This is a genomic window from Acetobacter malorum (genome assembly GCF_002153605.1).
Taxonomy (GTDB): domain Bacteria; phylum Pseudomonadota; class Alphaproteobacteria; order Acetobacterales; family Acetobacteraceae; genus Acetobacter; species Acetobacter malorum_A.
This window is the reverse complement of the sequence record NZ_JOPG01000022.1, coordinates 56,314-170,577: the sequence shown is the minus strand read 5'-3', so window position 1 is coordinate 170,577 and position 114,264 is coordinate 56,314. Positions and strand designations below refer to the sequence as shown.

At 59.1% G+C, this 114,264-nt stretch carries 105 protein-coding genes, 1 tRNA gene and 1 pseudogene (2 of these 107 cut by a window edge); 59 read left to right on the top strand and 48 right to left on the bottom strand.

What is annotated here, in order from left to right:
- Positions 1-749, bottom strand: part of the annotated coding region (locus HK23_RS10540) for a class II fumarate hydratase (protein WP_086653931.1) (this coding region is incomplete at its 3' end). 520 nt of the annotated region lie to the left of the window's left edge; 749 of its 1,269 annotated nt are in view.
- Between the two features lie 300 nt (positions 750-1,049).
- Between HK23_RS10540 and HK23_RS10535 the strand changes: the two genes are divergently transcribed.
- The gene (locus tag HK23_RS10535) at positions 1,050-3,713 is read left to right on the top strand and encodes a cation:proton antiporter (protein WP_086653913.1); all 2,664 of its coding nucleotides are present in this window, start codon (positions 1,050-1,052) and stop codon (positions 3,711-3,713) included.
- A 40-nt stretch (positions 3,714-3,753) separates the two neighbouring features.
- Here the strand turns inward: HK23_RS10535 and HK23_RS10530 are convergent, their stop codons facing one another.
- Positions 3,754-5,175 carry a coniferyl aldehyde dehydrogenase gene (locus tag HK23_RS10530; RefSeq protein ID WP_086653912.1) on the bottom strand — a complete coding sequence of 474 codons (1,422 nt, stop codon included), beginning with the start codon at positions 5,173-5,175 and terminating at the stop codon, positions 3,754-3,756.
- A gap of 99 nt (positions 5,176-5,274) precedes the next feature.
- Here HK23_RS10530 and HK23_RS10525 point away from each other — a divergent pair, with 99 nt between their 5' ends.
- On the top strand, positions 5,275-5,883 hold the full coding sequence (locus tag HK23_RS10525; RefSeq protein WP_086653911.1) for a TetR/AcrR family transcriptional regulator: 609 nt from the start codon (positions 5,275-5,277) through the stop codon (positions 5,881-5,883).
- Between the two features lie 80 nt (positions 5,884-5,963).
- Here the strand turns inward: HK23_RS10525 and HK23_RS10520 are convergent, their stop codons facing one another.
- A complete protein-coding gene (locus tag HK23_RS10520; protein WP_086653910.1) occupies positions 5,964-6,512 on the bottom strand; it encodes an HdeD family acid-resistance protein in 549 nt (182 codons plus the stop codon).
- 357 nt (positions 6,513-6,869) lie between these two features.
- Between HK23_RS10520 and rpsD the strand changes: the two genes are divergently transcribed.
- Together rpsD and HK23_RS10510 are read left to right on the top strand one after the other, a co-directional pair.
- Positions 6,870-7,487, top strand: a complete 618-nt coding sequence (gene rpsD, locus HK23_RS10515) for a 30S ribosomal protein S4 (RefSeq protein ID WP_063908143.1) — start codon at positions 6,870-6,872, stop codon at positions 7,485-7,487.
- 102 nt (positions 7,488-7,589) lie between these two features.
- Positions 7,590-9,137 (top strand): peptide chain release factor 3, encoded by a 1,548-nt coding sequence (locus HK23_RS10510; protein ID WP_063908144.1) that lies wholly within the window; start codon positions 7,590-7,592, stop codon positions 9,135-9,137.
- Here HK23_RS10510 and HK23_RS10505 read toward each other — a convergent pair whose 3' ends face one another.
- From HK23_RS10505 to HK23_RS10480, 6 genes are all read right to left on the bottom strand, one after another.
- Complete coding sequence (locus HK23_RS10505; RefSeq protein WP_086653909.1) at positions 9,138-10,349, bottom strand: MFS transporter; 1,212 nt, start codon at positions 10,347-10,349, stop codon at positions 9,138-9,140.
- Positions 10,346-11,071, bottom strand: a complete 726-nt coding sequence (locus tag HK23_RS10500) for an NUDIX hydrolase (protein ID WP_256940151.1) — start codon at positions 11,069-11,071, stop codon at positions 10,346-10,348. Before HK23_RS10500 ends, HK23_RS10505 begins: the two co-directional genes overlap by 4 nt.
- Positions 11,072-11,179: 108 nt before the next feature.
- Positions 11,180-12,211 carry an isocitrate/isopropylmalate dehydrogenase family protein gene (locus tag HK23_RS10495; protein WP_086653907.1) on the bottom strand — a complete coding sequence of 344 codons (1,032 nt, stop codon included), beginning with the start codon at positions 12,209-12,211 and terminating at the stop codon, positions 11,180-11,182.
- A 94-nt stretch (positions 12,212-12,305) separates the two neighbouring features.
- Entirely contained in the window at positions 12,306-14,084 is a 1,779-nt protein-coding gene (locus HK23_RS10490; RefSeq protein ID WP_086653906.1) for an aminopeptidase P family protein, read from the bottom strand.
- Between the two features lie 8 nt (positions 14,085-14,092).
- Complete coding sequence (locus HK23_RS10485; protein WP_086653905.1) at positions 14,093-15,007, bottom strand: 50S ribosomal protein L11 methyltransferase; 915 nt, start codon at positions 15,005-15,007, stop codon at positions 14,093-14,095.
- Positions 15,007-17,229: an ATP-dependent helicase gene (locus HK23_RS10480; protein WP_086653904.1), complete on the bottom strand. Its 2,223-nt coding sequence runs from the start codon at positions 17,227-17,229 to the stop codon at positions 15,007-15,009. Before HK23_RS10480 ends, HK23_RS10485 begins: the two co-directional genes overlap by 1 nt.
- Before the next feature lie 153 nt (positions 17,230-17,382).
- Between HK23_RS10480 and HK23_RS10475 the strand changes: the two genes are divergently transcribed.
- Entirely contained in the window at positions 17,383-18,129 is a 747-nt protein-coding gene (locus tag HK23_RS10475) for a JAB domain-containing protein (protein ID WP_086653930.1), read from the top strand.
- Complete coding sequence (locus HK23_RS10470; RefSeq protein WP_256940150.1) at positions 18,123-18,893, top strand: JAB domain-containing protein; 771 nt, start codon at positions 18,123-18,125, stop codon at positions 18,891-18,893. Before HK23_RS10475 ends, HK23_RS10470 begins: the two co-directional genes overlap by 7 nt.
- Here HK23_RS10470 and HK23_RS10465 read toward each other — a convergent pair.
- The 3 genes from HK23_RS10465 to HK23_RS10455 are packed head-to-tail and all read right to left on the bottom strand — an operon-like array spanning position 18,890 to position 20,831.
- A complete protein-coding gene (locus tag HK23_RS10465; RefSeq protein WP_086653903.1) occupies positions 18,890-20,053 on the bottom strand; it encodes a 5-(carboxyamino)imidazole ribonucleotide synthase in 1,164 nt (387 codons plus the stop codon). The genes HK23_RS10470 and HK23_RS10465 overlap by 4 nt on opposite strands.
- A complete protein-coding gene (gene purE, locus HK23_RS10460; RefSeq protein WP_082881746.1) occupies positions 20,053-20,592 on the bottom strand; it encodes a 5-(carboxyamino)imidazole ribonucleotide mutase in 540 nt (179 codons plus the stop codon). Before purE ends, HK23_RS10465 begins: the two co-directional genes overlap by 1 nt.
- A 32-nt stretch (positions 20,593-20,624) precedes the next feature.
- Positions 20,625-20,831 carry a DUF465 domain-containing protein gene (locus HK23_RS10455; RefSeq protein ID WP_043552417.1) on the bottom strand — a complete coding sequence of 69 codons (207 nt, stop codon included), beginning with the start codon at positions 20,829-20,831 and terminating at the stop codon, positions 20,625-20,627.
- A 235-nt stretch (positions 20,832-21,066) separates the two neighbouring features.
- Here HK23_RS10455 and HK23_RS10450 point away from each other — a divergent pair, with 235 nt between their 5' ends.
- Positions 21,067-21,231 (top strand): YdcH family protein, encoded by a 165-nt coding sequence (locus tag HK23_RS10450; protein ID WP_077930046.1) that lies wholly within the window; start codon positions 21,067-21,069, stop codon positions 21,229-21,231.
- A 148-nt stretch (positions 21,232-21,379) separates the two neighbouring features.
- Here HK23_RS10450 and HK23_RS10445 read toward each other — a convergent pair whose 3' ends face one another.
- From HK23_RS10445 to rpmE, 3 genes are all read right to left on the bottom strand, one after another.
- Complete coding sequence (locus HK23_RS10445) at positions 21,380-21,973, bottom strand: DUF1013 domain-containing protein (RefSeq protein ID WP_043552418.1); 594 nt, start codon at positions 21,971-21,973, stop codon at positions 21,380-21,382.
- A gap of 210 nt (positions 21,974-22,183) precedes the next feature.
- Positions 22,184-22,699, bottom strand: a complete 516-nt coding sequence (locus tag HK23_RS10440; protein ID WP_256940149.1) for an Hsp20 family protein — start codon at positions 22,697-22,699, stop codon at positions 22,184-22,186.
- Positions 22,700-22,896: 197 nt separating this feature from the next.
- Complete coding sequence (gene rpmE / locus HK23_RS10435) at positions 22,897-23,127, bottom strand: 50S ribosomal protein L31 (protein ID WP_063908149.1); 231 nt, start codon at positions 23,125-23,127, stop codon at positions 22,897-22,899.
- Positions 23,128-23,400: 273 nt separating this feature from the next.
- On the opposite strand from rpmE, the gene mscL reads away from it, so the two are divergent.
- Together mscL and HK23_RS10425 are read left to right on the top strand one after the other, a co-directional pair.
- Positions 23,401-23,859, top strand: coding sequence for a large conductance mechanosensitive channel protein MscL (gene mscL / locus HK23_RS10430; protein WP_043552420.1), 459 nt, complete (start codon positions 23,401-23,403; stop codon positions 23,857-23,859).
- Positions 23,860-23,940: 81 nt separating this feature from the next.
- Positions 23,941-24,306, top strand: a complete 366-nt coding sequence (locus HK23_RS10425) for a hypothetical protein (protein WP_086653902.1) — start codon at positions 23,941-23,943, stop codon at positions 24,304-24,306.
- Between the two features lie 97 nt (positions 24,307-24,403).
- On the opposite strand, the gene secF is transcribed toward HK23_RS10425, so the two are convergent.
- On the bottom strand, positions 24,404-25,348 hold the full coding sequence (gene secF / locus HK23_RS10420) for a protein translocase subunit SecF (RefSeq protein WP_062140018.1): 945 nt from the start codon (positions 25,346-25,348) through the stop codon (positions 24,404-24,406).
- Between the two features lie 12 nt (positions 25,349-25,360).
- On the bottom strand, positions 25,361-26,926 hold the full coding sequence (gene secD / locus HK23_RS10415; protein WP_179193873.1) for a protein translocase subunit SecD: 1,566 nt from the start codon (positions 26,924-26,926) through the stop codon (positions 25,361-25,363).
- A gap of 369 nt (positions 26,927-27,295) precedes the next feature.
- Here secD and HK23_RS10410 point away from each other — a divergent pair, with 369 nt between their 5' ends.
- The 3 genes from HK23_RS10410 (at position 27,296) to HK23_RS10400 (ending at position 31,517) form a co-directional block, all read left to right on the top strand.
- A complete protein-coding gene (locus HK23_RS10410) occupies positions 27,296-28,276 on the top strand; it encodes a Gfo/Idh/MocA family protein (protein WP_063908152.1) in 981 nt (326 codons plus the stop codon).
- A gap of 227 nt (positions 28,277-28,503) precedes the next feature.
- Positions 28,504-30,441 (top strand): ribonucleoside-diphosphate reductase subunit alpha, encoded by a 1,938-nt coding sequence (locus tag HK23_RS10405; protein WP_063908153.1) that lies wholly within the window; start codon positions 28,504-28,506, stop codon positions 30,439-30,441.
- A gap of 59 nt (positions 30,442-30,500) precedes the next feature.
- On the top strand, positions 30,501-31,517 hold the full coding sequence (locus HK23_RS10400; RefSeq protein ID WP_063908154.1) for a ribonucleotide-diphosphate reductase subunit beta: 1,017 nt from the start codon (positions 30,501-30,503) through the stop codon (positions 31,515-31,517).
- Positions 31,518-31,652: 135 nt separating this feature from the next.
- Here HK23_RS10400 and HK23_RS10395 read toward each other — a convergent pair whose 3' ends face one another.
- Positions 31,653-32,390: a tRNA1(Val) (adenine(37)-N6)-methyltransferase gene (locus tag HK23_RS10395; RefSeq protein WP_086653900.1), complete on the bottom strand. Its 738-nt coding sequence runs from the start codon at positions 32,388-32,390 to the stop codon at positions 31,653-31,655.
- 117 nt (positions 32,391-32,507) lie between these two features.
- On the opposite strand from HK23_RS10395, the gene HK23_RS10390 reads away from it, so the two are divergent.
- Positions 32,508-33,578 (top strand): polyprenyl synthetase family protein, encoded by a 1,071-nt coding sequence (locus tag HK23_RS10390; RefSeq protein WP_063908156.1) that lies wholly within the window; start codon positions 32,508-32,510, stop codon positions 33,576-33,578.
- A 137-nt stretch (positions 33,579-33,715) separates the two neighbouring features.
- Here HK23_RS10390 and HK23_RS10385 read toward each other — a convergent pair whose 3' ends face one another.
- Entirely contained in the window at positions 33,716-34,582 is an 867-nt protein-coding gene (locus HK23_RS10385) for a glutamate racemase (RefSeq protein ID WP_086653899.1), read from the bottom strand.
- A 12-nt stretch (positions 34,583-34,594) separates the two neighbouring features.
- Complete coding sequence (locus HK23_RS10380; RefSeq protein ID WP_063908158.1) at positions 34,595-35,356, bottom strand: orotate phosphoribosyltransferase; 762 nt, start codon at positions 35,354-35,356, stop codon at positions 34,595-34,597.
- A gap of 102 nt (positions 35,357-35,458) precedes the next feature.
- On the opposite strand from HK23_RS10380, the gene HK23_RS10375 reads away from it, so the two are divergent.
- Complete coding sequence (locus HK23_RS10375) at positions 35,459-36,382, top strand: ELM1/GtrOC1 family putative glycosyltransferase (RefSeq protein ID WP_179193872.1); 924 nt, start codon at positions 35,459-35,461, stop codon at positions 36,380-36,382.
- A gap of 142 nt (positions 36,383-36,524) precedes the next feature.
- The gene (locus HK23_RS10370) at positions 36,525-36,764 is read left to right on the top strand and encodes a hypothetical protein (protein ID WP_063908160.1); all 240 of its coding nucleotides are present in this window, start codon (positions 36,525-36,527) and stop codon (positions 36,762-36,764) included.
- Positions 36,765-37,180: 416 nt separating this feature from the next.
- Here the strand turns inward: HK23_RS10370 and gltA are convergent, their stop codons facing one another.
- From gltA to HK23_RS10350, 4 genes are all read right to left on the bottom strand, one after another.
- Positions 37,181-38,491, bottom strand: a complete 1,311-nt coding sequence (gene gltA, locus HK23_RS10365) for a citrate synthase (RefSeq protein ID WP_063908161.1) — start codon at positions 38,489-38,491, stop codon at positions 37,181-37,183.
- 151 nt (positions 38,492-38,642) lie between these two features.
- Positions 38,643-39,170, bottom strand: coding sequence for a SixA phosphatase family protein (locus HK23_RS10360; RefSeq protein WP_086653897.1), 528 nt, complete (start codon positions 39,168-39,170; stop codon positions 38,643-38,645).
- Positions 39,167-39,484 carry a chorismate mutase gene (locus HK23_RS10355; RefSeq protein WP_086653896.1) on the bottom strand — a complete coding sequence of 106 codons (318 nt, stop codon included), beginning with the start codon at positions 39,482-39,484 and terminating at the stop codon, positions 39,167-39,169. Before HK23_RS10355 ends, HK23_RS10360 begins: the two co-directional genes overlap by 4 nt.
- Before the next feature lie 65 nt (positions 39,485-39,549).
- On the bottom strand, positions 39,550-40,293 hold the full coding sequence (locus tag HK23_RS10350) for a metallophosphoesterase (protein ID WP_086653895.1): 744 nt from the start codon (positions 40,291-40,293) through the stop codon (positions 39,550-39,552).
- A gap of 265 nt (positions 40,294-40,558) precedes the next feature.
- Between HK23_RS10350 and HK23_RS10345 the strand changes: the two genes are divergently transcribed.
- Complete coding sequence (locus HK23_RS10345; protein ID WP_086653894.1) at positions 40,559-42,076, top strand: acetyl-CoA hydrolase/transferase family protein; 1,518 nt, start codon at positions 40,559-40,561, stop codon at positions 42,074-42,076.
- Between the two features lie 25 nt (positions 42,077-42,101).
- On the opposite strand, the gene HK23_RS10340 is transcribed toward HK23_RS10345, so the two are convergent.
- The 8 genes from HK23_RS10340 to HK23_RS10305 all read right to left on the bottom strand — a co-directional run bounded on the left by HK23_RS10340 (position 42,102) and on the right by HK23_RS10305 (position 53,313).
- Positions 42,102-42,860: a hypothetical protein gene (locus tag HK23_RS10340; protein ID WP_063908165.1), complete on the bottom strand. Its 759-nt coding sequence runs from the start codon at positions 42,858-42,860 to the stop codon at positions 42,102-42,104.
- 13 nt (positions 42,861-42,873) lie between these two features.
- Positions 42,874-47,400, bottom strand: a complete 4,527-nt coding sequence (locus HK23_RS10335; RefSeq protein WP_086653893.1) for an AAA family ATPase — start codon at positions 47,398-47,400, stop codon at positions 42,874-42,876.
- Positions 47,401-47,441: 41 nt separating this feature from the next.
- Complete coding sequence (locus HK23_RS10330; protein WP_086653892.1) at positions 47,442-48,068, bottom strand: thioredoxin domain-containing protein; 627 nt, start codon at positions 48,066-48,068, stop codon at positions 47,442-47,444.
- A gap of 70 nt (positions 48,069-48,138) precedes the next feature.
- Complete coding sequence (locus HK23_RS10325) at positions 48,139-49,086, bottom strand: hemolysin family protein (RefSeq protein ID WP_063908392.1); 948 nt, start codon at positions 49,084-49,086, stop codon at positions 48,139-48,141.
- Positions 49,083-49,622 carry an rRNA maturation RNase YbeY gene (gene ybeY / locus HK23_RS10320; RefSeq protein WP_086653891.1) on the bottom strand — a complete coding sequence of 180 codons (540 nt, stop codon included), beginning with the start codon at positions 49,620-49,622 and terminating at the stop codon, positions 49,083-49,085. The genes HK23_RS10325 and ybeY overlap by 4 nt, the downstream gene beginning before the upstream one ends.
- Positions 49,606-50,658 carry a PhoH family protein gene (locus tag HK23_RS10315; protein ID WP_373270326.1) on the bottom strand — a complete coding sequence of 351 codons (1,053 nt, stop codon included), beginning with the start codon at positions 50,656-50,658 and terminating at the stop codon, positions 49,606-49,608. Before HK23_RS10315 ends, ybeY begins: the two co-directional genes overlap by 17 nt.
- Positions 50,659-50,723: 65 nt before the next feature.
- A complete protein-coding gene (gene miaB / locus HK23_RS10310; protein WP_086653890.1) occupies positions 50,724-52,142 on the bottom strand; it encodes a tRNA (N6-isopentenyl adenosine(37)-C2)-methylthiotransferase MiaB in 1,419 nt (472 codons plus the stop codon).
- A gap of 94 nt (positions 52,143-52,236) precedes the next feature.
- Entirely contained in the window at positions 52,237-53,313 is a 1,077-nt protein-coding gene (locus HK23_RS10305; protein WP_086653889.1) for a lysophospholipid acyltransferase family protein, read from the bottom strand.
- Positions 53,314-53,650: 337 nt separating this feature from the next.
- Between HK23_RS10305 and HK23_RS10300 the strand changes: the two genes are divergently transcribed.
- A complete protein-coding gene (locus tag HK23_RS10300) occupies positions 53,651-55,537 on the top strand; it encodes an autotransporter assembly complex protein TamA (RefSeq protein WP_086653927.1) in 1,887 nt (628 codons plus the stop codon).
- Entirely contained in the window at positions 55,537-59,934 is a 4,398-nt protein-coding gene (locus tag HK23_RS10295) for a translocation/assembly module TamB domain-containing protein (RefSeq protein ID WP_086653888.1), read from the top strand. The genes HK23_RS10300 and HK23_RS10295 overlap by 1 nt, the downstream gene beginning before the upstream one ends.
- Positions 59,935-60,036: 102 nt before the next feature.
- On the opposite strand, the gene HK23_RS10290 is transcribed toward HK23_RS10295, so the two are convergent.
- Complete coding sequence (locus HK23_RS10290) at positions 60,037-60,843, bottom strand: exodeoxyribonuclease III (RefSeq protein WP_086653887.1); 807 nt, start codon at positions 60,841-60,843, stop codon at positions 60,037-60,039.
- A 101-nt stretch (positions 60,844-60,944) separates the two neighbouring features.
- Between HK23_RS10290 and HK23_RS10285 the strand changes: the two genes are divergently transcribed.
- The 6 genes from HK23_RS10285 to HK23_RS10260 all read left to right on the top strand — a co-directional run bounded on the left by HK23_RS10285 (position 60,945) and on the right by HK23_RS10260 (position 66,362).
- The gene (locus HK23_RS10285) at positions 60,945-62,033 is read left to right on the top strand and encodes a dipeptidase (protein ID WP_086653886.1); all 1,089 of its coding nucleotides are present in this window, start codon (positions 60,945-60,947) and stop codon (positions 62,031-62,033) included.
- Positions 62,034-62,295: 262 nt separating this feature from the next.
- Positions 62,296-64,212, top strand: a complete 1,917-nt coding sequence (uvrC, locus tag HK23_RS10280) for an excinuclease ABC subunit UvrC (protein ID WP_086653926.1) — start codon at positions 62,296-62,298, stop codon at positions 64,210-64,212.
- Between the two features lie 99 nt (positions 64,213-64,311).
- A complete protein-coding gene (pgsA, locus tag HK23_RS10275; RefSeq protein WP_063908172.1) occupies positions 64,312-64,884 on the top strand; it encodes a CDP-diacylglycerol--glycerol-3-phosphate 3-phosphatidyltransferase in 573 nt (190 codons plus the stop codon).
- A gap of 166 nt (positions 64,885-65,050) precedes the next feature.
- A complete protein-coding gene (locus HK23_RS10270; protein ID WP_086653885.1) occupies positions 65,051-65,587 on the top strand; it encodes a hypothetical protein in 537 nt (178 codons plus the stop codon).
- Positions 65,588-65,644: 57 nt separating this feature from the next.
- Positions 65,645-65,908 (top strand): molybdopterin converting factor subunit 1, encoded by a 264-nt coding sequence (gene moaD / locus HK23_RS10265; protein WP_086653884.1) that lies wholly within the window; start codon positions 65,645-65,647, stop codon positions 65,906-65,908.
- A gap of 4 nt (positions 65,909-65,912) precedes the next feature.
- On the top strand, positions 65,913-66,362 hold the full coding sequence (locus HK23_RS10260) for a molybdenum cofactor biosynthesis protein MoaE (RefSeq protein WP_373270324.1): 450 nt from the start codon (positions 65,913-65,915) through the stop codon (positions 66,360-66,362).
- Between the two features lie 139 nt (positions 66,363-66,501).
- Here HK23_RS10260 and HK23_RS10255 read toward each other — a convergent pair whose 3' ends face one another.
- On the bottom strand, positions 66,502-67,761 hold the full coding sequence (locus HK23_RS10255; protein ID WP_256940154.1) for an adenosylmethionine--8-amino-7-oxononanoate transaminase: 1,260 nt from the start codon (positions 67,759-67,761) through the stop codon (positions 66,502-66,504).
- 148 nt (positions 67,762-67,909) lie between these two features.
- On the opposite strand from HK23_RS10255, the gene HK23_RS10250 reads away from it, so the two are divergent.
- The 3 genes from HK23_RS10250 to bioD are packed head-to-tail and all read left to right on the top strand — an operon-like array spanning position 67,910 to position 71,240.
- On the top strand, positions 67,910-69,106 hold the full coding sequence (locus HK23_RS10250) for an aminotransferase class I/II-fold pyridoxal phosphate-dependent enzyme (protein ID WP_086653882.1): 1,197 nt from the start codon (positions 67,910-67,912) through the stop codon (positions 69,104-69,106).
- Positions 69,103-69,795 carry an alpha/beta fold hydrolase gene (locus tag HK23_RS10245; protein ID WP_086653881.1) on the top strand — a complete coding sequence of 231 codons (693 nt, stop codon included), beginning with the start codon at positions 69,103-69,105 and terminating at the stop codon, positions 69,793-69,795. The genes HK23_RS10250 and HK23_RS10245 overlap by 4 nt, the downstream gene beginning before the upstream one ends.
- Positions 69,792-71,240 carry a dethiobiotin synthase gene (gene bioD, locus HK23_RS10240; protein WP_086653880.1) on the top strand — a complete coding sequence of 483 codons (1,449 nt, stop codon included), beginning with the start codon at positions 69,792-69,794 and terminating at the stop codon, positions 71,238-71,240. Before HK23_RS10245 ends, bioD begins: the two co-directional genes overlap by 4 nt.
- 111 nt (positions 71,241-71,351) lie before the next feature.
- Here the strand turns inward: bioD and lexA are convergent, their stop codons facing one another.
- On the bottom strand, positions 71,352-72,017 hold the full coding sequence (lexA, locus tag HK23_RS10235) for a transcriptional repressor LexA (RefSeq protein WP_086653879.1): 666 nt from the start codon (positions 72,015-72,017) through the stop codon (positions 71,352-71,354).
- A 260-nt stretch (positions 72,018-72,277) separates the two neighbouring features.
- Between lexA and HK23_RS10230 the strand changes: the two genes are divergently transcribed.
- Positions 72,278-73,585: a carbohydrate porin gene (locus tag HK23_RS10230; protein ID WP_256940148.1), complete on the top strand. Its 1,308-nt coding sequence runs from the start codon at positions 72,278-72,280 to the stop codon at positions 73,583-73,585.
- Positions 73,586-73,590: 5 nt separating this feature from the next.
- Here HK23_RS10230 and HK23_RS10225 read toward each other — a convergent pair whose 3' ends face one another.
- On the bottom strand, positions 73,591-74,790 hold the full coding sequence (locus tag HK23_RS10225; RefSeq protein ID WP_086653878.1) for a molybdopterin molybdotransferase MoeA: 1,200 nt from the start codon (positions 74,788-74,790) through the stop codon (positions 73,591-73,593).
- Between the two features lie 152 nt (positions 74,791-74,942).
- On the opposite strand from HK23_RS10225, the gene rpmG reads away from it, so the two are divergent.
- Positions 74,943-75,110, top strand: a complete 168-nt coding sequence (gene rpmG / locus HK23_RS10220; protein ID WP_003623017.1) for a 50S ribosomal protein L33 — start codon at positions 74,943-74,945, stop codon at positions 75,108-75,110.
- 145 nt (positions 75,111-75,255) lie between these two features.
- Here the strand turns inward: rpmG and HK23_RS10215 are convergent, their stop codons facing one another.
- Positions 75,256-75,585: an FtsB family cell division protein gene (locus tag HK23_RS10215; protein WP_063908181.1), complete on the bottom strand. Its 330-nt coding sequence runs from the start codon at positions 75,583-75,585 to the stop codon at positions 75,256-75,258.
- Between the two features lie 169 nt (positions 75,586-75,754).
- On the bottom strand, positions 75,755-77,032 hold the full coding sequence (eno, locus tag HK23_RS10210) for a phosphopyruvate hydratase (RefSeq protein ID WP_086653877.1): 1,278 nt from the start codon (positions 77,030-77,032) through the stop codon (positions 75,755-75,757).
- A 182-nt stretch (positions 77,033-77,214) separates the two neighbouring features.
- Between eno and HK23_RS10205 the strand changes: the two genes are divergently transcribed.
- The 7 genes from HK23_RS10205 (at position 77,215) to HK23_RS10175 (ending at position 81,166) form a co-directional block, all read left to right on the top strand.
- Positions 77,215-77,691, top strand: coding sequence for a DUF3429 domain-containing protein (locus HK23_RS10205; RefSeq protein WP_086653876.1), 477 nt, complete (start codon positions 77,215-77,217; stop codon positions 77,689-77,691).
- A 77-nt stretch (positions 77,692-77,768) separates the two neighbouring features.
- A complete protein-coding gene (locus tag HK23_RS10200; protein WP_086653875.1) occupies positions 77,769-78,752 on the top strand; it encodes an FAD-dependent oxidoreductase in 984 nt (327 codons plus the stop codon).
- 67 nt (positions 78,753-78,819) lie between these two features.
- On the top strand, positions 78,820-79,017 hold the full coding sequence (thiS, locus tag HK23_RS10195; protein WP_086653874.1) for a sulfur carrier protein ThiS: 198 nt from the start codon (positions 78,820-78,822) through the stop codon (positions 79,015-79,017).
- Between the two features lie 6 nt (positions 79,018-79,023).
- The gene (locus tag HK23_RS10190; protein ID WP_086653873.1) at positions 79,024-79,800 is read left to right on the top strand and encodes a thiazole synthase; all 777 of its coding nucleotides are present in this window, start codon (positions 79,024-79,026) and stop codon (positions 79,798-79,800) included.
- Positions 79,797-80,411, top strand: a complete 615-nt coding sequence (locus HK23_RS10185) for a thiamine phosphate synthase (RefSeq protein WP_086653872.1) — start codon at positions 79,797-79,799, stop codon at positions 80,409-80,411. The genes HK23_RS10190 and HK23_RS10185 overlap by 4 nt, the downstream gene beginning before the upstream one ends.
- Before the next feature lie 146 nt (positions 80,412-80,557).
- Positions 80,558-80,797, top strand: a complete 240-nt coding sequence (locus tag HK23_RS10180; RefSeq protein ID WP_086653871.1) for a hypothetical protein — start codon at positions 80,558-80,560, stop codon at positions 80,795-80,797.
- 66 nt (positions 80,798-80,863) lie between these two features.
- Complete coding sequence (locus HK23_RS10175; protein WP_063908936.1) at positions 80,864-81,166, top strand: hypothetical protein; 303 nt, start codon at positions 80,864-80,866, stop codon at positions 81,164-81,166.
- A 47-nt stretch (positions 81,167-81,213) separates the two neighbouring features.
- Here HK23_RS10175 and HK23_RS10170 read toward each other — a convergent pair whose 3' ends face one another.
- A complete protein-coding gene (locus HK23_RS10170) occupies positions 81,214-81,609 on the bottom strand; it encodes a nuclear transport factor 2 family protein (protein WP_086653870.1) in 396 nt (131 codons plus the stop codon).
- A 117-nt stretch (positions 81,610-81,726) separates the two neighbouring features.
- On the opposite strand from HK23_RS10170, the pseudogene HK23_RS14910 reads away from it, so the two are divergent.
- Together HK23_RS14910 and HK23_RS14785 are read left to right on the top strand one after the other, a co-directional pair.
- A pseudogene (locus HK23_RS14910) lies at positions 81,727-82,071 on the top strand (AraC family ligand binding domain-containing protein); the annotation flags it as partial.
- A gap of 9 nt (positions 82,072-82,080) precedes the next feature.
- Positions 82,081-82,497, top strand: a complete 417-nt coding sequence (locus HK23_RS14785) for a helix-turn-helix domain-containing protein (RefSeq protein WP_143217546.1) — start codon at positions 82,081-82,083, stop codon at positions 82,495-82,497.
- A gap of 10 nt (positions 82,498-82,507) precedes the next feature.
- Here the strand turns inward: HK23_RS14785 and recG are convergent, their stop codons facing one another.
- Complete coding sequence (gene recG / locus HK23_RS10160; protein WP_086653868.1) at positions 82,508-84,652, bottom strand: ATP-dependent DNA helicase RecG; 2,145 nt, start codon at positions 84,650-84,652, stop codon at positions 82,508-82,510.
- A 69-nt stretch (positions 84,653-84,721) separates the two neighbouring features.
- Between recG and HK23_RS10155 the strand changes: the two genes are divergently transcribed.
- Both HK23_RS10155 and mfd read left to right on the top strand, forming a co-directional pair.
- The gene (locus HK23_RS10155; protein ID WP_063908188.1) at positions 84,722-85,045 is read left to right on the top strand and encodes an FAD assembly factor SdhE; all 324 of its coding nucleotides are present in this window, start codon (positions 84,722-84,724) and stop codon (positions 85,043-85,045) included.
- A complete protein-coding gene (gene mfd, locus HK23_RS10150; protein WP_086653867.1) occupies positions 85,042-88,521 on the top strand; it encodes a transcription-repair coupling factor in 3,480 nt (1,159 codons plus the stop codon). The genes HK23_RS10155 and mfd overlap by 4 nt, the downstream gene beginning before the upstream one ends.
- A 123-nt stretch (positions 88,522-88,644) precedes the next feature.
- Here the strand turns inward: mfd and HK23_RS10145 are convergent, their stop codons facing one another.
- Entirely contained in the window at positions 88,645-89,541 is an 897-nt protein-coding gene (locus HK23_RS10145; RefSeq protein ID WP_086653923.1) for a hypothetical protein, read from the bottom strand.
- Between the two features lie 149 nt (positions 89,542-89,690).
- Between HK23_RS10145 and HK23_RS10140 the strand changes: the two genes are divergently transcribed.
- Entirely contained in the window at positions 89,691-90,680 is a 990-nt protein-coding gene (locus HK23_RS10140) for a bile acid:sodium symporter family protein (protein WP_086653866.1), read from the top strand.
- Between the two features lie 3 nt (positions 90,681-90,683).
- Positions 90,684-92,138, top strand: coding sequence for a pyridoxal phosphate-dependent decarboxylase family protein (locus HK23_RS10135; protein ID WP_086653865.1), 1,455 nt, complete (start codon positions 90,684-90,686; stop codon positions 92,136-92,138).
- 104 nt (positions 92,139-92,242) lie between these two features.
- Here the strand turns inward: HK23_RS10135 and cobT are convergent, their stop codons facing one another.
- From cobT to HK23_RS10120, 3 genes are all read right to left on the bottom strand, one after another.
- Positions 92,243-94,186 carry a cobaltochelatase subunit CobT gene (gene cobT, locus HK23_RS10130; protein ID WP_086653864.1) on the bottom strand — a complete coding sequence of 648 codons (1,944 nt, stop codon included), beginning with the start codon at positions 94,184-94,186 and terminating at the stop codon, positions 92,243-92,245.
- Between the two features lie 36 nt (positions 94,187-94,222).
- On the bottom strand, positions 94,223-95,221 hold the full coding sequence (cobS, locus tag HK23_RS10125; protein WP_063908190.1) for a cobaltochelatase subunit CobS: 999 nt from the start codon (positions 95,219-95,221) through the stop codon (positions 94,223-94,225).
- A gap of 96 nt (positions 95,222-95,317) precedes the next feature.
- On the bottom strand, positions 95,318-95,926 hold the full coding sequence (locus HK23_RS10120) for a DnaJ domain-containing protein (RefSeq protein ID WP_086653863.1): 609 nt from the start codon (positions 95,924-95,926) through the stop codon (positions 95,318-95,320).
- A gap of 47 nt (positions 95,927-95,973) precedes the next feature.
- On the opposite strand from HK23_RS10120, the gene HK23_RS10115 reads away from it, so the two are divergent.
- Both HK23_RS10115 and HK23_RS10110 read left to right on the top strand, forming a co-directional pair.
- Positions 95,974-96,309 carry a BolA family protein gene (locus tag HK23_RS10115; RefSeq protein ID WP_062251081.1) on the top strand — a complete coding sequence of 112 codons (336 nt, stop codon included), beginning with the start codon at positions 95,974-95,976 and terminating at the stop codon, positions 96,307-96,309.
- Entirely contained in the window at positions 96,306-96,902 is a 597-nt protein-coding gene (locus HK23_RS10110; RefSeq protein WP_086653862.1) for a hypothetical protein, read from the top strand. Before HK23_RS10115 ends, HK23_RS10110 begins: the two co-directional genes overlap by 4 nt.
- Here the strand turns inward: HK23_RS10110 and lipB are convergent.
- Positions 96,880-97,569 carry a lipoyl(octanoyl) transferase LipB gene (gene lipB / locus HK23_RS10105; RefSeq protein ID WP_086653861.1) on the bottom strand — a complete coding sequence of 230 codons (690 nt, stop codon included), beginning with the start codon at positions 97,567-97,569 and terminating at the stop codon, positions 96,880-96,882. The two genes, HK23_RS10110 and lipB, sit on opposite strands and share 23 nt — an antisense overlap.
- Positions 97,570-97,642: 73 nt before the next feature.
- On the opposite strand from lipB, the gene HK23_RS10100 reads away from it, so the two are divergent.
- From HK23_RS10100 to moaA, 4 genes are all read left to right on the top strand, one after another.
- A tRNA-Leu gene (locus tag HK23_RS10100) sits at positions 97,643-97,729 on the top strand.
- A 311-nt stretch (positions 97,730-98,040) separates the two neighbouring features.
- A complete protein-coding gene (gene galU / locus HK23_RS10095; RefSeq protein WP_063908191.1) occupies positions 98,041-98,925 on the top strand; it encodes a UTP--glucose-1-phosphate uridylyltransferase GalU in 885 nt (294 codons plus the stop codon).
- Complete coding sequence (gene pgmG, locus HK23_RS10090) at positions 98,925-100,334, top strand: phosphoglucomutase/phosphomannomutase PgmG (RefSeq protein ID WP_086653860.1); 1,410 nt, start codon at positions 98,925-98,927, stop codon at positions 100,332-100,334. The genes galU and pgmG overlap by 1 nt, the downstream gene beginning before the upstream one ends.
- Before the next feature lie 86 nt (positions 100,335-100,420).
- Entirely contained in the window at positions 100,421-101,437 is a 1,017-nt protein-coding gene (moaA, locus tag HK23_RS10085) for a GTP 3',8-cyclase MoaA (protein WP_086653859.1), read from the top strand.
- Here the strand turns inward: moaA and HK23_RS10080 are convergent, their stop codons facing one another.
- Entirely contained in the window at positions 101,438-102,325 is an 888-nt protein-coding gene (locus HK23_RS10080; RefSeq protein ID WP_086653858.1) for a methyltransferase domain-containing protein, read from the bottom strand.
- Positions 102,326-102,370: 45 nt separating this feature from the next.
- Here HK23_RS10080 and HK23_RS10075 point away from each other — a divergent pair, with 45 nt between their 5' ends.
- From HK23_RS10075 to HK23_RS10055, 5 genes are all read left to right on the top strand, one after another.
- The gene (locus tag HK23_RS10075) at positions 102,371-103,189 is read left to right on the top strand and encodes a ComF family protein (RefSeq protein WP_256940147.1); all 819 of its coding nucleotides are present in this window, start codon (positions 102,371-102,373) and stop codon (positions 103,187-103,189) included.
- A gap of 59 nt (positions 103,190-103,248) precedes the next feature.
- The gene (gene grxC / locus HK23_RS10070; protein ID WP_063908401.1) at positions 103,249-103,512 is read left to right on the top strand and encodes a glutaredoxin 3; all 264 of its coding nucleotides are present in this window, start codon (positions 103,249-103,251) and stop codon (positions 103,510-103,512) included.
- Between the two features lie 16 nt (positions 103,513-103,528).
- On the top strand, positions 103,529-103,996 hold the full coding sequence (locus HK23_RS10065; protein WP_086653857.1) for a DUF1178 family protein: 468 nt from the start codon (positions 103,529-103,531) through the stop codon (positions 103,994-103,996).
- A 95-nt stretch (positions 103,997-104,091) separates the two neighbouring features.
- Entirely contained in the window at positions 104,092-104,565 is a 474-nt protein-coding gene (locus tag HK23_RS10060; protein ID WP_231888475.1) for a DUF2147 domain-containing protein, read from the top strand.
- A 26-nt stretch (positions 104,566-104,591) separates the two neighbouring features.
- A complete protein-coding gene (locus tag HK23_RS10055) occupies positions 104,592-105,869 on the top strand; it encodes a lactonase family protein (protein WP_086653856.1) in 1,278 nt (425 codons plus the stop codon).
- Here the strand turns inward: HK23_RS10055 and ubiG are convergent.
- Entirely contained in the window at positions 105,856-106,596 is a 741-nt protein-coding gene (gene ubiG, locus HK23_RS10050) for a bifunctional 2-polyprenyl-6-hydroxyphenol methylase/3-demethylubiquinol 3-O-methyltransferase UbiG (RefSeq protein ID WP_086653855.1), read from the bottom strand. The genes HK23_RS10055 and ubiG overlap by 14 nt on opposite strands.
- Before the next feature lie 120 nt (positions 106,597-106,716).
- Between ubiG and HK23_RS10045 the strand changes: the two genes are divergently transcribed.
- The 6 genes from HK23_RS10045 to prfA all read left to right on the top strand — a co-directional run bounded on the left by HK23_RS10045 (position 106,717) and on the right by prfA (position 114,176).
- Positions 106,717-107,970, top strand: a complete 1,254-nt coding sequence (locus HK23_RS10045; protein ID WP_063908196.1) for an aspartate kinase — start codon at positions 106,717-106,719, stop codon at positions 107,968-107,970.
- Entirely contained in the window at positions 107,963-109,048 is a 1,086-nt protein-coding gene (locus tag HK23_RS10040) for an NAD(P)H-dependent flavin oxidoreductase (protein WP_063908197.1), read from the top strand. Before HK23_RS10045 ends, HK23_RS10040 begins: the two co-directional genes overlap by 8 nt.
- On the top strand, positions 109,041-110,429 hold the full coding sequence (locus tag HK23_RS10035; RefSeq protein ID WP_179193870.1) for a helix-turn-helix domain-containing protein: 1,389 nt from the start codon (positions 109,041-109,043) through the stop codon (positions 110,427-110,429). Before HK23_RS10040 ends, HK23_RS10035 begins: the two co-directional genes overlap by 8 nt.
- Before the next feature lie 130 nt (positions 110,430-110,559).
- Positions 110,560-111,720 (top strand): flavodoxin-dependent (E)-4-hydroxy-3-methylbut-2-enyl-diphosphate synthase, encoded by a 1,161-nt coding sequence (gene ispG / locus HK23_RS10030; RefSeq protein ID WP_062140149.1) that lies wholly within the window; start codon positions 110,560-110,562, stop codon positions 111,718-111,720.
- A gap of 129 nt (positions 111,721-111,849) precedes the next feature.
- A complete protein-coding gene (gene hisS / locus HK23_RS10025; RefSeq protein ID WP_179193869.1) occupies positions 111,850-113,121 on the top strand; it encodes a histidine--tRNA ligase in 1,272 nt (423 codons plus the stop codon).
- Positions 113,118-114,176 carry a peptide chain release factor 1 gene (prfA, locus tag HK23_RS10020; protein WP_061504849.1) on the top strand — a complete coding sequence of 353 codons (1,059 nt, stop codon included), beginning with the start codon at positions 113,118-113,120 and terminating at the stop codon, positions 114,174-114,176. The genes hisS and prfA overlap by 4 nt, the downstream gene beginning before the upstream one ends.
- Positions 114,177-114,192: 16 nt before the next feature.
- Here the strand turns inward: prfA and HK23_RS10015 are convergent, their stop codons facing one another.
- Positions 114,193-114,264: the final stretch of a hypothetical protein gene (locus HK23_RS10015; protein WP_086653853.1), read on the bottom strand. 405 nt of this gene lie beyond the right edge of the window; the window shows 72 of its 477 coding nt (coding positions 406-477); its start codon lies off the right edge, out of view; it ends in the stop codon at positions 114,193-114,195.

The following is a 114,264-nucleotide window of genomic DNA, read 5'->3' as shown; positions in this document are numbered from 1 at the left end:
CCGGTGCCGACGGCGGTGCCACCCGCAGCAAGCTGAAACAGACCCTCGCGCGCGGTGCGCAGGTTGCCCAGAGCATCTTCCAGCATACAGGCCCAGCCGGACCATTCCTGCCCGACGGTAAGCGGCACGGCGTCCTGCAGGTGGGTGCGGCCAATTTTGACAACATTCATCCACTGCTCGGCTTTGCTCTGGATGCTGTCGCTTAGGGCTTCCACAGCGGGGATCAGCCGGTCTTCTATTTCCAGCAGCGTGACGACATGCATGGCCGTGGGAAAGGAGTCATTGCTCGACTGACCCATGTTGACGTCATCATTCGGATGCACCGGTGTTTTGGAGCCGACTTCACCTCCTGCAAGCTGAATGGCCCGGTTGGCGATGACCTCATTCAGATTCATGTTCGTCTGGGTGCCGGAGCCTGTCTGCCAGACATAAAGTGGGAAATGCGCATCCAGTTTGCCGGCACAGATTTCGTCCGCCACGCGGGCAATCAGGTCAGCCTTCCATTGCGGCATCCGTCCGTCTGCCGCGTTGACCAGAGCCGCGGCTTTTTTGACCACCGCATAGGCATGGCACAGGGGGAGGGGCATGTGGTCTTCCCCAATGGAGAAATGCACGAGGCTGCGCTGGGTCTGTGCCCCCCAGTATTTGTCTGCGGGCACCTTGATTTCGCCCATTGAGTCCCGCTCCATGCGGAACCCGGTTGCCGTCAGGCCAACGGGGCAGTCTGTGATTTTGGGTGGTGTGGTCATGATACGCATCCCGATTGTTCATGCCGGCCTCATGCCGTGGTGCGGAGGTCTGGCGTCCTTTTTCCAATATGGGGTGTGGCATAGCTGCCGCATGTCAGAATAAAGTCACATTGCAGCGAGGCTCCCTTCGCGCCAGAGCCTTTCTGCAACGCAGGAAACGCGCGGGGGGAGGTAGGTGTTCGTTCGATGTGTGTGTTAAAAGACACTCACATTCTGGAACGTCTGCCTTTCTGGTGCCTTATCATCGTGTAACAGGAAGATCTGATTGCAGAATAATCTGGCTGGAGGAGCAAAGAGGGTATGGCGGTAACGGGTTTGGCTGCGGTACTGCTTGCCATTGCGCTTCTTCTGGTCATTGTCAGCACGGTGCAGCCCATTGCCCGCAGGCTGGAACTGTCTGAAACCGTGCTGCTGGCTATTGTCGGCATTATTATCGGTAGTCTGGCCGACCTTGCCCTGCGCACCACGCATACGTCCGCGCTGAACGGCATTGCGGAAACGCTGCTCGACTTCCCCATCAATAGTGAAGCGTTCCTGCTGATCTTCCTGCCGGTACTGGTTTTTCAGGGCGCGCTGGCCATTGATGTGCGGCGTCTGGCGCATGAGGCCGCGACGGTTTTGCTGCTGGCTGTGGTGGCTGTTGTGGTCTCCACAGGTGCTATCGGGCTGGCGCTGTATCCGTTTGCAGAGATGCCGCTGGTTGTCTGCCTGCTGCTTGGCTCCATTGTGGCGACGACTGATCCCTCTGCTGTGGCCGGGATTTTCCGTGACATCGGGGCCGCAACGCGTCTGACCCGTCTTGTGGAAGGCGAGGCGCTGCTGAACGATGCGGCGGCCATTTCCATCTTCTCCATTCTGCTGCCGTCCGTCACGCTGCATCACGCCATTCATCCGGGCGAGGCGGTGATCTCGTTCGTGATCTCGTTTGTCGGAGCGCTGATTGTGGGGGTGGTGTTTGGCCAGCTGACCCTGATGATGATTACGGCCCTCGGCGGCTCAGCCGCGGCGGAAATCACGCTGACTGTGGCACTGCCGTATGTAGCCTATATTGTCTCGGATGAATTTCTGGGCGTGTCCGGCGTGGTGGCCACGGCGGCTGCCGGGCTGACGCTCTCTGTTTATGGACCATCCACGGTCCGGCCACAGACATGGCTCTTCCTCAACCAGCTCTGGCAGCAGCTTGTGTTCTGGGCGGGGTCTCTGGTGTTCGTGCTGGCGTCCATGCTGGTGCCGCATCTGCTGGTGGGCATGACCCGGTGGGACTGTGTGCTGATCCTGATTGCCAGCGTCGCCGGGCTGGCTGCGCGTGGCGCGGTGGTGTTTGGTCTGCTGCCTTTCCTCGCCATGACCAAGCTGGCGCCCCCTGTGCCGACACCGTTCAAGGTCACCATGGTCTGGGGCGGTCTGCGCGGGGCTATTACGCTGGCGCTGGCGCTGGCTGTGACGGAGAACGAACGTGTCTCCACGCCTGTCGCCCACTTTATCGGTATTCTCGCAACCGGCTTCGTACTGATTACGCTGCTGCTGAACGGCACGACGCTGCGGTCTCTGGTGCTGTTCCTCAAGCTCGACAAGCTTTCACCCATTGATGAAGCCATGCGGCATCAGGTGCTGAGCATTGGTCTGGAAAATGTAAAGGACCGGGCTGAGAAACTGGCGGACGGACTGGGCTTTTCCACGGATGCGACTGGCACTGTTATTGAACAGGTCGACCGCCGTGCGCATGAGGAACAGGCCGCTAACTCGTTCGATACCGCGCTGGGCGATACGCAGCGCGTGAACCTGGCTCTGATTACCATCGCCAGCCAGGAGCGGTCCGTTCTGCTGGACCTGTTCCGTATTCAGGGCTTGTCCCGCCGGGTGATGGAAACCCTGCTGCGGTCTTCTGAAGCGGCGATTGACGGTGCACGGCTGGAAGGGCGTTTGGGGTATGTGCGGGCCCTGCGCAAGCGGCTGAGCCCGTCTCTGCGCTTTAAGGCTGCGCAGTGGATTCATAAAAATCTGCGCATCGACCGGCCCCTGATGCTCTGCATGGCCGAGCGTTTTGAAATGCTGATGGTGGCACATTTTGTGTCCATCTCGCTCACACGCTTCATGAGTGAGCGGCTGGAGCCGACGCTGGGGAGCCGTATTGGTGAGGTTGTGGCCGAGGTGCTTCAGCGGCAGCGCAAGCTGCTGGATGAGGCGCTGGAGACCCTGCGGCTGCATTATCATGGGTATTCGGAAGCGCTGGAAAACCGGATTTTCCGGCAGATCGTGCTGCGGCTGGAAGGGGAGGAATATGACTCCCTGCTGGCGGAATCCCTGATTAGTGACGAGCTGAACCGTGAGTTGCTGAAAGAGCTGGAACGCCGCCGCCATCGGCTGGACAAGCCGCTGAGTTTTGACCTGCGCAGCGGGATTGAAAGCCGCCTGAAACATGCTGCCGTATTCCGCGGTCTGCCCAATGCGGAACTGCATGATCTGGCAACCACGACGTCTCTGCGCTTTGTGGCGCCGCAGGAGCTGATCTGCCGCCGGGGGCGCAAGATCCGCAATATCTACTTCATCAGCGCGGGGCTGGCGGAATCGCATGTGGCCGAGCGGGATGTGCTCTACGGTGCGGGCGACCTGATTGGGGCGCTCTCCACCATTAACAACGAGCGGTGCCCGGCCAATATCCGTGCGGTGCAGTTCGGGCATTTCATGGTTATCAGTGCCTCACGCTTCCGGAGGCTGGTGGAAGAATATCCGCTGGTGCTGGAAAATATTGAAAAGCTGCGGCGTAAGCGTGAAGAGGGCGAACGCGCCATTAAGCTGGTGCCGGGCGCTGCTCCGGCTGAGAAGGGGAGTGAGCGGCCCGGTCAGGCGGCGACGGCTCTGCTGAAGCTGGAGAGCAAGATGCCACCCTCTGCGAAGCCTGCGGATGATGCTGCGGGGGATGAGACATCAGAACCGCCGTCTTCGTCCTCTTCTTCAAACTGAGGCAGAACAGCCAGAGCGTTTCGGCGCTCTGGCTATTTTTTTAGCGTAGAATAAAATTTGTGATGATGTCCGTTAGCTTTCCAAAGGGCGGTTTGAGGAGAGTGGCGGCATTGAACCGCCCCTGCTTGTAAATGCCGCGCGGGTGGGTGAGAGCAATGAAGCCTTCCTTGCCGTGATAGGCCCCCATGCCGCTGTCTCCCACGCCACCAAAGGGCAGGTCATCCTGAGCATAGTGCAGCAATGTCCCGTTGAGCGTGACGTTCCCTGAGATTGTGCGCTTCAGCACTTTGTTCCGTTCTGCGCGCTTGTCTCCAAAATAATACAAGGCCAGAGGGCGGGGGCGGGCGTTGATGAAGGCAATGGCGTCATCAAGGTTTTGATAGGTCAGGACAGGCAGGACTGGCCCGAAAATTTCTTCCTGCATGACCGCCATTTCCGGCGTCACGTCCAGCAGGATAACAGGGGCTAGGAGATGCTGGGCAGGGGCGTCCTGCCCCAGCCGGATGACCCGAGCTCCCTTTGCTTCGGCATCGTCAATCAGGACACTCAGGCGCTCATAATGATGTGCGTTGAGGATGGCTGTATAATCAGGTGAGCCAGCATAGCCGTTGGGGTGGAGCTTGCGCACAGCATCCTGATAGGCTTTGGCGAAACGCTCCTGATCCTGCTCGTGCAGCAGCACATAATCCGGGGCGATGCAGGTTTGCCCGGCATTGGTCAGTTTGCCGAAGGCGATGCGCTCTGCCGTCTGCTGCATGGAAAAGCCGGGTTCAATCACAACGGGGGACTTGCCCCCCAGCTCGAGCGTGACCGGGGTCAGGTTACGGGCTGCGGCAACAGCCACTTTCTTTCCGACGGCTGTGCTGCCTGTAAACAGGAGATGGTCGAACGGCAGCGCTGAGAAAGCAGCCCCGACCTCTGCGTCTCCCTGAACAACGGACACCTGTTCCGGCGGAAAGACAGCCTGAATGATTTTTGCGAGAACTGCCGCGGTGGCAGGTGTGAGTTCCGACGGCTTGAGCATGGCGCGGTTGCCAGCAGCAATGGCTGTGGCCAGCGGGGTAAGGGCGAGCGAGACGGGATAATTCCACGGGGCGATAATCCCCACAACACCGACCGGCTGACGGATGACCCACGCACTTCCACACTGGAAATATGCAGAAACGTGACGACGTTCTGGCTGCATCCAGTGGCCAACATGCCGGATGAGGTAGGTGATGGACTGCACCAGAGGGATCAGCTCCACAATGGCGCTTTCCTGCTCTGAGCGCTGGCCGAAGTCTGTCTTCAGGGCGCGGGTGATTTCTGTCCGTCGCCTCAGTATTTCAGCCTTCAGGCGGCGCAGGGCAGCGCGACGCTGCGCCAGTTCGGGTGGTCCGGCGCGCAGAAAGGCGGCGCGCTGCCGGTCAAGAAGGCGAGATAATTCAGAAGACTGGGCAGGCGCGGGAACAGTGTCGGACATTACGTCCTCCATGTTTACAGGGGAAACTTTTCTGGGCAGGCTATGGAGAAGAACAAGCCTGAGTCAATAAAGTTTCTCTTGTAAACATAGGCCTCACGAATGAGTGATACCAAACACCGGTCCTACCATCATGGGGATCTGCATCGTGCGCTGCTCGACACCGCTCTGGGCATGCTGGCGGCCGATCAGACCTGGACTTTTACGCTGCGGGAAGTAGCACGGCGTACCGGTGTGAGCCACGCAGCGCCTTATAAGCACTTTGAGGATAAGGACGCGCTTTTACGGGAGCTGGCCCGGATTGGATTTGTCCGGCTTGAGCAGGCTATGGCGCAGGCATTGTCCTCAGGCCCGCCTTCCATGCGCGAGAAATTTGTTGCGGGCGCTCAGGCCTGTATTGCGTTTGCGCAGCATAACCCCGGCCTGTATCGCCTGATGTTTAGCGCGGACGCGGATAAGGGCGCGGACCCACGCTTGCATGAGGCTGCGATGGCGACATTCGGGGTTCTGTTACGCCTTCTGGAAAAGGGGCAACAGGATGGCAGCTTTCGGCCTGTTTCCATCCCGGCGCTGGCGGCAGCAAGCTGGGCGCAGGTGCATGGGCTGGCCATGTTGGCCATGAACGGTCAGCTTCTTGAAGAAAAGGTCGGGCCAGATCCGGTCCGGGCAGCGCTGGATGTGCTGCTAGATGGGCTGTGCTGCAAGGTGTGACTGTGTCTGCACGGCCCACATAAAAAAGGCGCTCCGCTTGTGTGCGGAGCGCCTTTTGGTTGGGGAGGGAAACCCTGCTATTATAGCCGGTTGATGGGCGGACGCACGTCGCTCTGCCGCAAGGCCAGACCGAACTGGAGCCAGCCGATGCCGCTGGTAATCAGCTCAACCCCGACAAAGGTGCCAATCAGCCACAGGCCGGACCAGGGCAGGGTGAAATACAGGCACAGCCCGACCACAAGGCTGATCAGCCCGCCAGCCAGCACAATGCCCCAGCCGGGCAGGCTGCGATACTGGATAGCCATAATGCTGCGCATCACACCCACCACAATAAAGCAGGCGGCGGCAAACAGGGTGATCATCACGGAGCCGGTTGCCGGTTCTTCAATAATCATACCGCCTGCCACAATATAAAGCAGGCCGAACAGTACGGAGAACAGGACGCCCCCCCATTCCCGCACGGCAAAGGCATGGGCTACCTGAAAGGCACCGGCAATAATCAGCAGAATGCCAATGAAAATCGTACTGGCGAGCGTGACGGAAATGGCATCCACGCAGGCAATAAAGCCCAGCGCAATCAGCACCGCGCCCAGAGCGACAAACATCGCCCATTTTTTAGCAAATGGCATGGTGTTTTTCCTTATTCTTCAGAGGTGTTCATAAAAATCATAGAACAATCTAAGGCACATAGAGCGTAAATACTATCTGTAAAGGCATGCATTTACAGCGCAGGCAGCGGTTGCCTGCCATTATCTGGCATGACACAGCAGGATGCATTGAGTTGACAGAAGGCAGGTCTTTCCGTAATGGCTGCTCCCATTGCCGGGAATGTGGACAGGACGGCCGATGCAGGTGGACAGATGCTCCCGCCTGCCGGTGATACGGACTGCGCCCGCTCTGATCCACGGGGGACGGAGACTACCGGCGCCATGATGAGACACAGATAACAGTGTGTCTCACGCAGACAGAGAAGAGAAGAGCGCCTTATGAGCAAGCGCCTCGAGAGCAAATACAAGATTAACCGCCGCCTTGGCGTTAACCTGTGGGGCCGTGCGAAGTCCCCGGTTAACCGTCGTGAATACGGCCCGGGTCAGCATGGTCAGCGCCGTAAAGGCAAGCCGTCTGACTACTCTGTCCAGCTGATGGCAAAGCAGAAGCTGAAGGGTTACTACGGTAACATCAGCGAAAAGCAGTTCCGTCGCTACTATCAGGAAGCCGTGCGTCGTAAGGGCGATACGTCTGAAAACCTGATCAACCTGCTCGAGCGTCGTCTGGATGCGGTCATCTACCGCATGAAATTCGCCATTACGCCGTTCGCTGCCCGTCAGTTCATCAGCCATGGCCACATCACGGTCAACGGCCGCAAGGTGAACATCCCCTCCTATCTGGTGCGGGACGGGGACGTGATCGAAGTCCGCGAAAAGTCCAAGCAGCTGGCTATCGTGCTGGATGCTACCCAGACGGGTGAACGCGACGTTCCGGAATACATGGACGTTGATCACCGTCAGATGAAGGGCACGTTCGTCCGTGGTCCGAAGTTCGCTGATGTGCCGTATCCGGTGCAGATGGAACCGAACCTGGTGGTCGAATACTACTCTCGTTAATCGGCGCTTCGGCCCGATTTGTGCTGCGCCGGGTGGAGGGGTTTTCTCTCCATCCGGCGTTTGCCGTTTTACCCAGTCTCTTTTCCAGCCGGATTGTCTGTCATGTCTGAAACGCTCGCACCTGACCTCAGCACGGAAATTGCCCGCCGCCGTACGTTTGCGATCATCTCGCATCCGGATGCTGGTAAAACCACGCTGACGGAACGCATCCTGCGGGCAGGTGGCGCCATTCAGCTGGCAGGGAACGTGCGGGCCAAGGGTGAGCGGCGGCGTACGCGGTCTGACTGGATGTCCATTGAGCGCGACCGCGGGATTTCCGTGGTCAGCTCTGTCATGACCTTTGAATATGGCGGGTGTATTTTCAACCTGCTGGATACGCCGGGCCATGAAGACTTCTCGGAAGATACCTACCGTACGCTGACGGCCGTTGACTCTGCCGTGATGGTGATTGACGCCGCCAAAGGGATTGAGGACCGGACGCGCAAGCTGTTTGAAATTTGCCGCCTGCGCGATATTCCGATTGTCACCTTCATCAACAAGATGGACCGTGAGGCGCAGGACCCGTTTGCGCTGCTGGATGAAATTGCGTCTGCCCTTGCGCTGGACACGGCACCCGCCACATGGCCGATTGGCCGCGCTGCCGGATTTGTCGGCACGTATGACCTGCGCACCAAAGAAGTGCATACGCAGGAAACACTGGCCCAGTCCGACCCGCGCATGGTGCAGCTTTCCGAAGAACTGGAACTGGCGGAAGCGGCTCTGCCTGAGTTTGACCGGGAGTCTTTTGATGCCGGGCATCTGACGCCGGTTTTCTTCGGGAGCGCCATGAAGGAAATTGGTGTGACGGACCTTTTGAACGCGCTGGTTGCGTTTGGGCCGTCCCCACGAGATCAGGTTGCGGAAAGCCGCACGGTTAAGGCCGATGAAGAGGGCATGACCGCCCTTGTTTTTAAAATTCAGGCCAATATGGACCCCAACCATCGGGACCGTATTGCCTTTGCCCGGATTTGTTCCGGCAAGCTGACGCGCGGGATGCGCCTGCGCCACAGCCGCACCGGCAAGAATTTTGCGGTGCATACGCCGCAGTTCTTTTTTGCGCGGGACCGCCAGTTGGCAGAAGAAGCCTTTGCGGGCGATGTGGTGGGGATTCCCAACCACGGCACGCTGCGCATTGGCGATACGCTGACGGAGAACGAGGATCTCAAATTTACCGGTGTGCCGCATTTTGCTCCGGAAATTCTGCGTCGTGTGCGGCTGGATGACGCCATGAAAGCCAAAAAGCTGAAACAGGCGCTGACCCAGCTTGCGGAAGAAGGTGTTGTGCAGCTCTTCAAACCGCAGGACGGTGCGCAGCCGATTGTGGGTGTGGTCGGGACCCTTCAGCTCGACGTGCTTCAGGCGCGTTTGAAGGCAGAATATGGTGTGGCGATCGGGTTTGACGGTATCCCATTTTCTCTGGCCCGTTGGGTAACGGGGCCGCGCGAGAAAATTGAAGCCTTTGCCATGGCAAACCGTTCTTCCATGGCGGATGATCTCGATGATGATCCGGTGTTCCTGGCGACTTCAGCCTTCATGATGCGCCGCACGCAGGAACAGAACCCGGATATCACTTTCCATGATATCAAGCAGATCGGGATTGAAATTAAATAATCACGCTTGACGTCGCTTTTCCGTCAGACAGACGGCAAAAGCGAGTGCAGGGAGAGCTGCTCCCAGAGCAGAGGCTAATGGCCAGCCGCCGCGGGCGTAAGCCCAGCTGCCAAGGGCTGAGCCAGCAGCACCGCCCATAAAGAAAATCGCCATATAAAGCCCGTTCAGGCGGGCTCGGTTTTCTGCGGGTAAGACAAACAGGGCGCGCTGCCCGAGCACCAGATTAGCGGTCACGCCGAAATCAATCACAATACCCGCCAGCGCCAGCACGCCGATAAAAACAGACTGCGGCATGACAGCGCTTGTCAGAAAGGCGAGGGAAACCAGCGCCATGGCGGCCAGCGTTGCAGGCCATGTCCAGCCTCTATCGGCAATGCGCCCGGCAATAGGGGCGGCAATAGCGCCGGCAACGCCCACAAAAGCAAACAAGGCAATCTGCCCCTGAGAAAACTGGAAGGGGGGAGCGGCCAGAAGCAGGGGCGTTACTGTCCAGAACAGACTGAAAGCACCGAACAGGCAGGCATGATAAAACGCCCGCCGTTGCAGAACTTTTGTGGTGAGCAGGAGGGTGCCCATGGAACGGAGCAGGGCACTATAAGGGCTGCGGGTCGCAGGTCTGCGCTCTGGCAGAACGCGCTGAAGCAGAACGGACAGGGCCAGCATGATCCCGGCAGAGATCAGGAAAATGGTGTGCCAGGACGAAAATTCCGTCACAAAACTGGAGACAGGGCGCGCAAGCATAATGCCCAGCATCAGGCCGCTCATGACATTGCCCACCACGCGCCCGCGTATGGCTTCCGGCGCCAGACTGGCGGCAAACGGGACCAGAATTTGCACCGCGACAGACAAAATACCGACCAGCCCGATGGCAAACAGGAAGGGCAGCGGGTGGTGTGAAAAAGGCAACGCCAGCAGTGCGAGCATGACAAGCCGCGTCATCCACACAATCAGGCTGCGGTTTTCCAGCAAATCGGCCAGCGGAACAATTAGCAGCAGGCCGAGGCAGTAGCCGATCTGGGTGATGGTGACGATCAGGCCGGACTGGCTTTCCGGCATGGAGAGCGTGGCGCTGATAGGCCCGGCCAGAGGCTGTGCATAATAGAGATTTGCGACAATCAGCCCGCAAGCTGCGGCAATGACTCTGATCAGGTTCGGGCTGGGGCCAGTCTGTTCCGTGCCGTCCGAGGCAGGAGGCGGAGGCTGACTGGTCATGAGCGGGCGGCAGCCAGCAGCGCACGGGACGTTGGGAGCAGGTCAGGGCGACTCAGCCACGCGTCAATCTCCGCATGCGGCACAAGAGCGAGCTGGTCATATTCCTGATTGGCTCCATTTTTCCAGTGCGTTTCCACCGCGCTGAAAGACAGCGGGGTGCGCATGGGGATGCCGATATCCAGAATACGGGTGCCCGGATGGCGGGCGATAAGGTGCGGTGAGCCGATGGTCACGTTTTCGGCTTTCAGGCCGAGTTCTTCTTCCGCTTCCGCCAGAAGCTGTTCATCCAGATGCACGGCAGTGCTGTCTCCGCGTCGTTCAATGCTGCCAGCGGGCGGGCTTTGCCAGAAATTACCCTGATACAGAGAGGACGGGTTACGTCGCCCCAGAACATAGCCTTCCGGCGTTTCCAGCAGGCCAATGACGGCGAGCGGTTGCAGGTGCAGTTGCATGAACAAAGCCGGCTTTTTCATTTGCGCGAGAACCGAGCGATAGTCCGTCCAGTGGCCGGAAATCCCGGTGCGGGTTACGCGGTCTGCTGAAAAAACGCAGCCGTTAAAAAGAGCAGGGGTTTTCTGGCAGGCTTCTGCCCAGATGCGCGTGATCTCGGCCTCTGTTTCCGCCGTATGCCGAGGCACATGCGGTGTGACCGTGATGGTGCAGGACGGGGAAAGCCGCAGGATGGGCCATTGGCCGTGAAAGCTGGGTATCATGCGGGGCATGATACGCACGACAGCGAAACGCGTGTTAAAAAACTGTCGTGAACACTCAGAATTCTCAGAAAAAACGGGAGGCGGAGAATAGCCGCGCTCCCGTTTTTTGAGGGTTGATCAGACGAGCTGCTGTTTGAGAGCGGCTGTGAGATCTTTTGTCGTCGCGTTACCGCCCAGATCCTTGGTGCGGACGGGACCTTCCGTGATCACTTTCTTGATCGCGTGGTCAATCCGGTCTGCCAGATCCTGACGACCCACATGCTGGAGCATCATGACGGCAGCCAGCAGCAGGGCCAGCGGGTTGGCAATGCCCTGTCCGGCAATGTCAGGCGCAGAACCATGCACGGCTTCAAACACCGCGGCTTTTTCACCAATGTTCGCACCCGGAGCCATGCCCAGACCGCCAACAAGGCCTGCTGTCAGATCAGACAGGATGTCACCAAACAGATTGGTGGTGACAATCACGTCAAACTGCCAGGGGTTGAGGACCAGCTGCATGGCGCAGGCATCCACAATCCGCTCGTTAAAGGCGACGCGGCCTTTATATTCCTCAGCAACCTTGCGCCCTTCTTCAAGGAACAGGCCGGTCAGCAGTTTGAGGATGTTGGCTTTGTGGACGAGAGTGACCGTTTTGCGGTTGTTTTTGAGCGCATACTCAAAAGCAAATTTCACAATACGGCGGCACTCAGCGCGGGAGTTGAAGCCCGTGCTCAGGGCAATGCCTTTCGGGTCATCACCAACCGGAACGTAATGTTCCATGGCGGCGTAATAGCCTTCAAGATTTTCACGGAACAGGACCAGATCAATCTTGTCGAACTTGCCACCGGGGACAATCGTCTTGGTCGGGCGCAGGTTGGCGAACAGCCCGAACTCCTGACGCAGTGTGACGTTGATGGATTTGAAGCCGCCCCCAACTGGCGTGGTCAGCGGGCCTTTCAGAGCAAGGCCGGTGCGGCGGATGCTTTCAATGGTCTGCTTGGGCAGCGGGTCATTGACCGCATCCACCCCGGCCATGCCGGCAAGCTGGCGGTCCCACACAAACGGGGCACCGACGGCGTCAAGAAGTTCGGTAACCGATTCAACAATCTCAGGGCCGATCCCATCACCGGCGATAAGAGTAGCGGGGATGGTTTTGCTGTCTGTCGTCATTCTGGAAGCTCCCTTCACTTCGCAGCTTTTCTGCTCTTCTTCGGTCCGGCAGGCGATTCCCAATTGCGTGACCAGTTGCGAAAAACCCGTTCTCTCACGCCCTCTTGAGGGGGGCGCATGCCGTTTTCAGCCAGTTTTTGGCCTCATCTGGCAGGTGGGGGCCGATCTGGTCCATGATTTGCGCATGGTAGGCATCCAGAATCAGGCAGTCTTCTTCCCCTAAAAGCGCTGTGTCGATCAGGCGGCGGTCAAACGGTGCGAGGGTCAGCGTCTCAAACGCGTAGCCGGGGCGGTTTTCTCCAGCTTTTTCACGCACCAATACCAATGTTTCCAGACGGATGCCGTAGGCACCCGGCTCGTAATAGCCCGGCTCGTTGGAGAGAATCATGCCCTCCTGCAACGTGATGGCAGAAGGATTTTTGGAAATCCGTGCCGGACCTTCATGCACGGAGAGGAAGCTGCCTACGCCGTGACCGGTGCCGTGGTCATAATCCAGACCGGCCTGCCACAGGTCATACCGGGCCAGTGCGTCCAGCGCGTGGCCGGTGGTGCCTGCGGGGAAGCGGGCGCGGCCAAGGCGCAGATTGCCCCGCAGCACACGGGTAAAAGTTTCCTTCAGGCGGGCAGGCGGGGCGTCCGGGCCGGTCCAGACGGTGCGCGTGACGTCCGTCGTGCCTTCCGGATACTGGCCGCCGCTATCAATCAGATAGACTTCATTGGCGTTCAGGGGACGGTCACTCTCCGGGGTTACGCGGTAATGGATGACGGCCCCGTTTGGCCCCGCGCCGGAAATGGCGGGGAAGGATTCGCCCCGATAATCCGCGCCTTCTGCCCGGAAGGCATCCAGCTTGGTTGCAGCCTGAAGTTCCGTGGTGCCACGGGCCTCTTCCGTATCCAGCCAGTGCAGGAAACGGCACAGGGCCACGCCGTCTTTCAGATGTGCCTTGCGGGTGCCGGCCTGTTCCGTCGTGTTCTTGCGGGCTTTGGGCAGCACGCACGGGTCCGGGCTTTCCTGCACGGTAGCTCCGTGGCGCGTGAGTGTCTCGGCAAACCAGACGGCATTGCTGGCCGGGTCCACGCCGACAGTTTTGCCGCTGAGGGTGGCCAGAACGCTCTCCAGAGCTTCCGGCTCATGCACGCGCACGTCTGCGCCCAGCCATTCCCGCACATCTGCCGGGAGCTTGCTGGCCTGAAGGAACAGATCCACCGAGGCATCGGCGTGCAGCACGGCAAAGGCCAGAACAACGGGGGTGCAGGGGATGTCTGTGCCGCGGATATTCAGCAGCCACGCGATAGAGGCCGAATCGCTCAGCACGGCAGCGGCCTGTCCGGCGTCTGCCAGCGTCTTGCCAAGACGGACGCGTTTGTCCTGAGAGGACTCGCCTGCATAAACCAGCGGATGGATGGTGGCGGGTGCTGCCGGGAAGGCCGGACGATCAGCCCACAGCGCATCGGTCAGATTGCCGTTGGTGGGAACCAGCGTAATGCCCGAAAGCGTTGTGAAAGGCCGCAGTTCCGCGCTGCTCATAACGCGGGCGTCATACCCAATGCGGGCACCCTTGGGGGCTTTCCGGGCCAGCCATGCGGGCGGCGGGGTCTGATAGATATGTTGGCGTTCCCAGCAGGAACCATCCACCTGCTGGTCCATCTGGGTGATGTAGCGGCCATCCGAGAACACTGCGGCAGAGTCTGCCAGCACCAGCGCCATACCAGCGCTGCCGCTAAAGCCTGTCAGCCATTCCAGACGTTCCGCGCAGGCGGGTGTGTATTCCCCGAGAAACTCATCGCTGTGGGGGATGATCAGGCCATCAAGCTCATTCTGTTTTAACAGGGTGCGCAGGGCGGCGAGGCGGGTAGCGGAAGCGGACGGCATGACAGACCTCAAAATGATGTCTCAGAAAAAGGGCGACGCAGGACCAGAGTGGCCCAGTCGCCCTCTGTAAAGGTGTGTTCCAGCACCAGCCCGAGCCTGCGGTGTGCGGCCAGCACCATGCGGATCTGGGTGCGGAGCAGGCCCGCCAGAATAACCGTGCCGCCGGGGGCCAGATTATGCGCCAGATCCTTGGCCATCAGGCACAGAGGGCGGGCCAGAATATTGGCAAAAACCAGATCATACGGCGCATTGTGGCGGATTTCCGGGGTTTTCCAGCCATTACCCAGACGGCAGGTGAGCGCGCGGCCCAGCCCGTTGCGTTCCGCATTCTGGGCTGCCACGCGGACGGACCAGGGCTCGATATCAACCGCCAGAACCTTTTTGTGCAGGAGCGCCGCCGCCGCCATAGCCAGAATGCCGGAGCCGCAGCCGAGGTCCAGAATTTTGCGGGGCTTACGGTAGGCAATGCGCTCCAGCGCCCGCAGGCAGCCGCGAGTGGAACCATGTTCACCCGAACCAAAAGCCACACCCGCATCAAGCGTTAAAGCAATCCGGGTTGGGTGCTTTACGTCGGGCAAATGGGTGCCACGGATGACAAAGCGCTGCCCGACATCCTGCTCGGGGAAGGATTCATAGGTGCGGGCCAGCCAGCCTTCGGCCTCAGTGGCATCGCGTTCCAGCGTGGCGTCCACACCGCTGGTCAACTGGGCCAGCACGAGGGCTACGGCCAGTTCATCTTCCCGATGTCCGGCGTCTTTCACGCCTTCCACGCGCCAGAGTGTGCCTTCCGGGTTGGCTTCAAAAATACCAACCGTGGTGCAGACGCTGCCGATGGCGTTTTCATAGGCTTCGACAGCAGGTTCCGGAACGGTGACCGCAACCGTTTCCAGAGCGGTGGCGTGACGACGGGGAGCAACGGCCATTAAAGTTTCTCTAAAAAGGAGGACAGAAGATGTTTGATGCCGACGCCTTCAAACGCGACATCAACATGGTGGTGATCGGCTGAGACAATAATGCCTTCCCCAAAGCGGGGGTGGCGAACATGCTCGCCCAGCTGGAAGGAGGGCGTGTTTCCGGCCAGAGGGTCGCGCCGCCTGCGGGCGACCAGCGGTGCGCCGCCTGCAAAGACGGAGTCTGTGGCGCGCAGGCCGCGGAGGTTGGCGTCACGTTCGCCGTGCCGGATAACATGCTCATCCGGCAGTTCATCCAGAAAGCGACTGGGCATGGAATCCTGCCAGTTGGCGTAAATCCGCCGTCGGGCTGCATGGAAGATCATGGCGTGCTTGCGCGCACGGGTAATGCCGACATAGGCAAGCCGACGTTCTTCCTCCAGCCCGGAATTGCCGCCTTCATCCAGCGTGCGCTGGGAGGGGAAGACGCCTTCTTCCCAGCCGGGCAGGAAAACAACATCAAACTCCAGCCCTTTGGCCCCGTGCAGGGTCATGAGGGAGATGCGGGCCTCTCCGGCATTCTCGTCATGCTCCATGACGAGCGCCACATGCTCCAGAAACTCGCCCAACGTGCCGAAATCCGCCAGAGCGCGGACCAGTTCTTTCAGGTTTTCCAGCCGTCCGGGGGCCTCGGGCGAGTTATCGGCCTGCCACATGGCCAGATAACCGCTTTCTTCCAGCAAATGCTCAACGGCGACCACATGGCCTTCACGCGCCATAATGTCGCGCGTGGTGTCCAGTGCGGTCATCAGGGCGCGGACCTGATCGCCCACTTTCCCTTTCAGGATTTTTTCTGCCAGCAGTATCTGGGTGGCGGCGGTCAGCGGGACCTGATGACTACGAGCTGCGGCGTGCAGTTTTTGGACACCAGCCGGACCCATGCCACGTTTTGGGGTGTTGAGAATGCGCTCAAACGCCAGATCATCGGATGGCTGGTTGAGCACGCGCATATAGGCCAGTGCATCGCGAATTTCAGCGCGTTCATAGAACCGCACACCGCCGACAATGCGGTAAGGCACACCGCTCTGCACCAGCTTTTCTTCAAACGCGCGGGTCTGGAACCCGGCGCGGACGAGGATGGCCATTTCTCCCAGAGAGTGCCCGTCACTCTGCATTTTCTCGACCATGCCGCAGACATCGCGGGCCTCATGGTCGGAATCACCAACGCCGATCACCAGCACTTTCTCGCCGTCAGAATCCTCGCGGCCAGAGCGCAGGGTTTTGCCTAGTCGCTCGTCATTATGCGCAATCAGACCGGCCGCGGCCCCGAGGATATGACGGGTGGAGCGGTAATTGCGCTCCAGCCGGACAATCTGTGCGCCGGGGAAGTCTTTTTCAAACCGCAGAATGTTGCCAACCTGCGCGCCACGCCATGAGTAGATGGACTGATCGTCGTCCCCGACGCAGCAGATATTGGAGGGCTCACCGGGGCGCAGTGCCAGCAGACGCAACCAGAGATACTGGACGGTGTTGGTGTCCTGATATTCATCCACCAAAATGTAGCGGAACAGGCGATGATACTGCGCCAGCACATCAGGGCGGGTGCGCAGGATCTCCGTGACATGGAGCATCAGGTCTCCAAAGTCACAGGCGTTCAGCTGAATCAGCCGTTCCTGATAGGCTTTGTAAATGGCGCGGCAATGGCCGTCCGCAAAGTCGGAATCTTCCGAATCTGTCACGCGTTCAGGCGTCAGCCCACGGTCTTTCCAGCGCTGGATAACGCCCAGAATACCGGGGGCGGGCCAGCGTTTGGTGTCAATCTGCCAGGGGACAATAATCTGCTTGAGCAGACGGAGCTGGTCGTCCGTATCCAGAATGGTGAAGCTGCTGGTCAGCCCCACATAGTCGGCATGGCGGCGCAGCATCCGTGCGCACAGGGCATGGAAGGTGCCCAGCCATAACCCTTCCGCCGGGCTGCCAAGCAGGAGAGAGACGCGCTCGCGCATCTCCTTGGCGGCCTTGTTGGTGAAGGTGACAGCCAGAATTTGCCAGGGTTTGGCACGGTCTGTCAGCAGAATATGGGCAAAGCGCGTTGTCAGCACTCGTGTTTTGCCCGTGCCAGCGCCGGCGAGAACCAGCAGGGGGCCGTCCGTGGTTTCAATCGCGGCGCGTTGTTCAGGGTTCAGGCGCGCGAGATAGGACTCGCCTTGGCCCGAGGATGATGAAAAAAGCGCGGAGGAAGGGTTTTCGGACATATTCACTTTACCCTTATATCGTCTTGAAAGCCTGAGGCCAATCGGAGCAGTGGCATGGTGTCCTCCGAAAATGGAGAAAAACAGAGCAGTTTTGGACGAAGAGAGGGCAGCGCGCCTTTTTCTTCCACAGGCCCTGCAGGGCACCGGCAGCGCATGCGTGCGCGGGTCTTAAGCGCCGGGGCTGCATCACTGGCGGATTACGAACTTCTGGAAATGCTGCTTTTTCCGGGAGTGCCCCGGCGGGACACCAAGCCGCTGGCCAAGGCGTTGATTAACCGGTTCGGGTCTCTTGCCGCCGTGCTGGAAGCCTCTGCAGAGGATCTGAAAGCCGCAGGGGCTACGCGCGGAAATGTGGCGTTGCTGGGGCTGGTGCCACTGGCCGCAGATCGGCTGGCTGCCCCTCAGGCGCCGGTAAGGACAGATATAGGAAGCTGGGAAAAATTGCTCGCCTATTGCGCGGCCAATCAGGAACGGGCTGTCGCCGGCTCTTTGCATGTGCTGTTTCTGGATAGCCGCAACCAGTTGCTTGCAGATGAAGTTGTCAAAACGGGCGATGTGCCAGACAGACCGGAAACTCTGAAGCCGGAGGGGCTTGGGGAAGCGTCCTCTGCATACGTGCAGGGTGGAGAAGATGTGGGGGGTGAGACCGCGCCCATTCCCGTGCAGCAGATTGTTTCCACCATCCTTCAGCGGGCGCTGGCGCTGCATGCATGTTCTCTTATTACCGTGCGTGTGGCCGGTGTGGGTGTGCAGCCGGATCGGCAGCTTTTGCATGACGGGCCGCTGGTGCAGGCATTGTTACAAGCGACGCCTCTGCTGGCGGTGACCATGCATGATCATGTGGTGTTGCAGGGCCGTCGCTGGCGCAGTTTCCGGCATCTGGAACAGCAGGCATGGTAAGCCGATTGCCAAAAAGCAAAGGCAGCCTCGCTAAATCCGAACTGGCAGATATTGCCGGGTTTAATCTGCGAGCTGAAGATCTGGAGGCGGCAGCCCCCGCGCAGGCGCTTCCGTTTGCGTCCGGCATGGCAGAGGCCGGGTTTTTTGTCGGAATTCGTGATGATCATACGGTTTTGACACAGCTGATCAGGCTTGTGGCACCCCGCCATGCGTCTGCAGATGTCTGGGCGACGTCTTTGCTGCGTCGCTTTGGATCTCTTGCTGCTCTTTTATCCGCATCCGATCAGGCGTTGGAGGAAGATCTTGGGCAAGCGCCCGCGTTGCGGGTGACGTTGCGACTGGTGCAGGAAGCCGCTTTGCGCTTGCATCAGGCACGGCTGAAGCGTGCCGGTGTGCTGGCTGATCGGGCGCAGTTAAAAGCGTATCTGAGTGCGAGGCTGGCGCATGAAGTTGTGGAGCAGGTCCGGGTGCTGTTTCTGGATGCCGGACATCATCTTCTGGCCGATGAGATGCTGGGGCGCGGCACTGTGGACCACACACCCATTTACCCCAGAGAGGTCATTCGACGGGCGCTGGAGCTTCAGGCCACTATTCTGGTGGTGGTGCATAACCATCCCAGTGGAGACCCGTCACCCTCGCAGGATGATATTCTCATGACTCAGCGGATTGCACAGGCGGCCACACTGCTGGGCATCACGGTCTGGGACCATGTGATTGTGGGCAGTAGCCGCCTGTTAAGCCTGAAAGAAGAAGGGGTTTTCTAGTCTTCCTTTTCCGCCAGCGGGCCGAGGGCGTCCTGAACGCCCAGTGCGCCCGGCAGGCTGCCATAGGGGAACAGGATGTTCACATGGCCCATCTTGCGGCCCACGCGGGCTTCCGCCTTGCCGTAAAGATGCGGAATATGTCCCGGTGTTGCGAGAATATCGGGCCACAGAGCCATGTCATCCGGGCCAACAAGGTTTTTCATCACAGCATCAGAATGGCGCAGGGTCGGGGGCAGGGGTAAACCTGCGACGGCCCGGATATGCATATCGAACTGATCGGCCGGGCAGGCATCCATGGTCCAGTGGCCGGAATTGTGCGGACGCGGCGCGATTTCATTCACCAGCAGGTTACCGGTGCGGTCAATGAACATTTCCACGCCCAGAATGCCGATAAGATCCAGCTTTTCTGCAATCGTAACCGCAAGAGCCTGCGCGCGCCGGGCCGTTTTTTCCGGTACGGGGGCGGGGGCCAGTGTGAGGTCCAGAATGCCATCCCGATGGTAATTGAGGCCGGGCGCAAAGCAGCGCGTTGTGCCGTCCGTGCCGCGTACGACCATCACGCTGATTTCGCAGGCAAAATCTACCATGCCTTCCGCAACCAGTGGATGCGGAGCGAGGGAAGCAAAGGCGTCTTCCAGCTGGGAGGCCTCATAAACGCGGGCCTGCCCCTTGCCATCGTACCCGTTACGAGTGGTTTTCAGGATGAAAGGGAAGCCAAGCTTTTCCGCCGCAGCGTGCAGGGACGCGTGATCGGTGACGGCCATCCAGGGCGCCAGCGGGATCTCTGCATTTGAAAGAAATGTTTTTTCCGCCAGCCGGTCCTGACTGATGCGCAGGATCGCACCGGAGGGGCGAACAGGGCAGTGCTGGGCCAGACAATCCAGCGCGTCGGCACTAATATTTTCAAATTCAAAGGTGACGACATCGACCGCGCGGGCAAAAGCTTCCAGCGCTTTGTGGTCATCATACGCACCGAGGGTCACCTGATGCGCGACCTGTGCGGCCGGGCCATTGGCATCCTGCGTGAGAATATGGGCGCGAAAGCCGAGCTTGGCCGCCGCCACAGCCGACATGCGGCCCAGTTGCCCCCCGCCGACAATGCCGATGACAGCATTGGGACCAAGAGCCGTTGAAGAAAACCGGGAAGAAGAATCTGACATTATTCGTTTTCAGAAATCGGAGCGTTAGCGACTGAGGCCGTTTGCAGGGCGCGCCATGCATCCAGTTTTGCAGCCAGTTCCGGGTCTTGCAGCGCCAGAATGGACGTTGCCAGAAGGGCTGCGTTCTTGGCCCCGGAAGCACCAATTGCCAGCGTGCCGACGGGTACGCCACCGGGCATCTGGACGATGGAAAGCAGGCTGTCCATGCCTTTCAGGGCGCGGGATTCTACCGGCACACCCAGCACGGGCAGGCGCGTCCATGCGGCACACATGCCGGGCAGATGCGCGGCACCCCCGGCACCGGCAATAATAACGGAGAGGCCACGATCCGCTGCGGTCTTGGCATATTCAGCAAGCCGGTCGGGCGTACGGTGGGCGGAGACAATCAGCGTTTCATGGGCAATGCCCATGTCTGTCAGAATGGCATCCGCATGGCGCATGGTCTCCCAGTCCGACTGGCTGCCCATGATAATGCCAACCTTAGGGGCAAGGCTGGCGTCCTGAGATGGGGCGGTGGGCAGGGGGGCAGTTTCGCTCACGATAAGGCACGATCCGGTTGGTGGGGAAATGGTCACGCAATATCGTCGGGGATCAGTTCGCTTTCAAGCCGTGTTATCCGGTCCCGGAGCAGTAATTTGCGTTTTTTCAGCCTTTGGAGCTGCAACTGGTCGGTCAGGATCGTCCCATCTGTCAGGCGACTGATGATGGTATCAAGATCACGATGTTCACTGCGGAGTTCATGGAGCTGGCCGAGGAGTGAATCGCGGTCTTTCAGCATTTTAGTCCCTCTCCTGCGTGGCATGAGGACTCTGTGTGAACGGGGTTTTCCAGAGTCTGCCAGAGTTTTCAGCGCCTAGTTTTGCGCATGCATGCAGCGGAGACCAGCGGCAAAAGAAGAAAAAATAGATATGCATTTTACGCATACCTAAAATGCCTGAAATGTGAAAAAAACATGAAAAAACGCGTGGAGACTGCGTTACCGTGAGGTGTCATCAACCGAATGGAGGCAGTCAATGACCTACCAGTCCAGGATTGAGAGTCTTAAATCCCGCCACTCACGGATCGATAAACAGATCTCATCAGAAGGCGGGCGGCCCAGACCGGATGAGCGTGTTTTGATGTGTCTCAAATTGCAGAAGCTGCGGCTCAAGGAAGAAATTGAGCGCCTGTCTGCGTGACGGACCCTAGTCCCTCTCTGGCCCTGCAATAGCGCGGGCAGAGTGGGCTAAAGCGTCTCTCTCAAGTGGAGAGATTATCTGAAAACTGCCAGAAACTGGCGAGAAAAGGCACTGGCGTGTGCGAGGCACAGCCAGTGCCGCGGAGAAATTACTCTCCGCTCCCTTCGTGATCCACCATATCCATCGGCGGCGGCTGCGGAATTTCATGTCCTTCGCGCTCAAGGCGCGTGGTGGCAGCATTCACAGCAGCATTCAGGTCCATCTGGCTGCACAGGCCAATGGTTACCGGGTCACGCGGCTTGATGTTGGGCGTGTTCCAGTGCTGCTTGTCACGCACTTTGGCAATGGTGTCCTTGGTGGTGCCCAGCAGTTTGACAATCTGCAGATCATTCAGCTGCGGGAAGTTACGCAGCAGGAAGGCAATGCCATCCGGACGGTCATGCCGTTTGGCGACCGGCGTATAGCGTGCGCCTTTGGAACGGCGTTTGACCGGGTTGTTGGTAGCCAGAATTTTCAGCCGTGCGTCAGGGTTGGCTTCGCAACGGTGAATTTCTTCCAGTTTGAGCTGGTGGTTGGCAACGGGGTCATACCCGACAATTCCCTGAGCAACCTCACCATCGGCAATAGCCTGCACTTCCAGCGGGTGCATGCCGCAGAACTCAGCAATCTGAGTAAAGCTCAGGGCGGTTTTTTCAATCAGCCACACTGCGGTGGCCTTGGGCATCAGCGGTAAGGTCGTCATTGCTTCCATCCTGTCGTCGGGCGGCGCTTGCGCAGGCACCGGAGAAACTGACGGTCCGGAAACCAATCCGAAGGCCCGCGGGCCTGCCGGCGCGCATCTGTGGCGACGATATGGGGGGAGCGTCCCTCACAGGTCAAGCGACAAATGCGCTCTTATAAAAAAGGAGGAACCTGGGCTCCTCCTTTTTCACGCTCTTTTGCCGGGCTATGCTTACGCTGCGGCGGCTGTGGGGTGAGGGTTGGCCTGCGTCTGCGGGCTGGTTTGTGCCGGCACGGGAGCCTCGGTTTTTGAGACCAGTTCAGTCTGTGGGCCGGAGTGCACAGGGATACGGCGTGGCTTGAGTGCTTCAGGCACAATCTGGCGCACGGAAATACGCAGCAGACCGTTATTCATGTCGGCACCTGTGACCTCCACATGGTCCGCCAGTGCAAAGCGGCGCTCAAAGGCGCGGCGGGCAATACCGCGGTGCAGAATTTCCCCTTCATTTTGCGGGTCACTCACACGACCGGACACAATCAGGGTGTTGTCCTGCACAACCAGTTCAATATCGTCCGGGCCAAATCCGGCAACGGCCATAGTCAGGGCGTAGCTGTCATTATCAGTCTTGGCGATGTCATACGGGGGGTAGCTTGGGGTAGCAGCGCTGCGGGATGCGGTGTCCATCACCTGTGCCAGACGGTCAAAGCCGATGGCGGTGCGGAAAAGCGGTGCAAAATCATAACTCATGGTCAAAAAACCTCCTCGTTCAGCAAGGTCTTGCCGGGCAACAGCCCCCAGTCTGGCGGGCGTGCCACGGCAGGTGGCAGTAGGAGGAGAACCCCGTCTTCGGGCATTCTTCTCAGAACTAAACGTGGAAAACCCCGCCTCCTGATTCAAGAGGCGGGGTTCCGGATTTTTCAACTGATCGGGTAAAGGGAGGCTGATCAGGCCTTTGAGCGCGTGCCGATACCAGCAAAGCGCTTGTTGAACTTCGCAACCTGGCCCCCGGTGTCCATCATGCGCTGCACGCCGGTCCATGCCGGGTGAGACTTCGTGTCCACGTCCAGACGGAGCGTGTCACCAGCTTTACCTGCGCAGGAGCGGGTTTTGTATTCGGTGCCATCGGTCATGATGACGGTGATTTCGTGGTAGTCAGGGTGAATGCCGGGTTTCATATGTTGCGTCTTTCCGTTCAAAAGGCTGTCCCGATACCGACCGGGCTATGCGTGCGAGTGCGTATAGCCGTCTGTGCAGGTGGGATCAACAACTCATGCGCCCTTATTGGCCGGTTTTTACTGCATGAGGGTCGGAAAACTGTGTCGGTGTTGCTGTAAATGCCACGTCCTGAGAGGAAAGTCGGCGAATCGGAGTAGTTTGGACTTGTTAAAAAGGGTTCATACTGGATACAGACAGCAGGATATTCTGCCTTCAAAAGGATGAAGTGGCTTATGGCTGACATTAAATCTCATGTGCACACCCCCGGCTGGGTGGGCGAATTCCGCGCTTTTATTATGCGTGGCAATGTTATCGATCTGGCCGTTGGTGTCATCATCGGTGCGGCGTTCACCGCTATTGTGAACAGCCTGGTGAAAGACATTTTCAACCCCGTGCTGGGTCTGGTGATTGGTGGGATTGATTTCTCCAACCTCTTCATCACGCTGAAAGGCCCGCATCTGGCAACGCTGGCGGATGCGCAGAAAGCTGGTGCGGTTACGCTGAATGTTGGTCTGTTTCTGAATGCTGTCATTCAGTTCCTTATCATGGCTCTGGTCATCTTCTGGTTTGTGAAAGTGCTGAGCCGCCTGCACGGGCAGGAAGCCGCTAAACCGGCAGAACCCCCGGCACCGACCAAAACGGAAGTTCTGCTTGAGCAGATCCGTGACGAACTGGCAGCCCGCAAGGTCTGAGACACATTCGTCTGATCTGAGGCGTCCTGCGGGGCGCTGAGGAGATTTACCGGAAAGACAGATATGGAGTAGGCTCGTCGCATGACGCGCTCCGTATCTGGATTTCCGGTTTTTTTTCGCCTGATGGCTGGCCTGGCCGGTCTTGCAGTGCTGGCAGGTTGCCAGTCTTCCGCTGGCCGGGTGGCCATAAACCCTACGTCCCGCACATTGATTTATAGCTACGTGATTGCCAGCGGCATGGCCCGGGGGCAGGTGATGTCTGGTCTCGTGTCACCAGATCGCCTTGTGCAGATTGTGAATGCGGACCGGGCTGCGCTCGCGGCCATTCTCAATGCGGAATACAATCCATCCGGCGCGGGGATCAAAAACGCCGGGCAGGCAATGGAGAATTTTCTGGCGGTGATTGAACCGTCTGATCCCACGCCACCCTCTGTGGTGCGGCGTTAAGGGCACGGATTTTAAAGAATACGGCTAAGGGTGGATGCTTTGCACCCCTTATAAAAAAAGCGTTCCGACCGAAAGGTGCGGAACGCTTTTTGCGTTTTCAGGCGCTTTTGCGCGGGGCGGGGGGCTTGGCGTCCCGCTTCAGGCGACCCTCGCCCATAAAGAGCAGCAGCGGGGCCGCGATGAAAATGGAAGAAGACGTGCCCACCACAATCCCGAACAGCATGGTCCAGGCAAAGCCAGAGAGCGTGGTGCCCCCAAACAGAGCCAGCGGCAGAGACGCCAGAAAGACGGTGGAGGAGGTGCCGAGTGTGCGGTTCAGGGTCTCATTGATGGACAGATCAATCAGTTCCCGCAGCGGCATGGTCCGATATTTGCGCAGGTTTTCACGCACACGGTCATACACCACCACTTTATCGTTGGTGGAGTAGCCCAGAATGGTGAGGATAGCGGCCACCATCACCAGATCGAACTCAAAGCCGGTGATGACCAGAAAGCCCATGGTCTTGGTCAGATCCAGCACCAGCGTGATAACGGCGCTGAGAGCGAACTCCCATTCAAACCGGAACCAGATATAGCCCAGAATCATCGCGAGGCTGAGGCCGAGGGCCAGCATGCCGTTGCGGAACAGTTCTGAGGACACAGAAGCCCCGACAGCATCGGCCCGCAGGACGGTCGTGCCCGGCTGAGCTTCCGCAACCGCGTGGCGGACCGTATCGACAATCGCGTTGGTCTGCTGCTCATCGCCAGCGTCCAGACGGATCAGCACATCATCCGGTGCGCCGAAAGCCTGAATGGAAGCATGCGTGACATTATGCGCGGCCAGCGCGTTGCGCAGCTTGGCAAAGTCAGCCGGGCCAGAGGTTTTGGCCTCCACCACAATGCCGCCCCGGAAATCCAGACCCAGTGTCAGGCCCGGATGCATGAACAGCACAATGGAAAGCAGAGACAGCGCAGCCGAGACAATCAGGCCCGCATAGCGCCCGCGCATGAAGTTGATGTGGGTATCCTTGCGCACAAAACGCAGGAGAGGACGTCCAAACATAAGCGCCTCGTCTCAGACCGGCAGGCTGGTCGGGCGCGTGAGCGCATACCAGCGGACCATAAGCAGTCGGGAAAGCAGGAGAGTCGTGAACAGAGTGGTCACGATACCGATGGTGATGGTCAGCGCGAAGCCACGCACAGGGCCTGTGCCGAACACAAACAGCATGACGTGAGCCAGCAGGGCCGTGGCGTTACTATCCACAATAGTGGAGGTGGCGCGCTCAAACCCGGCCTGCATGGCCGCCAGAGGCGTGCGCCCCCGTGCCACTTCTTCCCGGATGCGTTCATTGATCAGAATGTTGGCATCCACGGCCATCCCCAGTGTCAGCAGCATCCCGGCCATGCCCGGCAGGGTCAGGGTGGCTTCAAACAGGGAGAGAATGGCCACCATCAGCACAAGGTTGGCCAGCAGGGCGACGTTCGCATACCAGCCAAAGCGGCCATAAAACAGCGCCATGAACAGGATGACGAACACAAAGCCCGCAGCCAGACTGAGCATGCCAGCCCGGATGGAATCTGCGCCAAGAGACGGGCCGATGGTGCGCTGTTCCATAACGCTCAGCGGGGCCGGGAGGGCACCTGCGCGGAGCATCAGAGCGAGGTCGGTCGCTTTCTGAGCATCAAAACCGCCGGTAATCTGCCCGCTCCCGCCCGTGATGGGGGAGCGGATGACCGGGGCTTCAATCACCTTGTTATCCAGCACGATGGCAAAGCGACGACCGACATTGGCCTGCGTAACCGTAGAGAACGCATGCGTGCCGACGGAATCGAACGTGAAGGTCACAGCCCACTCGCCGCTCTGAGAATCAATCACAGCGCCGGCGTTGGTCAGGTCCGTGCCGTCCACGTCCACGTGGTCATAGACCGGCAGCGGCGGGCCTTCACCTTCCGTGGACATCGGCAGCAGGCTCACGCCCGGAGGTGCGGCCGTGGCGTGCATGGGGTTGGGGTCCACCAGACGGAACGTCATTTTTGCGGTGGTGCCCAGCAGAGCCTTGATGCGTTCCGGATCACTGACGCCGGGCAGCTCGACCACAATGCGGTCATCGCCCTGACGCGTGATTTCCGGGTCCACTGCGCCGGTGGCGTCAATACGGCGGCGCACAATCTCGATGGACTGCGTCACAGCTTCCCGCGCACGGGCTTTCAGCGCTTCCGGGGAGAGGGTGAGGACAATGCTGCCATTATCCTGCTTCTTCACGGTGAACTCGTTGGGGACGACGCGCGGCAGCTTGTTAAGGGCTGCGAGGTCAGCTTCGGTTTCCGACGCATCACGCGGCATGAAGGTCACCGTGCTGGCGTCTGCATTGGTGGTGATGTTGCGGTAGCCGAGCTGGGACTTCAGCAGCGTTTCACGCGTGCTGTCTGCCAGGGTTTGCAACCTGTCATGCGTCAGGCTTTTCAGGTCCACCTGCATAAGCAGGTAGGACCCGCCGCGCAGATCTAGCCCCAGATGAATCTGGCGCCAGGGCATGGAAGGGAAGGGATTGCGCAGACCATTGGGCAGGCAGAGCAGCAGCCCTAAAAGGCACACACCCAGTACCGAGGCCAACTTGAGGCGGCTGTAATACATTCTCACCTGATCAATCGATTTTTGTCGCCCGGAACATGCCGCTCCCTTGCGTGCGATGCAACACTCCACAGACAATTGCAGGCCTGTGTGGCGGGATTCGGCGGGTAGCAGTGGCGGGGTTGCATCACATTTCAGCCACACACTCGGCTTTGAAGCGGGGCTGAACAGCCACAAAGGGCTGAGTGCTGGCGTAACAGGCGGATTCGGTCCGGGTTGAAAAATTTATGGTTTTTTTACGGATTGCCAACAGAACGTAAAAGCAACACATGGGTTGTGTTTCGTTTCGTAGGGCGAGCGTGATTTTGGGATTTTGGCCGGAGGCTGCTACCGCTGACGGCAACGCCATGAGGCACAGGGTCGGGAAGGTCAGGAAAGATGGACAAAACGCTGCGGGTTGGGGTGATCGGGGCCGGGCATTTTGGGCGGTACCATACCCTGAAAGTGAAAGAGGTACCCCGCGAGACACTTGTCGGTCTGTTTGATCCGGACGCAAAGCGGGCGGCAGTGGTTGCGAAGGAAGCTGGCTGCCCGGTTATGGGCTCGGTGGAAGAGCTGCTGGCCGCGTGTGATGCCGTGGTCGTGGCGGCCCCTGCGGAATACCATTTTGAACTGGCCACGGAGGCCCTGCGGGCCGGCAAGCATGTGCTGGTGGAAAAGCCTGTCGCAGCGACGCTGGAACAGGCGGATTTCCTGATCACGCTGGCCGAGCAGAGTGGGCTGGTGTGTCAGGTTGGGCATCTGCTGCGCTATTCCGCCGAGCATGAGGCCATTACCAAACGAATCACCCGGCCTCTTTATATTGAGGCTACGCGCATTGCGCCCTTCAAGCCGCGGGGCACCGACGTGTCCGTTATTCTGGACCTGATGATTCATGATCTGGATCTGGTGCTGGCGATTGTGGACAGCCCCATTGAGCAGGTGGATGCGCTGGGGGCGGCGGTCAGTTCGGAATATGAAGACATTGCCAACGCCCGTGTGCGCTTTGAAAATGGCTGCGTGGCGACCATTACGGCCAGCCGTATTTCCCTCAAGACAGAGCGGCGGATGCGGCTGTTTTCTGAGGAAGGCTATCTGTCGGCAGATTTCGGGAAGCGTGAGCTGACCATGATCGGCCGGGAAAAGGGCCTGCCGCTGCCCGGCACAGGTGGATTCCGCCGGGAAGCGATTTCATGGAAAGATCATGATTCGCTGTTTGCGGAGCATGAGGCTTTTGTGGCCTCTTGTCTTGACGGCGCTGCCGTCAAGGTCGATGCACGGGCCGGACGACGCGCTCTGGCCGCAGCTCTGGCCGTGGCGGATGGCATTACAGAATCACGGCGCCGGATGGAGATGTCCGGGCTGATCCACGCGGGCTAAAAAACTTTGGTTGGCTGAAATAATTTATGATCAGCCAGAAACTGCCATCTTTTCAAACACAAGCTTTTTTTGAAGCTTTGAGTGTAAAAAAATCACTAGATATAGGGGCGCATATGTCGCATGAACGCGACATATGGTGAGGCACGAGAGCGCGGGGCATGACTCCTGTGTGTCTTAGCGCCTCTTAAGCCAGATCACGCAAATGCAAAAAACCGGAGCACGCCACCATGAGTCTGATCGACGTTCAGGAAAATGAAAACCGTCGTTCCGTATCCGGCTCCGGGGAAGAAGCAGACCTGTTTGAACCCGGTAAGCTGGAAGACATGGTGCAGCTGCCCGGCCACCATCAGGTGCGCGTGGATCGCTCACGCGATGCGCTGCTGACGCCGTTTGGCAAGGCCACGCTGGATAACCGCTATCTGCTGCCGGATGAGAGCTATCAGGATCTCTTCGGGCGCGTTGCGTCCTATTACGGGGCCGATGCCGGGCACGCCCAGCGTATCTATGACTATATGAGCCAGCATTGGTTCATGCCTGCCACGCCGGTTCTGTCCAATGGCGGCACCACGCGCGGCCTGCCGATTTCCTGCTTCCTGAATGAAGCCAGTGACAGTCTGGACGGCATTGTGGGCCTGTGGAACGAGAATGTCTGGCTGGCCAGCAAGGGCGGCGGCATTGGGTCCTACTGGGGCAACCTGCGCTCTATTGGTGAAAATGTTGGCCGCAACGGCAAGACGTCCGGCGTGATCCCCTTCATTCGCGTGATGGACAGCCTGACGCTTGCCATCAGTCAGGGGTCTCTGCGTCGCGGCTCTGCTGCCGTGTATCTGCCGGTCTGGCACCCAGAAATTGAAGAATTTGTCGAAATCCGCCGCCCGACGGGGGGCGACCCCAACCGTAAGGCGCTGAATCTGCATCATGGTGTGCTGGTGTCCGATGCCTTTATGCGGGCAGTGGAAGCGGATGAAGAATGGGGCCTGCTTTCCCCGCGCGATAACTCCGTGATCCGTAAGGTCTCGGCGCGTGCGCTGTGGATTCGTATCCTGACGGCTCGTATGGAGCAGGGCGAGCCCTACATTGTTTATTCCGACCATGTGAACAACGCGCGGCCGGAGCACCACAAGCTGGCAGGGCTTGAGGTCAAAACCTCAAACCTGTGCTCTGAAATCACGCTGCCGACCGGGATTGATCATCACGGCAAACAGCGGACGGCGGTGTGCTGCCTGTCTTCCCTGAACCTTGAGACATGGGATCAGTGGAACGAAAATCCGCAGTTCATTGAAGACGTGATGCTGTTCCTGGATAACGTGTTGCAGGACTTTATTGACCGTGCCCCGCCGGAAATGAAGAAGGCCGCCTATGCGGCCTCGCGTGAGCGGTCAGTCGGGCTTGGCGTCATGGGCTTCCACTCCTTCCTTCAGGCCAAGAATGTGCCGTTTGAAGGGGTTGTGGCAAAAGTCTGGAACCGTAAGGTGTTCAAGCACATTCGTGAGCAGGCCGATGCGGCCTCCCGCAAGCTGGCGGATCTGCGCGGGGCGTGCCCGGATGCGGCCGAATATGGCATTCAGGAACGCTTCTCCAACAAGATGGCTATCGCACCGACGGCCTCTATCTCTATTATTGCCGGGAATGCCAGCCCGGGGATTGAGCCGATTGCGGCAAACGTCTTCCTGCAAAAAACGCTCTCCGGCTCCTTTACGGTGCGCAACCGCCACCTGCAGAAGCTGTTGAAAGAGAAGGGGAAGGATACGGAGGAAATCTGGTCCTTCATCACCCTGAACAAAGGCAGTGTGCAGGAGCTGGACTTCCTGACCCAGCAGGAAAAGGATGTCTTCAAGACCGCCTTTGAGCTGGATCAGCGCTGGATTGTGGAACATGCGGCAGACCGCCAGCCGTATGTCTGTCAGGCGCAGTCAGTGAACCTGTTCCTGCCCGCCAACGTGCATAAGCGCGACCTGCACCAGATCCATCATATGGCCTGGAAGAAGGGACTGAAGTCTCTGTATTACTGCCGGTCCCTGTCCATCCAGCGAGCTGATACGGTGAGTAACGTGCTGACCAAGGAAGGCGTTCTGGCAGCCGAAGCCGCCCAGCGCGCTGGCGTTGTGCCGGAAGCCCCGACGTCTAACGGGAGCAATTATGATGAATGTCTGGCTTGCCAGTAAGTCTTCATAAACTCACGTAACCAGATGATTTTAAAACTTTCCGTTGTAAGGATAGTCTCATGAGCGAAAAACCTGCCGGAACGGGCGAACAGGAACAGCATTTCGACCTGCTGACCGCTAACCCCGTCTACAAGCCCTTTCGCTATCCGTGGGCGTATGATGCCTGGCTGACGCAGCAGCGCGTACACTGGCTGCCGGAAGAAGTGCCGCTGGCTGATGACGTGAAAGACTGGCACCGCGTGCTGAATGACAGCGAGCGGAACCTTGTGACGCAGATTTTCCGGTTTTTCACCCAGTCTGACGTTGAGGTGAACAACTGCTACATGAAGCATTACAGCCGGGTGTTTAAGCCGACTGAAGTGCTGATGATGCTCTCGGCGTTCTCCAACATCGAGACCATTCACATCGCAGCCTACAGCTATCTGCTCGATACGCTGGGGATGCCGGAAACGGAATATTCTGCATTCCTTAAGTATAAGGAAATGAAGGATAAATACGATTACATGCAGGCGTTCTCTGTGGACAGCAAGCATGAAATCGCCAAGACGCTAGCTGCGTTCGGGGCCTTTACCGAAGGGCTTCAGCTGTTCGCCTCCTTCGCCATTCTGCTGAACTTCCCCCGCTTCAACAAGCTGAAGGGGATGGGGCAGATTGTGTCCTGGTCCGTGCGTGATGAAACGCTGCACTGCCTGTCCGTAATCCGTCTGTTCCGTGAGTTTGTGCACGAAAACCCGGAAATCTGGACGGATGCGTTCCAGCAGGAGCTGCGCGAAATCTGCGCGACCATTGTGGAGCATGAAGAGGCCTTTATTGACCTCGCGTTTGAAATGGGTGCCGTCGAGGGGCTGAATGCGGAGCAGGTGAAAACCTACATCCACTTTATTGCCGATCGTCGTCTGATCCAGCTTGGTCTGGACCCGCTCTACAACACCACGACCAATCCGCTGCCCTGGCTGGATGACATGCTGAATGCGGTGGAACACACCAACTTCTTTGAAAACCGTGCCACGGAATACAGCCGTGCCTCTACCACGGGTACGTGGGAAGAAGCCTTCGAGGCCTCTGTTTTCGAGTAAGTCGAACGGGTTCTGAAAATTATGTCCGGCGTTATTCCGTAAAGGATGCGTCGGGCATTTTTGGGAAGCCTGACAGGCGGCGTTTAGGTCTGCGCAACTCCACGTTAGTGCGCCCTCAGAGCGACCTGTGACTCTCTACAGGCCGGGCAGGGCTACCCCGTCTTCCAGCACAGCACGCGCCTGTGCTGTGAAGCTGCCATCCTCTTCATGCAAAATCATACCCGGTAGCAAGCGGGCGGGACTGCGCACGCCGTAACGGGCTTGCAGCAGCAGAATGCGGGATTCCCGTCCGGCCTTCGGCCAGAAGGGGTATGTCGTCACTCCGCCAAAGCCACTGTCCGTCAGTTGGGTAATGGCGGCGGCCATCAGGCTGACAGGCAGCGCCAGCGTCAGGCTGCCTTTATGCCGGAGCAGGCGGGCGCTGCCGCGTATCCACAGTTTCAGGGTGTCCGGCTGGGCTCTGCGGGCAAGGTCGCGCCGTTCAATGACCGAGGCCGTGCCATCCGGGTCGTGCCAGGGCGGATTCGCAAAACAATGGTCAAATAGTCCGTCGGGCAGCGTTTCCGGAAAGCTGGCATTGAGAATAGTGAGTCCATCCCGCGCATTCGCACTAAGGTTGTGGCGGGCGAGGGTTGCCGTCTCCGTATTCTGCTCTACACCGGTGCCTGTCAGCCCTGCTATGCGCTGGCTCAGGCAAAGCAGGCCTGCACCCGCCCCACAGCCGATTTCCGCCACGCGCTGCGGGGCGCGGGCAGGAACGGCAGCGGCCATAAGCACTGGTTCCAGGCCGGTTCTGTAACCAATGCGGAACTGGGAGTAGGCGATGCGGCCGCCCAGTAAGGTGTCATGAGAAAGGTCTGCAGGATGGGCCATAAACGGGTCTTAACAAAAAGTGTCTGGCAGTCTTGAGGCGGTTGGAGCTTGACCGTTTTTCTGGTGCCCCGCATATGGTTGGGCGTCAACTCATCCCATGGCTGGGGGATATAGCGTTTGGGTGTTGCAGTTAGTCTGCCAGAATCTGGTAGGGCCACAAGCCAGGATGGATCTAGTGTTTCTGTGAGTAAGCCAGGAGAAGCGGGCTTAAAAGCCCTAGCCGATTACCTCGCGCAGGATATGCGCGCCTGTAATCAGGTTATTGTTGCGCGAATGCAAAGCCCGGTTGCGCTTATCCCGCAGCTGGCCGCACATCTTGTTGCCGCAGGCGGCAAGCGCCTGCGGCCATTGCTGACGCTGGCTGCGGCCCGGCTCTGCGGGTACGATAATCAGGACGGCAAGCTGCGGCATGTCGAGATTGCGGCCTGTGTTGAATTCATTCATACCGCCACGCTGCTGCATGACGATGTGGTGGATGAAAGCCAGCTCCGCCGCGGGCTTGCGAGTGCCAATGCCATTTTTGGCAACAAGGCCTCTGTGCTGGTTGGGGATTTCCTGTTCGCGCGTGCGTTCCAGATTCTCACAGCCGATGCCTCGCTGGATGTCATGGCGATTCTCTCTGCGGCCTCTGCCACGCTGGCAGAAGGCGAGGTCATGCAGATGACCACGCAGAATGATCTCTCCACATCAGTCGATCAGTATTTGCAGGTGATCTATGGCAAAACCGCGGCACTGTTTGCTGCCGCGTGTGAAGCCGGAGCCGTGATTGGTGAGGCTACGCCAGAACAGCGCGAGGCCCTGCGGGTCTATGGTGCTAATCTGGGCATGGCCTTCCAGCTGGTGGATGATGCACTGGATTACGCTGCTGATCAGGCCGTGCTGGGTAAGGAAGTGGGTGATGATTTCCGTGAGGGGAAAGTCACCCTGCCGGTTCTGGCGGCTTATGAAGCAGGCAGTGAGGAAGACCGGGTTTTCTGGCGTCGCGTGATTGAAGACTCCGAGCAGAAGCCGGAAGATCTGGACAGAGCGTTGGCGCTGATTGCCCAGACCGATGCCATTGGCGCAACACTGCGCAAGGCAGAAGAGTATGCGGCCAAGGCCCGTGAGGCGCTGGCGCTGTTCCCGGAATGTGACATTCATTCCCTGCTGATTGAAACTGCCAGCTATTCAGCCAGCCGCGAACGCTAAAGGCGGTTTCCCGTAAAAAAGGGGTGGCTGAGGCCGCCCTTTTTTATTGCCCTGTGTGTTGCAGCGTAGAGCGAGAGCAGCCCATTCTGGACAGGCAAATAGCCCGTCGGTCGGTTGATACCCGTAAGTAGGGCTCTCTAGGCGTGATGGCTGGTGGTGCTTAAGCCGGAAGGTGCGTTTTCGGCATCCCACAAAGTGATATTGTCAAAGCCGTAAGCGGGCAGGGCTTTGGTGAGGGCGGCGCTGTCTGGCGGCTCAGCTGTGAACCATGCCCGGGCGGGTTCGGTCATCCGTGCGCAGGCAGGCAGGGTGCTGAGGATTGTTGCCGTATGGCGGGCGACAGCCTCGGCCGGGTCCAGCCATGTGATGCCGGGCGGAGAGACGGCTCTCAGTTGATCCAGCACGAAGGTATAATGCGTGCAGCCAAGGCCGACGGTATCAAGCTCAGCCGAACAGTCCCGGGAAAACAGGCCGTTGATTTCAGCTCTGATAACGTCATCAGGCACAGCATAGCCGCGGAAAGCTCGCTCAGCGCAAGCAGCAAGCCCCGGTGCGGCATGCGCAATCAGCGTGCAGTCGGGGGCGTAAAGCGCCTGCAACGTGCTCAGGTATGGGCGCTTGGTGGTGGCGCGAGTGGCCAGCAGGCCGATGACATGTGTTTTTGTGATGCGAGCGGCCCAGCGAATGGGAGGGACACAGCCAATAAAAGGCATATCCGGGCAGGCGGCGCGTAAAGCATCCAGCGCCAGTGTGCTGGCGGTGTTGCAGGCCACAACAACAGCCTGCGGGCGCAGGCGTTGGATGGCACCCGAGAGCAGGGAGACAATGCGGTTCGTCAGGAACGCATCATCCTGCTCTCCGTATGGAAAAACCGCCGTATCCGCCAGATAGCTGACAGAGGCGGCGGGGCAGAGCGTGCGAATCGCCCTGACAATCCCCAGGCCCCCAATCCCGGAATCAAATGCCAGAATATGTCGGGGGCTGGAGAAAGCAGGGGTCGTCATGGAATGCTGAACTCAGGCAGGCTTGTCTTTGTTCGCTTTGAACGCTGCGGCTTCTTCCAGACTGCCGACGCCACCGTGGCGGGCAGACCATGCAGCCGGGTTTTCAAGAAAGCGCCGCACTTCTGCCGCAGCTTCTTCCGAGAAATAGGGACGCGTTGAACAGGCTTCCAGCACATCCCACCATGTGCACAGGGCGTGCAGGGAGATGTTCATGTTTGTCAGAGACTGATGAGCCCCCGGGAAGACCCCGTAATAGAAGATGACAAAAGCATGATTGATCAGCGCACCGGCATTCCGCAGCGCATTGGCAAAGGCAACCTTGGAGGCGCCATCCGTGGTAAGATCTTCCACCAGCAGGGTGCGCATGTTCTCCGGCACATCGCCTTCAATCTGGGCGTTACGGCCAAAGCCTTTGGGCTTTTTGCGGACATAGGCCATGGGCAGCATCATGCGGTCGGCCATCCACGCAGCGAAGGGGATGCCGGCGGTTTCTCCCCCTACAACGGCGTCAATGCTTTCATACCCCACATGACGGCCGATCTTTTCCACACCCAGTTCCATGATCTTGGCGCGGGCGCGGGGGAAGAAGATAATGCGACGGCAATCGATATAAACCGGGGACTTCCAGCCGGAGGTCAGCGTGTAAGGCTCTTCCGGGCGGAAGTTGATGGCTTTGATTTCCAGCAGCAGACGTGCCGTGCACAGGGCCGCATCGCGATCCCAGTCGCTGGTCTCGCCAGCATGAGGGGCGACCAGGTTTGCGGGTGACGTCATGAAGCGCTTCCTTGATTATGGCGGTTGGAATTTGCTTTGGCATAGCCCCCGGCGGCGTGAAAATCTATGCTTCATCTCAGTCTTGCCTGCCGGAATGAGAAAATGAGCTTCTCTGTAACAAAGTTGGCGCCTGTCTGGGTGGTAGAGACCACCGTTGGACCCGACCCGGGACCGGCCTATGTGCTGGCTTCCCGCCTTGGGTGCCTGTTCCGGCGTGTGCGGATGGAAATGCTTGCACTCGATTCGTTTCTGGAAGAACGACGAGAGCCGGGGCTGATCCTCACATCCGGCTGGCGTTCCGGTTATGCGGCCCTTAGAGCTGCGCGCCGGGCGGGGTGCCCTGTGGTGTGGTGTGTGCGGCATGAAGGTCGGTCTGCCCCCATGCTGCGGTCTTTGCCGTTTGATCTTGTGGTTGCGCCATCGCCCGCCGCGCCTACAGCCAAATTCTGCCCGACGCTGGGGCCGATGACGATTGTCTCGCCGGCTCTGCTGGCTCGCGCGGGCAGGGCCTGGCAGGAGCGACTGGAGCATCTGCCGCATCCGCGCATGACTGTTCTTGTGGGGGCGCAGGCCTACCGCACGCAGGAAGAGGCTTTGTTACACGGCAAAAAGCTGGCGGGGCTGGTCAATCGGCAAGGTGGCTCCGTGCTGCTGGTGGTGCGGGATGATAGCAAACCGGACCTGACGGATGCTTTTATCACGGGCCTCTCCGATACCTTTCTGCTGGTCTGGCGGCAGGGAGAGCCGGATGAAGATCCGCTGCTGGGCTTTATCGGCTGTTCCGACTGCGTGGTGGTGGGGGGCGGTGATGTCGCCATGCTGGTGGAAGCCTGTGTGGCTGACAGGCCGGTCTTTCTGATGGAGCGAGAGCAGGACTTGCGCGGTATGCGTGGGCGGGTGGCGCGCCGCTTGATAGAAGACGGGCATGTGCGGGTTTTGACCGACAATCTTTCACCCTGGCCGCGGCAGGTGCTGGATGAAGCAGGCCGTGTGGCGGCTATTTTAAGAAGTCGCTGGGCTTTATAGGGGCGCATCTGCTGTATTGGCGCCCCGTGAAAAAACTTGTGATCGGAAGAACGGCCCTAAAGACGCATTGTGCCTTGCATAATAGTGGGAATTGGCGTCTAATCTGCGTTGTTGAGAGTGATTATTAATTAAGGATAGTGCTGTGGCTGTTGAACTAAGTCGGATCGCGCGTAAATGCGAGCGAGCTGTCGTCACGGCGTATCAGGAGTTACGCGAAGTCGGCACAGAGGATGTGACCGCTTTCCATGCCTGCACAACTCTGTATCGCATTCATCATCCTGAAGCGTCTTTGAATGAAGCCCGCCGTCTGGTCTCCGAATGGATTGATCATCACGTGGTGCGTGAGTCCAAGGCCCCGACAAAAGGGTGTGACTGCGATTAATCTGCTCAGCCAATAAGGCGGAGCCTGCGCTTTCAGGAAGGTCAGATCGGGTTGCCCGGTCTGGCTTTTTTTATTGGCCGATGACTATGGGCTTCAGATTATTTCTGCAAAACAGTTTTTAGTGTTTTGTTTTTAAATAAAAATGGAAATTCTGAGGCTGGGCATGTCCGCCGTATAAGGGGATATGCGCTCAGGGTCTGCTTGTATTATCCGGCGTGTGCGGGTGCGAAGTGGTTCGGCGTGCAGTTCAGGCGCTGCCCATAAGCCGCGCTTTCTTCAGTCAGGGGGGGGGCAGTCCACTGCCACGTAGTCGGCCCGGATTGATCTTAGGATAAAAGTATTTTGCGCCTGAATGCCTTTGCATTGCAGGCGCAAAATCCGTTAGTCATTTTCAAGCAAAAATGCTCGGAAGAGGCTTACCGTTTGTCGAGCGCCACAAAGTCTCTCTGTGGTGAGCCGGTATAGAGCTGACGGGGGCGGCAGATGCGCTGGCCCGGTTCTTCGATCATTTCCTTCCACTGGCTCACCCAGCCGGTGGTACGGGCTACAGCAAACAGCACGGTGAACATGCTGGTGGGAATGCCCATGGCTTTCAGGATAATGCCCGAATAGAAATCGACATTCGGATAGAGTTTCCGCTGGACAAAATAGTCGTCATTGATGGCGATTTTCTCAAGCTCAATCGCCAGATCCAGCAGCGGGTCATCTTTAATGCCGAGTTCGCCCAGCACTTCATGGCAGGTCTGCTGCATGATCTTCGCGCGCGGGTCGAAGTTCTTATAAACGCGGTGGCCAAAGCCCATCAGCTTCACACCACTGGTTTTGTCTTTCACCTTGGCGATGAAGTCAGGGATGTTTTCCTTGCTGCCAATGGTGGCCAGCATTTTCAGAACAGCCTCGTTCGCGCCGCCATGTGCGGGTCCCCAAAGGGCCGCAATCCCTGCGGAAATACAGGCGAAGGGGTTGGCGCCCGTAGAGCCTGCCATCCGCACGGTGGAGGTGGAGGCGTTCTGTTCATGGTCGGCATGCAGGATCAGGATCCGGTTCATAGCGCGGGCCAGAACGGGGTTGATCTTATAGGGTTCAGACACGCGCGCGAACATCATGGAGAGGAAATTCTCCGCGTAGTTCAGGTCATTACGCGGATAGATGAAGGCCTCACCCTGCGTGTATTTATAAGCCCACGCTGCGATGGTCGGGATTTTGGCAATCAGCCGCATGGCGGCGAGGTCACGGTTGGACTTGATCGCAATATCACTGGCGTCCGGGTAAAATGCGGAGAGTGCCCCAACCGTGCCACACAGAATGGCCATGGGGTGGGCATCACGCCGGAAACCGTTGAAGAAATTCCGGATCTGCTCATGCAGCAGCGTGTGATTGGTCAGGGTTTTGGAGAATTTCTCGAAATCCCCTGCGTTCGGCAGCTCACCATTCAGAAGCAGGTAGATGACTTCCTCATAGGAGGCATTTTCCGCAAGCTGGGCGATGGGATAGCCGCGATGCAGGAGAACGCCTTTGTCCCCGTCAATAAACGTGATTTTGCTGGAACAGGATGCTGTTTCGCCATAGCCGGGGTCGTAGGTGAAAACGCCCATCTCGGCCGGGAGCTTGCGGATATCGACAACATCCGGTCCGATTGTGCCGGAAAGGACCGGGAGTTCAGCCGTCCGCCCACCGAGTGATAGGGTTGCGTTAGACCGCTGACCTTCATTCTGCGATGCGCTCATGATCTTTCCTTCTGCATTGTAGAGCCGCTGCCAGACTGGCGGCCTGCTGTCTGATTCTTGTCCCCGATCCAGAAAGAAACAGGAAGCTGGTGGGCGATAAACCGCGCGTTATCAAAAAGGATCATGCTCAGAAAACTGCGCTTTCTTGGCCTTAGGGTCGCGCGAATGTGTCCAAAGTCAGGCTTTTCTCATCGCACTGATCCCAGCGCGACGCGTCGTCTGCATTTTCAGAACCCCACATATGGAAGACGGCGAGAGAGGCTGTAGCGAATCCCTGATCCAGCACTTCGGCCTGATCATCCAGCCAGCGGGCGAGGGCGGAGATGCCGGGGTTGTGCCCAATCAGCAGTACGGTACGCGCTTCAGGCGGCGCTTGCCGGATACGTTCCAGAAGGGCAGACGGCTGGGCTTCGTAAATATCAGGGCAGAATTGGGTGGGGTGTGCGGGCGGCGGCTGGAACGGCTCTAATCCGGCCAGCGTCTCCCGCGTGCGGCGGGCAGGGCTGCACAGAACAACGTCCGGGGCGAAAGCGTTCGCCCTGAGCCATGCGCCGCACCGGCTGGCGGCAAGCCGTCCTTCGGCTGTCAGCGGACGGGCCAGATCGGCCTGTTCGCTAAAATCGCCCCCTGGAGGGCTGGCTGCTTCCGCATGCCGCAGCAGAAGGAGGCGGCGCGTCACTTTGTTGTCGATTCGGAAGACTGTTTTGCAATCGCCTCATGATGGCGAATGACTTCATGAATAATGAAGTTCAGAAATTTCTCGGCAAAATCAGGGTCAAGGTGCGCTTCTTCCGCCAGTGTCCGCAGGCGGGTGATCTGACGAGCTTCTCTGGCCGGGTCAGCCGGCGGCATCCCGTAGCGGGCTTTGAGCGCCCCGACAGCTTTGGTGCAGCGGAAGCGTTCCGCCAGCATGGCAACAAGGGCGGCGTCGATATTGTCGATGCTGCGACGGAGGTCCAGCAGGGCATCAGCGGGGGTGGGCTGGTCGGTCACGGTTTGCACGGTTCTTCGTTTCTATTTCTATTTCGTAATATAAAGGACTGGTTCGCGCAAGACTATTACACTGCGGACCCAGAATCTTCCATAAAGTTAGCAGGCACATCCAGCCAGGCGAGGTGGCCGCCTTTTCCGGCACCTGTATCGGTAAAGATAGCCTGTCCTCCGGCACGGCCGGGGATAGTCAGCGGGCAGCCATTGGTGGAGCGCTGGTCATGCCCGCAATACACGGTGTAGCCAGTGGGGATGTGGTTGACCCAGTTCAGGCAACGTTCGGGAAAGCCGTCTTTCTGCACTCTGCTGGTGGTTTCCCCAAACAGCGCACGGGAAAGCAGAAAGGTCACACGGCCTAAAGCCGGTGGGGGTGGCTCCATGAGCATCCGCACATCAAAAGCTCCATGCACAAACAGCATGCGCCCCAGAACCAGCCAGGCCGGGGCCGTCTCCAGCATCTCCAGCGCAAACTCCAGCACATCCGCGTTTTCTGGCTGGTGGAGCTGAGCCATTGTGGCTTCCAGCGGCGGATCGGGCCGCAGCTTTTTGCCCAGCAAAGCGCGGCCCAGTTTGCGGTCATGGTTGCCGATCAGAAACAGGCCGCGCCCTGCGCGCATCACATCGTGCATCAGCCGAAGCACGCCGGCACTGTCCGGCCCGTAATCTACAAGATCACCAAGCTGGATAATAAAGCGGTCCGTGGCAACGGCGTGGCGGAAGGCCTGTAAATCTCCATGCACGTCTCCCACAATGCGGAGTCCTTTCCGCATTGCCGCTTTCACGTTTTCGTCAAGGAAGAGGCTTGTGTGCATCTGCTGTTATCCATCTTTCTCCTTCCCATGTAGGCGCCACAGGCGGACACAGGGAAGGGAGGAGAGGGAATTTTTTGTTAGCCAGTGTTTTGTGCACAAGCATGTGACGCGCCACGCCTGAAATTTTCTGCCTACGTTACGCGCATCATCCGGCCCCACAGGTGTGCCGGTGGGAAGGAGTGGAGCAATGGGATATAGAGCGCTTCGTGCCCGTTTGGTCCGCTTCGTGTCGGAACAGGAATAATAAAGAACAGGAAGGCCTCTCATGAAAGAGCGCATTCGTAACGTCGCCCTGCGCAGCAAAGTCTGTTCTGCAGAAACAGCCGCTGAGCTTATCCGTCCCGGTGCTGTGGTTGGCGCCAGTGGCTTTACCGGAGCGGGCTACCCGAAGGCTGTGCCGGAAGCTCTGGCAAGCATTATGGAGCAGGCCCACGCACGGGGTGAAGACTATCGCATCAGCCTGATTACCGGGGCATCCACCGGCCCGCAGCTGGATGGCGTGCTGGCTAAAGCCAACGGTGTGGCGTTCCGCTCGCCCTTTAATACCGATGCGAACATGCGCAACCGGATTAATGACGGTGAGACAGAATATTTCGATAACCATCTTGGTCAGGTTGCCGGGCGCGCCGTGCAGGGCAATTACGGCAAGTTTGATATTGCCCTGATTGAAGCTGTAGCCATTACCGAAGATGGCGGCATTGTTCCGACTTCATCCGTTGGGAACTCCCAGACCTTTCTGGATATCGCCGAGAAGGTGATTATTGAGGTCAATGACTGGCAGAACCCCGGTCTTGAGGGCATTCACGACATCTGGGACGGGAATGTGAGCGGTGTGCCGCCGCGCGACATTATTCCGCTCCGCACGGCAGATGGCCGCATTGGTGGGCCAGCGCTGCGCGTAAACCCGGACAAGATTGTTGCGGTGGTCAAAGCGCATGACAGAGACCGCAATGCTCCCTTTGCAGCGCCGGATGAAAATGCCCGGGCGATTGCGGGGCATCTGCTTGATTTCTTCAGCCATGAAGTCAAACAGAATCGTCTGCCGCCCTCTCTGCTCCCCTTGCAGTCTGGTGTGGGCAACGTGGCGAATGCCGTGCTGGAAGGGCTGAATGAAGGCCCGTTTGAAAATCTGGTTGGCTATAGTGAAGTCATTCAGGACGGTATGCTGGCCATGCTGGATTCTGGCCGGATGCGGGTGGCGTCTGCCACATCGTTCTCTCTCAGCCCGGACGCGGCGGAAGAGATTAACAACCGCATGGATTTTTTCCGCACCAAGATCATTCTGCGTCAGCAGGATGTGAGCAACAGCCCCGGAGTCATTCGTCGTCTTGGCTGTATTGCCATGAACGGCATGATTGAAGCTGACATCTATGGCAACGTGAACTCCACCCGCGTGATGGGGTCCAAGATGATGAACGGGATTGGCGGCTCCGGCGATTTTGCCCGTAGCTCCTACCTGTCCATCTTCCTGTCACCCTCCACAGCCAAAGGCGGCAAGATTTCTGCCATTGTGCCAATGGCGGCGCATGTGGACCACATCATGCAGGATACCCAGATTTTTGTGACGGAACGCGGGCTGGCTGATCTGCGTGGGCTTTCACCCGTGCAGCGGGCGCAGCAGATTATCACGCACTGCGCACACCCGGATTATCAGCCGATGTTGCAGGATTATTTTGACCGGGCGCGCAAAGAGTCGTTCGGCAAACATACGCCGCATCTGCTGAATGAGGCGCTGTCCTGGCATCAGCGTTTTGTGGAAACGGGAAGCATGTTACCGGCCTGAAAAGGCCGGGAAACGGCAGCCTGACTTAGCTGTCCCGGGCGAGAGTCTGGGACAGTTGTGTGGGCTGCGGTGTGACGACAATATCAACCGGGCGTTCAGCCAGAAATTCTTCGGCTGAGAAGGTTGTCGTAATCGGGTTTTCCGTAATCACGGCTTCCGCATCCCGGTGCACCAGCGTGAACAGATCTGGTGCTGCGGTGGGTGAGAGATACGCCGCATAAGGATGATGTCCTGCCATACGGTGGGCGGCATAGGCCTCCCGCGTGGAATGAACGGGAATGGCAACCAGCATGGACGGGTCGGCCTGCAGAGCGACCTGTGTCGTTTCCTTGCTGGAGGGTACCAGCACCACACGGTCCCGCATTCTGGCTTTACGCACCAGCATGGCAACGTCTGCCGGATTAGTGTCGTTCAGGTCCAGCATCAGCAGCGTATGGGCGCGGCGGGATGAGGCCAGAACTTCATTCAGGGGGTTGGAGCCGGGTACAACAATAACCCGTCCATCTTCCTGAGAGGCCAGTTCCAGCCGCAGCATGCCCGGGCTGTCCTGATGCGGCAGGCCGGCTGAGGCTGACGTCATGCTCAGCCCGGTGCCGGGCGTGCAGATAATCAGACCATGATGGATACGGGCGAGAAGCCCATAGGCTTTGGAGTGATGCAAAACCACGCCGGCACAGGCCAGCATGCACACGCCAACAGCAACAATGCCTTTGCCAAGGCAGCGTTTGAGGGGACTCCCTGTGGATTTGCAGGGTTTGTCTGATGTCGTATCAGGATGCGGCATCTGTCTTTTATCCCTAGTCCTGTTGCCCAGCCATGGCGGCGGCGCGAGCAAGGTCAACTGACAGAACACGGCTGACGCCGCGCTCCTGCATGGTTACGCCAAAAAGGTGGTCCATATGTGCCATTGTCAGCTGATGGTGAGTAACAACCAGAAAACGGGTTCCTGCTTCTGTGACCATGTCCCCTAACAGGGAACTGAAACGTCCAACGTTGGCATCATCAAGCGGTGCGTCAACCTCGTCGAGCACACAAACGGGGGCCGGGTTACAGCGAAACACTGCAAAAATCAATGAAAGAGCGGTTAAAGCCTGTTCACCTCCCGAAAGCAGCGAGAGGGTCGCCAGCTTTTTACCCGGTGGCTGAGCGTAGATTTCCAGACCGGCTTCCAGCGGATCATCACTGCCCACAAGGCCCAGATGCGCCCGCCCGCCGCCAAACATGCGGGAGAAGAGGGACTGGAAATGCTGGTCCACCTGCGTGAACACCGCCATCAGGCGTTCCCGCCCTTCCTTATTCAGGGAGCCGATGGAGCCGCGCAGGCGGGCAATGGCGGCCTCAAGGTCGGCAATTTCTGCCGCCAGCGTGTTGGCCTGGCCAGAGGCTTCCTCAGCTTCAATTTCCGCCCGCAGGTTGACGGGGCCCATCTCTTCGCGTTCCCGCGTCAGGCGGGAGATTTTGCGGCGTAGGGCGCTTTCTGCCGCCTCAGTCAGGTCTCCGGTGGGCGCGCGCGGCGGAGCCGGGGTTTCCACCAGAAGCTGATCGAGAATGGCCTGTGCCTGCTCACTGCGGGCTTCGGCTTTCAGTAGATTTTCACGCGCGGCTGTAAGCTGTGCTTCCGTTTTGCGGCGCTGCTCGTTGGCGTTGGCCAGAGCGGCCTCGGCCTCGGCGCGGGCTTTGTCGGCTTCTGCGTAGGTTGTTTCTGCCTCGGTCAAAGCCTGAAGCGTGTTCTTTTTTAGCCGTTCTGCTTCCGCAGGCAGTTCCGAGACGGTCTGATGTTCCGTGCGGGCAGCCTCCAGCCGGGCCTGAGCGTGGGTCAGCTCCGTTTGGGCGGCTTCTGCTCGGGCTGTCCAGTCCTGCACGGCTGCGTTCAGAGACGCCTGTTTGCTGGCTAGTGTGGCTTTTTCTGCCTGCAGGGCGGCCCGGAGTTCGCGCGCCTGCTCCAGTTTTGTTGTGAGGGCGCTGCGTTTTTCCCGCAGGGTGGCCAAGTCTTCCTCGCCACTTTCCGGCAGAGCGGCAGAGGCTTCTTGCAGTGCAGTGGTGGTGCGGGTTTTGCGGCCTTCGGCTTCAGTCTGTTCTGCCTGAAGTGTTTCCAGCCGCGGGGAGAGGGCCGCCAGACGGGAGCGGAGTTCGAGCGAGAGTTCCTGCAATTTCTGGTGGTGTTGCGCTGCCGTTTGAGCGGCGCTTTCAGCGCTCGCCGCGGCCTGCTCCGCCATGCGGCAGGCGGCCTCGGCTTCAGTCTGCCGGGTTTGGGCAGCTTGCAGAGCGTCCTCAATCTGCTTGTCTGCCTGTCCCGCAGCCAGACGGCTTTCCAGATCCGTGAGGGCGCTTTCTTCTGCCGCAACATCCTGGCGCAGGCGGTCGCGTTCCGGCAGCAGGGTTTCAAGCCGGGCGCTGGCGGTGGCCTGCTGGTTTTCCGCGCGGGTGAGGGCGTCCTGCGCGGTGCGAAGGTGTTGCTCCGCCATTTTTAGGGCTGTGCGGGCCTGCTGCTCGGCCTGCTGAGCCGCGGTGTCTTTCTGGCGCGCCTGATCCAGAGCTGTTTTGAGCGTTTCCGTTTGCGGCAAGGCATCGCGCGCAGCTGTGGCGGCCGTCAGGGCGGCGTCTGCATCCTTTCTGGCGGCAACGGCGCGTTCCTGCTGCGGGCGCAGCCCATCCAGCCGGGCGCGAGAGGCCGCATGACGGCGCTCAAGGTCTGCTTCCTGCGTGCGGGCCTGTTGCAGGGCCTGTTCCAGCTTGGCGCGCTGGGTCCGCTGGTCTGCTGCGTGCTGCTCCATTTCCCGCAGAGCTGTGGTGGCGGTGGTGACGGCCTGTTCCGCTTCCGGGGCGTCTTCCTGAAGCGTTGCAATGCGCTGTTCTGTTTCTTTCAGAATCCGGCGCTGGCCGAGGCGACGTGTTGCGGCGTCCGGCTCTCCTGCGCGGGTATAAAACCCATCCCAGCGCCAAAGGTCGCCAGTGCGGGAGACAAGACTTTGTCCCGGCTTAAGCGCGGCTTGCAGCGGGCGACCATCCACACCGTCCGGCAACAGGCCGATGCAGGCCAGCACACGGTCCAGCGCTTCCGGGGCTTTGATATGCGCTTTGAGGGGAATAGCGCCACCGGGCAGGGCGGAGAGATCACTGGACGCAGGCAGAGTGTGCCAGCCACGTGCGGCGTTATCAGCCACCGGGGCATCCAGCCCTTCCGAGAGGGCGGCGGCCAGAGCAGCCTCATACCCTTCCGGGATGTCCATGCGGGCGGAAACAGGTTCGTCCGAGCCTGTGGCGTCCGTGCCCAGTGCCTGCGCGAGACCTTCAGCCTGTGCCTGCAAGCGGGTGAGTTCCGTGCGCAGGGTGTTCTGGCGGGTCAGGGCGTCGTTATGGCGGGTTTTGAGGTCTGTCAGGGCGCTTTCAGCCTGACTGAGCGCATCCGTGACGGTGCGGAGTTTCTCTTCCTGCGTGGCGCGGGTGGTTTGGGCGGCCTTGAGTGTGTCGTCCGGAAGGGCGTCGGCCTGCGCCTGTTCCAGCCCTTTTGTCAGCGTCTCTTCTTCCTGCCGGGCGCGGTGGAGGGCAGTTTGAGCCGCAGAGCAGGCAGCTTCTACCGTCTTGCGATGGCTTTCATGTTCCTGAAAATTGCGGCTGGCCTGAGTAAGGGTGGCCGAGGTCTCGCGCCGGGTAGCTTCGGCTTCTTCCAGTGCGCGCGCGGCGGTCTGGTGGGATGTGGTGGCCTGTGCGGCTTTGTCTCTCAGAGCCTGAAGAGCGGCATCTTCCAGTAATGCGCCTTGCGTGTCGGCGTGCCGTTTTTCCAGTTGCGCCAGATCGGCTCGCAAGGTGTTCAGTTTGGCGCGGCTGCGCTCCAGTGCCTTACGGGTTTCAGCCTGTGTCTGGCGGGCGTTCTCTGCATCGTTCCGGGCGATGGAAAGCGCTACGCTGGATTCGGAACGGGTGCGGTCAGCCTCTTCAAAAGCGGTGCGGGCCGCAGCTTGAGCAGCGCGGGCGTCCTGCACGGCTTTGACGGCGACCTCCATGCTCTCATCAGAGGGCAGGCGCTCCTGTAGCGCGGCCAGTTCAGCCTGAAGGGTGGAGACGGCGTCGGACGCGCGGGCCAGTAAGCTTGTGGCAGCGTCCAGATCTTCCGTGGCGCGTTGCTTGCGGGCGCGGGCAGCGGCCAGTGTTTCGGTCTGCTGGGCGAGGGTGCGTTCGCTTTCCGCCAGAGCGTCTGTCAGCTCCGTTTGTCGGGTTTCAGCGTCTGCTGTCCGTTGCGGGAGCGAGGCTTCAGCCGCTTCAGCCTCGGCTTTCTCTGCATTCAGGCGCTCCAGCGTGCTGGTGGCATCCTCCACACGGGTCTGGGCGGCGGTATAGTCGGCCTCATGCTGATGGAGGCGGTCCGTGGCACTTTTGGCCTGCGCGGCGGCGCGTTCTTCTTCCCGCGTCACACCTTCTGCCGTCACGCGGCAGCGTTCCAGAACAGTGCGGGCTTCATCCGCACGGGCGCGGATGGCGGGGAGTTTCTGGTTAGCTTCAAACTCCGCCACCACAGCGCTTTCTGCGGCGTCTTCATGCTCAGTCAGCGCATGGCGGGCGCGGGCGGCAGTCTCGATGGCGCGTTCCACTGCCTGCCGGGCACGGGCATGCAGCACGGCCAGCAATTCGGTTTCTGTCTCGCGCAGGGCTGCGGACAGTTCCCGGTAGCGGCTGGCCTCACGGGACTGTTCAGCCAGACCACCCAGCCGGGCTTCCAGTTGCTGGCGGAGGTCTTCTGCGCGGGTCAGATTGTTTTCAGTGGCGCGGAGCTTGAGTTCCGCCTCGTGCCTGCGGGCGTGCAGGCCGGTAATGCCTGCGGCTTCTTCCAGAATGGAGCGGCGTTCTTCCGGGCGTGCCCCGACCAGCATGGCCACGCGGCCTTGACTGACCATAGCGGAAGAGCGGGCGCCGGAGGCCAGATCGGCAAACAAAGTCTGCACATCACGTGCACGGGCCGGTTTGCCGTTAATGCGGTATTCACTACCGGAGCCGCGTTCGGCCCGGCGGGTGATCTGAAGTTCGTCCTGATCAGCAAAGGCGGCGGGACCACGGCCCTGTGTGCCTTCCAGCGTGACGGTGACTTCTGCCAGAGAGCGGGCTGGGCGGCCTGCTGTGCCCGCAAAAATCAGATCGTCCATTTCTCCGCCGCGCAGGGAGCGGGCGGAGGATTCCCCCATCACCCAGCGCAGTGCTTCCACCACGTTGGATTTGCCGCAACCGTTAGGCCCCACAATGCCGGTCAGACCGGGGAGGATTTCCACGGTGACGGGTTCAGCAAAGCTTTTGAACCCGACAATCCGCAAACGGACAAAACGAACGGTCATGCAGAAACGGACTTACTGCAGGATAAACGGGAAAGAGCGCGTCAGCTGGCGTCTGCCACGTTTTTGGCGAAGGCTTCGTACGTCATGTCATTCGACATCTGAATTTTGTTGTTGAAGCGGAAGGTCGGCGTGGAATCGAAATGATATTTGTTCTGCGCTTCCGTCTGCTGAGACAGGATGAACTGCATCAGCTGCTGGTCCGCGACCGTCTTGTCGAACACATCACCCGGCATACCGGCAAAGGCGGCCATTTTCTTCAGGGCTTCCAGCGGGCTGCTGTCCCGGATGTAGGCCCAGCGGTCGAGGCTGGCGAGCAGGGACGCGGTGAACGGCTCATAGCGTTCCGGCGGCAGGGTGCGGGCGACCATGGCGGCGACGGTGGCCAGCTGATCGGTCGGGAAGTCATGGAAAACGTAGCGGATTTTCCCGGTGTCGATCAGGTTTTTCTTCACCAGCGGGAAGGTGTTCTCGGAAAAATGGGCGCAATGAATGCAGGTGAGGGAGAACCATTCTTCCACAACAATTTTCGCGTTCGGATCACCCAGTTCACGCGTCGTCATGCGCGGATCTGCTGCGGGAGCTGTATCGGCAAAAGCCAGACCGTGCGTTGCCGTTGCGGCCAGAGCCGTGCCAGCGGTGACAAGGAGTGAGCGGCGGGAAAAGGACATCGGAAATCCTGGCTTCATTACTGGTTGAACAGATCAGAGATTTAGGGATGACGGCAGAACGGTCTTTCCGTCAACCCGTACGCTGGGGCTCGTCGCCGCGCTCGCCGTCACTGGGCGTGGGTTCTGCGGCATTGGGGAGTTTGCGGACCCGCACCCGGCGGATGTGTCGGGCATCAGCATCAAGCACCCGAAAAACATAGCCGTTTTCGTGCGTCAGCACTTCGCCACGGGCTGGCACATGGCCCGCCATGCGGAACACCAGACCGCCAATGGTCTCGATTTCGGCTTCCTTTTCAGAAGCCGTGAGAATCGCACCAATCCGCTGCTCGAATTCCTGCACGGGGCAGCGGGCATCCACGTCATACGTGCCGTCGGGGCGTTCCGTAATCATGGTCACGGCAGGCTCGTCATGCTCGTCTGAAATATCGCCGACGATAGTTTCAATCAGGTCTTCAATGGTGACGAGACCGTCGACGCCGCCATATTCGTCAATCACCAGCGCCAGATGCGTCTGCCGCAGGCGCATTTGCAGCATCAGGTCCATCACCGGGATCTGCGGGGCAATCATCAGCGGCTGGCGGAGCAGGGGTTCGATATTGAACGCCTCGCTGGTGCCGACATAGGCGATGAGATCCTTCACATGGATCATGCCCACAATATCATCCAGCTGGTTGCGATAGACCGGCATGCGGGAGTGGTTTTCCCGTCGCATCATGGCCAGAGCATCATCCAGACTGATGGAGACCGGCATGGCGACAATATCCGGGCGGGGGATCATCACGTCATCTGCCGAGATGTTCCGCAGACGCAGGATGTTGGCAATCAGCACGCGCTCCTGCCGGTCCAGCTCCGGCTTTTCACCTTCCGGGGTTTCCGATTCGTTAGCGGCCTGCTGAACAAGGGCAGCAATGGAGCTGCGCAGGCCCGGGGCCTGCTTCTTGCGGCTGAAGAAGGAGAACAGGCCGCCGCGACTGGGTGTGTCCTGTCCCTCTGACCGTGTGGACTCGTGCTCGCTCATGCCCGTGGCTTCCATGGATTGGGAATATGCAGCCGGGAGAGCAGGCGCGCTTCCAGCATTTCCATTTCGCGGGCTTCTCCCGCCTGATGATGATCATACCCAGCCAGATGCAGGCTGCCATGAACGATCAGATGTGCCAGATGGTGGCTGACGGATTTGCCGGACTGACGGGCCTCCCGCAGCACTGTTTCCAGCGCGAGAATAACGTCTCCGCCGGGAATACCCGGGGGCGGGTCAAATGTCAGGACATTGGTGGGGCGGTGCTTGCCGCGGTGCTGCCCGTTGAGGACACGCACAGCGCGGTCTGTTGAGAGCACAACGCTGCCTGGCTGCCGGCCATAGCCTGCACAGGCGGCCAGTGCGCGCCGTATCAGATGATTCGGGCGGGACACATGGCAGTGCCACCGTCGGTCTTCTATCAGAATTTCCGGCGTTTCTTCAAACGCGCATGATGGGAAAAACCCTGCCGTGGCAAGACTTTCCGGGCCAGCCACGTTCCGTGCGTGAACGTGGCTTGTGCTACTTGGCGGTTCCATTGTTCTCCTGACGGCGATTGTTACGGGGCGATCCCCTGAGAGCCGTCGTCCTTGCATCATACGCTTCTACAATACGCGCGACCAGTCTGTGACGTACGACATCTGCCGCGTCAAACTGTGTGATGCTGATACCGCGTACATTTTCCAGCGTTTCCAGAGCGTCCTTCAGCCCGGATGTCGTGCCCGGAGGCAGATCGATCTGGGTGAGGTCTCCGGTAACCACCATGCGTGAACCCGGCCCGAGACGGGTCAGGAACATCTTCATCTGCGCGATGGTGGTGTTCTGGGCTTCGTCCAGAATGACGAACGCGTGGGAGAGCGTACGCCCGCGCATGAAGGCCAGCGGGGCAACCTCAATATCGCCTGCCGCCATCCGCCGCATGACCTGATCACCCGGCAGCATATCGTGCAGGGCGTCATATAGCGGGCGGAGGTACGGGTCGATTTTGTCCTTCATGTCGCCGGGCAGAAAGCCGAGGCGCTCGCCCGCTTCCACCGCCGGGCGGGAGAGGATGATCCGGTCCACCGAACCGGCCTGTAGCATGGCCACAGCCTGCGCCACGGCCAGATAGGTTTTACCTGTGCCTGCGGGGCCAATGCCGAACACCATCTCCTTTTTAGCCAGTGCCTGCATATAGGCGGCCTGACCGGGGGACCGGGGTTCAATCACGCCGTGGCGCATTTTCAGGGCCGGGAGCGTTGGGGTGTTGTCAGAACGGGGTGCGGGGGAGGGTGTCGCGGTCTCAGAGCCTGAACGCTGCATATCGGTGTGCCTTGTGCTTTCGCGCAGTTGGGTCATGCGGATGACAGCCTCAATCATGCTGACATCCACCACGCCCCCGGCGGCCAGTTTCTGGTAAAGTGTGCTGAGCGTTGTGCGGGCCAGAGCGACATGCTCCGGCGTGCCCTTGATGGAGATCCGGTTCCCGCGGTGGGCGACCTGTACATCCAGCCCTTCTTCCAGATGTCGCAGATTGCGATCATGGTCTCCCACCAGTCGGGCCAGCAGCGTGTTGTCTTCAAACAGCAAGGTCACCGGTTTGTCCGGTGCGGTGCCGCCAGAGAGGGAGGGAGCGGAGGAAAGGGGCTGGACTATGGTGCTCAAGCGTAAACTTTCTCCTCTTCCAGAATACCGTTCAGAGAGTTGGTCAGGCGTTCGGTAATGCGTACCGGCACTTCCCGGCCAATCAGATCAGGCGAGCCGGTAACATGCACAGGCTGGAGCCAGGGGGAGCGCCCGGAAATCTGCCCCGGCTTGCGGCCTTCGGACGTAAACAGGACCGGCACCGTCTGCCCGACCAGAGACTGATTGAAAGCATCCTGCTGTTCCCGCAGCAAGGCCTGCAGGGCTTGCAGGCGCGCGTCTTTCACATCCTCTGGTACCTGCAACGGAGCACCGGCGGCCGGAGTTCCGGGGCGCTGGGAGTATTTGAAGGAATAAGCCTGTGCAAAGGTGACATCCCGCACCAGCTGCATGGTGGCCTCAAAGTCTTCATCCGTTTCACCCGGATGGCCGACAATGAAGTCAGACGACAAGGCGAGGTCCGGCCGCGCCGCATGCAGTTTGCGGACAATCTCCCGGTAGTCATCCGCTGTATGGCCACGGTTCATGGCGCGCAGGATTTTGTCGGAGCCGGACTGCACGGGCAGGTGCAGGTAGGGCATGAGTTCCGGCAGATCCCGGTGGGCGGCAATCAGGGCGTCATCCATATCGCGCGGGTGCGATGTGGCGTAACGAATGCGGTTGAGGCCGGGGATGGCAGCCAGTGCGTAAGCCAGCCGGGCGAGATCCCAGACGTCTCCGTCCGGGCCGGTCCCGTGATAGGCGTTTACATTCTGGCCAAGCAGGCTGATTTCCTGCACGCCGCTTTCCACCATCCGGCGTGCTTCCGCCAGAACGGAGGTAACAGACCGGCTGACTTCTGCGCCGCGTGTGTAGGGCACCACGCAGAAGGAGCAGAACTTGTCACACCCTTCCTGAATGGTGAGGAAGGCGGTGAGGTTGCCGGGCGTCTGCGGTGCTGCGGTGTCTGGCAGGAAGTCGAATTTCTGCTCCGCGGGGAAATCGGTCTCAATCACCGCGCCACCAGCGCGTGCGGCACGGGCCACCATTTCCGGCAGGCGATGATAGGTCTGCGGGCCGAGCACAATGTCCACATAAGGCGCACGGGCCAGAATTTCCTGTCCCTCTGCCTGCGCCACGCAGCCGGCAACAGCAATAATGGTCTGCTGGCCGGAGGTCTCGCGTGCGTCCTTGATCTTCCTCAGCCGCCCGAGTTCGGAGAAGACCTTTTCAGCCGCGCGGTCCCGAATATGGCAGGTGTTGAGGATGATCATGTCCGCCGCATCCGGCGTGTCCACCGGCTGGTAACCGAGCGGGCGCAGCACGTCGCTCATCCGCGCGCTGTCATACACGTTCATCTGGCAGCCCCATGTGATGACATGCAGGCCGCGTGGTGCGGTGGAGGAAGAAGGAAGTCCAGTCATGACAGCAGGGGCTCCGGCACGCCGCAGGCCCATTCCATACGGCAGGGGGAGGAAATCAGGCCAGTGAGGCCAGAGGTCAAGAGGCTTTTCCGTAAACGGAGGGGCAGTGCGCCATGAAAGAGGGTCCTCACCGGATCTTCAGGTATGAAGCAAAACGTGGGGGTAGTCTGTCAAGCAGACGTTTTATGAGACGCGGTTTGTTGCTGGGTATTTCTGACGGTTCGCACCGGCCGGGCTGTGGAGCCGGGTTCTGGTTTTGCCGCAGATCAGCCGCCCCGCGGGCGACGGCATTCCATGCGGCCTGCGCCAGCGCTTTGCGGCTGGGGAAGAGTTCCGGGTCCAGCGGTTCATGCAGGACAACGGTGGCGCGGGACTTGTGCCACTGCACCAGCTGCCACAGGTGCGGGCCGAGATCCATATCGCCATACCATGCAAAAACCGGACGTCGCAGGCGGGAGACGGGCAGGTCTTCCAGCTCATCATACACAACGGACACCGGCTGGATGATGGGGGACATGCCGGGTGCATAGGTAATGGGCAGCAGGCTTTTTTCGCCATTGCGCAGCCGGGGTAGTTTGGCGATGGCAAAGAAGGCGGACATGAATGGCAGCACGCGGGAGCCGTCGGACGATGTGCCTTCCGGGAAGAGTACCAGATTATCCCCGTCTACCATGCGGCGAATCATCAGATCACGCTCACGTCCCGTAGTGCTGCGCTGGCGGCTGACAAAGATGGTCCGGCCAATTTTGGAGACCAGCCCCATGATGGGCCATTTCTCGATATCGCCTTTGGCCACAAACACAGACGGCAGCAATGTGCCCAGCACCAGCACATCCAGCCATGAGGAGTGGTTGGAAATATAAATGACGGGGCGTTCCCCCCGTGCTCGGGCCCGCGCGCCACCCACGGTGCCAGCCCGTTTACCGATAACCCGGATCCGCAGGCCCAGCAGCTTGCACAGCACGCCCCAGATCACTCGCGTCCAGCGGATTTTGACGGTGCCCGGCACCAGCAGGAGGCAGGCTTCAAACCCGACGGAGAGCGGAACCCACAGGGTAATAGCCCCCAGCCGCAGGCCGCCTTGCACCTGGTTGCTGACCTGGCACCATTTTTCGACCCATGATGGCAGGGGCGACAGGATATCACGTCCCGGCGGGGCTGATGTCTCGGAAAACCGCGCCTGAGCGGGGGAGGCACGCTTCATGATCTTGGGTCTGCCTTGCACAGGCAGAGGCTGGGTTTGCGGCGGGAATGGCAAATCATAGGCTCTCATAACGCGAACTGATGCACTCGGACAATCGTGCTTCGCAAGATGCCTGCAAGATGGCACAAGGGACTCTGGGGCGGAGAAATCCATAAAAACCTGAAAATGATCTCATTTTTGTCATGGTGCTGCGGCAAGACGCAGGCTGTGATCATGAAAAGGCGGGATGCACGACGCGTGAGGGAAGGGAGAGTGAGACAGGCCGTGAGAGCAGAGGTGCGCGCAGGTGAGCAGTAAAGGCGTTCTGGACGGCCTCGTGCTGACAGCGAATCGTGTGATGACAGGCGTGACGCTGTGGGGGGCTGCTGCTGGCTGCGTCTGGGCTGCGGACCCGCAGCCTTATGTGACGCAACTGGCAGGCACCGGGCAGGCGGATCTTGATGCCGCACTGAAATCCTCCTCCGATTTGCTAAGCCTGCAGGCCACGCATGCCGTGGGGCCGTTTGCGCTGGCTGGCCGCGTGCGCAGTGAATATGACCGGCTGCGTTCTGCGCTGGAAAGTTACGGCTATTACGAAGGCACGGTGCAGATTTCCCTGCATCGGGCAAAGGAGAAGGATTCCGTCACGGTCGACGGGATGTCTCCGGCCCTGTCCGACTGGCTGGGCGGCGTGCCGGCTGGAGAAAAGGTTACTGCTGAAATCAAGGTGCAGAAGGGGCCTCTTTATCACCTTGGGTCCATCAGGGTCGTGGACCCGAAGACCAACACTCCTGTTGTGCTGACACAGGCGCAGCAGACGGCTTTTGGCCTGAAGACCGGGCAGGACGCCGTGGCGCAGAATGTGCTTGGCAGTGGCGGCAACCTGCTGGACGTCTGGCGGGAAGAAGGCCATGCGCTGGCGCAGGTGGACAAGCCGCGTGCTTATCTCCAGCCACAAACGCATACGCTGGATATTGTCTATCCAGCCTCTGCCGGGCCAGTACTCAATATTGGCAAGATTGATGTGGACGGGTTGCAGCGTGTGCATGAACCTTTTGTGCGCCGCAGGCTGACCGTGCAGGAGGGGGATCTGTATCAGCCTTCCAAGATTGAAGCGGCCCGGCAGGACCTGAGCGCGCTGGGTGTGTTTTCCAACGTGGCGGTCAAGGACGGTTCTACCAAGCCGGTCAATGGCACCATGCCGCTGGATTTTACGCTTAAGGAAGCCAAACGGCGCTCCGTGGGGGCGGAAGCAGGCTATTCAACAGACCTTGGTGCCCGTGTGGGTGCGACGTGGACGCATTACAACATTCTGGGTAATGCCGAGCGCCTGAAGCTGACGGCTCTCATTACCGGCCTTGGTGGTTCTGCTCAGCAGGGGCTGGGTTATGATGTGTATGCGGATTTCATGAAGCCAGATTTTTATAGTCGCAACCAGAACCTGAGTGTGCGGGTTGAAGCGCTGCGCCAGTTGTTCTGGTCTTATCGCCAGACGGCGTTTCTGGTGAATGCCGGGATTACCCGCAAAATTGATAAAAACTGGAACATCAATTTCGGGCTGGCAGCCGAACAGGAAAATATCGAACAGTTCAATGTGAGCCGGGACTACACAATTGTCTCCGCTCCATTGGGTGCGACGTTTGATAATACGGGTGTAGGCAACCCTATTGAGCCGGCTCTGCATGGTGTCCGCGCCAGCATTAACGCCACGCCGTCTGTCTCGCTGGGGGATAAGGGGAGTGGTACGTCCTTTTTCGCTATCCTCAATGCGTCGGCTTCGACCTATTTTGACCTTCATCATCTGGGCATCAGCAAGCCGGGGCGCAGCATTATTGCGCTGCGGGGGATGATTGGCAGCATTCAGGGGGCATCCACCTACGATATTCCGCCTGACCAGCGCATGTATGCCGGTGGCAGCGCTACGGTGCGAGGCTATCGCTGGCAGGGTGTGGGGCCGCAATATGGGCGTACGCGCTATGCCATTGGCGGCACATCACTTGATGCCGGGTCTATTGAATACCGGCAGAGGCTGTTCAAAAGCTTCGGCATGGCCGGGTTTGTGGATGCCGGGCAGGTGGGTAGCAGCAGTATGCCCTTTACGGGCACGCTCCGCGTCGGTGCCGGTGGTGGCGTGCGTTATTACACCCCCATTGGGCCAGTGCGTGTGGACGTGGCGGTGCCGTTGAACCGCGCCTATCGCGGCGATAAGTGGGATTTGTACATCGGTCTTGGGGAAACGTTCTGATGGCTGAGTCTAACGAGGCAAATCCTGCCCCGCGTCGCTCGGCCCTGCGTCGCGCCGGGCGTGTTATTGGCCTGTCCGCAGGTGTTCTGACGGGTGTTGCCGTTCTGGCTGTTGGTGCCATTCTGGTGGGCGCCAATACCGGGCCGGGGCGTGGTTTGCTGATTAAGCAGACAACGGCACTGACGGGCGGCACCGTCAATATTGCCGGGATGTCTGGCCGGTTCCCGGATAATTTCCATCTGGATTCCATCGCTCTGCGCGACAAGGATGGTGTCTGGCTTTCCTTGCGGAATGTGGACCTGAACTGGTCTCCGCTGAGCATGGTGTGGCGCACGGCCCGGATTTACACGCTGAAAGCGGATGAGCTGAATATTCCGCGTCTGCCGGTATCAGACCCCAATGCAGCACCCGCCGCTCCGGCCTCGACCGCAAAGTCTAAACTGGGCCTGAGTGTTGATATCCGCACGCTCGCTGTGCAGCGCATTAACGTGGGCGCGCCGCTGGCGGGTGTGCCTGCCAGTTTCTCCCTGGCTGGCCATGGTCGTCTCTCGTCGATTGATCCGGTCATTGACGGGCTAAGCCTGCCCACACTGCCAAAATCTGACATTGCTCTGCACGTCAAACGACTGGACGCCAGCGGGCAGATTGACCTGACGACCACGACTGGCGGTGGCAAGCTCGGCCTGCATCTGGATGCGCAGGAAGGTCAGGATGGTTTTGCCGCGGCCAAACTGAAAATGCCGCAGCTTACACCGCTGTCTCTTGCGCTGGACATTAAAGGTCCGACGAACGCCGCTGTGCTGGGTTTTTCGGCTTCTGCCGGGCCGGTGAAGGCTAAAGCGGACGGCGAGCTGAATTTGCTGGCCGGAAACATGGCGCGGTTGTCTGCACAGTTTGATTCGCCGCAACTCGCTCTGACGCCCGATATTGGCTGGGATGCCATTCATCTGGTTGCCCAGCTTAAAGGCAAAATGACTGAGCCAGATGGCACGGCACAGTTGCAGGTGGACAGACTGGCGGCTGCGGGAGCGGCTGTGGGAACGCTGAAAGCGACATTCACAGGTCAGACCGGGCAGTCCGGCGTAACGGACCTGCTGCATCTGGTCATGACAGCGGATGGCGTGCGTCTGCCGGGCAAAGCGCCCAACCTGCTGGCCTCTGCGCCAGTGCATTTGGATGCAAAGCTCTCGCCGCAGCCCGCTGGTAAGCCGCTGGAACTGGATATCTCGCATCCGCTGCTGCATCTGACGGGTTCCATCATGACGGCAGCCCCGCAGCGCGGCACCGTCACGTTGAGCCTGCCGGATCTGGCTCCCGTTGGGCAGGCTGCTGGCACGCCGCTCAAAGGGAATGCCGGGGTTACTGCACAGTTTGACCTGCCTGCTCAGACGGAGGGTGATACGCACCTGAAAGCGGATGGCACGCTCGCGATTACGGGTGGTCAGCCGCAGGCCGCAGGGCTGATTGGCCCTAAAGGTACATTTGCGCTGGCGGCCACGATGCGTCCGCATGCGGCTCCGGCTCCGGCTCCGGCTCCGGCTCCGGCTCCGGCTCCGGCTCAGAGTGCATCTGCACCAGCCTCAACGCACGCGCCTTCGGTCGCGCCCAAACAAGCCGGCTCTCCTACACCAGAAGCGGCCACGCCTCCATCCAATCCCGCCAGTTCTACCGCTACGCCTGCACAGAAAGCTCAGACCACTCAACCTGCGGCGCAGTCTGCCGGGCAGCAGATTGATCTGGCATCCCTGACTGTGGATGGGCAGGCGCTGCATCTGAAGGCGCAAGGCCGGGTGAACACCGGGCAGGATATGGATATCACGTCCACGCTGGCGCTGCCTGATCTGGCCAAGGCGCTGCCGTCTTTGCGTGGTGGGGTGACGCTGGCGTTGTCCGCCAAAGGGCTGATGCAGGACTTTGCAGCCAACCTGCATCTGGAGGGTGATCCGGGCACAGCCACCATGCCGCGTGGTCCGGTGGTGCTGGATGCGGCTCTCCAACATCTGCCGTCAGCACCTGCGGGCACAGTGGATGCGCACGGTTCCGTCAATAAAGCCCCCTTGCTGCTGAATGCGGTTTTTGCGCAGGACGAGAAGGGCAGCAGACAGCTTGATCTGAAAAAGCTGTCCTGGAACAGCGTGCAGGGGCAGGGTTCGCTCTCTCTTGCGTCGGGCGAGGTGGTGCCGCTGGGCACGCTGGACCTGAAAGTAGGCCGCCTTGCGGACCTGAAAGACGTTATCGGGCAACCCATTTCCGGCGCAATGGCCGCCTCCGTTAAAACTACGCAGGTAAATCAGAAGCCACTGGTGGCGTTGAAGCTGGATGGCAATGTGGCCATGCCGCAGGCCAAAATCGGCTCACTTGCTCTGGCGGGTACGGTGAAGGACCCGGCTGCGCATCCGGATGCCGATCTGAGCCTGAAGCTGGGTGGGCTGGCCGCCGCTGGTATGACCGGGCAGGCGCGGGTGACGGCGAAAGGGCCGGAAAACGCCATGGCGCTGACAGCGCAAATTGGTCCGGCAACGTGGTCAGGCAGCCCACTTGCTCTGGATACGGCAGCTCTGCTCAATCTGCCTGCTAAAGAAGTAAAGCTGCAAAAGCTGACGGCAACGGCTAAGCAGGAAAATCTGCGTTTGCAGGCTCCGGCCCTGATCTCCTTTGGTCAGACAATGGGCGTGGACCGTCTGCGTGCCACACTGGGCACACAAGGTGCCGAACCGGCAACGGCGGATATTGCGGGCCGTATCAAGCCAACACTGGCAGGAACGGTGGATGTGCGGAACCTCACGCCCGGGCTGGCGCGTCCGTTCATGCCGGATCTGCATGCTCAGGGCACGCTGGCTGTGCAGGCCAAGGTCAGCGGCACTATGGACCGCCTGCAAGGGCAGGTGCATCTGATGGGCAATGGCCTGCGGATGCAGGGCGTTTCGGCTGCGGCGTCTCTGCCGTCGTTGCATCTGGACGCTACGGCCGATCTGGCAGGCACGTCCGCCAGAGTGAAGATGCAGGCAGATGCCGGGTCAAAACTCGCGCTTGGCGTGGCCGGCACTGCGCCGTTGAACAGCATGGGGCCAGTTAATCTGCGCACCAACGGGCATCTGGATCTGGCCATTGCCAATGGCTATCTGGGCGCGCAGGCACGGCAGGCTCTGGGGCAGGTGCTGCTTGCCTTGCAGGTAGATGGCACGATGGCTGCGCCCCGTATTACGGGCACGGTGGACTTGCAGAATGCCGATATTCAGGACTTTGCACAGGGTGTGCATCTGTCTGCCATCAATGGGCGCATTGTCGGGCAGGGCAACAGCATCGTCATTCAGAATCTGACCGCCAAAGCCGGCGACGGCACGATGAGCGTAACAGGCTCAGTTGGGGTTCTTGCGCCGGGGCTGCCCGTGGATATCCATTTTGTAGCGCGTGATGCCCGCCCCATTTCCAGTGACCTGATTACAGCGGTCATGAATTCGGACATGACCATCAAAGGTCAGGCCGCAGGCCGGATGGATGTGGCGGGGAATGTTGATCTGCGGAAAGTGGAAGTCAATATTCCCAACTCTCTGCCATCCTCTGTGGCCCGGCTGGATGTTATTCGTCCGGGAGACAAGCCGCAGACCGATGCTGCGACGACAAATGCCAGCGCAAGCGTGATTGGTCTTGATCTGACCCTGACATCACCCGGCAAATTCTTTGTGCGCGGGCATGGTCTGGATGCCGAAATGGCCGGCAAGCTTAAGGTTAAGGGCACAAGCTCTGCGCCGCAGGTCAGCGGTGGGTTTGACCTCAAGCGCGGGAACTTCGATCTGGCAGGGATTTCCCTTAACTTCACCAAGGGGCGCGTGGCCTTTAACGGCAGCAGCGTGGACCACAAGCTGGACCCCACACTGGACTTTGAGGCCGACCGTGCTGTGAATGGGGAAACCGCGATGCTGAAGGTCGGTGGCTACGCCAGTGCGCCAAAAATCAGCTTTGAGTCCATTCCGTCTCTGCCGCAGGATCAGGTTCTGGCTATGCTCCTGTTCGGCACGGATGCCCATTCTCTGTCGTCCACCCAGATGGTGGAGCTCGGCACGGCGCTGGCAACCCTGACGGGCGTGACGTCCTTCGACCCGATGGGCACGATACGCAAAACGCTGGGGCTGGACCGTCTGGCCGTGGGCGGTGGCTCGGGCGTTGGCAATGGTGGCACCACGGTGGAAGCCGGAAAGTATGTGATGCGCGGGGTTTACGTGGGGGCCAAACAAGCCACGTCCGGCTCCGGCACGCAGGCGCAGGTGCAGGTTGATCTGACCAAGCACCTGAAGCTGAACACGACAGTGGGCACCGGCGGTAATGTGACCGGCTTTACCACGCCGGAAAATGATCCCGGCAGTAGCGTGGGGCTGCTCTGGCAGTATCGTTACTAAAGAATATGCGCGGATGACCGGTTCACGGAGGACTAGTCAGCGTTTGCTCGGGTGTTGGGTCTGTGAAGAGAGCAGACATATCTGCCTCTTCACACGGTCCTCCTAAAACTGGAAATCGACCACGACGGGCACATGGTCGGAGGGGCTGGTCCAGTTCCGGGCCTCCCGCACGACGGTCATGCCAGTGAGGCTCGGGACCAGATCCGGCGTCACCCATACATGGTCCAGACGGCGGCCCCGGTTGGATTTTTCCCAGTCCCGGTTGCGGTAGGACCACCATGTATAAAGTTTTTCCTGCGGCGGGATAAAATGCCGCATGGCGTCGACAAAGCCTGTTTCCAGCCAGCGATTCAGTCGTTCCGTCTCCGGTGGCGTGTGACTGACAATTTTGAGAAGCTGCTTGTGGCTCCACACATCATGTTCAAGCGGCGCAATGTTGAGGTCCCCCACCAGAATGGCGCGGGCCGGTTTGCGCTCCTCAAACCACTCTGTCACTTCCTCAACAAAGGCCAGCTTGTGCGCAAATTTGGGGTTGGCGTCCGGGTCCGGGATGTCACCGCCCGCGGGCACATAAAAATCATGCAGCTCAACGGGGCCGGAGGGCGTGGTGATAACAGCCCCGACATGGCGGCAATCTTCCTTGCCATGCCAGTCCGGCAGATTGTCCAGCGGTGTAATGGGATGGCGTGAGAGAATGGCGACACCATTATAACTCTTCATGCCTTTGTAATGCAGATGCTCAAAGCCCAGAGCGCGCACGGCGTCTTCAGGGAAGAGGGGATCTGGCACCTTGGTTTCCTGCAGGCAAATAATGTCGGGGGCCAGCTCGGTGACGAGATCTTCAAGCCGGGGCAGGCGCAGGCGGAGGGAATTGATATTCCAGGTTACAAGTCGCATGGGCTGAGCCATTGCGCATCCGGGTTTGCGGAGCAAGAAAAAACAGTCACATAAGAGAAGGCACAGCAGGGCATGCGCCTTGCAATCTTGACTGACAGGACCATTTTTCTCTCATGACGTCATCCTCACAGGCTCAGCCGGGCCAGACCGCCGTTCCGTCCTCCGAAGCACAAGCGTTGCATCGCGCTTTGTTCACGCTGGACAGCCATATTGATATCCCCTGGCCGGACCGGGGTGATGCGTTTGAGGATACGGAATCCCGCCGTGTTGACCTGCCCAAGATGCAGAAGGGCGGCATGTCTGCCGGATGTTTTGTGGCTTATATCGCGCAGGCGATGGTGAATGCAGAAGGCCATGCGCAGGCGCAGGCGCAGTGTCTGGCCATGCTGGATGTCATCAACGGCATGCAGGGCACGCACAACGGCGTGACGGCGCGCGTCTGTTCAACCGTGGCAGAAATCAGAGCGGCGTATGAAGCGGGGGTTCTGGCGGTCATTCCCGCAGTGGAAAACGGCTACGCCATGGGGGATAACCCGGCGGTTCTGGCGCAGTTCCGTGCCAAAGGCGCTCGTTATGTGACGCTGACCCATAATGGGCATAATGCGCTGGCGGATGCGGCCGTGCATCGGCCCAGTCTGGGCGATAAGCCGGAAAATCATGGTGGGCTTTCCGCGCTGGGGCGTGAAGCGGTGCGGGAAATGAACCGTCTGGGCCTGCTGATCGATGTTTCTCATGCGTCCAAAAAGACCATGTTGCAGGCCGTTACGGCTTCTGCCGTGCCCGTGGTGGCCAGCCATTCCTGTGTGCGGACGCTGTGTGATCACCCGCGCAATCTGGATGACGAACAGCTGGATGCACTGAAAGAAAGCGGCGGAGTTATTCAGATTACCGCCATGCCTGCCTTCCTGAAGCCGAAAGACGAGACGGGTGCGCGCTCGGCTGGCGTATCCGATTTTGTGGACCATATTGATTATGTGGTGCGGCGGATTGGCGTGGAGCATGTCGGGATTTCCTCCGACTTTGATGGCGGCGGTGCGCTGGCAGACTGGCAGAACGCCACGCAGGGGGTGAACCTGACGGCGGAACTCCTGCGGCGCGGGTATGACAAAAGTGAGATTGCCGCTTTCTGGGGCGGAAATTTCATGCGTCTGCTGGCCCGAGCCGAAGCGGTTGCAGCGGAACAAACCGGGACTATTGGCTGAAAACCGCAACCAGATTTTTGTGGCATTTGTCCACTTCCACTCTTGACAGACTTTATTTTCAATAAAGTCGTCAGGTGTGGTCTGGCTGTTACGTAGCGCGATACATAAAATCGTTTTAAATCAATAGGTTGCTTTGTTTGGCTAAAAAATATGCAATGCGTCAGGACCACGGGAAATCTGCGGATTTCGGGGTGTCAAGCCCGGCTCTTCCACAGACTTATCCACAAAATCGGTGGATGAAATTGTTTTCTCGAAAGAGCGCCTGATGACAGCTGAAAATTCTCCAAACATCACCCCCTCTGATGCTGCAGAAAAGCACCCTTCCGCCCCGCTGAAAGGGGTGGAGGTTATCCGGCATGCGCTCAAAACCATGCCGCTCTCACCGGGCGTCTATCGCATGCTGGGTGAGAAGGGGGATGTCCTGTACGTGGGCAAGGCGCTGGCGCTGAAGAAGCGTGTGACGTCCTATACGCACGTCAATCGCCTGCCAGAACGTCTGCGCCGTATGGTGTCCGAGACAGCCTCTATGGAGATTGTCACGACCCATACAGAGGCCGAAGCCCTGCTGCTTGAGGCCAACTACATCAAGCGCATGAAGCCGCGCTTCAACATCCTGCTGCGTGATGACAAGAGCTACCCCTGGCTGATGCTGACAGATGGGCATCCGTTCCCCCAGATTGCCAAGCATCGGGGCAAACCGGTGAAAGGGGCCAGCTTGTGGGGGCCATTCGCCTCAGCATGGGCGGTCAATCAGACCCTTAACCTGCTCCAGCGCGTTTTCCTGCTGCGTTCCTGTGCGGATTCTGTGTTCAACAGTCGGTCTCGCCCTTGTCTGCTGTATCAAATCAAACGCTGCTCCGGCCCGTGCGTGGACCGGATTGATCAGGCCTCTTACGCAAAGCTGGTTGAGCAGGCGCGTGAGTTTCTCTCTGGCAAGGATCATGCCTTGCGGGAGGAAATGAGTGCGGAGATGCATCGGGCGGCCGAGGCTCTGGATTTTGAGCGGGCTGCAACGATGCGGGACCGTATCCGCGCGCTTGCGCAGATGCAGGAGTCCAGTGTGATTAATCCGGCCTCCCTGCAGAATGCTGATGTGTTCGGCATCTGGCAGGAAGCTGGTCAGGCCTGCATTCAGGTGTTTTTCATCCGGGGTGGTCGTAATAACGGGAACCGCTCGTTCTTCCCGGCCCATACGCAGGATCAGGAACCCGGAGAAATTCTGGCGTCCTTCATCGCTCAGTTTTATGATGACAAGCCATGCCCGGCACAGGTGCTGGTGAATCATGAACTGCCGGAAGAGGCCTTGCTGGCGGAGGCACTCACGCTGCGGCGTGAGCGCAAGGTAGAAATCCTTCATCCCCTGCGTGGCGAGAAAAAGCAGGTGCTGGACCATGCCGTGGCTAATGCGCGGGATGCCCTGCATCGTAAACTGGCCGAGAGTGCCGGGCAGGCTAAATTGCTGGAAGGTGTGGCGCGTGTATTGGGGCTGGATGCGCCGCCTGAGCGGATTGAGGTTTATGATAACAGTCACATCATGGGTTCACATGCCTATGGCGTGATGATTGTGGGTGGTCCCGAAGGCTTCGACCGCCGCGCGTATCGCAAGTTCCTGATCAAAGGCCCCGTCACACCGGGGGATGATTTTGGTATGATGCGGGAAGTGCTGGAGCGTCGTTTTGGCCGTGCTTTGAAGGAGGTTGCCGAAGGCGATATGTCCAACTGGCCGGATGTCCTGCTGATTGATGGCGGGGCGGGGCAGTATTCTGCCGTGCGCGGCGTGCTGGATGATCTTGGAGTGACGGGCGTCAAGCTAGTGGGGATCGCCAAGGGGCCGGACCGTGATGCCGGCCGCGAGTGGTTCCATACGGGTGATGCGCCGCCGTTCCAGCTCGAGCCTCGAGACCCTGTTCTTTATTATCTGCAACGGCTGCGCGATGAGGCGCATCGCTTTGCTATTACCACCCACCGGGCCGGGCGTTCCAAAACGCTGGTGACGTCCGAACTGGATGAAATTCCGGGTGTGGGGCCTGCGCGGAAAAAGATGCTGCTCAATACCTTTGGGTCAGCCCGTGCGGTCAAGCAGGCAGGACTCTCGGAGCTCGAATCGGCGCCGGGCATTAATCGGGAAACAGCGCGGGCCGTGTATGGCCACTTTCATCCGGACTGGACGCCAGCCTAGCGCCGGTTTTCAGCCCTGCACTGAACTTCTGGGTGAGTGGTAAAAAGTGGCAGTCAGAAACCATTTCAGCTCTGCCGGAAATAGGCTAGCATCCCACCAATGCTGACAGACCTGCCTAATGTTCTGACTATCTCGCGTATCGTGGCGATCCCGATCGTGGTGCTTTTTGCCGCATGGGGTTCTCCGCAAACGGATGCGCTGGCCTGTCTTCTGTTCATTCTGGCGGGAGTGACGGACTATTTTGATGGCAAGCTGGCTCGGTCCCGCCATCAGATGTCTGACTTCGGGCGGATGTTTGACTCCATCGCAGACAAACTGCTGGTGGGAGCCTGTCTGATGGTGCTGGCCGGGCTGGGGCGTATGGCTTATTTCAGCCTGTGGCCCGCCATTATTATCCTGTGCCGGGAAATTCTCGTGTCCGGTATGCGGGAATATCTGGCAGAGCGCCGTGCCAGTCTGCCGGTCACACGGCTGGCTAAGTGGAAAACCGGGTTCCAGATGACAGCCATCGGGTTTCTGCTGGCAGGTGATGGCACGGGTATGCTGCTGGGCATGCCGTGGCTGCACGTCGCGCTGATCGGCGCTGTCCTTTTGTGGATTGCGGCGGTTCTGACGCTGATTACCGGTTGGGATTATCTGACAACCGGGTTACGGCATGTTAATCTTTCGTGAACGATCGTTTTAAACGCACGTAAGGTGTGGCTCATTAGCCTCAAATGGCTTTCATCGGCTTGTATCCCCTCCGCAAACCGTTATTTAAGCTTTGGACGGCATATTCTTGCCGGTAGCAGGTCTCTCTGATTTGCCTGCATGGTGTCATGGTTAGCGGAGTCAGGTGATGCGGAAAGCCGCTCTTGTAGGGTTGTGTCTGGTTTTGAGCGGATGTTCCGGCTTCGGGAAATTTGTGTCCGATACCGCGACCTTGCCGGGAGAAAACCCGAATGCGCCCTCCGGGGATAATCTCAACATGCGGCGTGTGCATGGGTATTCCACAGCAGAAACGCCTCTGTTGCCTGCTGGTGGCGATATCTGGCCGGGTCCGCCGGCTCCGTTGCCTACGCTTGAAGACGTTGAGAAAGACCGTGCTGGCACCATTCTGGGTGGCGTACCCAACTCTGGTGACAAGCAGTTGCAGGACGGCGGGGAAATGAGTGTTGGGGAGCCTGACGGCATGCCCGATACGTCTCAGTCCATTACCGGCAAGCTGCCAGATGCAGAGCCTGATGCAGCCGCCAAATATGGTGCGCAGCGTGGTTCGGCCTCGACGATTGAAATCCCCAATGGCGACGGCACAGTAACACTCATCCATCCGGATGGTTCTGTGACCACAACGCAGGCGAAAAAATCCGTAGCCCCCACGACACCCCAGCACTAACGGGGATGGGGCGCGGTCCGGCGCAGGCCGCGTGAATGAGTAAGTAAGGAAGCTGTTATGGCGCAGGACGTCACGATTTTCTATTTCGCCGCATTGCGTGAGCAGATGGGGCGGGAGAGGGAGACAGTCCATCTGCCTGCGCCGTCCGTAACGGTAGAAACACTGATTGCACAGCTGCGCCAGAAGGATGCAGGGATGGATGAGGTTTTTGCAGCTTCTCCCCGCATCCGGGTTGCCATCAACCAGACCCTCGCGACCTTTCAGGATACCGTCAAACCCGGCGACGAACTGGCCTTTTTCCCTCCCATGACGGGTGGATAAGCCGGTGTTGCGCGTTGTTGTCCAAAACGAGCTGTTTGACATGGGAGCGGAGATGGATCGCCTTTCCGCTGGCTCACAGGGGATTGGTGGCATCAGCGTTTTTATGGGGCAGGTGCGGGATGGGCCGGAGGGGCTGGAAAGCCTCACGCTGGAACATTATCCCGGCATGACCGAAAAAGTGCTGACGGAACTGGCGGCTGAGGCTGTCAAACGGTTCAGCCTGTTAGGCTGTACGCTCATTCATCGCGTGGGCACGCTTGTCGTGGGGGCGCCCATCGTCTTTGTCGGCACCGCGTCCGCGCATCGGGCGGAGGCTCTGGCGGGCACGAATTTTCTGATCGACCGGCTCAAGACCGGTGCGCCTTTCTGGAAGTGCGAACGCTATCAGGATGGCCGTCAGGTCTGGGTTGAGGCGCGGGAAGCGGATGATAAGGCCGCTGCGTCCTGGGATTAAAAATATCCCGCAGTGGTCTGATTTTGAAATTCTTTAAATTTTTCCCTTAGGCGACACAGGCGGTTTTTCTTTCGCTGAACCGTATACCGGTAAAGCCCACTGGCACAGCATGTTTTGAGCTGCTGTGCCAATGGGGCGTTCAGTTTCCTGTAGATAAAACGCGATAGATTGCATCCGTCAGGGCGCTTAGGTCTTCCGGCGGAATAGTAAAGGCCGGGGTCAGATAGACAATTGAGCGGAACGGGCGGATCCACACATTTTCCGCAATAAAGCGTTGCCTCAGAGCGTCCGGGTTGGCGATCTTCTCCAACTCCACTACGCCAATAGCCCCCAGAACACGGACATCTTTCACGCCCGGCAAGGTCCGACAGCGTTCCAGTTCGCGGGTCAGATGCGCATTGATGGCGGCAACCTGTTCCAGCCGCGGTTCTGATTCAAACAGATCCAGTGAGGCATTAGCACAGGCGCAGGCCAGCGCATTGGCCATAAAGGTTGGACCGTGCATCAGGGCGTGTTCCGGATTATCGGACAGGAACGCCTCAAATACATGCGGGCGGGCAATGGTGGCAGCAAGTGCCATAGTGCCGCCTGTCAGGGCTTTGGAGAGCGTGATGATATCGGGAACGATCTCTGCCTGTTCGCAGGCAAACATAGTACCTGTGCGGCCAAAGCCGGTAAAAATTTCATCCAGAATGAGCAGCAGGCCATAGCGATCCGCCGCAGCGCGCAACGTGCGCAGTACATCCGGGGAATGGAACAGCATGCCGCCTGCGCCCTGCACCAGAGGCTCGGTGATGATAGCGGTCAGCTCATGCGCATGGTGATCCAGCAACCTGAAAAATTCGGCCTCGCTGGCGTCGTCCTGCGGGAGAGGGGCGATGATGTGGTTCGCCAGCACGTCTCCGTAGAGATGGTGCATGCCTTCTTCCGGGTCGCAGACCGACATGGTGGCGAGCGTGTCTCCATGATACCCGCCCTTGAAGGCCAGCATTTTGGTGCGTTTCGGCTCGCCTGTGTTCAGACGATACTGAATGGCCATTTTCATGGCGACTTCCACCGCAACCGAGCCAGAATCTGTGAAGAAAACCCGATCCAGATCCCCCGGCAGCATGGCGCACAGGCGGCTTGCCAGCTTTAGCGCAGGCTCATGCACCATGCCGCCAAACATGACGTGCGGCATGGTAGTCAGCTGTGTCTCAATCGCCGCGCGGATATGGGGATGGTTGTAGCCGTGGCAGGCCGTCCACCATGCGGCGACACCATCGACCAGTTCCCGGCCGTCCGTCAGCTGGATACGGGCATTGTGTGTGCTGCGGGCAGCCAGAGGGGCAGGTGCTGTTTTCATCTGGCTGTAAGGCAGCCAGATATGCGGCAGACCCTGCGTGTACCAGTCCGGCATGGAGGCTGATGGGGAAGAGGAGGGCAGCTCTGATTGCTGAGAAGGGGCTATGCGGGAGGCCGCAAGGGGATTCTGGGGGGCGGACATTGCGCGAGAACTCCTGCTTAGGTGATTGACCGGCGGTCCCGGCTCCGGCACCACTCGCTTCATGACGCGGTTTGATCATCTTTTCCAGCATGGGCTGGAGGAACTGGCCGAACAGGGGCGTCTTCGGACGCCGCGCAGTCTTCAACCCCGCGCCGATGGGCTGCTGGAGAGAGAAGACGGCACCGTTCTGGTTGATTTTTCCTCCAATGACTATCTCGGCCTGCGAGCGCACCCGCTTTTGCGCGAGCGTGCGCTTGTCTGGGCAGAGCGCTATGGGGCTGGCTCCGGGGCATCGAGACTGGTGACGGGCACAGCCCCCGGCATGGTTGCGCTGGAAGCGCGGCTGGCAGCCCTGAAAGGGATGGAAGCGGCCTGCATTTTCTCCTCCGGGTGGCAGGCTAACGCGACTCTGGTGCCTGCTCTCGCGCAGCTCTCGCTGGCGGCGACCGGTGCTGCTCCCACATTACTTGTCGACAAATTCATTCATGCCAGCCTGTATCATGGCTGTGCGGCGGCTGGCGTGCGGCCTGTGCGCTTCCGGCATAATGACATGGCGCATCTTGAAAACCTGCTGCAGAAAGCCGACGGTCCGGGCCTGAAAATCGTCCTGACAGAAAGCGTCTTCAGCATGGATGGAGACCGGGCTGACATGGCGGCTCTGGGTGCGCTGGCCCGTCAGTATGGCGCGTTTCTCTGTGTGGATGAGGCTCATGCCACTGGCATCCTCGGGCGGGATGGGAAAGGTCTGGCGGACCGGCAGGCAGATCTGATTATTGGCACATTCAGCAAGGCTCTGGGTGGAATGGGGGCGTTTATCGCCTCCTCATCCGCCGTATGCCGCTGGCTGGTGAATAAAGGCTCTGGCTATATCTATTCCACAGCCCCGTCTCCTCTGGTGCTGGGTGCTGTGGACGCAGCGCTTGATCTGCTGCCTCAGCTGGACGCAACACGGCAGCATGTCGCGGTGCTGGCGGAGCGGTTCCGGCAGCATATGCAGCGCGCAGGGCTGGAAACGGGGCCATCTTCTACCCAGATTGTGCCGGTCGTGGTGGGAAGTGAGCATACGGCTCTGACGCTATCTCATATGATCGAGGAAGCCGGTTTTCTGGCGATTGCTATCCGCCCACCCACGGTACCTCCGGGTGGATGCCGCCTGCGGGTGGTGCTGCACGGCAACCATACAGAGGCGCAGGTGGACCAGCTGGCGCAGGTGCTCAGCGCGGCTGTGGCGCAATGCGCGACAAAGGGGCTGTCATGACCGGGCCGCAGCTTGTTTTTGTGCATGGATGGGGCTGCGGGCCTGATATCTGGGAGCCGGTGTTGAAGGCGCTAAATCTGCCTTCAGCCAGCTTGCTGGATCTGGGCTATTTCGGAGCCTCGCAGAGCGAAATGCAGAGGCGGCTGAGCGCTTTATTGCGTGGGCCGCGCCCTGTGCTGGCCGTTGGGCATTCTCTGGGTTTTCTCTGGCTTCTGTCCCGTGGAGACTGGCCAGCGGGGAGCCGCTTTCTGGGACTTAACGCGTTCGGGCGTTTTACTGCGGCAGAGGATTTTTCGCAGGGTGTCCCGCTGCGGATGCTCACGCGCATGCAGGCTGGCCTTCAGCGGGATGCGGTTCAGGTGGTTAATAATTTTCGTGCCCGCTGTGGCGTGGGGCCTGTCACGGAGGAAGCTCTTTGTGTGCCCGCCCTGCAGGACGGACTGACAGACCTGATGACGCTGGACGTGCGGCCATTACTGGCCCGTCTGGCTGAGGAGCCGGGGGCCATAAAGGTTCTGGTCGGGGCAGTGGACCCAATTGTCAGCCCCGCCATGACGCAGGCCGCTTTTCCGCCGGATGTCCCGATTGAATGGGAAACTGAGGGTGGACACATGCTCCCGCTGACACATCCCCATGTCTGTGCCGAAGCCGTTCGGCGTATGATGTCACAAGATCTGGAAAACGTATGACTGACCGTTCTGCCCATGCCCGACAGGCCCGCATTCAGCAAAGCTTTGATGCTGCTGAGGCGTATGACGCCGCCGCTGTGCTGCAACGTGTCGCGGCCCGGCGTCTGTTTGAAGGTCTCCGGGCCCGGCTGGCTGGTCGGACGCCGCGGCGTATTCTGGAAGTAGGGTGCGGCACAGGTTTGCTCACACACATGCTGCATGAGGCGTGGCCGGAGGCGGAACTGGTTGCGACGGATGTTGCTCCGCGCATGCTGGGACGTGCCCGAAAACGAGTAGGTGAGGGCGTGCAGCTTCGCATGATGGATGCTGCCCGTCCGGATGTGGCGGGGCCGTTTGATCTGATTTGCGGCAATCTGGTTTTCCAGTGGCTGGAAGAGCCCGCAGCGGCGTTGCAAAAGCTGGCAGATCTGCTGGCTCCCGGTGGCGTGCTTGCTGTCTCGACCTTGCTGGATGGCACCTTTGAAGAATGGCGCCAGGCCTGCACCGTAGAAGGGCTTGTTGCAGCAACGCCTGATTACCCGGATGCCCGGACTGTGCAGGGCTGGCAGCCCGGCCTGTGCGCGGGGCAATGGGTAACAGAGCGATGCGTTCAGCCCTTTGAGAGCGGACTGGCTTTTGTAAAGCATCTGAAAGATACGGGGGCCTCTGTGCCGCGTGAAGACGGGAAGGCTTTCTCGCCCGCGGAACTGCGTCGTGCCCTGACGCGCTTTGATGAAGCCGGAGCTATGGTGACCTGGCATCTGGCCTATGGTTGTTTTCAAAAGCCGCAGCGCGCCGGGGTCTTTGTTACCGGGACAGATACGGGTGTGGGCAAAACTCTGACCTCCGCCTGCCTCGTGCATGCATGGAAAGCAGCCTACTGGAAGCCGTTGCAAAGCGGGCTGGCGGACGAAGAAGGCGATACGAGCACGGTGATAAAGCTGAGCGGTTGCTTGCCGGAAGACTGTTTTCCGTCAGCCGGGGCGTATCAGGCCTCTCTGTCTCCTCTGGCGGCTGCCAGAGCGGAAGGGGCTGAGATCGACCCCACACGTCTCGCCTTGCCCTTAGCGGACCCTCAGCGCCCTCTTGTGGTGGAGGGGGCAGGTGGTTTGATGGTGCCTGCGACCGATACGCTCATGATGGTTGATCTGGCCGAGCGCTGGGGCTTACCGGTGGTGCTGGTGGCGCGAAGCGGGCTGGGCACGTTGAACCACACGTTGCTGAGTCTGGAAGCGTTACGTGCCCGTGGTCTGGCTATTGCCGGAGTGGTGCTGAGTGGCCCGCTTAACCCGGAAAATCGCAAGACGATTGAGGAAAAAGGGCAGGTGCGTATTCTGGCTGAACTGCCGCAGCAGGCAAGCGTAACAGCTGAAACCGTTGCTGCGCTGAGCCGCCTAATCCCTTCTTGGGGCGATGTGTGGGGCGCAATACAGGTGGCGCATATGGACGTTTCAGAGAAGGTCTGACTTTTCTGTCTGATGACTTACCGGAAGGATGCTTCTGCGCCTGCTCAAAAGGCCTTTGCACAGCGGAGAGCGTGATCTTTCAAAATCACGCTCTCCGTCTTTCCTGCGGTCTCAGTGATACCGGCGAATCAGCCCAGCCAGCCGGCCCTGAATGTGGAGACGCTCTGCTGGCACAATACGCGTTTCATAGCGCGGGTTGGCGGGTTCCAGAGCAATGGTGTTGCCCTTGCGGCGCAGGCGTTTGAGCGTGACTTCACTGTTATCAATGAGGGCCACGACAATCTGCCCGTTTTCGGCATCTTCGGTACGGCGGATAATGACGTGATCACCGTCCAGAATGCCGGCTTCAATCATGGAATCCCCGGTGACTTCCAGCGCGTAGTAATCGCCTGAGCCAACCATGTCTTTGGGGATATCGAGAAAATTGTCGGTTTCAGCCATGGCCTCAATCGGCAGGCCAGCGGCAATACGTCCGTAAAGCGGGATTTTCAGGGCAGCGGGCTGCTGGCGGGAGAAATCACCGCGCACGACATTCGTAGGCAGGGCTTCGGATGCCGGGACAATTTCAGGCAGATGGATGACTTCCAGCGCGCGTGCCCGATGATGATGGCGACGCAGAAATCCGCGTTCTTCCAGTCCGGAAATGAGACGATGGATGCCCGATTTGGACCGCAGCCCCATCGCCTCTTTCATCTCATCGAAAGAAGGAGAAAAACCCGTCTGCTTGAGGTGAGAATCAATAAAAAGCAGCAGTTTGTGCTGTTTGCGCGTCAGCATTGCGGCACCCCGGAGCAGATGAGTGTTTTTTGTTTGTATAATGGTTTGTTCTATATAAGTTCTCTTTTTTAGTCAAGGGGTTATTCTGTTCGGCAAAAGCGCTTCTGTATTTTCTACTGTGTCTGTAAAGTTCCCCACCAACAGCCCCGTTGCGGGCCTGTGTGCTTTCAGCAGGATTATTTAAGCAAGGCCGCTTTTTTCGGTCGGAAAACCCAGATGCCGTTCTGATTTGCGGTTGTATAACATATTGAAAAGGTTCGGTGTTTAGGAAAATTATCACGGTCCCGGTAGCAATTTGTGCCTGTTTCAGTCTGAGCCTGCCTCAGGCGGAGGCACAGGGGGCAGCTGCCGATGCAGATGCGTTCAGCTTTGACGATCGCCTGACACGGGACTGGGGTGGTGTGCGGCGCATTCTGGCCGAGCATGGCGTGGATTTTCAGCTGACGGACCAGAATGAACTGTGGGCTGTTCCCGTCGGCGGAAGCCAGCCGTCCAATAATTATATTGGCGTGACCACCGGGCAGCTTTCTGTGGACCTCGGGCGTCTGACGCATCTGCCGCTCGGTACCATTGGCATCAGTGGCGTGGATATTCGCGGTCATCCCTTCAGCAACCAGCCGCTTTATGTGTTCAATCAGGTCTCCGGGATTGAGGCAGATATCAATCTGCGGCTCTATGAGGTCTGGTATGGCCAGACCTTCGACTATGACCGGCTGGACGTGCGGATTGGTAAGCTCGACCTCAGTCATGACTTCATGGGGAGTGACGGTGCGCAGCAGTTCATGAACGCCTCGTTTTCCTGGCCGATGGTGCCGGATAACAACCTGTATGATCAGGGGCCAGCGTCACCTCTGGGCACACCTGCCGTGCGGGTGAAATATAAGCTCTCCAAACGCTGGACAGTTCTGGCCGCCGTTGCGGATGATAACCCGATTGGCGCAGGTTTTTTGAACGATGCCGACCCGTGGAACCAGAATCAGGACTCCAGCGGCACCCGATTCCACTTTGGCACGGGGGCGCTGATGTTTCTGGAAGCGCAGTATCACACACAGCTCTGGGGGAAGGACGGAACCTACAAGCTGGGTGGCTACGGTGACACCGGCCGCTTCCCAGATCAGGCGGACCCGACCGTCCGCCATAAAGGTAACTGGACGTTTTACGCGGTGGCTGATCAGGTTCTGGCTAATCTTGCGGGGAAGCAGACGCTTGCGGGCTTTGTGCGAGCCACATGGGCACCGCCTGCCAACCGCAACCAGATTGTCAATGCAGTGGATGCCGGACTTTTGCTGAACGCGCCATTCCAGCGTGCCAATGATGTTCTGGGGCTTGGTTTTGGCTATGGCGAGGCCAGTCCGGTTTTGCGGCGGTCAGAGCGACGGGCAGGCACGCTGGCGCAGCATGCCGAATATCATCTGGAACTGACCTATCAGTTTCAGGTGACACCCTGGCTCCTTATCCAGCCTGATCTTCAGGGAATGCTGTCACCCAGCGGCGGAGTGCTGGATACCACGGGCCGCAGAGTGAAAGACGAAGCCATTTTCGGCCTGCATTCCAGTATGTCGTTCTAACGCTCTCAGGGCAGCCGGAGAATGCGGCAGGGCGCACCGGCTTTTTCGGCTGGCGCGAAAGGCGCGCGAATCAGGAGCGCCTGACTTTGTGCAAAAATATTCAGCTGCGCCGAATCCTGTGAGCTGAAAGGCGTTGCCAGCGGGAGCTGCCCATCAGCCTGCGGTGTCAGGCGGCAGCGCACAAAATCTTGCCGCTGGTCATTCTCGCCAATGTCCGCACCCAGCAAGGCGGCGTCTGTTTCCATTTCTTCCGGCACGGGCTGGCCGAGCAGCTTGCGCAGGGCAGGGGCCACAAACACCAGACTGCATACCAGAGCAGCAACCGGATTGCCCGGCAGGCCGATAACCGGTGTGTGGCCAAGCTGGCCAAACATCAGCGGTCTGCCGGGACGCATGGCGATTTTCCAGAAATCCAGAGCCAGACCATGAGCCTCCAGCGTGCTGCGCACGACGTCATACGTGCCCACGCTTGCCCCGCCGATGGTTACCAGCAGGTCCAGCGTATGCGCCTGCCCGATGGCGGCAGAAAGAGACTCGGCGTTATCCCGTGCAACAGGAAGCAGAATGGCGTCTGCCCCCAGAGATTTAAGCAGGGCGGAAATCATAAACGCGCCGGAATTAACGATGGAGTCTGGTGAGGCTGGGTCTCCGGGCAGCACTATCTCATCACCCGTGGCCAGAACGCCAATGCGCGGACGGCGCGAGACGGGGAGCCAGATATGACCCCCTGCGGCTGCCAGCCCGATATCACGCGGCCCGATTTGCTTGCCAGCGGGCACCAGAATGTCGCCTTTGCGGAAATCCTGCCCTTCTTTGCGGATAAACTGGCCCACGCGCCCGGCGCTGAGCAGCGTTGCGTGATCGCCCTCGCGTCGCACATTTTCCTGAATCATGACCATATCGGCCCCGGCGGGGATCTGGCTGCCGGTAAACAGGCGCAGGCAGGTGCCTTTCTCCACGGTCAGGCTGGACGGGTGGCCCGCGGGCGCTTCGCCCAGAATACGTAGTGTAGCGCCTTCCTGCGCGTCCTCCGCTTTCAGGGCGTAGCCATCCATGGAGGAGATGGAAACAGGAGGATTGGAGAGGCGCGCGGTGAGCGGAGAGGCCAGCACACGGCCACACCCATCGGCCAGAGAGACGGTTTCCAGACCCCCGGCTGAGAATTTTTCAAGGATTCGGGCGCGCGCAACAGCCACATCCAGCATGTTTTTTTACTCCTTTCGGCTATTCCCACGCCTGAATGATGCAAGAATGCTTGACGTTTGGCTCTTGTATGCGCATTTTGCCGGCACTTGAACACCACCCGACCACGTTTCTGGCGTGGTGCCGGGTTTAACGATGCTCTGCTGAGGAAGCTATGGCCAAGACCAATGTTATCAAAATCCGTCTCGTTTCCACGGCGGACACCGGTTACTTCTATGTCACCAAGAAGAACGCCCGTGCCCACACCGGCAAGATGGAACTGAAGAAGTACGATCCCGTTGCACGCAAGCACGTCGTGTTCCGCGAAGCGAAAATCAAATAATCTCGCCCTTCTGAGGGAAGAGATTATAAAAAGGCGGCTCCATCAGGGGCCGCTTTTTTTTATGGCTGCTGTGTCGCGTGGATAAAGAAAAACCCCGCCAGACAGATCTGCGGGGTTTGCTTGGAACAGGGAGTGGTGTCGGCGCTCAGTAAAGCGGGTCATGCCGGTCATACGGCACCACAATATCGTTCTTGTCCGCCAGATTGAGCATGGCGCGAGCGCGTTCATCCAGTGTGTCATTATCCAGAGACTGTTCCCGCAGGCCGTTTACACGCCGCCGCCAGGCGATCTGCTCTGCCGAGGCATCCTGCTGGGCCTGTTTGGCCTGATCCAGTAGCACAAGCTGGCTCTGATAAGCCTTCATGCCGTGGTCACCCTGCGTGGCGTTCCAGCCAAAATAGACCGCAATACCCAGAAAAACGGTGGGCGGAACAATGGCGCGCACTGCACGTCTGATAAAGCGGCCGATTTGCACGATTTTAACGTCCCTCTGTCCCGGAAAATGGCATTCTGACCATATCTTTATGTCTAAACCATGAAGATCTGCACAGGAAGAGACTGTAGGTGTGGAAGGGCATAAAAAAAGCCGTGCTCCGGAGAACACGGCTCTTAAAGGCTTCAGTCTGCTGGTGCAGCCCTGTCGCTCAGGACTTCAGAATGGAGCGGCCTGCATACTGTGCGGCGGTGGCCAGTTCCTGCTCAATGCGAATGAGCTGGTTGTATTTTGCAGTTCTGTCAGACCGGGAGAGTGAACCGGTTTTGATCTGCCCGCAGTTGGTTGCAACGGCCAGATCCGCAATGGTGGAGTCTTCCGTCTCACCGGAACGATGGCTCATGACTGCCGTGTAGCCAGCCTTATGGGCCACTTCGATGGCTTCCAGCGTTTCCGTCAGGGTGCCGATCTGATTGACCTTCACCAGAATGGAATTGCCCACACCGGCCTTAATGCCACGACGCAGGCGCTCGGGATTGGTCACAAACAGATCATCGCCAACCAGCTGAATTTTCTTGCCGAGCGTTTCCGTCAGCAGAGCCCAGCCTTCCCAGTCATCTTCCGCCAGACCATCTTCAATGGAGGCAATGGGGTAACGGCTTGTCAGATCTGCCAGCCAGCTGACCATCTCGCCCGAATCAAACGTCTTGCCTTCGCCTTTCATGATGTATTTGCCATCACGGAAGAATTCAGTAGAGGCGCAGTCCAGCGCAAACGTCACGTCCTCGCCGGGGCGGTAGCCTGCGGATTCCACGGCGCGGGTAATAAAGCCCAGGGCTTCATCAGCCGATTTCAGAGCCGGGGCAAAGCCACCTTCATCGCCCACGTTGGTATTGTGGCCGGCAGCCTGCAGATCTTTTTTGAGGTGGGCGAAAATTTCCGCGCCCCAGCGAATGGCATCGGATTCCGTCGGTGCGCCCACCGGCTGGATCATGAATTCCTGAATATCAATCGGGTTGTCGGCATGTTCGCCGCCATTGACGATATTCATCATCGGCACGGGCAGGGTGTGGGCAAATACGCCGCCAATGTAGCGATACAGCGGCACATGCAGCTCGGCCGCCGTGGCTTTGGCGATGGCCAGAGACACACCCAGAATCGCGTTGGCGCCCATGCGGCTCTTGTTAGGGGTGCCGTCCAGATCAATCATCGCATTGTCGATATCAATCTGGTCAGACGATTCGGCACCCTGCAGAGTCGGCAGGATTTCATTTTCAATATTTTCAATGGCCTGCAGAACACCCTTGCCACCAAAACGCCTGGGGTCCTTGTCCCGCAGTTCAACGGCTTCATGAGCGCCGGTGGAAGCACCAGACGGCACGGCAGCCCGCCCTTTAGCGCCTGAGGCCAGTTCAACATCCACTTCAACTGTCGGGTTTCCGCGGCTGTCCAGAATTTCACGCGCGATGATATCGACAATGGCACTCATAATTTTTCATTCCCGTTTCAGGCTCAGGCAATTTGGGCTGGCCGAGATGCGTTGTTTTTCTTTTTGCTTCAACGAAACACGGCTGCGCGCGTTTCCTTGCAGTTGCTAGTGGCAGCCTGTTGGGCTTTTCTGTCAACCAGTTGACGACCTGAAAGCGTGCAGAGGAGGCACACCCAAAGCTCATGAAGAGACTTCCATTTGTGGCGGTGGTGCTGGCAATAGCGGGGCTTCTGCCCCTGATTTTCTGCGCATGCGGGATTGTGTTTTTTACCTCCGGCGTGCCCATCCCCAATCTGATGATGGCCTTTGTGTCTTACTGCGCGGTGTCTCTGGCCTTTTTCGGGGCGGTACACTGGGGGCTGGCGCTTGAACCCGCACCAATGATTGTCACCAGTGGGGCAGACCGCACGGATATCATGCGGCTTGTGCTGGGGGTGGTGCCTGCGTTTATCGGGTGGGTTGCTACCTATACAGCGTTTGCGTGGATGCCTGTGGCCGGTGTTGCGATTCTGGCCGTAGCAGTCCCACTGCTGGCTGTGCTGGAGCGGCAGGGGTGGCGCACAGGCGCCTTGCCGAGCGGCTATATGGGCCTGCGGTGGATTGTGACGGCGGTTACGGAATGCTGCCTGCTGGTGGTGCTTGTGGCGCGCCTCTTCTAGTGTCTCCTGCTATTCTGTTGTTATAACATGGAAATCCGGATGGAGTGGCCGGGTGGACGTGGAAGGATTTGAAGACCATGCACAGCACTCCGCGCATTCTGGTCAAAGGAGCCGGTGTTGCCGGTATGACGGCCTCTGTCACGCTGGCCGAGCGTGGCGGGCAGGTTACGCTGTATGATTGTGGGGGGCGGGTCGGCGCCGGAGCATCATGGATGGCGGGCGGCATGCTCGCCCCCTGGTGTGAGGCTGAATCCGCTCCTGCCGAGGTAACGGCGCAGTCCGTTGAATCTGTGGAGTGGTGGGCTGCGCATGTGCCCGATGTCGTGCGGGCCGGGAGTCTGGTTTTATCTCCCCCGCGGGATGTAGGGGAGATTGCCCGGTTCGGGCGGCGCACATCGCATTTTCATACCCTTGGCACGGAAGATATTGCGCTGCTGGAGCCGGATCTGGCGGGCCGTTTCCATAAAGCCCTCTTTTTTGCTGATGAAGGGCACGTTGACCCTCGCAAGGCTCTGATTGCCCTCCGGCAAAGTCTGGAAGTCATGGGGGGCACCGTGCTGCTGGACGGTGCATCGGCACCGGATGAAGCCGATTTTGACTGGGTGGTGGACTGCACCGGGCTGAATGCCCGTGCCAAACTCAATACGCTGCGGGGCGTACGGGGCGAGATGATTTTGCTACGCTGCCCGGACGTTGCGCTGCATCGCCCGGTGCGCATGCTGCACCCTCGTATTCCCATTTACATCGTGCCGCGGGCTGACCATGTCTTCATGGTCGGGGCCACCATGATTGAAAGCGAAAACGCAGGCGGGATGACCGTGCGCTCCATGACCGAGCTGCTCAATGCGGTCTGGGTGCTGCATCCGGGGTTTGGTGAAGCGGAAATTCTGGAAATGGGCACCGGGCTGCGACCGTCCTACCCGGACAACATGCCCACCGTCGTGCAGGATGGGCAGCATATTTATGTGAACGGCATGTATCGCCACGGCTTTCTGCTTTCTCCCGCACGGGCGCAGGAAGCAGCGAACATCATTTTCGGAGCGCCGGAGAAGGCAGCCTGAACCCGATTGCCCCGCAGGGGAAACGTGCTTAAGTCCGGCAACAGAGGTTTAAGGGGAGAACGCCCACATGCAGATCGTGGTCAACGACGAAGTTCATGAGGTGTCGGCCAAGACGCTGGCAGCCCTGATTGATGAACTCGGCTACGGCGAGGCGCGGATTGCCACCGCCATGGATGGCAGCTTTGTCCCGGTGCCGTACCGTGCCCGGACTGTGTTGCGGGAGGGTGCGCGGATTGAAATTGTTGCGCCCATGCAGGGAGGCTGAGACCTCATGACGAAATCTTTTTACGGCACAGTTCTGTCTTCTCCGCTCATGCTGGGCACCGCCCAGTATCCATCCCCTGATATTTTGCGCGATGCGGTCAAGGCGGCTCAGCCGGGCGTTGTCACGGTTTCTCTGCGGCGTGAATCTGCCGGGGAGCGGGCCGGACAGGCGTTCTGGGACCTTATTCAGGAACTCGGTGTGCCGGTTCTGCCCAATACAGCCGGATGCCATACCGTCAAGGAAGCCGTCACCACTGCCCACATGGCGCGTGAAGTGTTCGGTACGGACTGGGTCAAGCTGGAAGTCATCGGAGAGCTGGATACGCTCCAGCCGGACGTGTTCGGGCTCGTAGAAGCCGCTCGCGTGCTGACGGAAGATGGTTTCAAGGTCTTTCCCTACACCACAGAAGATCTGGTGGTCGCCGAGCGCCTTCTGGCAGTGGGGTGTGAAGTGCTGATGCCCTGGGGCGCGCCGATTGGTTCCGGCAAAGGGCTGAACAACGTTTTCGGGCTGCGGGCCATGCGGGCGCATTTCCCGGATGTGCCGCTGGTGGTGGATGCAGGCATTGGTGTGCCGTCTCACGCAGCACAGGCGCTGGAACTTGGCTATGACGCCGTTCTGATCAACACCGCGGTGGCTAAAGCCGGGGAACCCGCAGTGATGGCAGAGGCCTTCCGCTTTGCTGTGCAGGCCGGCACGCTGGCCCGTAAGGCTGACCCTATGGAAGAGCGCGATATGGCTGTTCCTTCAACCCCCGTCGTCGGAAAGGCCATGCTGGCATGACATCTCTCCCACAGAAAATTTATCCTGTTGTTGATACTGCGCTCTGGGTGGACCGGCTTGGAAGCGCTGGCGCGCGCTTTATTCAGCTCCGCATCAAGGATTTCCCGCAGGATGAGCTGCTGGCGGAAATTCGCGCGGCCCATGCCTTTGCAAAGAAGCATGACGTCTGTCTGGTGCTGAATGACTACTGGCAGATCGCTGTGGCGGAGGGGATTGATTACCTTCATCTTGGTCAGGAAGATCTGGATACAGCGGACCTTGAGGCTATTCGCAAGGCCGGTATCCGTCTGGGAATCAGCACGCATAGCCATGAAGAACTAACCAGAGCACTGGCCTGCAAACCGGACTATGTGGCTCTCGGGCCCATCTGGCCCACCCGCCTGAAGAAAATGCCGTTTGGCCCGCAGGGCACGGAGCGTCTGACGGAGTGGAAAAACCTGATTGGCGATCTGCCTTTGGTCGCTATTGGAGGTATTACGCTGGAGCGCCTGCGCCCGTGTCTGGATGCCGGGGCAGATAGTGTGGCGGCAGTTTCCGACTTCACGCAGCATGCGGACCCTGAAGGGCAGGTGAAGGCGTGGCTGGCGGAGGCCGGGGAGGCTGCGCCCTAAAAAACGCGGCCCTCTGTATTTCGTGATTTCTTAAAGAAAACGTCAAGCTTTCAGCATATATTGTGTAAGTAAATATATGTTATAACATTGAGATTTCCTTATTCGTTCCTATCTTGTGTAGAAGTAGACGAATTAAGGAAATCATCATGTCTCACGATAAAGCTCCGCATACTTCCAGTTCTCTTCATGATCTGGCGGGTAAAGCGACGCATTCTCCCAAGCTCCTGACAAAAGCAGAAATTATTCAGCTTGCAGACCATGTGCTGAAGGGTGGCGAACACGCTTCCGATTTTGAAAAGGAAGTCGCCAAAAAGGCCCGTCATAATCCGGAAGGGCTGGAAGAGAACGAAATTATTGCTCTGGGGAAGAAGACGCTTTCTGCCTGAGAGCCGGCTTGTCTGACGGGCACCGCCGCCGACTGGCGTAGTATTTGTACAAGGAGATTGCCGTATATGACGGTCAAAAAGCAGTTGAGCGAAGCCATTAAACAGAAAAAAGCAGTGAGCTTTTCTTTTCAGGGCAAGCCTGCATTCGGGTCGCCCCATGCTCTGGGTAAAGGGGATGGAGAAGAACGCGTTCTGATCTATCGCGGGGAAGATTCCCACGAGAAAGAGGTCAGGCCCACAGGCAAATGGGCCTGCCTGCGGCTGGCTGATCTGAGCAACGTGATGCTGACGGATGAACCTTTCCATGAAGGCCATCCGGGCGAGCATGACAAAGCGTGTCTGCACGATGTTGAACTTGCAGTGAAATAAAGACTGGCGCGTTTTGCCCCGGTATGTGCCGGAGCAAAACGCGTGTTTTATTGGAGGGACCCGAGAGCGGTATCCTCGGTGGTTCCTTCAAGAACGTGCGTAAGTTCATCGACCAGCGCGATGCGTCCGTCTTTAATCTCAAAAAACGCGATTACCCTGATCCTGCTGATATGGCCGGAGGGGTGTATCGCCCGGGCAACATGCACAGTTGCTGCTCTGTCTTCCTGACAAACGATCCGTTCAATCGTGATCTCAAGTGACTGAAGTGCTTCCCGCAAGGCGTGGGCATGCGTGAGAAAGTCGTCCAGCGTCAGGGTGCGCCCATCCACAATTTGCCGGTAATCAGGCGTCAGGAACGTTTTAAGCTGCTCCAGACTGGTGCTGAAGTCCGTAAACGTCTCAAACATTTTGCGGATGATGTGTTCAGAGGTGAAGGAAGACATTCGGATCTCCTGTTGGCAGTGAAGGAAAACCAGTCTTGCCTTATGCGGGGCATGGCCCGTTAATGGGGTTATGCCAATCAATACGGGTTAGCTGCCATTTCAGACCCATTTCTCCCGTTGGAGGCCCTCAACAGGGATCAGCCTCTTCTTATCGCTCAGTGTGCACGGGGTCGTAGCGCGCGGGAGACGAACGCGCACCAGCATGCGCGTGGGCAGCTGATCGGCACGATAACCGGACTTTCCATGCTCAGTACGTCAGAAGGACGCTGGGTCGTACCACCTGCGATGGCCATGTGGGTACCTCCGCATCTTGCTCATGAGTTTCGGTCTTACGGGCCATTTCATGGGTGGAGCGTTTATATCGCACAGTCCGCATGCCGGGGTATACCGGACAGACCGCAACGCCTCTTAATCTCTCCGTTACTGAGGGAAGCTGTTCTGCGGGCGGCTCTCTGGCCGGCGGTAGAACATTTGACAGCACAGCAGACGCATATCGCGCAGGTCATTCTTGATGAGATTGCCAGCAGTCCACGAGAAGAATTCTGTCTGCCCATGCCGTCTGATCCACGCTTACTGGCCGTGGCGGAGGATATTTTAAGAAATCCTGCGGGCCGACAGAGCATGCACGCCTATGCGGAGCAGGCCTCTCTCTCAGAACGAACGTTCAGTCGTTGGTATAAAGCGCAAACGGGTTTTTCCTTCCGCGTCTGGCACGCGCGCGCTCGTGTCGTGCAGGCCATTGAATGGCTCACGGAGGGGCGGCCTGTGACGACCGTAGCGTTTGACCTTGGGTATGAAACGGTAAGCAGCTTCATCGAGGTCTTTAGAACGCATGTGGGTATGACACCGGGTCGTTTTGCCGCCGTTGTTGGGGGCGATAAACCCTAATCCCGGCCGTTTAGCCACCAGCAAAGATGCGGGCTGCGTCAGTTTTGTTAAACAAAATCAGCAGAATTTTGGCCGCAAGAGGAAGCGGCGGTGCGGCGGTCAATGGCGCAGTATCGGGTAGGAGTTTTTCCGCCTCGGCATGCGCGGTTTCCAGCAGCATATCCACCAGAATTTCCGGGGCCATCCGGTATTCTGGTAGCCCGGACTGGCGGCGGCCAGTCATGTCCCCCCCGCCGCGCAGGCGGAAGTCTTCGTCGGCAATCAGGAAGCCATCTTCGGTCTCGCGCAGGCAGGTCAGCCTGCGGCGGGCGGTCAGTCCTAACCCTTCATCATGCAGCATCAGGCAATAAGATGCCGCAGAACCACGACCCACACGCCCGCGGAGCTGATGGAGCTGGGCCAGTCCGAAGCGTTCGGCATGTTCTATCACCATGATGGTGGCTGTTGGCACGTCCACGCCCACCTCAATGACGGTTGTGGCGACCAGAATGCGGGTTTTGCCCTGTGCAAATTCCTGAAGCGCTTCTTCACGCACATTGGCGTCCTGCCGCCCGTGTGCCAGCCCCACAACTTCACCAAACCGTTCCAGCAGGGCCGCCTGCCGGGCTTCTGCCGCAGCGATATCCAGTGCCTCACTTTCCGAGACGAGCGGGCAGACCCAGAAAATCTGGGCGCCTTTGGTCAGGGCACGGGCCAGCCCTTCAATGACGTCATCCATCACGCTGATTGTGTGGAGGGAGGTGCGTACAGGCTTACGGCCTGCGGGTTTGCCGTCCAGCCGACTGATCTGCATATCCCCAAAGCGGGTAATCAGCAGGGTGCGGGGGATGGGGGTCGCAGTCATGACCAGCATGTCCGTGGCCGGTCCTTTCTCCACCAGCGTCAGGCGTTGTTCCACCCCAAACCGATGCTGCTCATCAATCACCGCTAGCCCGAGATCTGCAAATTTCACGGTCTCCTGCACCAGCGCGTGCGTGCCGATTACCAGTCGGGCCGTGCCATCTTCTATTTCCTGCAGGGCTTTTTTGCGGGCTTTGCCTTTGACGGAACTGGAGAGGAACGCAACGGGCACGGGAGAAAGGTGCGCAAAGGTGGCGGCATGCTGGCGAGCCAGAATTTCCGTGGGGGCCATCAGCGCTCCCTGGGTGCCAGCTTCTACGGCCCGCAGCATAGCCAGTAAGGCGACCAGCGTTTTGCCGGCACCCACATCGCCTTGCAGGAGGCGGCTCATGCGGTAGGGGGCGGCCATGTCGGCTTCAATCTCAGCCAGAGCCTTTTTCTGGCCGGGGGTTGGCGCATGGCCAAAGGCTGCCAGAGCTTGTCGCTGTAAATGGCCATCACCCCGCAGACTACGGCCGGGGCGTGCGCGGGAGGCATGCAGGGCTATGCGGGTGGCAAGCTGATCAGCCAGCAGTTCATCACAGGCCAGCCGGGCCTGCGCGCGTGTTTGCTGCGCCCGCCATGCGTCCCCGGCGTCACTGCCCGGAATGCGGTCTGGGAAATGCATCCATGTCAGGGCGGTGATGAAGTCCGGCCAGCCTTTCTTTTTGATGAGGGCAGGCTCATGCCATTCTGGCAGTGTGGCCGGCAGGCGGGTGAGGGCGGCCGTCATGGCCGAACGGACGTTGCCCGCAAACAGCCCCGCCGTGAGCGGCCAGACCGGGTCCAGACCGGGGATGCGATCTGCCGAGCGGGCGGGAAGCAGATAATCCGGCGAGGTCATGCACAGGCGTTCACCAAACCGTTCGACCTTGCCGGAGGCCGCGATGGATTCGCCCAGGACGACCTTTTCCGCCTGCCATTTGGAGAAAAAAGCGAGTTCCAGTTGACCCGTGCCGTCTGCCAGCGTCACACGCCATGGCTGCCGGGTGCGCGGAGCAGGGGCGCGGATATCCTGTACGGTGCCGGAGATGGTTGCGATTGTGTCTGGCCTGAGTTGCGCCAGAGTGGGGCGCAGGCGGCGGTCCACCACGCTTTCCGGCAGGCAGAACAACAGGTCCAGAACCCGGGAACCACCAGCAATGCGGCTTAGCAGCTTTGCCCGCGCTGTGCTGACACCCGGCAGTGTTTCCAGCGGCGCCAGCATGCTGGACAGGCTGGAGCGGTCAAACGGACCGGGCGCCGAAGCGGATGTGATAGGCGGGGGGCTGGACACTGGCGCGACAGAGGCCTCTGTTTGGCAGGCTGACAGAAGAGAACGCCAAGGCTATAGGACACCAGCGCCATGCAACACAATTCAACGACCACTCTTCCGCCCGAACAGGATTCTGAGGAGGCTCTGGCCTCCCGGCGTCGTCGCCTGCTGTTTCGCGCGTCACATCGCGGCACGTTTGAGACAGACGCCCTGATTGGCGGCTTTGTTGAAGAGAACGTCGGCACCATGAACGCGGCGGAGCTGACGGACATGGAAGCCATTCTGGAAATCCCGGACCCGGACCTGACGGACTGGCTGTTTGGCCGTCTGCCATTGCCGCCAGAGCGGGAGACCCCCATGTTACGCCGGATGGTTGATGCGTGTCGCGCAAAAGGAGTTGGGATAGCCGGATGACGGAAGAGACGAGCGCTGAGGGCCGTATTGCGCCCATCTGGGGTGTGCCTGAAGGGTATGATGCGCTTTTGCTGGCCAAAAGGGTCAGAGAACATAAAGGGCCTGTCCTGCATATTGCGCGGGATGATGCCTCTACAGCCCGGCTGGCAGATATGCTGGCTTATGTGGCGGAGGATGTGGAAACCCTGCGTTTCCCGGCATGGGATTGCCTGCCGTATGACCGGGTTTCTCCCAACCCGGCAATTGTGGCGGAGCGTGTTGCGACCCTGACGCGCCTGCTGGAACCGTCTGACGGTCGCCCGCGTCTGGTGCTGACAACTGTTTCTGCCGCCGTGCAGCGCGTCTCACCGCGCTCTACGTTTGAAGGCCAGTCTCTGACGGTCAAACAGGGCGAAAGCCTTGATCAGGCTTTTCTGATCGAACTGCTGATTGCCAATGGCTACACGCGCACCGATACGGTGATGGAAGCAGGCGAGTTTGCCTCGCGCGGTGGTATCTTTGACCTGTTCTCAGCAGGGGCCGCTGAACCTGTGCGGCTGGATCTGTTTGGCGATGAAGTCGAAAATATCCGTGCTTTTGATCCCGGCTCCCAGCGCTCTACCTCCAAACAGGATGCGCTGACCCTGCGGCCTGTTTCCGAATTCTCGCTTGATGCCGCCAGTATTTCCCGTTTCCGCACTGGCTGGCGGGATGTTTTTGGTCCTGCTGCGGCCTCTGACCCGCTGTATGAGCATATTTCCGATGGTCGGCGCTATCCGGGCATTGAGCACTGGCTGCCGCTCTTCCATGAGCGGCTGGAAACACTGTTCGACTATCTGCCGAATGCTTCCGTCTCGCTGGATTATCAGGTGGAGGACGTGCTCAGAAACCGTCTGGACATGATCGCCGATCATTATCAGGCGCGCCGCCAACCAGCGCGGGAAGGGGAAACACCGTACCGCGCTTTGCCACCACATCTGCTGTATCTCGATTCCAAAGGCTGGGAGGCGATTCTCAGCCGTCTGCCTGTGGTTGCCTTTAGCCCTTATGCCAAACCTGATGGCGCTGCGGGCATGGATGTTGGCGGGCGGCCGGGCAAGATGTTTGCCAAGATTGTGCCCGGTGCCCAGCGTGAGCAGGTTTTCACACTTCTCGGGGAGCAGGTGCGGGACTGGGGACAGGTCAAGCGCAAGACGTACGTCACGGCCTGGACCAAAGGCTCACGTGAGCGCATTGGCACGCTGCTGCGTGAGCACGGCGTTGCCACTCAGAGCTATGATGATTGGGCCTCGGCCCGCAAAGCCAAAGCCGGTTCAGTTGCCTTGCTGACACTGGGGCTGGAACGCGGCTTTGTTGCGGATGATCTGGCTTTTGTATCCGAGCAGGATCTGCTGGGCGAACGTATTGGCCGCCCGCCACGCCGTCGGCGTCGGGCAGATGAACTGATTGCCGAGGCCGGAGAAATTTCCTCCGGAGATCTGGTGGTTCATCAGGATTACGGGATCGGCCGGTATGACGGGTTGGAGACAGTCAGTGTTGGCGTAGCCCCGCATGACTGCCTGCGTCTGCTGTATGATGGCGGCGAGAAGCTTTATCTCCCGGTAGAAAATATTGAACTGCTGAGCCGCTTCGGTTCCGATCAGGCAGGTGTGCCGCTGGACAAGCTCGGTGGTGTTGCCTGGCAGGGCCGTAAGGCCAAGATGAAGCAGCGCATCCGCGATATGGCTGGAGAGCTGATTCGCACCGCTGCCGCCCGCGCCCTGAAGGAAGCTCCCGTTCTCGCTCCGGCGGAGGGGCTATGGGACGAGTTCTGTGCCCGATTCCCGTTTGTGGAAACGGATGACCAGTCCCGCGCCATTGCCGATGTGCTGGATGATATGGGTTCAGGCCGCCCGATGGATCGGCTTGTGTGTGGCGATGTAGGCTTTGGGAAGACGGAGGTTGCGCTTCGTGCGGCCTTTGTTGCAGCCATGTCCGGTGGACAAGTGGCTGTTGTGGTGCCGACCACGCTGCTGGCGCGCCAGCATTACCGCACCTTTGCTGCACGTTTTGAAGGCTTTCCCATCAACGTCGCGCAGCTGTCCCGCATGGTGACAGGCAAGGAAGCAACAGCTGTGCGCAAAGGTCTTGCGGACGGCTCCGTGAATATCGTGATCGGCACGCACGCCCTGCTGGCTAAAACGGTGCAGTTTGCCTCGCTTGATCTGCTGATTATTGATGAGGAACAGCATTTTGGCGTGGGCCATAAGGAAAAGCTGAAAGCACTGCGTGAAGACGTGCATGTGCTGACACTTTCTGCCACGCCTCTCCCGCGTACTCTGCAACTCTCGCTCTCCGGCGTGCGGGAGATGAGCCTGATTGCAACACCCCCGACTGACCGTCTGGCAGTGCGCACCTTTATCATGCCGTTTGATAGCGTCGTGATTAGGGAGGCTATTCAGCGCGAGCGTTTCCGTGGTGGTCAGATTTTCTGCGTGGCTCCGCGCATTGAAGATCTGGATCGTCTGGCCGAACGCCTCAGTTCTATCGTGCCGGATGCCAAAGTGGTGCAGGCACATGGTCGTCTGACACCTACGGAACTTGAACGGGTGATGACCGAGTTCTCGGACGGGAAATATGACATCCTGCTCTCCACCAATATTGTGGAAAGCGGGCTGGATATGCCAGCGGTGAATACGCTGATTATCCACCGGGCCGACATGTTTGGCCTTGGGCAGCTCTATCAGCTGCGCGGACGTGTGGGGCGCGGTAAACAGCGCGGCTATGCCTATCTGACCTGGCCACAAACGCACGCACTTTCCACCTCTGCGGAAAAGCGTCTGGAAGTCATGCAGACGCTGGATACGCTGGGGGCGGGCTTCACGCTGGCCTCGCACGATCTGGATCTGCGCGGGGCAGGCAATCTGCTGGGCGACCAGCAATCGGGTCATGTGCGGGAAGTGGGGATCGAACTCTATCAGCAGATGCTGGAAGATGCGGTGGCCGACCTCCGTAATGAAACCAGCCGGCGCCGTGCGGAAGATCGGGACTGGACGCCGAATATCATCGTCGGTCTGCCTGTTCTGATCCCCGATGCCTATGTGCCGGATCTGCCCGTGCGTCTTGGTCTGTATCGTCGCATCAGTGGTCTGGCGTCTGATGCAGAGCTTGAAGCAATGGAAGCTGAACTGGTGGACCGTTTTGGCACGCTGCCGCCGGAGGTGAAGAACCTGCTGGATATTGTGGATCTGAAAAGATTGTGTCGCGCCGCAGGTGTTGAACGTCTGGAAGCTGGACCGAAGGGCATGGTCCTTCAGTTCCGCAATAACAGCTTCAAAAACCCCGCAGGGCTGGTGCAGTGGATGGGGCGCTGGAAAGATGGTGCTGTTCGCTTGCGCCCCGACCACAAAATGGCGGTGGTGCGGGAACTGACCAATGCTCAACGCATTGATCTGGCCCGCCGCGTGCTGCGGGATCTGGTCAAAATGACAAAGAAGGTGGCGGCAGAAGTTGCCTGATCCTTTTACACCGAGGGCTTGCGCGCGCTGTGTCTGGGCGGGCTTGCAGGGAGTATAACCGGACCAACAAAAAAGCGGACTGCTCAGGCAGCCCGCTTTTTTTTCGGTATATGTTTTAAGAAATTAGTGAAGCGGAAGCGGGAAGCCGTTCACAGTCAGCACGCCGCCTTGCCAGATGGTGTTCCACACATTGGCATCATTCTGGGCATGGCTTACCAGTCGGGCCAGCACGAGGCCAGCGGCCAGCTTCATCTGCTTGGCCGCGCGGGCCTTTTCAATCAGCGCTTCCAGATTGCTGACTTCCAGATGGCCGGAGGCCGTGGTGGCGTTAACATTCCCGGTCAGGGTCGCGGTGCCGTTGCCTGTCATATGCACGGTATCGCGCGTGGCATTAAAGCTGGAAATGGTGACATGGACGGCGGGGGCAGCGGTGGAGCGGCCACCAATGGCTGCCATCAGTGCAGGCAGTTCTGACGCAGGCAGCGAGAACGCAGCATTAGCCGCGGAGGGGAGCAGGGCTTCATTACTGATCCCCTGATAGCTCAGGCCAGACAGAGCGAGGGTCGCCGCGCTGGTATGAGCGGAGGTGCTGCCGTCGACCTTGAAATGCGCAGTGCTGCTGGACACGCGGTTAGAGCCGTGCGTCAGGACTGCATTGTTCCATGTGATGTCATACCCACCACCAGCTTTCAGGGTCGCAGCGGCGGCTTGCCCTTGCTGTGCCAGCCAGTCTGAACACGCGGCGTTGTGGCGCCCGGTGATAGCGGACATCAGCAGCAGAGAGGCGGCGTCAGCCTGATCATGCGCCGCGTCAGCTGAACTGCCGGTAAAGGTCATTTTGCCCGCCGTCAGGCCGCTGCTGCCGTCTGGCGTGCGCACGACCACATTTTCATAGGTCACACCATGCGCACTATCCTGTGCGGCCCCGTGCGTGATCACGGCGCAACTGGCGGGAGGAGCTGCGGCGTGCGTTGCCTGTAACGGAACAACGGCGGCGCAAAAACCAAGGCTCACGAGCATGAGACCAGCGGGGGAAAGAATGGTTTTGTAATTCATTTGATCGTAAAGGTGGCGTATGCGGGAGCCGGGTGCAATCCGGATCTTAAAAATAATACAGATTTCACGCGTCCGATCTAAAAGCGCGTGTCACATTAAAAAGAGCGCAGCAGATGTTCAGACTGGACCCTTTCCTCATTGGCCTGATCTGCACCATTTTTCTGGCGACGGTCCTGCCGTGCCATGGTGCGGCGGTGCCGGTTTTCCAGTGGCTTGCCATTCTTGTCATTGCCCTGATGTTTTTCCTGCAAGGCGCGCGCCTGTCCCGCAAAGCGGTCGTGGATGGCGTGATGGCCTGGCGGCTGCATCTGATTATTCTGGCCTGCACCTTTGTGTTGTTCCCGCTGCTGGGGCTGGCCGCACATGCTCTGATGCCGGGGCTTTTGCAGAATGATGTCTGGCTCGGGGTGCTGTTCCTGTGCTGCCTGCCATCCACCGTGCAGTCTTCTATTGCGTTCACCTCCATTGGCGGCGGCAATGTGCCAGCGGCTGTCTGTGCTGCCACAGCGTCCAATATTGCAGGGATTTTTATCACGCCGTTTCTGGTGGGGCTGGTGCTCAGCAAGCATGGCGGGGCCTCTGGTAATGTGATGAATATCGTTTTCCAGCTGCTGCTGCCGTTTATTCTTGGTCAGTTGCTCCAGCCGTGGATCGGTAAGTGGGCGCACCGGAATAAGAAGCTCCTATCCCTGACGGATCGGGGGTCGATCCTGATTGTGGTCTATACCGCCTTCAGTGAGGCCGTAATGCAGGGCTTGTGGCACCGCCTGCCGCTGAGCCAGCTTGGCCTGATTGCGCTGGTAGACTTCCTGCTGCTGGTCTGCGTGCTGCTGATTACGGCTTATGGCAGCCGTCTGGCTGGTGTCCCGCTGCGCGATGAGATTGCCATTGTGTTCTGTGGTTCCAAAAAAACACTGGCGTCTGGCGTGCCGATGGCCAACGTGCTGTTCCCGGCGGCCTCGGTCGGGCTTATCGTCCTGCCGCTGATGATCTATCACCAGATCCAGTTGTTCGTCTGTGCGGTGCTGGCCAGAAAATTTGCCCGCATGACGCAGGAAAACGCGGAAGGCCTGCAGGCGGCAGGAGGGCCGCAAAAGGAGTAAAACGTGGCGGGGCTTGATCCGGAAAACTGGGACGCATTACGGGCGCTGGGGCACCGCATGCTGGATGAAATGCTGGATAATGTGCAGAACGTGGCCTCCGGCCCGGTCTGGCAGCCGATGCCAGAGACTGTCCGGCAGAGTTTTCGGGATACGGCGCTCCCCACGCAGGAAACGTCTCTCACGGCACTTTATGAGCAGTTTACTCAGTCAGTGACACCTTATGCGACAGGCAACCGGCATCCGCGCTTTATGGGGTGGGTGCATGGAGGCGGCACGGCACAGGGAATGCTGGCCGAGCTTCTGGCTGCGGGGCTGAACGCCAACCTGGGTGGTCGGGACCATGCGCCGATTGAAGTGGAACGCATGGTTATCCGCTGGGCTGCGACCATGCTCGGCTTTCCGGAAACTGCGACGGGTGTTCTGGTTACGGGCTCGTCCATGGCTAATTTTATTGCCATGATTACGGCAAGCCGCGCTGTGGAGAGCGGTCTGGAAATGCGGAGTGCTGGGCTGGCAGGGCGCAGGCTGGTTGGCTACGCCGCCCAGACGGCTCACGGCTGCATTGCTCGTGCCTTTGATATGGCTGGCCTTGGTACACAGGCCCTGCGCCGGGTGCCAGTGGATGCAGACTTCCGAATGGATATAGCGGCTCTCCACGAAATGGTGGCTGCAGACCGGGCCGCCGGGCTGGAACCGTTTGTGGTGGTCGGCACCGCAGGGACGGTTGATACCGGCTCGATTGATCCATTGACGGCTTTGGCGGACTTTGCCGAGGCTGAAAATCTCTGGTTCCATGTGGATGGGGCATTTGGCGCTATGGCGCGTCTTTCTCCAGACTATGCTCCGGCGCTGGCAGGGATGGAACGCGCTAACAGCATTGCGTTTGATTTCCATAAGTGGGCGCAGACGCCTTACGATGCCGGGTGCGTTCTGGTCCGGGAGCCGGGGCGGCAGGCGGCGGCGTTTGCGCAGTCTCTGGCGTATCTGTCACGGGAAGATCGCGGGCTGGCTGCCGGCGCTCCGTGGTTTTGTGATCTGGGGCCAGATTTGTCCCGTGGTTTTCGGGCGTTGAAAGTCTGGTTCACGCTGGCTTCTTTCGGAACTGAGCGCCTTGGCGGTGTAGTGTCACAATGTTGTGCTGTAGCGCAGCATCTGGCTGCACGGGTTCAGGCAACGCCCTGCCTCGAATTGCTGGCACCCGTTACGCTTAATATTGTCTGCTTCCGTGTGATTGCTTCAGGCACGGATGAAGACAGCCTGAATGGCGAACTGGTGAAAGACTTGCAGGAAAGCGGGGTCGCTGCACCCTCCACGACACTCATACATGGCAAGCGCGCCATTCGGGCTGCGATCGTCAACCACCGGACGGTGGAGACTGACGCTGATCTGATGCTGGAGACTCTGCTGGATCTGGCGGAAAAGCGGCTCTGGCAGAAGCTGGAACGTCAGACGGCCTGAGTGAGATTTGTGAGGCAGCCCAAGTAGCCAGCCTCATCCTTCAGCGCAGGTGCCGGTTTTTGTATCGGTGCCTGTGCTGAAGGATGAGAACTGAAAGGCAGGGTTTATCGCCGTCTGGCTTTGCCGCGGCGACCGGGCCGGTTCTGTTTTTCATCAAACAGACCGGAAAGCGCCTGCAACATGGTGCCACCCAGCTCTTCCGCATCGGTAATGGTCACGGCGCGCTGATAATAGCGTCCCACGTCATGACCAATCCCGATAGCGGTCAGTTCGACGGGGCTGCGTTCTTCAATCTGATGAATAACAGCGCGCAGGTGGTCTTCCAGATAGGAGGCCGGGTTGACGGACAGCGTGCTGTCATCCACCGGCGCGCCATCTGAAATCACCATCAGAATCTTGCGGGATTCCGGCCGCCCCTTCAGGCGCCGCCATGCCCAGAGCAGGGCTTCACCGTCGATGTTTTCTTTCAAAAGCCCTTCACGCAGCATCAGACCGAGATTGGGGCGTGCCCGCCGCCAGGGCATGTCAGCGGCTTTGTAGATAATGTGCCGCAGATCATTCAGGCGTCCGGGTTCTGCCGGTTTGCCGTCTTTAACCCATTGCTCGCGGCTTTGGCCGCCTTTCCACGCGCGGGTGGTAAAGCCGAGAATTTCCACTTTCACGCCACACCGTTCCAGCGTGCGGGCCAGAATATCCCCGCAGGACGCTGCCACCGAAATGGGGCGACCGCGCATGGAACCGGAATTATCAATCAGTAGCGTGACAACCGTATCGCGAAATTCTGTCTCTTGCTCCCGCTTGTAGGAGAGGGACAGCATAGGGTTGACCACAATGCGCGAAAGACGCCCGGCATCCAGAATACCTTCTTCAAGGTCAAACTCCCACGCGCGCGTCTGCTGGGCCATCAGGCGGCGTTGCAGTTTGTTGGCCAGACGGGAGACAACCCCCTGCAGCGTGGCCAGTTGCAGGTCCAGCTGGTGCCGTAGCCGGTTCAGTTCTTCCGGGTCACACAACTCTTCTGCTTTGATTTCTTCATCAAAGGCGGTGGTGTAGGCGTGGTATCCGCCAGCGGTCTCACCTGGCTCGCGCTCAGGGGGAGCGCTGGGGCCTGCGGCTTCGCCCGTGCCATCAGCACCGCTGCCCTCGCGGTCTTCTTCCATTGCTTCTGGTGAGGCTTCACCGCCGCCGCCCATCAGTTCAGGCTGCGGGACCGGGTCGGAAGAAGAGTCCGGCTCTGGCGGAACATCTTCCTCCTGCGCTTCTGGTGGCGGAGCGTTGCTTTTGTCTTCGTTCGCAGCAGAGTCTGAGCCGTTATCATCGGCTTCCATCTCGTCCGATGGCGTGTCGTCTTCCGTCAGAGAGCAGGCCGCCAGAAGCCTCCGGGTCGCTTTGGCGTAGGCAGCCTGATCATCCTGACTGAGAGCCAGATTTTCCAGAGCGGTTTGTGCCTGCGGGGAAAGAGCAGCCTGCCATTTACGCAAGATAGACTGCGCAGAGTCCGGGGACGGTTCGCCAGTCAGGCGTTCCCGTGCCAGCAGTTCCAGTGCAACGGCCGGAGAGAGTTCATCGGGGTCTGTAATCCGGTCCAGCCCGGCAGCCTGACAGTCCTTTTCCAGTCTGTGGCGCAGGTTTGCAGCCACGCCACGCATATGCCGCGCCCCAACAGCCTCAATACGGGCCTGTTCCAGCGCGTCATACACCTCACGCGCCATCGCATCGTCTGGCTGCCGGGCATGGTGCAGGTCAAAATCATGATGTTTCAGCCGCAGCGCCTGCGCATCCGCGACCCCACGGATACGCTCAATTTCTTCCGCATCCATATGGCGGGAAGGCTGGGGGAGGCGGATTTTTCCGGCAAGACTGATCGGCCCCACAGGCATGTTGCCTGTATGGAATGAAACCTCTGCATCCCGCTGGCCGCCGATGGCCCGCAAAGTGGCTGCTGTGGCCTGCTTAAAGGCATCAACCTTGTTGGTCTGCTCGGACTCGCTGGCTGGCCGGTTATGGCCAGACGGTGGAGCGTGCGCTCCCTTCCTGCTGTCAGCCATTGATAAAGCCGCTCTCCGTTTGTGCTTCAGACGCCCTTATTTGGACAGGGGGCTTTTGTTGAAGCAGCGCTGATAATATTCGGCCACCATGCCGCGTTCGGCCTCATCACACTTATTGAGGAAGGTCACGCGGAAGGCGAACGCCGTATCCTTGAAAATCTTCTCGTTTTCAGCCCATGCAATCACGGAGCGCGGGGACATCACGGTGGACAGATCCCCCGCCATGAAGCCTGCACGCGTGAGTTCAGCCAGCGCGACCATACTTTCAATAGTGCGGCGGGCTTCTCTGTCATCCGGGCTGATACCCATGCGGGAGAGCACGATACCCACTTCCTGCGCATGCGGCAGATAATTCAGGGACGTCACGATGTTCCAGCGGTCCATCTGGCCCTGATTGATCTGCTGTGTGCCGTGATACAGACCGGTCGTGTCCCCCAGACCAATGGTGTTGGCGGTAGCGAACAGACGGAACCACGGATGCGGTTTGATCACGCGGTTCTGATCCAGCAGGGTCAGTTGCCCTTCCACTTCCAGCACGCGCTGAATGACGAACATCACATCCGGGCGGCCTGCATCATATTCATCAAACACCAGAGCGCAGGGGTGCTGGAGGCACCAGGGCAGCAGGCCTTCCTGAAATTCCGTAATCTGCTGGCCATCGCGCACCACAATGGCGTCCTTGCCGATCAGGTCGATACGGGAGACGTGGCTGTCCAGATTGATGCGGACGCATGGCCAGTTCAGACGGGCAGAAATCTGCTCGATATGAGAAGATTTCCCGGTCCCGTGGAAGCCCTGCACCATCACGCGGCGGTTGAACGCAAAGCCTGCCAGAATGGCCAGTGTGGTGTCGTGGTCGAACAGATAGGCAGGGTCAATCTCCGGCACATGCTCGGTACGGACGGAGAAGGCCGGAACCGTCATGTCAGAATCGATACCAAACACCTCGCGCACAGAAACCTGAAGATCAGGCGCAGAAAGAGCTGAAATCGGGGGGAGATCGCCTGTGGTGGTCAGGCTGGCAGAATCAGTCATTCTTTATCCGTCTGGTAGGGTGGGCATTCCGGAAGGCAGTCAGACACGCGCCTGTGTCCGGGCTACTTCTTTTATAATGCAGCCAGCATGGCATGGTTACCCCGCTTTTTCGAGGCCCTCTGACATAAGATGTGCCCTGAGGGCCGTGAACGCAACATTGATGCTTTTCAGCCGCTCTTCCGAGCGTCGGTCACCATTATTGGCATCCGGATGATGTTTGCGGGCCAGTGAGCGGTAACGCGCTTTTGCATCGTCCAGCGTTACAGGCCAGGGCAGGCCGAGTGTTGCCAGAGGTTCACGCAGGGCTTCCGGTGCGCCGGGCGTGGCGCGACTTTTGGCGCGTTCCGCGCGGGAGCGTCGGTTCTGGCCGAGAATATCAAGCGGGTCGAGAACATCTTCTTCATTAAATGTCTGCTTACCCGGCTTCGCACTCTGGCCAAACGCCCAGGACGGCCGATCCCATGCGATATCGGCACGCAGATGCGCTTCAATCTGGCCGGGTGACATCCCTTTGTAGTAATCCCAGCGTGCGTTATACTCCCGCACATGCTCGAGACAGAACCAGTAATACTGGTTGAGAGTCTCGCGTGAGCGGGGGGCACGGTAGCCTGCCGGCTTTTCACAATCAGGCATGTCACAGCAGCGCTGGGGCGCATCCGGATCCGGATCGAACGCCCGGTGACGGGTATTCCTTCGCTTCATCATCAGGGTTATGTGCGTGCTGGTGTGTTCTGTGCAAGAGGGAACGTAGGATGACGCAACGCAATTCAGCTTCCACGCCTGAGGCAGACGGTATCCGTGCCCGCCGGGTAAGAGACGCTCTGACCGCTGCCTTTAAGCCGACGCGGCTTGAAATTCTGGATGAAAGCAGCCGCCATGCCCACCATGTGGCCATGACGCGCGGCCCGGAAGCCGGGGCGACAGAAACGCATTTTCGCGTTTATCTGGTCAGTCCTCTGTTTGAAGGGGTGAACCGGGTGAATCGCTCCCGCATGGTGCATGATGCGCTGAGTTACGAGTTCGGCAGTGGCCTGCACGCACTGGCGCTGACACTGCGTACGCCGGAAGAAGAAAGTGCTCTGGCATGACGCAGCAGAGAAGACTTCCACGGCATCAAGCGGCCTCAGGTCTGACGCGCCGCAGTCTGGCTTTTCTGGCGCCGGCTTTTCTGGCTGCCTGTGCCACAGGGCAGGGCGGTCAGACCGCTCCTCAGGGCAGTGATACAGCTCGTGTTGAAAGCTGGTTGCGGGCCGCAAAGCTGGAAAATATACCGTTCACCCAGACATGGCCGAATGGTTCGACCGGTGGTGGCGTGCTGACCTATCACGCGGGTTACCTGCACCTGAATTATACCGTGCCGCATAGCATGGATCTTGAAGCATCCGGCGCGCATGCCGTGTTCAAGGATAGTCAGACCGGGTCTGAAACACGCATGGGTCTGGCGCATAATCCGCTCGGTGTGCTGATGGGCAACCCCATTACGCTCTCAGGGCCGGTGACCGTCACTGATATTCAAAAGCCGCCGGGAATCCTGCAGATTTCGCTGGCGCGCACGGAAAATCCGTCACAGGGGCTGGTAACATTGATTTTCCGGGATACCGGACGCGCTTTGGATCTTTATGAAATCCGCATTCTGGATGAACGGCAGCGCACATTGTTCATTCGTCTGGGAGGGGTGTGAGCGCAGACGGCGTGCTGCCAAAAACAGTCTGCCAGCTTTCCGCCAGCGCTGCATCCAACTGGGCCATCGTGACATTCAGCCCCAGCTTCTCAAAGCTGGTGACGCCGAATTCCCGAATGCCGCAGGGGACAATGCCCTCAAAATCGGACAGGCGGGGGTTCAGATTAATGGACACCCCGTGCCAGCTTACCCAGCGTGAGACACGGACGCCGATGGCTGCAATTTTTTCTTCCTGCCCGGTTGCAGGATCAATGACCCACACACCGACACGCCCTTCGCGGCATTCCCCTTTCAATCCAAAAGTTGCGAGGGTGCGAATGACCCATTCTTCCAGTCCGTGGACGTAAGATCTCACATCACGAGCCTGAACCTCGCCGTGAGACTTGTGCAGATCCAGCATAACATAAGCGATTCGCTGCCCCGGCCCGTGATAGGTCCATTGGCCGCCACGGCCGGCATCATAGGTTGGGTACTGGTGCGGGTTGAATAAATCTTCCGCTTTGGCGGATGTACCTGCGGTAAAAAGCGGCGGGTGTTCCAGCAGCCAGACGCGCTCCACGACCTCATTGGCCCGGATTTCCCGTGCCAGAGTTTGCATGCGCGCCAGTGCGGCGGGGTAGGGAACCGGCTTTTTGCTAATTTCCCATAAAAAACGTGCGTTGGTCATTGCCGCGTGATCTCGGTTCGGTTATAGGGCTTCTCACCAAACGGTATCGCCTTTCAGATGCTGGTTGTCACGTGCGGTCGTGGCGGAATGGTAGACGCGCAAGCTTGAGGTGCTTGTGGGGGAATACCCCGTGGAAGTTCGAGTCTTCTCGACCGCACCATTTTTTCAGCTCTCACAAAAATCAGTTTAAAAACGTTCTGGTTTCTGTGAGAGCTGCTTTTTCTCAAAATATTAAATTTTTAACAGCTTAAAGCTGTAAATTGGCTCATTTGGCCATATTCAGGCCCAGCTTTCCCGGTTTAAAAGCAAATGGAGCCAGTGTTGCCGTATCGGTCACACTTTCCTGCGTGTTTACACAAAGCACTCTGTTGTTTTGTCGGTGGGCAGGATTGATTTGACGAGCGGGCGTCCCCGCGATTACGAGCGACAGTGTTCACTTTTGTTGTAACTCATTTTTAAGGTGTCGTATTCGTGTCCAAGCCCAAGCCTTTACGTAAAGCAGTCCTGCCGGTTGCAGGGCTAGGTACACGCTTCCTGCCGGCAACCAAAGCCATGCCGAAGGAAATGCTGACAGTCGTCGATCGGCCTCTGATCCAGTACGCCATCGATGAAGCGCGTGAAGCCGGGATTGAAGAATTCTGCCTGATCACGGGGCGTGGCAAAGATTCTCTGATCGATTATTTTGATATTGCCTACGAGCTCGAAGCAACACTGCGTGAACGCAACAAGCTGGACACCCTGAAAGCTCTTGAACCCACCAGCATCGAGGCCGGGTCCCTGGTTGCCGTGCGTCAGCAGGAGCCGCTGGGTCTTGGTCATGCCATCTGGTGTGCCCGCAGCTTTATCGGGGATGACCCGTTCGCCATCCTGCTACCGGACGACATTGTGAAATCTGGCACGTCCTGCGTGAAGCAGCTGGTTGATGCCTATAACCAGACTGGCGGGAATGTTGTGGCGGTGACGGAAGTGCCGCGTGAGCAGACCAACCGTTACGGCATTCTCGACATCGGCAAGGACGATGGTCGTCTGGTGGAAGTGAAAGGCCTTGTTGAAAAGCCCAAGCCGGAAGATGCCCCGTCCAACCTGTCCATCATTGGTCGTTATGTTCTGACCCCGGATGTGATGACACACCTCTCCAAGCTGGAAAAAGGTGCGGGTGGTGAAGTGCAGCTGACGGACGCTATGGCAAAAACTATTGGTCACGTGCCCTTCCATGGCCTGCGCTATGAAGGCGAGCGTTTTGACTGCGGGAACAAGATCGGCTTCCTGGAAGCACAGATCGCATTCTCTCTTGAACGCCCCGATCTGGCTGACGATGTGAAAGCATTCCTGAAAAAATATACGTCTCAGATCTGATGACGTTTACGCACACGTTCAACCCGACCAGTCTCCGCGAATATGATATTCGCGGGATTGTCGGGAAAAGCCTCACGTCTGAAGATGCCTTTGCCATCGGGCGGACGTTTGGTTCTGTTGTCGTTCGCCATGGCGGCAAAACTGTCGTGACCGGTTATGATGGCCGCCTGTCTTCTCCGGATTTGGAAGATGCGCTGGTTAAAGGGCTGGTTGCCTGCGGGTTGAATGTTGTGCGGGTGCGCTGCGGCCCGACCCCAATGCTGTATTTTGCCTCTGTCTCCTTACAGGCGGATGGTGCGGTGATGGTAACGGGCAGCCATAATCCTGCTGATTATAACGGCTTCAAGATGATGCTGGCCGGAAAGCCTTTTTTCGGCCCGCAGCTTCAGGAGTTGGGTGTTCTTGCTAAAACAGGCGATGTCGTGCCGTCTGCACGCGGCACGATACGCGGGCTTGATTTGCGTACGGACTATGTGCGCAGGCTGCTAAAAGACTGGGACGGGGGCGAGAAGCCCCTGAAAGTTGTCTGGGATAACGGCAACAGTGCCGCGGGTGACGTTCTGCAAAAACTGGTGGCCGAACTGCCGGGTGAACACACCGTTCTGAATGGCGCGATTGATGGCCATTTTCCGGCACACCATCCAGACCCCACAGTTGCAAAAAACCTTGAGCAACTGATTGCTGAGGTACGGAAGCAGAAGGCTGATATTGGTCTGGCCTTTGATGGTGACGCAGACCGGGTTGGCGTGGTGGATGATCAGGGGGAAATTCTCTGGGGAGATCAGATCCTGATTCTGCTGGCACGAGACGTTTTGAAAACGCATCCCGGTGCGACAATTATTGCCGATGTCAAAGCCAGTCAGGTTCTGTTTGATGAGGTGCGGAAAGCCGGCGGCAAGCCGCTTATGTGGCGGACCGGGCATTCTCTCATTAAAACCAAAATGGCAGAAACAGGGTCTCCGCTGGCCGGAGAAATGTCAGGCCATATTTTCTTTGCTGATAAATGGTATGGGTTTGATGATGCCTTGTATGCCGCCGTACGGCTGCTAGGAATTCTGGCGCGTCAGGACAAACCGCTTTCAGCTATAAGAGAAGCATTGCCTCGCACAGTTTCTACCCCGGAAGTGCGCTTTGACTGCGATGATACACGCAAATTCAAGGTGATTGAGGAGGTCGCGGCTCGTTTACGGCACGAAGGCGCTGATGTTTCTGAGATTGATGGCGTGCGTGTCAATACGCCTGACGGCTGGTGGTTGCTGCGGGCATCCAACACTCAGGCCGTGCTGGTGGTGCGGGCTGAAGGGCCGGATGAAGCTGCTCTTGAGCGCCTGAAGCAGGCTGTGGTTGCGCAACTGGCACAGTCAGGTCTGTCTGCTCCGGATTTTTCGGGAAATAACGCCGGACATTAAGAAAACCCTGCCGGCTTGAAGTTTATGGCCGGCATGACCACTTTGGGTTTCGACAAAACGTTTCCTTCCGACTATATAGAGGACCTATGTTGTCCGGTTTAGTGGACCCTGCGGGGCGCCGCATCTCCTATCTTCGTGTTTCGGTCACAGATCGGTGTGACATGCGGTGTACATACTGCATGTCCGAACGTATGACCTTTTTGCCGCGCGCGGATGTTCTGGATTTTGAGGAGTTGCTGCGGCTTTGCCAGGTTTTTGTGAAGCATGGCGTCAAACGGTTGCGGATTACCGGGGGTGAACCTCTGGTGCGGCGGGATATCGGCCCGTTTTTTGAAACGCTGGGCCAATGGCTGCATCACCCCGAGCAGGCCGGATCTCTGGACGAATTAACCCTCACAACTAATGGTAGCAGACTGGCGCTCTATGCGGAGACTTTGTTCCGAGCCGGGGTGCGGCGGGTCAATGTCAGTGTGGATACGCTGGATGAAGAACGTTTTGCCCGCATAACCCGGCGCGGAAAACTGGCGGCCACGCTGGATGGCATTCGGGCTGCGCGGGCGGCAGGTCTGGCTGTGCGGGTCAATGCCGTAGCCATGGCCGGTGTGAATGATGATGAATTTGATACCATGCTCGCATGGTGTGGGGAAATCGGTGCGGACCTTTGCCTGATTGAAACCATGCCAATGGGAGATACGGGGGAAGATCGCACGGCTCGCTACCTGCCATTATCAGAGGTTAAAGCGGAGCTTGCCAGGCGCTGGACGCTGGAGCCGCTGGCGGACCGCTCAGGTGGTCCGGCGCGCTATATGCGGGTAGCGGAAACCGGGCAGCGCATTGGGTTTATCACCCCGATGAGTCACAATTTCTGTTCAACCTGCAATCGTGTCCGCCTGTCCTGCACCGGGCAGCTTTATACCTGCCTTGGGCATGAGGATGGCGTGGATCTGCGGGCTATTTTGCGCTCTGGCGGGGATGATTCTGCTATTCTTGCAGGCATACAGGCCGCCATTGATCGCAAGCCGACAGGGCATGATTTCATGCTGGGCGCAAAGCCGGGAGAAGTTTCCGGGCCGGTGCGCCATATGAGTGTAACAGGTGGCTAACTAAGAACGCTTGCTGTCGATGGGCGATGCAGGCTGAGCGGCATCAAGAACGCTCTCCAGTGTATGGGTAAAGGCACCGGGTTTTAAGGGCTGCTGCTGGGTCGGTGAGGGTGCCCATGCAGTCAGAATAGCCATATGCAGCGGCATGGCGAACGTGTCTGTTTCATTTGGGCTTAACTCGGCGGCGGCTGCGGGAAAGAGGAGGCGTGGTGGTGCAGTCTTGCTCCGCAACGCCAGAGCATTTGTCTCACCGGCTGCGCGTAAATCCTGCAAAAGCGCCATGAGAGAGCGGTAGCGCAAATCCAGTTTTTCTGTGTCGACAACCGGCAGCGCAAAGCCTGCACGCTGGAGCAGGTGCGCACAGCTTTGCTGTGTAGGCAGGGGCGAGACGCGTGGCGAAATTCCATCACACAACGCGAGCTCAGCATCATCCAGCGCCTGTCTGAGTGGGCGCAGGGTGGGGAGGATTGGCATGCTGGCGAGGAAGAGACCATCCGGCTTTAGAATGCGGCAAATCTGGCTGAACGTGCCGGGGAGGTCGTTAATCCAGTGCAGGGAGAGGCTGGCTGTGACCAGATCAAAGCTGTGCGGCGCAAAGGGAAGCATTTCCTCATCCGCGCAAACGGCCTGTTCGGGAGCACAGGCTGCCATAGCGTGAGAAAGGTCGGACGAGAGGACTGGAATGCCACGTGCTGTCAGCCGTTGCGCCATGATCCCACGACCGCCCAGATCAAGCGCATAGGTAAAATGCCGGGTGACATCATCCAGCCGGTCCATCAGAATATCCGCAGCAGCATCCAGAATGGGCATGACTGAAGTTTGCAGTTTTGCTGAACGGGTTCTGTGGGCTTTGACAGCCTTGCGGTCAAAAATGACGGGGGCATCCATAACGGGAGACGCTGCGCGTTTCAGGCCGGTTTGCCAAGAGGAGGCATGGCGAAAACACATGCAGCACGAGGCTTTGTGATGCTGAGCAAGTATGCCCGGAAAATAGGAGGAGCTGCTCTGGATGTGCTGTTTCCGCCGACGTGCCTGTTATGCAATGCGGATGTGGCGCAGGCAGGACTGGTCTGCACAGACTGTTTTGGGCGATTGCATCCACTCGTGACACCTTGTTGTGATGCGTGTGCCACGCCGCAAACGGCACAGGCGTATATCGGCGGAGATGGGTTGTGCCCGGCCTGTGAGCGCCATCATCCTCTCTGGGCGCATGCTCGTGCCGCATTTTTATATGATCAGGCGAGCCGGGATCTGATCCTGCAACTGAAATATGCTGACAGACTTGAAAATGCCCGTTTTCTGGCAAATCGCATGGTGCAGGCCGGGCAGGATATTCTCACGTCCGACGCTGTGCTGGTGCCTGTGCCGGTGCATCGCTGGCGGCTGATGGGGCGGCGTTACAATCAGGCCGCGATTCTGGCCTGGGCGGTGGCGCGCAGAGCCGGACTGACGTGTGTGCCGGATGCTCTGGTGCGCAGAAAAGCCACCTCACGTCTGGCAAGCTTCTCACCGCAGGAGCGGAAGGCGGAAATGGTAGATGCTATTGCTGTCCACTCCGGTCGTGTTTCAGAGCTTGCAGGACGCGCTGTGGTGCTGGTGGATGATGTGCTGACAACAGGGGCGACAGCAACGGTCTGCACGCAGGGCCTGCTGGATGCCGGTGCGGCTTCTGTCAGTCTGCTGGTGGCGGGGCGCGTGCCTGCGCAAAAAGAAGTTGATCTTGATTTTCCAGTCATGGAAACGACTATGTGAAGAGACGTGTCGGCATGCCGGGTCTGGCAGGCACCATGAGAGATGAGGAAAACAGCACGATGCCAGTAATCGAAATTTATACGCAGCCCGGTTGCCCCTATTGCGTACGCGCAGTGCGTCTTCTTGAAAGCAAAAATGTGCCGTTCAAGGAGATCAATGCCCCGCGGGGTACGCCGGAACGGGAGCAAGCCTATGAACGCTCAGGCGGTGGCACCACTGTGCCGCAGACCTTTGTGGATGGACGGCCTCTGGGGGGCTGTGATGATCTGATGCGTCTGGAACGGCAAGGGCAGTTGAACGCGGCTCTTGGACTGGCGGACTGATCCGGGAAGGCGAGGGATGATCTGCTACCGTTTGCGCTGCGCTGCCGGGCATGAATTTGAAGGCTGGTATCGTGACAGCGCAACTTTTGCGCAGTTACAGGCTGGTGGCTTTCTGTCGTGCCCGGAATGCGGCCATGCGGACGTGCAGCAGGCGTTGATGGCCCCCGCCATTACCAAAAACCGCTCAGATGCCCCGGTCTCCGGCCCGATCTCCGAATCTCCGGTGGCGAGTGCCCCGGAAAGGGTTGCAAGCGCAGGTCTGCCCGACCAGATGGTCGCCGCTTTTCAGAAAATCCGGCAGGCGGTGGAAAGCAGGTGTGAAAATGTGGGAGATCGCTTTGCAGAGGAAGCTTTGCGTATGCACCACAAGGAAGCCCCGGAACGCGGCATCTACGGTCAGGCCTCGGAAGAGGATCGTGCCATGCTGGCGGAAGAAGGCGTGGACGTTTTGAGTATTCCATGGGTACGTCGGGCCGATGGCTGAATGTTGAAGGGCTGGCGGTAACGTGGCATGACCACCAGCTGGTTCCAGCCCGTACCGCCGTTCTGTTGGCGTGTCTGAAAAGGGAGAAGAGCAGCGTGACTCTCAAAAACGCATGGATGACGGCGTTTCTCAGCTCGTTTCTGCTCTGTGCCGCAGTGACGGCGCCAGGTCATGCGCAGGCTGCGGAAGCACCGGAAAGCGTCTTTATGGGCTACTGGCTTAGCCAGGGGCATGACGGTGTTTTCAAGATTGGTATGTGTGGCGATACCGTCTGTGGTCAGCTTGTCGGGCTGAGCTATCAGGGGGACGATGTGCCCAAAGATCATAAGGGGCAGTCTGAGTGCGGCATTCAGATGCTCACCGGCTTTCGTCAGTCGTCCGATGATAAAAATCGCTGGAACGGCAAGATTCTCGATCCTGATAGCGGCCATGTTTATCAGGCCCAGATCTGGTCACCGCAGAAAGATGTCATGAAGTTGCGGGGCTATATCGGATTGCCACTTTTTGGTGAAACACAGACCTGGACGCGGTATGAAGGGACACTGGGGCCAGTTTGCAAAATGCCCTGAAATAAAAACAATAAGGCGATAACAGTATGACACACTCCTTTTCCCGGCGTATTTTTGGTCTGGGTAGTTTTGCGGGTGCTTTGACTGTCGCTCTGCCTGCGCAGGCGGCGGATGATACAGCAAAAGCGCCTTCGCAGGACGAAAAGCCAACCCGGCGGACCATCTGTTACATCGGCGGTTATACCAAACATGGGCCGCCCGGCGGAAATGGAGAAGGCATCAGCGTTTTTGAGATGAATCAGAAAACGGGCGCGCTGACAAACCTGACAACCTTTACTGATATCGCCAGCCCGTCCTACATCACGCTCTCACCCGACCGGCGCTTTCTGTATGCGCTGAGCGAGATCAATGATTTTGACACTTCGCACAGCGGGTCTGTAACGGCCTTTCTGGTTGATCAGGCGACAGGCGGCCTGAAAAAACTGAACACGGTTGCCTCTGGCGGGGCTGACCCCGCACATCTGAGCGTTCACCCCTCCGGTCGTTTTGTTATGGTGGCGAATTACACCGGGGGCACCATTGGTATTCTGCATGTGCTGGCTGATGGCTCACTTGGGCGCATGACGGATCTTATCCATAATTCCGGCCCACGGATGCCAGACCGCGCCGCGGATAACCCGCCGGGTAACTTTGCCGTGAGTGATCATTCCTCAGCGCATCCGCACATGATCAAGACCGATCCAAGCGGTAAATTCGTGCTGGTGATGGATGCAGGGCTGGACCGGGTTTACGTCTGGACCATCAATCTGGAGACCGGCAAGCTCTCGCCCGCTGCGGTGCCCTTTACGACCATGACGCCCGGTTCTGCGCCGCGCCACTATGTTTTCGGGTCTGAGGGCAAAAAGCTCTATCTGCTGTGTGAGCAGGATTCCAAGGTCGTGGTGGCCGATTTTGATCCCCACACCGGCAAAATTTCTCCGCAGCAGACAGTCAGTTCGGTCACCGCCCACTTCCGGGGAAGCACGCTGGCTGCAGGGATTCTACTCTCTCCGGATGAGCGCTTTTTGTATGTTTCAAATCGGCTCGGGGATTCGCTGGCAGTCTTTCAGGTGTCGACAGACGGCAGTCTGACCCTGGTGGATGAAATCTGGACTCATGCCGATTATGGGCGGTCTCTGATGTTCGATCCGTCTGGCAGCTATTTGTACGTTGCAAACCAGAGGAGTGATTCCATCACATCATTCCGCGTAGATAAGACAACCGGTAAAATCAGTTTCACGTGGGACTTCACGCCAGTTGGAAGCCCCACATGTTTTGAATTTATGACGATTGCGGCTGACCCGACGGACGTTAGCCCTTCCTGAAGGCAGCAATGTAATTCACGCTCAGATCCCGGCTCTCTTTCCACCCGGAAAGGGAGGGGGACATGCCGGCAAGGGCCTGAATGCGCAGGTTTGCCTCGCGGCCAAAGCGCCCAAGCTCTGCCGGGGTGAGGAATTTGCGCCATTCATGCGTGCCGATCGGCAGCAGACGCAGCACATATTCTGCGCCGATCTTGCCCACCGCCAGAGAGCGCAGGGTCCGGTTCATGGTGGAGACAATCACAATCCCACCCGGCTCGACCAGATCAGAGAGCATTTTCATAAATGCTTCAGGATCAGTGACATGCTCGATGATTTCTAAGGCGACGACTGCGTCAAATTTCGCCTTTTCTTCCACCAGTTCTTCCGCGCTGCCAACCCGGTAGTCCAGCGTGCCGGAGCCGTCTGGCAGCGGGTGGGCTTCCAGATGCGCACGGGCAGCGGCGATGCCGTCGGCCGAGGCATCCAGCCCCAGAACATCGTGGCCGGCTTTGGCCAGAGCTTCACTGGCGAGGCCTGCGCCACAGCCAATGTCCAGCACCCGTACATGCCGCGTGGTGCGACCCCGCATGGGAAAGTGGCGGCAGGCCCAGCTGATACGCAGGGCGTTCATGGCGTGCAATGGGCGCATGGGGCCTGTGGGGTCCCACCACTGGCTGGCCAGTGCGCTGAAGCGGGCAATTTCCTCAGGAGAAACGGAAGAGGCAGCGTCTCGGCTGGAGGGATGCATGGAACAAAATTCCTTTCCTGCTGATCTCCCCCGCTGGACGAGAGGGGGCCGGGAAGGGTATGTGACGCGCCTTGTGAAGCTTCGCAACCATTTGCAGCCCGTCTGGTGGAGAAAAAAATTATGCCCGGTTCCGTCCCTCGGATCGTCATGAAGTTCGGTGGAACATCCGTGGGGGATCTTGAGCGCATTAAGGCTGTGGCCGAGCGTGTCAAAAAACAAAAGGAAGCCGGCTGTGATGTGCTGGTGGTTGTCTCGGCCATGGCCGGGGAAACCAACAAGCTCGTCGGCTTTTGTCAGAGCCTGTCTGACCTGCATGATGCCCGGGAATATGATTCCATTGTGGCCACGGGGGAGCAGGTGACAAGTGGACTGCTGGCCATTGCACTGCAAAAGCTGGGCGTGCCCTCACGCTCCTTTGCTGGCTGGCAGGTCCCCATCCGCACCGACTCGGCACATGGCAAAGCCAGCCTGGACACGATTGACGGTGAGCGCCTTCTGGGCTGCATGGCCGAAGGGATGGTACCGGTTGTCGCTGGTTTTCAGGGCGTAGGGCCGGATGGTCGCGTAACGACGCTGGGTCGTGGCGGGTCTGATACCTCTGCCGTGGCGCTTGCTGCCGCCATCAAGGCAGACCGTTGTGATATTTATACCGATGTAGACGGGATTTATACGACTGACCCGCGCATTGTGGCCAAAGCCCGTAAGCTTGAAAAAATCACGTATGAGGAAATGCTGGAACTCGCCTCCGTAGGGGCCAAGGTGCTGCAAACACGCAGCGTGGGCCTTGCCATGCGTGAGCAGGTGCGGGTTCAGGTGCTTTCAAGCTTTGTGGATGGTCCGGCGCTGGTGGAAGGTAAACTGCCCGGCTCTCTTGTGGTGGATGAGGACGAAATCGTGGAAAAGAAACTGGTAACCGGCATTGCGTATTCCCGTGATGAAGCAAAGCTGTCGGTCAGGCGTATTCCTGATCGTCCGGGTATTGCCGCGGCTATTTTTGGTCCGCTGAGCGAAGCCAATGTGAATGTGGACATGATTGTGCAGAGCACGGGCGCTGACGGCACAACGAACATGACGTTTACCACCAGCAAGACCGATCTGCCGCGCGCTATCAGCACGCTGGAATCTGTGCGTGATGCCGTGCAGTATGAAGAGCTGGCAACAGACGATGATGTGGTGAAAATCAGCGTGGTGGGCACGGGTATGCGGTCGCATGCTGGCGTAGCAGCGACCATGTTCCGCACGCTGTCTGAGCGGTCTATCAATATTCAGGTGATCTCTACCAGCGAGATCAAGGTGTCCGTCCTGCTGTCTGCTGAGTATGCAGAGCTGGCCGTGCGCGCCCTGCACACAGCCTATGGACTGGATAATGTCTGACATGCCTGCTCTCGACCTGACCGCCCCGCCGACCGAGGCTGAAAAAGCCCGCGCCCGGACGCGCTTTGATCATCTGTGTCGGCGCGGCACGGAGTTTCTCGGTACGGAATACGCCATTCTTGGTGGTGCGATGTCCTGGGTAAGTGAGCGGAATCTGGTTTCGGCTATCTCCAATGCTGGTGGTTTCGGCGTGATCGCCTGTGGGGCGATGCAGCCGGAACGGCTGGCGGAAGAAATTGCAGCCACCCGTGCGCTGACTGATCGTCCGTTTGGTGTGAACCTCATCACCATGCATCCGCAGCTGGATGAACTGGTTGAGGTCTGCCTGAAAGCTGGCGTCGGTCATATCGTTCTGGCTGGCGGTATTCCTCCGGGTGCGGCCATCAAGGCTGCCAAGGATGGTGGCGCGAAGGTTGTCGCCTTTGCTCCCGCTCTGGTTCTGGCCAAACGTCTGATCAAGATGGGCGTTGATGCGCTGGTGATCGAAGGCGCGGAAGCAGGGGGGCATGTCGGTCCTGTTTCTCTGACGGTGCTGGCCCAGGAAATCCTGCCGCATATCGATCAGGTTCCGGTGTTTGTTGCTGGTGGTCTTGGCCGGGGGGATGCGCTGGTGTCCTATCTGGAGCTGGGTGCATCCGGTGGCCAGCTGGGTACGCGGTTTGCTGCTGCGGCAGAGAGCATCGCGCATGAAAAATTCAAGAAGGCCTTTGTGCGTTCCAATGCGCGCGACGCCATTACGTCCGTTCAGCTGGATGAGCGTTTCCCGGTTATTCCGGTACGTGGACTGGTGAACGAAGGGAGCCGACGTTTCCTTGCGCATCAGGCTGAAGTCATTAACCGCTTCCAGAGCGGTGAACTGACGCGTGAAGAAGCTCAGCTTGATATCGAGCATTTCTGGGCTGGCGCGTTGCGCCGTGCTGTGATTGATGGTGATGTTGAAAACGGATCTGTCATGGCCGGGCAGTCCGTGGGTATGGTAAAGGCCGTTCAGCCTGTGGCTGAAATTATCTCTGACCTTGTTGAGCAGGCTGTTGTGGCGCTCGTCCGCCAGCAGCGGCGCATGGATTGTAATGGCTGAATCCGGTTCTGTTCCAGAGCAGGAACTTCCTGCTTTCTCTCCCCCTTTGCCTGATGTTGAAAGCCTCGGGGTGGGGGCGGCGTTGCGTACGCGGCGGGAACAGCTTGGATGGTCTTTACCGGATGTCGCAGCCTGGCTGCGGATCCGTGAATCTTATCTGGAAGCGCTGGAAAGCGGGCGGGCTGGTGTTTTCCCAGCCGAAGCTTACGCGCTGGGCTTTTTGCGCACCTATGGAGCCGCTTTGGGGTTTGATGCCTCAGCGCTGGTCGTGCGCTACAAGCGGGAAGGGAAAGGCGGGGGGCGCAAGCCGGACCTGACATTCCCCGCACCGCCGCCTGACAGGCGGATCCCGCCCGGCGTCAGCGTCTCTCTTGGGCTTGCAGTTATTCTTGCGAGTTATATCGGCTGGTATCACTTCATCGGGCATGCTCCGCCACTGCCGGAGCATGTGCCGCCGGTTGCTACCATTATTCCCGGTGCGCAGACCAATAACGCGCCGTCTCCGCAGGTCGCCTCTATTCTACCGGGGCCCGGTGCAGTGCCCTCCCGCAGGCCGGAAGATCAGCAGAAGGATCCCGCTGGGGGTAATGGTGCCGGTGCTTCTCAGGCGCAGGGTGGCAATCAGCCGTCTCTGGATCAAAACGGAACCCCGGATTTCTCGAAGCCAGCATTTCCTGCAGCGCAGGGCGGTGAACAGGCACCCGGGGCCGCAGCGGGTGCAACTGGAGAGACTGCCGCTGGAAACAGCGATGTGGCGACCGGTGCCCAGTCCGCGCCGGATCAGCCGGGAGCCGCGACCCAAACTGTTCTGCCGGATAATCAGGTTGTCATGAAGGCCGTTGCTCCTAGCTGGGTGCAGGTGAAAGATGCCAGCGGTAAGGTCGCTTACGATCACATCATGCAGGTGGACGATCAGTGGAGTGTGCCTACAGAAGGCGGTCCGTATAGCCTCACTGTAGGGAATGCCGGTGGTATTGTCCTGAGTGCAGGGAGCGTGACCACCCAGCCTCTGGGCCGAAACGGATCTGTCCGCAGAAAGCTGGTGCTGACGCCTGAGGCTGTAAAGGATGGCTCTCTGGCGGCCCCCGCCCAGGCAGGGTCAGTAGCGGCCGGGTCTGGCCCGACCACAAGCCCCGCTGCCCAGACTGGGGCCGTGGTTCCTCCCGCCGTTCCCGAGAATAAGCGGCCAGCCGGGCTGGACGGAGAGGATGCAACGCATGCTGCCGGGGCAGAGGGTCAGCCTCAGGGCGTTCCGCCTGTTGCTGATGTGCCGCCGCAGGAGCCCGCTAAACCCCGCCCCCGGCGTCGGCCCGTGGAAAAGCCTGAACCCAGTGCGGATGATCTGAACGCTCGTCAGCTTCAGGGCATAGGCGGGCACTGAAGGACTGTTTTTCGTGCTTTCATGTAGCCAACGCGCATTGATTTTGGCAGGAAGGCATCAAACGTAATGGGCAGGCGCGTGACGGAACGCGGTTTGCCTGACAACTGTCGTCTTGACAAAAGGATGTAACATGAGTGGCTACCGGCCTTACCAGCATATCGAGCGTCGGAAATCACGGAAAATCCATGTCGGCAAAGTTGCCGTCGGTGGGGATGCGCCGATTTCCGTCCAGACCATGACCAACACGCTGACCAGCGACGCACAGGCTACGATCGAACAGATCCGCCGTGCAGAACTGGCTGGCGTCGATATTGTGCGTGTGTCCTGCCCGGATGAAGACAGCACCAAGGCGCTGGAAGAAATCGTGCGGGAAGTGAATGTGCCCATCGTGGCCGATATTCACTTCCACTATAAGCGCGCGATTGAAGCCGCAAAAGCTGGCGCTGCCTGCCTGCGCATCAACCCCGGCAATATCGGCAGCCCCGACCGCGTGCGTGAAGTGGTGCAGGCTGCCAAAGACTATGGCTGTTCCATCCGTATTGGTGTGAACGCCGGGTCTCTGGAAAAGCACCTGCTGGAAAAATACGGTGAGCCGAACCCCGAAGCGCTGGTAGAGAGCGCTCTGGAACACGCTAAAATTCTGGAAGATCATGACTTCCGTGAATTCAAGATCAGCGTGAAGGCTTCTGACGTATTCATGGCTGTTGCAGCCTATCAGCAGCTGGCTGATGCCTGTGACTATCCGCTGCATATCGGTATTACGGAAGCAGGCAGCAAGCGTGCAGGCACCGTGAAATCCTCCATTGGTCTGGGCAATCTGCTGTGGGCCGGTGTGGGTGACACGATGCGCGTTTCTCTTTCCGCAGCACCCGAAGAAGAAGTGCTGGTAGGCTGGGATATCCTGAAATCCCTCGGCCTGCGTCATCGTGGCGTGAAGATCATTTCCTGCCCGTCCTGTGCACGTCAGGGCTTCAACGTGGTTGAGACGGTGCAGACGCTGGAAGATCGTCTGGCCCATATCAAAACCCCGCTGACCCTCTCCATCATTGGCTGCGTGGTGAATGGACCAGGTGAGGCGCTGATGACCGACCTCGGTGTGACCGGCGGTGGTTCTGGCCGCCACATGGTCTATTCCGCAGGTAAGCAGGACCACACCGTGCCGGGTGGCGACATGATTGAGCATGTTGTGGAACTGGTGGAAGCCCGCGTGGCGGCCATTCAGGCAGAAGAAGCCAAGGAAAAAGCTGAAGGCGTCGTGCCGGAGCTGCCGGAAATGTCTTCCGCCAAATAAGGTCTCCAAAAAGTGCGTGGGCGGGCTTTCGGCCTGCCGCGCACCAGAGGGATTTTTCTTTTTTATTACAGATCAGGACACGATATCCGGCGGCCCTGAACCGTGCGGATGTCAGGTCGGGAGTCATTCGTGAGCAGCATTCAGCCCGTTAGAGGAACGCACGACCTTATTGGGGAGCAGCAGCGCCGACACGCCCATGTGGTGTCTGTCGCCCGCCATATTGCTGGCCTTTACGGGTTTGATGAATGGGCGACCCCGATCTTTGAAGAAACCCGCGTGTTTTCCCGCTCGCTGGGTGATACGTCGGACGTCGTCTCCAAGGAAATGTATTCCTTTAATGACCGCGACGGCGAAAGCCTGACCCTGCGTCCGGAAGGCACCGCGGCGATTTGCCGTGCACTGGTGACCAATGGCCTGACCCAGTCTCTGCCGCAGAAGGTTTTCTATGCCGGGCCGATGTTCCGGTATGAGCGCCCGCAAAAAGGCCGGTACCGCCAGTTCCATCAGATTGGGGCTGAGTTGCTTGGCGCTGCGGAGCCGCTGGCCGATGCGGAAGCCATTGCTCTGGCGCACCAGCTCCTGACGGCACTTGGCGTTGCAGATGATGTGACGCTGGAGCTCAACACGCTGGGTGATACAGCCAGCCGTGATGCCTGGCGGGCAGCGTTGGTGGCGTATTTTTCCGGCCATAAAGACAAGCTGTCTGAAGATAGTCTGAACCGTCTGGAAAAGAACCCGCTGCGGATTCTGGACAGCAAAGACGCCGGAGATCGTGTTCTGGTGGCTGAAGCGCCGATGATGGAGGAGTTCCTGACGCCGGAAGCGCGTGCGTTCTGGGATGGCCTGCGGCGCACGCTGGACGGGTTCGGCATTGCCTACAAGGTCAATCCGAGCATCGTTCGCGGGCTGGATTACTACAACCATACGACGTTTGAGTTCGTCACGCGTCGCCTTGGCTCTCAGGGCACAGTGCTGGCTGGTGGTCGGTATGACGGGCTTGTGCAGCAGATGGGCGGCCCGGAAGTGCCGTCTATCGGCTGGGCTGCCGGGGTAGAAAGGCTCGCCATGCTGCTTGAAGAAGCGCCTGTCGCGCCGCGTTCTGTGGTGATCGTGCCGGTTGGATCGCCGGATGAAGGAGCTGTGCTGAACATTCTGCAAACGCTGCGTCAGCAAGGTGTGCGGGTGGAAATCGGCTACCGTGGCTCCCTGCGCAAGCGGATGGAGCGGGCAGGCAAGCAGAACGCCAGCCACGTGCTGTTCCTGGGCGATGACGAACTGGCACGGGGCAGCTTCCGTGTGAAAAACATGGAAACGGGCGAAGAAGCAGAAGTCTCGCGCGACACGCTGTTTTCCAACGCGGCCAGTGTGTTTACCAAAGCAGGTGAGTCTGCCGCGCAATGACTTTGGACGAACGGCTGGACAGAATTGTTGGCCGGGCGCTGGAGCTGGAAGCCCTGCTGGCAAGCGGTGTGAGTGGTGAGGCCTTTACGCAGGCCTCGCGGGAATACGGGGAAATAGAACCCGTCGTCTCCCGCATTAACGCCTTGCGGGCGGCGGAGCAGGAAGCCCGTCAGGCGGAAGCACTGCTGGCTGATCCTGAAATGAAGGAGCTGGCCGAAGCCGAGCTGTCCGAACTGCATGAAACTCTCCCGCAACTGCGGCAGGATGTCCGTCTGGCCATGTTGCCGCGTGATGCAGCAGATGAACGTAGCGCCATTCTGGAAGTCCGTCCCGCGGCGGGTGGGGATGAGGCAGCGCTGTTTGCCTCAGAACTCTTCGATCTTTATCGCCGCTATGCGGATCTCCGGGGCTGGCGCTTTTCTGTCATGGATTATGATGAAAGCGAACTTGGTGGCCTGCGCTGCGGGATTGCTGAAATTACCGGCAAAGGCGTGTTTGCCCGCCTGAAATATGAATCCGGTGTGCATCGGGTGCAGCGGGTGCCTGCGACGGAAAGTCAGGGCCGTATCCATACTTCAACCGTGACCGTGGCTGTATTGCCAGAAGCGGAAGAGGTGGATGTGACCATTGATGAAACCGATTTGCGCATTGATGTCTACCGCGCCTCCGGGGCCGGTGGACAGCATGTGAACAAAACGGAAAGTGCGGTGCGCATTACCCATATGCCAAGCGGCATTGTGGTGGCCATGCAGGAAGAAAAAAGCCAGCACAAGAACAAGGCCAAGGCTATGAAGATCCTGCGGGCGCGTCTGTACGAGCGGGAGCGTGCGCAGGCGCATGAATCCCGTGCGGCAGACAGGCGCTCTCAGGTGGGTACGGGGGATCGCTCCGAGCGTATTCGCACCTACAATTTCCCGCAGGGGCGTGTGACGGACCATCGTGTCAATCTTACCCTCTACAAGATTGACCGCATCATGCTGGGCGAGATTGATGACTTTGTGGATGCTCTGACGCAGGAAGAGCAGGCGGCTCTGCTGGCCGCCGAAGGGCTGTAAGAAGCTTCCCGGTCTTTTAGCTGACCGGGGTTGCGCAGACGTTAGACTGGCCGGGGTGATGTTCCGCTGCGTCCAGATCATCCGGGTC

Coding starts and splice junctions, on each gene's coding strand:
- HK23_RS10535 (WP_086653913.1), top strand. CDS start 1,050: ATGGCGGTAACGGGTTTGGCTGCGGTACTGCTTGCCATTGCGCTTCTT.
- HK23_RS10530 (WP_086653912.1), bottom strand. CDS start 5,175: ATGTCCGACACTGTTCCCGCGCCTGCCCAGTCTTCTGAATTATCTCGC.
- HK23_RS10525 (WP_086653911.1), top strand. CDS start 5,275: ATGAGTGATACCAAACACCGGTCCTACCATCATGGGGATCTGCATCGT.
- HK23_RS10520 (WP_086653910.1), bottom strand. CDS start 6,512: ATGCCATTTGCTAAAAAATGGGCGATGTTTGTCGCTCTGGGCGCGGTG.
- rpsD (WP_063908143.1), top strand. CDS start 6,870: ATGAGCAAGCGCCTCGAGAGCAAATACAAGATTAACCGCCGCCTTGGC.
- HK23_RS10510 (WP_063908144.1), top strand. CDS start 7,590: ATGTCTGAAACGCTCGCACCTGACCTCAGCACGGAAATTGCCCGCCGC.
- HK23_RS10505 (WP_086653909.1), bottom strand. CDS start 10,349: ATGACCAGTCAGCCTCCGCCTCCTGCCTCGGACGGCACGGAACAGACT.
- HK23_RS10500 (WP_256940151.1), bottom strand. CDS start 11,071: ATGCCCCGCATGATACCCAGCTTTCACGGCCAATGGCCCATCCTGCGG.
- HK23_RS10495 (WP_086653907.1), bottom strand. CDS start 12,211: ATGACGACAGACAGCAAAACCATCCCCGCTACTCTTATCGCCGGTGAT.
- HK23_RS10490 (WP_086653906.1), bottom strand. CDS start 14,084: ATGCCGTCCGCTTCCGCTACCCGCCTCGCCGCCCTGCGCACCCTGTTA.
- HK23_RS10485 (WP_086653905.1), bottom strand. CDS start 15,007: ATGGCCGTTGCTCCCCGTCGTCACGCCACCGCTCTGGAAACGGTTGCG.
- HK23_RS10480 (WP_086653904.1), bottom strand. CDS start 17,229: ATGTCCGAAAACCCTTCCTCCGCGCTTTTTTCATCATCCTCGGGCCAA.
- HK23_RS10475 (WP_086653930.1), top strand. CDS start 17,383: ATGCGTGCGCGGGTCTTAAGCGCCGGGGCTGCATCACTGGCGGATTAC.
- HK23_RS10470 (WP_256940150.1), top strand. CDS start 18,123: ATGGTAAGCCGATTGCCAAAAAGCAAAGGCAGCCTCGCTAAATCCGAA.
- HK23_RS10465 (WP_086653903.1), bottom strand. CDS start 20,053: ATGTCAGATTCTTCTTCCCGGTTTTCTTCAACGGCTCTTGGTCCCAAT.
- HK23_RS10455 (WP_043552417.1), bottom strand. CDS start 20,831: ATGCTGAAAGACCGCGATTCACTCCTCGGCCAGCTCCATGAACTCCGC.
- HK23_RS10450 (WP_077930046.1), top strand. CDS start 21,067: ATGACCTACCAGTCCAGGATTGAGAGTCTTAAATCCCGCCACTCACGG.
- HK23_RS10445 (WP_043552418.1), bottom strand. CDS start 21,973: ATGACGACCTTACCGCTGATGCCCAAGGCCACCGCAGTGTGGCTGATT.
- HK23_RS10440 (WP_256940149.1), bottom strand. CDS start 22,699: ATGAGTTATGATTTTGCACCGCTTTTCCGCACCGCCATCGGCTTTGAC.
- rpmE (WP_063908149.1), bottom strand. CDS start 23,127: ATGAAACCCGGCATTCACCCTGACTACCACGAAATCACCGTCATCATG.
- mscL (WP_043552420.1), top strand. CDS start 23,401: ATGGCTGACATTAAATCTCATGTGCACACCCCCGGCTGGGTGGGCGAA.
- HK23_RS10425 (WP_086653902.1), top strand. CDS start 23,941: ATGACGCGCTCCGTATCTGGATTTCCGGTTTTTTTTCGCCTGATGGCT.
- secF (WP_062140018.1), bottom strand. CDS start 25,348: ATGTTTGGACGTCCTCTCCTGCGTTTTGTGCGCAAGGATACCCACATC.
- HK23_RS10410 (WP_063908152.1), top strand. CDS start 27,296: ATGGACAAAACGCTGCGGGTTGGGGTGATCGGGGCCGGGCATTTTGGG.
- HK23_RS10405 (WP_063908153.1), top strand. CDS start 28,504: ATGAGTCTGATCGACGTTCAGGAAAATGAAAACCGTCGTTCCGTATCC.
- HK23_RS10400 (WP_063908154.1), top strand. CDS start 30,501: ATGAGCGAAAAACCTGCCGGAACGGGCGAACAGGAACAGCATTTCGAC.
- HK23_RS10395 (WP_086653900.1), bottom strand. CDS start 32,390: ATGGCCCATCCTGCAGACCTTTCTCATGACACCTTACTGGGCGGCCGC.
- HK23_RS10385 (WP_086653899.1), bottom strand. CDS start 34,582: ATGACGACCCCTGCTTTCTCCAGCCCCCGACATATTCTGGCATTTGAT.
- HK23_RS10380 (WP_063908158.1), bottom strand. CDS start 35,356: ATGACGTCACCCGCAAACCTGGTCGCCCCTCATGCTGGCGAGACCAGC.
- HK23_RS10375 (WP_179193872.1), top strand. CDS start 35,459: ATGAGCTTCTCTGTAACAAAGTTGGCGCCTGTCTGGGTGGTAGAGACC.
- gltA (WP_063908161.1), bottom strand. CDS start 38,491: ATGAGCGCATCGCAGAATGAAGGTCAGCGGTCTAACGCAACCCTATCA.
- HK23_RS10350 (WP_086653895.1), bottom strand. CDS start 40,293: ATGCACACAAGCCTCTTCCTTGACGAAAACGTGAAAGCGGCAATGCGG.
- HK23_RS10345 (WP_086653894.1), top strand. CDS start 40,559: ATGAAAGAGCGCATTCGTAACGTCGCCCTGCGCAGCAAAGTCTGTTCT.
- HK23_RS10340 (WP_063908165.1), bottom strand. CDS start 42,860: ATGCCGCATCCTGATACGACATCAGACAAACCCTGCAAATCCACAGGG.
- HK23_RS10335 (WP_086653893.1), bottom strand. CDS start 47,400: ATGACCGTTCGTTTTGTCCGTTTGCGGATTGTCGGGTTCAAAAGCTTT.
- HK23_RS10330 (WP_086653892.1), bottom strand. CDS start 48,068: ATGTCCTTTTCCCGCCGCTCACTCCTTGTCACCGCTGGCACGGCTCTG.
- HK23_RS10325 (WP_063908392.1), bottom strand. CDS start 49,086: ATGAGCGAGCACGAGTCCACACGGTCAGAGGGACAGGACACACCCAGT.
- ybeY (WP_086653891.1), bottom strand. CDS start 49,622: ATGGAACCGCCAAGTAGCACAAGCCACGTTCACGCACGGAACGTGGCT.
- miaB (WP_086653890.1), bottom strand. CDS start 52,142: ATGGGCCTGCGGCGTGCCGGAGCCCCTGCTGTCATGACTGGACTTCCT.
- HK23_RS10305 (WP_086653889.1), bottom strand. CDS start 53,313: ATGAAGCGTGCCTCCCCCGCTCAGGCGCGGTTTTCCGAGACATCAGCC.
- HK23_RS10300 (WP_086653927.1), top strand. CDS start 53,651: ATGACAGGCGTGACGCTGTGGGGGGCTGCTGCTGGCTGCGTCTGGGCT.
- HK23_RS10295 (WP_086653888.1), top strand. CDS start 55,537: ATGGCTGAGTCTAACGAGGCAAATCCTGCCCCGCGTCGCTCGGCCCTG.
- HK23_RS10290 (WP_086653887.1), bottom strand. CDS start 60,843: ATGGCTCAGCCCATGCGACTTGTAACCTGGAATATCAATTCCCTCCGC.
- HK23_RS10285 (WP_086653886.1), top strand. CDS start 60,945: ATGACGTCATCCTCACAGGCTCAGCCGGGCCAGACCGCCGTTCCGTCC.
- pgsA (WP_063908172.1), top strand. CDS start 64,312: ATGCTGACAGACCTGCCTAATGTTCTGACTATCTCGCGTATCGTGGCG.
- HK23_RS10270 (WP_086653885.1), top strand. CDS start 65,051: ATGCGGAAAGCCGCTCTTGTAGGGTTGTGTCTGGTTTTGAGCGGATGT.
- moaD (WP_086653884.1), top strand. CDS start 65,645: ATGGCGCAGGACGTCACGATTTTCTATTTCGCCGCATTGCGTGAGCAG.
- HK23_RS10255 (WP_256940154.1), bottom strand. CDS start 67,761: ATGCCGGACTGGTACACGCAGGGTCTGCCGCATATCTGGCTGCCTTAC.
- HK23_RS10250 (WP_086653882.1), top strand. CDS start 67,910: ATGACGCGGTTTGATCATCTTTTCCAGCATGGGCTGGAGGAACTGGCC.
- HK23_RS10245 (WP_086653881.1), top strand. CDS start 69,103: ATGACCGGGCCGCAGCTTGTTTTTGTGCATGGATGGGGCTGCGGGCCT.
- bioD (WP_086653880.1), top strand. CDS start 69,792: ATGACTGACCGTTCTGCCCATGCCCGACAGGCCCGCATTCAGCAAAGC.
- lexA (WP_086653879.1), bottom strand. CDS start 72,017: ATGCTGACGCGCAAACAGCACAAACTGCTGCTTTTTATTGATTCTCAC.
- HK23_RS10225 (WP_086653878.1), bottom strand. CDS start 74,790: ATGCTGGATGTGGCTGTTGCGCGCGCCCGAATCCTTGAAAAATTCTCA.
- rpmG (WP_003623017.1), top strand. CDS start 74,943: ATGGCCAAGACCAATGTTATCAAAATCCGTCTCGTTTCCACGGCGGAC.
- eno (WP_086653877.1), bottom strand. CDS start 77,032: ATGAGTGCCATTGTCGATATCATCGCGCGTGAAATTCTGGACAGCCGC.
- HK23_RS10205 (WP_086653876.1), top strand. CDS start 77,215: ATGAAGAGACTTCCATTTGTGGCGGTGGTGCTGGCAATAGCGGGGCTT.
- HK23_RS10200 (WP_086653875.1), top strand. CDS start 77,769: ATGCACAGCACTCCGCGCATTCTGGTCAAAGGAGCCGGTGTTGCCGGT.
- thiS (WP_086653874.1), top strand. CDS start 78,820: ATGCAGATCGTGGTCAACGACGAAGTTCATGAGGTGTCGGCCAAGACG.
- HK23_RS10190 (WP_086653873.1), top strand. CDS start 79,024: ATGACGAAATCTTTTTACGGCACAGTTCTGTCTTCTCCGCTCATGCTG.
- HK23_RS10185 (WP_086653872.1), top strand. CDS start 79,797: ATGACATCTCTCCCACAGAAAATTTATCCTGTTGTTGATACTGCGCTC.
- HK23_RS10180 (WP_086653871.1), top strand. CDS start 80,558: ATGTCTCACGATAAAGCTCCGCATACTTCCAGTTCTCTTCATGATCTG.
- HK23_RS10175 (WP_063908936.1), top strand. CDS start 80,864: ATGACGGTCAAAAAGCAGTTGAGCGAAGCCATTAAACAGAAAAAAGCA.
- HK23_RS10170 (WP_086653870.1), bottom strand. CDS start 81,609: ATGTCTTCCTTCACCTCTGAACACATCATCCGCAAAATGTTTGAGACG.
- HK23_RS10155 (WP_063908188.1), top strand. CDS start 84,722: ATGCAACACAATTCAACGACCACTCTTCCGCCCGAACAGGATTCTGAG.
- mfd (WP_086653867.1), top strand. CDS start 85,042: ATGACGGAAGAGACGAGCGCTGAGGGCCGTATTGCGCCCATCTGGGGT.
- HK23_RS10145 (WP_086653923.1), bottom strand. CDS start 89,541: ATGCTCGTGAGCCTTGGTTTTTGCGCCGCCGTTGTTCCGTTACAGGCA.
- HK23_RS10140 (WP_086653866.1), top strand. CDS start 89,691: ATGTTCAGACTGGACCCTTTCCTCATTGGCCTGATCTGCACCATTTTT.
- cobT (WP_086653864.1), bottom strand. CDS start 94,186: ATGGCTGACAGCAGGAAGGGAGCGCACGCTCCACCGTCTGGCCATAAC.
- cobS (WP_063908190.1), bottom strand. CDS start 95,221: ATGACTGATTCTGCCAGCCTGACCACCACAGGCGATCTCCCCCCGATT.
- HK23_RS10120 (WP_086653863.1), bottom strand. CDS start 95,926: ATGATGAAGCGAAGGAATACCCGTCACCGGGCGTTCGATCCGGATCCG.
- HK23_RS10115 (WP_062251081.1), top strand. CDS start 95,974: ATGACGCAACGCAATTCAGCTTCCACGCCTGAGGCAGACGGTATCCGT.
- HK23_RS10110 (WP_086653862.1), top strand. CDS start 96,306: ATGACGCAGCAGAGAAGACTTCCACGGCATCAAGCGGCCTCAGGTCTG.
- lipB (WP_086653861.1), bottom strand. CDS start 97,569: ATGACCAACGCACGTTTTTTATGGGAAATTAGCAAAAAGCCGGTTCCC.
- pgmG (WP_086653860.1), top strand. CDS start 98,925: ATGACGTTTACGCACACGTTCAACCCGACCAGTCTCCGCGAATATGAT.
- moaA (WP_086653859.1), top strand. CDS start 100,421: ATGTTGTCCGGTTTAGTGGACCCTGCGGGGCGCCGCATCTCCTATCTT.
- HK23_RS10080 (WP_086653858.1), bottom strand. CDS start 102,325: ATGGATGCCCCCGTCATTTTTGACCGCAAGGCTGTCAAAGCCCACAGA.
- HK23_RS10075 (WP_256940147.1), top strand. CDS start 102,371: ATGGCGAAAACACATGCAGCACGAGGCTTTGTGATGCTGAGCAAGTAT.
- grxC (WP_063908401.1), top strand. CDS start 103,249: ATGCCAGTAATCGAAATTTATACGCAGCCCGGTTGCCCCTATTGCGTA.
- HK23_RS10065 (WP_086653857.1), top strand. CDS start 103,529: ATGATCTGCTACCGTTTGCGCTGCGCTGCCGGGCATGAATTTGAAGGC.
- HK23_RS10055 (WP_086653856.1), top strand. CDS start 104,592: ATGACACACTCCTTTTCCCGGCGTATTTTTGGTCTGGGTAGTTTTGCG.
- ubiG (WP_086653855.1), bottom strand. CDS start 106,596: ATGCATCCCTCCAGCCGAGACGCTGCCTCTTCCGTTTCTCCTGAGGAA.
- HK23_RS10045 (WP_063908196.1), top strand. CDS start 106,717: ATGCCCGGTTCCGTCCCTCGGATCGTCATGAAGTTCGGTGGAACATCC.
- HK23_RS10040 (WP_063908197.1), top strand. CDS start 107,963: ATGTCTGACATGCCTGCTCTCGACCTGACCGCCCCGCCGACCGAGGCT.
- HK23_RS10035 (WP_179193870.1), top strand. CDS start 109,041: ATGGCTGAATCCGGTTCTGTTCCAGAGCAGGAACTTCCTGCTTTCTCT.
- ispG (WP_062140149.1), top strand. CDS start 110,560: ATGAGTGGCTACCGGCCTTACCAGCATATCGAGCGTCGGAAATCACGG.
- prfA (WP_061504849.1), top strand. CDS start 113,118: ATGACTTTGGACGAACGGCTGGACAGAATTGTTGGCCGGGCGCTGGAG.